This is a genomic window from Zoogloea sp. LCSB751 (genome assembly GCF_002028455.1).
Classification (GTDB): domain Bacteria; phylum Pseudomonadota; class Gammaproteobacteria; order Burkholderiales; family Rhodocyclaceae; genus Zoogloea.
Genome location: NZ_MWUM01000008.1, coordinates 113,509 through 215,045 on the forward strand (window position 1 = coordinate 113,509; position 101,537 = coordinate 215,045).

Annotated in this window: 97 protein-coding genes and 1 riboswitch (1 of these 98 running past the window's edge); of the genes, 28 read left to right on the top strand and 69 right to left on the bottom strand. The window is 66.1% G+C overall.

The genetic code is table 11. The features are described 5' to 3' along the window. The 3 genes from dprA to B4920_RS11455 form a co-directional block, all read left to right on the top strand. A protein-coding gene (gene dprA, locus B4920_RS11445; RefSeq protein ID WP_079434819.1) for a DNA-processing protein DprA crosses the window boundary here: on the top strand, window positions 1-162 show its 3' end. The gene continues 927 nt to the left of window position 1, outside the view; 162 of the gene's 1,089 nt are visible here — the last part of the coding sequence; the start codon falls outside the window, past its left edge; the stop codon is at window positions 160-162. Between the two features lie 29 nt (window positions 163-191). Then, a complete protein-coding gene (locus B4920_RS11450; protein WP_079434820.1) occupies window positions 192-668 on the top strand; it encodes a DUF494 family protein in 477 nt (158 codons plus the stop codon). A gap of 152 nt (window positions 669-820) precedes the next feature. Then, on the top strand, window positions 821-3,340 hold the full coding sequence (locus B4920_RS11455) for a DNA topoisomerase III (protein ID WP_079434821.1): 2,520 nt from the start codon (window positions 821-823) through the stop codon (window positions 3,338-3,340). Window positions 3,341-3,469: 129 nt separating this feature from the next. On the opposite strand, the gene B4920_RS11460 is transcribed toward B4920_RS11455, so the two are convergent. Further along, window positions 3,470-4,327 (bottom strand): HDOD domain-containing protein, encoded by an 858-nt coding sequence (locus tag B4920_RS11460; RefSeq protein WP_079434822.1) that lies wholly within the window; start codon window positions 4,325-4,327, stop codon window positions 3,470-3,472. 172 nt (window positions 4,328-4,499) lie between these two features. Between B4920_RS11460 and B4920_RS11465 the strand changes: the two genes are divergently transcribed. From B4920_RS11465 to B4920_RS11480, 4 genes are all read left to right on the top strand, one after another. Then, window positions 4,500-4,994, top strand: coding sequence for a hypothetical protein (locus B4920_RS11465; RefSeq protein WP_139379497.1), 495 nt, complete (start codon window positions 4,500-4,502; stop codon window positions 4,992-4,994). A 71-nt stretch (window positions 4,995-5,065) separates the two neighbouring features. Beyond that, the gene (locus B4920_RS11470) at window positions 5,066-7,042 is read left to right on the top strand and encodes a DUF1631 family protein (RefSeq protein WP_161493290.1); all 1,977 of its coding nucleotides are present in this window, start codon (window positions 5,066-5,068) and stop codon (window positions 7,040-7,042) included. Between the two features lie 104 nt (window positions 7,043-7,146). Next, window positions 7,147-12,660 (top strand): excinuclease ABC subunit UvrA, encoded by a 5,514-nt coding sequence (gene uvrA / locus B4920_RS11475; protein WP_079434825.1) that lies wholly within the window; start codon window positions 7,147-7,149, stop codon window positions 12,658-12,660. A 4-nt stretch (window positions 12,661-12,664) separates the two neighbouring features. After that, window positions 12,665-13,594: a LysR family transcriptional regulator gene (locus B4920_RS11480; protein WP_079434826.1), complete on the top strand. Its 930-nt coding sequence runs from the start codon at window positions 12,665-12,667 to the stop codon at window positions 13,592-13,594. A 128-nt stretch (window positions 13,595-13,722) separates the two neighbouring features. Here B4920_RS11480 and B4920_RS11485 read toward each other — a convergent pair whose 3' ends face one another. Next, a complete protein-coding gene (locus B4920_RS11485; protein ID WP_079434827.1) occupies window positions 13,723-14,976 on the bottom strand; it encodes a Bcr/CflA family multidrug efflux MFS transporter in 1,254 nt (417 codons plus the stop codon). A gap of 140 nt (window positions 14,977-15,116) precedes the next feature. On the opposite strand from B4920_RS11485, the gene B4920_RS11490 reads away from it, so the two are divergent. Next, entirely contained in the window at window positions 15,117-16,124 is a 1,008-nt protein-coding gene (locus B4920_RS11490) for a phospholipase A (RefSeq protein ID WP_079434828.1), read from the top strand. A 45-nt stretch (window positions 16,125-16,169) separates the two neighbouring features. Here the strand turns inward: B4920_RS11490 and B4920_RS11495 are convergent, their stop codons facing one another. The 6 genes from B4920_RS11495 to B4920_RS11520 form a co-directional block, all read right to left on the bottom strand. Then, complete coding sequence (locus tag B4920_RS11495; RefSeq protein ID WP_161493291.1) at window positions 16,170-18,596, bottom strand: ABC transporter substrate binding protein; 2,427 nt, start codon at window positions 18,594-18,596, stop codon at window positions 16,170-16,172. 94 nt (window positions 18,597-18,690) lie between these two features. After that, entirely contained in the window at window positions 18,691-19,860 is a 1,170-nt protein-coding gene (locus B4920_RS11500) for an ABC transporter permease (RefSeq protein ID WP_079434830.1), read from the bottom strand. Further along, a complete protein-coding gene (locus tag B4920_RS11505; RefSeq protein ID WP_079434831.1) occupies window positions 19,857-21,011 on the bottom strand; it encodes an ABC transporter permease in 1,155 nt (384 codons plus the stop codon). The genes B4920_RS11500 and B4920_RS11505 overlap by 4 nt, the downstream gene beginning before the upstream one ends. Further along, on the bottom strand, window positions 21,008-22,966 hold the full coding sequence (locus B4920_RS11510; RefSeq protein ID WP_079434832.1) for an ATP-binding cassette domain-containing protein: 1,959 nt from the start codon (window positions 22,964-22,966) through the stop codon (window positions 21,008-21,010). The genes B4920_RS11505 and B4920_RS11510 overlap by 4 nt, the downstream gene beginning before the upstream one ends. An 8-nt stretch (window positions 22,967-22,974) precedes the next feature. Continuing rightward, the gene (locus B4920_RS11515) at window positions 22,975-24,042 is read right to left on the bottom strand and encodes an HlyD family secretion protein (protein WP_079434833.1); all 1,068 of its coding nucleotides are present in this window, start codon (window positions 24,040-24,042) and stop codon (window positions 22,975-22,977) included. Between the two features lie 12 nt (window positions 24,043-24,054). Beyond that, complete coding sequence (locus B4920_RS11520; RefSeq protein ID WP_161493292.1) at window positions 24,055-25,335, bottom strand: TolC family protein; 1,281 nt, start codon at window positions 25,333-25,335, stop codon at window positions 24,055-24,057. A gap of 196 nt (window positions 25,336-25,531) precedes the next feature. Between B4920_RS11520 and B4920_RS11525 the strand changes: the two genes are divergently transcribed. Continuing rightward, on the top strand, window positions 25,532-26,056 hold the full coding sequence (locus B4920_RS11525; protein WP_079434910.1) for a M48 family metallopeptidase: 525 nt from the start codon (window positions 25,532-25,534) through the stop codon (window positions 26,054-26,056). An 82-nt stretch (window positions 26,057-26,138) separates the two neighbouring features. On the opposite strand, the gene B4920_RS11530 is transcribed toward B4920_RS11525, so the two are convergent. The 9 genes from B4920_RS11530 to B4920_RS11570 all read right to left on the bottom strand — a co-directional run bounded on the left by B4920_RS11530 (window position 26,139) and on the right by B4920_RS11570 (window position 33,733). Further along, entirely contained in the window at window positions 26,139-27,185 is a 1,047-nt protein-coding gene (locus tag B4920_RS11530) for a helix-hairpin-helix domain-containing protein (protein WP_079434835.1), read from the bottom strand. Window positions 27,186-27,354: 169 nt separating this feature from the next. Then, on the bottom strand, window positions 27,355-28,809 hold the full coding sequence (rng, locus tag B4920_RS11535) for a ribonuclease G (protein ID WP_079434836.1): 1,455 nt from the start codon (window positions 28,807-28,809) through the stop codon (window positions 27,355-27,357). A 158-nt stretch (window positions 28,810-28,967) separates the two neighbouring features. After that, a complete protein-coding gene (locus tag B4920_RS11540; protein ID WP_079434837.1) occupies window positions 28,968-29,567 on the bottom strand; it encodes a nucleoside triphosphate pyrophosphatase in 600 nt (199 codons plus the stop codon). A 4-nt stretch (window positions 29,568-29,571) separates the two neighbouring features. Further along, window positions 29,572-30,042, bottom strand: coding sequence for a 23S rRNA (pseudouridine(1915)-N(3))-methyltransferase RlmH (gene rlmH / locus B4920_RS11545; protein ID WP_079434838.1), 471 nt, complete (start codon window positions 30,040-30,042; stop codon window positions 29,572-29,574). A gap of 46 nt (window positions 30,043-30,088) precedes the next feature. After that, window positions 30,089-30,457 carry a ribosome silencing factor gene (gene rsfS, locus B4920_RS11550; RefSeq protein ID WP_079434839.1) on the bottom strand — a complete coding sequence of 123 codons (369 nt, stop codon included), beginning with the start codon at window positions 30,455-30,457 and terminating at the stop codon, window positions 30,089-30,091. A 4-nt stretch (window positions 30,458-30,461) separates the two neighbouring features. Continuing rightward, on the bottom strand, window positions 30,462-31,115 hold the full coding sequence (gene nadD / locus B4920_RS11555) for a nicotinate-nucleotide adenylyltransferase (RefSeq protein WP_079434840.1): 654 nt from the start codon (window positions 31,113-31,115) through the stop codon (window positions 30,462-30,464). Continuing rightward, window positions 31,102-31,875, bottom strand: a complete 774-nt coding sequence (locus tag B4920_RS11560; RefSeq protein WP_079434841.1) for a BPSS1780 family membrane protein — start codon at window positions 31,873-31,875, stop codon at window positions 31,102-31,104. The genes nadD and B4920_RS11560 overlap by 14 nt, the downstream gene beginning before the upstream one ends. Window positions 31,876-31,879: 4 nt before the next feature. Beyond that, window positions 31,880-32,677 carry a BPSS1780 family membrane protein gene (locus B4920_RS11565; protein ID WP_079434842.1) on the bottom strand — a complete coding sequence of 266 codons (798 nt, stop codon included), beginning with the start codon at window positions 32,675-32,677 and terminating at the stop codon, window positions 31,880-31,882. Window positions 32,678-32,785: 108 nt separating this feature from the next. Then, window positions 32,786-33,733 carry a homoserine kinase gene (locus B4920_RS11570; RefSeq protein ID WP_079434843.1) on the bottom strand — a complete coding sequence of 316 codons (948 nt, stop codon included), beginning with the start codon at window positions 33,731-33,733 and terminating at the stop codon, window positions 32,786-32,788. An 81-nt stretch (window positions 33,734-33,814) separates the two neighbouring features. On the opposite strand from B4920_RS11570, the gene B4920_RS11575 reads away from it, so the two are divergent. Together B4920_RS11575 and B4920_RS11580 are read left to right on the top strand one after the other, a co-directional pair. Next, window positions 33,815-35,812, top strand: a complete 1,998-nt coding sequence (locus B4920_RS11575) for a UvrD-helicase domain-containing protein (protein ID WP_079434844.1) — start codon at window positions 33,815-33,817, stop codon at window positions 35,810-35,812. 221 nt (window positions 35,813-36,033) lie between these two features. After that, on the top strand, window positions 36,034-36,930 hold the full coding sequence (locus B4920_RS11580) for a PEP-CTERM sorting domain-containing protein (RefSeq protein ID WP_079434845.1): 897 nt from the start codon (window positions 36,034-36,036) through the stop codon (window positions 36,928-36,930). Window positions 36,931-37,161: 231 nt separating this feature from the next. Here the strand turns inward: B4920_RS11580 and B4920_RS11585 are convergent, their stop codons facing one another. The 4 genes from B4920_RS11585 to B4920_RS11600 all read right to left on the bottom strand — a co-directional run bounded on the left by B4920_RS11585 (window position 37,162) and on the right by B4920_RS11600 (window position 39,528). Next, window positions 37,162-37,824, bottom strand: coding sequence for a DUF799 domain-containing protein (locus B4920_RS11585; protein WP_079434846.1), 663 nt, complete (start codon window positions 37,822-37,824; stop codon window positions 37,162-37,164). A gap of 37 nt (window positions 37,825-37,861) precedes the next feature. After that, entirely contained in the window at window positions 37,862-38,245 is a 384-nt protein-coding gene (locus B4920_RS11590; RefSeq protein WP_254050908.1) for a DUF4810 domain-containing protein, read from the bottom strand. After that, complete coding sequence (locus tag B4920_RS11595; protein WP_079434847.1) at window positions 38,242-38,916, bottom strand: CsgG/HfaB family protein; 675 nt, start codon at window positions 38,914-38,916, stop codon at window positions 38,242-38,244. The genes B4920_RS11590 and B4920_RS11595 overlap by 4 nt, the downstream gene beginning before the upstream one ends. 96 nt (window positions 38,917-39,012) lie before the next feature. Next, complete coding sequence (locus B4920_RS11600; RefSeq protein WP_079434848.1) at window positions 39,013-39,528, bottom strand: hypothetical protein; 516 nt, start codon at window positions 39,526-39,528, stop codon at window positions 39,013-39,015. 499 nt (window positions 39,529-40,027) lie between these two features. On the opposite strand from B4920_RS11600, the gene B4920_RS11605 reads away from it, so the two are divergent. After that, the gene (locus B4920_RS11605; protein ID WP_139379498.1) at window positions 40,028-40,309 is read left to right on the top strand and encodes a hypothetical protein; all 282 of its coding nucleotides are present in this window, start codon (window positions 40,028-40,030) and stop codon (window positions 40,307-40,309) included. Between the two features lie 374 nt (window positions 40,310-40,683). On the opposite strand, the gene B4920_RS11610 is transcribed toward B4920_RS11605, so the two are convergent. The 18 genes from B4920_RS11610 to B4920_RS11695 all read right to left on the bottom strand — a co-directional run bounded on the left by B4920_RS11610 (window position 40,684) and on the right by B4920_RS11695 (window position 56,169). Next, the gene (locus B4920_RS11610; protein WP_079434850.1) at window positions 40,684-41,073 is read right to left on the bottom strand and encodes a hypothetical protein; all 390 of its coding nucleotides are present in this window, start codon (window positions 41,071-41,073) and stop codon (window positions 40,684-40,686) included. Between the two features lie 294 nt (window positions 41,074-41,367). Continuing rightward, the gene (locus tag B4920_RS11615) at window positions 41,368-41,904 is read right to left on the bottom strand and encodes a lipocalin family protein (RefSeq protein WP_079434851.1); all 537 of its coding nucleotides are present in this window, start codon (window positions 41,902-41,904) and stop codon (window positions 41,368-41,370) included. Between the two features lie 93 nt (window positions 41,905-41,997). Beyond that, window positions 41,998-42,168 (bottom strand): hypothetical protein, encoded by a 171-nt coding sequence (locus B4920_RS11620; protein ID WP_216819839.1) that lies wholly within the window; start codon window positions 42,166-42,168, stop codon window positions 41,998-42,000. Window positions 42,169-42,716: 548 nt separating this feature from the next. Beyond that, complete coding sequence (locus B4920_RS11625; RefSeq protein ID WP_079434853.1) at window positions 42,717-43,874, bottom strand: ABC transporter substrate-binding protein; 1,158 nt, start codon at window positions 43,872-43,874, stop codon at window positions 42,717-42,719. Window positions 43,875-44,002: 128 nt separating this feature from the next. After that, window positions 44,003-45,229 (bottom strand): hypothetical protein, encoded by a 1,227-nt coding sequence (locus tag B4920_RS11630; protein WP_079434854.1) that lies wholly within the window; start codon window positions 45,227-45,229, stop codon window positions 44,003-44,005. 10 nt (window positions 45,230-45,239) lie between these two features. Further along, window positions 45,240-46,004, bottom strand: a complete 765-nt coding sequence (locus B4920_RS11635) for a hypothetical protein (protein WP_079434855.1) — start codon at window positions 46,002-46,004, stop codon at window positions 45,240-45,242. Between the two features lie 18 nt (window positions 46,005-46,022). Then, entirely contained in the window at window positions 46,023-46,529 is a 507-nt protein-coding gene (locus B4920_RS11640; RefSeq protein ID WP_079434856.1) for a hypothetical protein, read from the bottom strand. Continuing rightward, complete coding sequence (locus tag B4920_RS11645) at window positions 46,526-46,804, bottom strand: DnaJ domain-containing protein (RefSeq protein ID WP_079434857.1); 279 nt, start codon at window positions 46,802-46,804, stop codon at window positions 46,526-46,528. The genes B4920_RS11640 and B4920_RS11645 overlap by 4 nt, the downstream gene beginning before the upstream one ends. A gap of 5 nt (window positions 46,805-46,809) precedes the next feature. Continuing rightward, complete coding sequence (gene metF, locus B4920_RS11650; protein WP_079434858.1) at window positions 46,810-47,667, bottom strand: methylenetetrahydrofolate reductase [NAD(P)H]; 858 nt, start codon at window positions 47,665-47,667, stop codon at window positions 46,810-46,812. Window positions 47,668-47,717: 50 nt separating this feature from the next. Next, window positions 47,718-49,145: an adenosylhomocysteinase gene (ahcY, locus tag B4920_RS11655; protein ID WP_079434859.1), complete on the bottom strand. Its 1,428-nt coding sequence runs from the start codon at window positions 49,143-49,145 to the stop codon at window positions 47,718-47,720. Between the two features lie 101 nt (window positions 49,146-49,246). After that, a riboswitch (S-adenosyl-L-homocysteine riboswitch) is annotated at window positions 49,247-49,355 on the bottom strand. A gap of 54 nt (window positions 49,356-49,409) precedes the next feature. Next, the gene (gene dsbD / locus B4920_RS11660; RefSeq protein WP_079434860.1) at window positions 49,410-51,230 is read right to left on the bottom strand and encodes a protein-disulfide reductase DsbD; all 1,821 of its coding nucleotides are present in this window, start codon (window positions 51,228-51,230) and stop codon (window positions 49,410-49,412) included. 87 nt (window positions 51,231-51,317) lie between these two features. Next, window positions 51,318-51,653 carry a divalent-cation tolerance protein CutA gene (gene cutA / locus B4920_RS11665; protein WP_079434861.1) on the bottom strand — a complete coding sequence of 112 codons (336 nt, stop codon included), beginning with the start codon at window positions 51,651-51,653 and terminating at the stop codon, window positions 51,318-51,320. Between the two features lie 7 nt (window positions 51,654-51,660). After that, a complete protein-coding gene (locus B4920_RS11670; RefSeq protein WP_079434862.1) occupies window positions 51,661-52,461 on the bottom strand; it encodes an ABC transporter permease in 801 nt (266 codons plus the stop codon). Window positions 52,462-52,467: 6 nt separating this feature from the next. Further along, window positions 52,468-53,424: an ATP-binding cassette domain-containing protein gene (locus B4920_RS11675; RefSeq protein WP_079434863.1), complete on the bottom strand. Its 957-nt coding sequence runs from the start codon at window positions 53,422-53,424 to the stop codon at window positions 52,468-52,470. Next, window positions 53,424-54,032 (bottom strand): glutathione S-transferase, encoded by a 609-nt coding sequence (locus tag B4920_RS11680; RefSeq protein WP_079434864.1) that lies wholly within the window; start codon window positions 54,030-54,032, stop codon window positions 53,424-53,426. The genes B4920_RS11675 and B4920_RS11680 overlap by 1 nt, the downstream gene beginning before the upstream one ends. A 13-nt stretch (window positions 54,033-54,045) precedes the next feature. Beyond that, complete coding sequence (locus B4920_RS11685; protein ID WP_079434865.1) at window positions 54,046-54,684, bottom strand: alpha/beta hydrolase; 639 nt, start codon at window positions 54,682-54,684, stop codon at window positions 54,046-54,048. 2 nt (window positions 54,685-54,686) lie between these two features. Further along, complete coding sequence (locus B4920_RS11690; RefSeq protein WP_079434866.1) at window positions 54,687-54,995, bottom strand: ferredoxin; 309 nt, start codon at window positions 54,993-54,995, stop codon at window positions 54,687-54,689. 94 nt (window positions 54,996-55,089) lie between these two features. Then, window positions 55,090-56,169, bottom strand: a complete 1,080-nt coding sequence (locus B4920_RS11695; protein ID WP_079434867.1) for a VanZ family protein — start codon at window positions 56,167-56,169, stop codon at window positions 55,090-55,092. A 224-nt stretch (window positions 56,170-56,393) separates the two neighbouring features. Between B4920_RS11695 and B4920_RS11700 the strand changes: the two genes are divergently transcribed. Continuing rightward, window positions 56,394-58,559 (top strand): hypothetical protein, encoded by a 2,166-nt coding sequence (locus B4920_RS11700; RefSeq protein ID WP_088179450.1) that lies wholly within the window; start codon window positions 56,394-56,396, stop codon window positions 58,557-58,559. A 302-nt stretch (window positions 58,560-58,861) separates the two neighbouring features. Next, a complete protein-coding gene (locus B4920_RS11705; RefSeq protein ID WP_216819840.1) occupies window positions 58,862-60,031 on the top strand; it encodes a hypothetical protein in 1,170 nt (389 codons plus the stop codon). A 233-nt stretch (window positions 60,032-60,264) separates the two neighbouring features. Here B4920_RS11705 and B4920_RS29910 read toward each other — a convergent pair whose 3' ends face one another. After that, entirely contained in the window at window positions 60,265-60,552 is a 288-nt protein-coding gene (locus B4920_RS29910) for a hypothetical protein (RefSeq protein ID WP_216819842.1), read from the bottom strand. Here B4920_RS29910 and B4920_RS29915 point away from each other — a divergent pair. Then, window positions 60,529-61,326 carry a hypothetical protein gene (locus B4920_RS29915; RefSeq protein ID WP_216819844.1) on the top strand — a complete coding sequence of 266 codons (798 nt, stop codon included), beginning with the start codon at window positions 60,529-60,531 and terminating at the stop codon, window positions 61,324-61,326. The two genes, B4920_RS29910 and B4920_RS29915, sit on opposite strands and share 24 nt — an antisense overlap. A gap of 68 nt (window positions 61,327-61,394) precedes the next feature. Here the strand turns inward: B4920_RS29915 and B4920_RS11715 are convergent, their stop codons facing one another. From B4920_RS11715 to B4920_RS11725, 3 genes are all read right to left on the bottom strand, one after another. Next, window positions 61,395-61,865 carry an SCP2 domain-containing protein gene (locus B4920_RS11715; RefSeq protein ID WP_079434869.1) on the bottom strand — a complete coding sequence of 157 codons (471 nt, stop codon included), beginning with the start codon at window positions 61,863-61,865 and terminating at the stop codon, window positions 61,395-61,397. Window positions 61,866-61,884: 19 nt separating this feature from the next. Continuing rightward, window positions 61,885-62,790, bottom strand: coding sequence for a U32 family peptidase (locus B4920_RS11720; protein WP_079434870.1), 906 nt, complete (start codon window positions 62,788-62,790; stop codon window positions 61,885-61,887). 88 nt (window positions 62,791-62,878) lie between these two features. Then, a complete protein-coding gene (locus B4920_RS11725; protein WP_079434871.1) occupies window positions 62,879-63,892 on the bottom strand; it encodes a peptidase U32 family protein in 1,014 nt (337 codons plus the stop codon). A 198-nt stretch (window positions 63,893-64,090) separates the two neighbouring features. Here B4920_RS11725 and B4920_RS11730 point away from each other — a divergent pair, with 198 nt between their 5' ends. From B4920_RS11730 to B4920_RS11750, 5 genes are all read left to right on the top strand, one after another. Next, entirely contained in the window at window positions 64,091-65,086 is a 996-nt protein-coding gene (locus B4920_RS11730) for an ABC transporter substrate-binding protein (protein ID WP_079434872.1), read from the top strand. A 25-nt stretch (window positions 65,087-65,111) separates the two neighbouring features. Next, window positions 65,112-68,024 (top strand): EAL domain-containing protein, encoded by a 2,913-nt coding sequence (locus B4920_RS11735; RefSeq protein WP_079434873.1) that lies wholly within the window; start codon window positions 65,112-65,114, stop codon window positions 68,022-68,024. Between the two features lie 90 nt (window positions 68,025-68,114). Next, window positions 68,115-69,623: a sodium:solute symporter family protein gene (locus B4920_RS11740; RefSeq protein WP_079434874.1), complete on the top strand. Its 1,509-nt coding sequence runs from the start codon at window positions 68,115-68,117 to the stop codon at window positions 69,621-69,623. A gap of 132 nt (window positions 69,624-69,755) precedes the next feature. Beyond that, window positions 69,756-70,385: a flavin prenyltransferase UbiX gene (locus B4920_RS11745; RefSeq protein ID WP_079434875.1), complete on the top strand. Its 630-nt coding sequence runs from the start codon at window positions 69,756-69,758 to the stop codon at window positions 70,383-70,385. Window positions 70,386-70,425: 40 nt separating this feature from the next. Next, window positions 70,426-71,028, top strand: a complete 603-nt coding sequence (locus B4920_RS11750) for an LON peptidase substrate-binding domain-containing protein (protein WP_079434876.1) — start codon at window positions 70,426-70,428, stop codon at window positions 71,026-71,028. Between the two features lie 82 nt (window positions 71,029-71,110). On the opposite strand, the gene mutY is transcribed toward B4920_RS11750, so the two are convergent. Then, entirely contained in the window at window positions 71,111-72,166 is a 1,056-nt protein-coding gene (gene mutY, locus B4920_RS11755) for an A/G-specific adenine glycosylase (RefSeq protein ID WP_079434877.1), read from the bottom strand. A 101-nt stretch (window positions 72,167-72,267) separates the two neighbouring features. On the opposite strand from mutY, the gene B4920_RS11760 reads away from it, so the two are divergent. The 5 genes from B4920_RS11760 to B4920_RS11780 all read left to right on the top strand — a co-directional run bounded on the left by B4920_RS11760 (window position 72,268) and on the right by B4920_RS11780 (window position 75,252). Further along, window positions 72,268-72,759, top strand: a complete 492-nt coding sequence (locus B4920_RS11760; RefSeq protein ID WP_079434878.1) for a flavin reductase family protein — start codon at window positions 72,268-72,270, stop codon at window positions 72,757-72,759. A 3-nt stretch (window positions 72,760-72,762) separates the two neighbouring features. Further along, window positions 72,763-73,560: an alpha/beta fold hydrolase gene (locus tag B4920_RS11765; RefSeq protein ID WP_079434879.1), complete on the top strand. Its 798-nt coding sequence runs from the start codon at window positions 72,763-72,765 to the stop codon at window positions 73,558-73,560. A 20-nt stretch (window positions 73,561-73,580) separates the two neighbouring features. After that, a complete protein-coding gene (locus tag B4920_RS11770) occupies window positions 73,581-73,952 on the top strand; it encodes a diacylglycerol kinase (RefSeq protein ID WP_079434880.1) in 372 nt (123 codons plus the stop codon). Between the two features lie 15 nt (window positions 73,953-73,967). After that, the gene (locus tag B4920_RS11775) at window positions 73,968-74,171 is read left to right on the top strand and encodes a hypothetical protein (protein ID WP_079434881.1); all 204 of its coding nucleotides are present in this window, start codon (window positions 73,968-73,970) and stop codon (window positions 74,169-74,171) included. Window positions 74,172-74,244: 73 nt separating this feature from the next. Next, window positions 74,245-75,252: a nucleoid-associated protein gene (locus B4920_RS11780; protein WP_079434882.1), complete on the top strand. Its 1,008-nt coding sequence runs from the start codon at window positions 74,245-74,247 to the stop codon at window positions 75,250-75,252. Window positions 75,253-75,380: 128 nt separating this feature from the next. Here B4920_RS11780 and B4920_RS11785 read toward each other — a convergent pair whose 3' ends face one another. From B4920_RS11785 to B4920_RS11795, 3 genes are all read right to left on the bottom strand, one after another. Next, window positions 75,381-76,079 (bottom strand): PepSY-associated TM helix domain-containing protein, encoded by a 699-nt coding sequence (locus B4920_RS11785; RefSeq protein WP_079434883.1) that lies wholly within the window; start codon window positions 76,077-76,079, stop codon window positions 75,381-75,383. Between the two features lie 10 nt (window positions 76,080-76,089). Then, window positions 76,090-78,198: a TonB-dependent siderophore receptor gene (locus B4920_RS11790; protein ID WP_079434884.1), complete on the bottom strand. Its 2,109-nt coding sequence runs from the start codon at window positions 78,196-78,198 to the stop codon at window positions 76,090-76,092. A gap of 287 nt (window positions 78,199-78,485) precedes the next feature. After that, on the bottom strand, window positions 78,486-79,523 hold the full coding sequence (locus B4920_RS11795; protein ID WP_079434885.1) for an RNA methyltransferase: 1,038 nt from the start codon (window positions 79,521-79,523) through the stop codon (window positions 78,486-78,488). Window positions 79,524-79,666: 143 nt separating this feature from the next. On the opposite strand from B4920_RS11795, the gene B4920_RS11800 reads away from it, so the two are divergent. From B4920_RS11800 to B4920_RS11810, 3 genes are all read left to right on the top strand, one after another. Beyond that, window positions 79,667-80,080 carry a VOC family protein gene (locus B4920_RS11800; protein WP_079434886.1) on the top strand — a complete coding sequence of 138 codons (414 nt, stop codon included), beginning with the start codon at window positions 79,667-79,669 and terminating at the stop codon, window positions 80,078-80,080. Between the two features lie 39 nt (window positions 80,081-80,119). Next, the gene (gene arfB, locus B4920_RS11805) at window positions 80,120-80,521 is read left to right on the top strand and encodes an alternative ribosome rescue aminoacyl-tRNA hydrolase ArfB (protein WP_079434887.1); all 402 of its coding nucleotides are present in this window, start codon (window positions 80,120-80,122) and stop codon (window positions 80,519-80,521) included. A 263-nt stretch (window positions 80,522-80,784) separates the two neighbouring features. Further along, a complete protein-coding gene (locus B4920_RS11810; RefSeq protein WP_079434888.1) occupies window positions 80,785-81,654 on the top strand; it encodes a PA4780 family RIO1-like protein kinase in 870 nt (289 codons plus the stop codon). A gap of 24 nt (window positions 81,655-81,678) precedes the next feature. On the opposite strand, the gene B4920_RS11815 is transcribed toward B4920_RS11810, so the two are convergent. The 22 genes from B4920_RS11815 to B4920_RS11915 all read right to left on the bottom strand — a co-directional run. Then, a complete protein-coding gene (locus B4920_RS11815) occupies window positions 81,679-82,542 on the bottom strand; it encodes a Dyp-type peroxidase (RefSeq protein WP_079434889.1) in 864 nt (287 codons plus the stop codon). A gap of 59 nt (window positions 82,543-82,601) precedes the next feature. Next, window positions 82,602-83,204, bottom strand: a complete 603-nt coding sequence (gene metW / locus B4920_RS11820; protein ID WP_079434890.1) for a methionine biosynthesis protein MetW — start codon at window positions 83,202-83,204, stop codon at window positions 82,602-82,604. 10 nt (window positions 83,205-83,214) lie between these two features. Next, window positions 83,215-84,339, bottom strand: a complete 1,125-nt coding sequence (locus B4920_RS11825) for a homoserine O-acetyltransferase (RefSeq protein ID WP_079434891.1) — start codon at window positions 84,337-84,339, stop codon at window positions 83,215-83,217. 168 nt (window positions 84,340-84,507) lie between these two features. Further along, window positions 84,508-86,229, bottom strand: a complete 1,722-nt coding sequence (gene ptsP / locus B4920_RS11830) for a phosphoenolpyruvate--protein phosphotransferase (protein ID WP_079434892.1) — start codon at window positions 86,227-86,229, stop codon at window positions 84,508-84,510. A 64-nt stretch (window positions 86,230-86,293) separates the two neighbouring features. Continuing rightward, the gene (locus B4920_RS11835) at window positions 86,294-86,563 is read right to left on the bottom strand and encodes an HPr family phosphocarrier protein (RefSeq protein ID WP_079434893.1); all 270 of its coding nucleotides are present in this window, start codon (window positions 86,561-86,563) and stop codon (window positions 86,294-86,296) included. A 53-nt stretch (window positions 86,564-86,616) separates the two neighbouring features. Continuing rightward, window positions 86,617-87,000, bottom strand: a complete 384-nt coding sequence (locus B4920_RS11840) for a PTS sugar transporter subunit IIA (RefSeq protein WP_079434894.1) — start codon at window positions 86,998-87,000, stop codon at window positions 86,617-86,619. A gap of 80 nt (window positions 87,001-87,080) precedes the next feature. Further along, complete coding sequence (locus B4920_RS11845; protein WP_079434895.1) at window positions 87,081-88,133, bottom strand: FAD:protein FMN transferase; 1,053 nt, start codon at window positions 88,131-88,133, stop codon at window positions 87,081-87,083. Continuing rightward, complete coding sequence (gene gshB, locus B4920_RS11850; RefSeq protein ID WP_079434896.1) at window positions 88,124-89,065, bottom strand: glutathione synthase; 942 nt, start codon at window positions 89,063-89,065, stop codon at window positions 88,124-88,126. Before gshB ends, B4920_RS11845 begins: the two co-directional genes overlap by 10 nt. 39 nt (window positions 89,066-89,104) lie before the next feature. Further along, window positions 89,105-90,403, bottom strand: a complete 1,299-nt coding sequence (gshA, locus tag B4920_RS11855; protein ID WP_079434897.1) for a glutamate--cysteine ligase — start codon at window positions 90,401-90,403, stop codon at window positions 89,105-89,107. A gap of 98 nt (window positions 90,404-90,501) precedes the next feature. Further along, window positions 90,502-91,770 (bottom strand): class I SAM-dependent DNA methyltransferase, encoded by a 1,269-nt coding sequence (locus B4920_RS11860; protein WP_254050913.1) that lies wholly within the window; start codon window positions 91,768-91,770, stop codon window positions 90,502-90,504. Between the two features lie 34 nt (window positions 91,771-91,804). Beyond that, entirely contained in the window at window positions 91,805-93,028 is a 1,224-nt protein-coding gene (gene hemW / locus B4920_RS11865; RefSeq protein ID WP_079434898.1) for a radical SAM family heme chaperone HemW, read from the bottom strand. Window positions 93,029-93,053: 25 nt separating this feature from the next. Next, entirely contained in the window at window positions 93,054-93,647 is a 594-nt protein-coding gene (rdgB, locus tag B4920_RS11870) for an RdgB/HAM1 family non-canonical purine NTP pyrophosphatase (protein WP_079434899.1), read from the bottom strand. A 22-nt stretch (window positions 93,648-93,669) separates the two neighbouring features. Further along, a complete protein-coding gene (gene rph, locus B4920_RS11875; RefSeq protein WP_079434900.1) occupies window positions 93,670-94,416 on the bottom strand; it encodes a ribonuclease PH in 747 nt (248 codons plus the stop codon). Between the two features lie 178 nt (window positions 94,417-94,594). Beyond that, window positions 94,595-95,155 (bottom strand): recombinase family protein, encoded by a 561-nt coding sequence (locus B4920_RS11880; RefSeq protein ID WP_079434901.1) that lies wholly within the window; start codon window positions 95,153-95,155, stop codon window positions 94,595-94,597. 190 nt (window positions 95,156-95,345) lie between these two features. After that, the gene (locus B4920_RS11885; protein ID WP_079434902.1) at window positions 95,346-97,595 is read right to left on the bottom strand and encodes a S8 family serine peptidase; all 2,250 of its coding nucleotides are present in this window, start codon (window positions 97,593-97,595) and stop codon (window positions 95,346-95,348) included. Between the two features lie 10 nt (window positions 97,596-97,605). Then, entirely contained in the window at window positions 97,606-98,727 is a 1,122-nt protein-coding gene (locus B4920_RS11890; protein WP_079434903.1) for an AAA family ATPase, read from the bottom strand. Between the two features lie 221 nt (window positions 98,728-98,948). Further along, window positions 98,949-99,182: a hypothetical protein gene (locus B4920_RS11895; RefSeq protein ID WP_254050909.1), complete on the bottom strand. Its 234-nt coding sequence runs from the start codon at window positions 99,180-99,182 to the stop codon at window positions 98,949-98,951. A 394-nt stretch (window positions 99,183-99,576) separates the two neighbouring features. Then, on the bottom strand, window positions 99,577-99,666 hold the full coding sequence (locus tag B4920_RS29920; RefSeq protein ID WP_216819846.1) for a type II toxin-antitoxin system HicB family antitoxin: 90 nt from the start codon (window positions 99,664-99,666) through the stop codon (window positions 99,577-99,579). Between the two features lie 20 nt (window positions 99,667-99,686). Continuing rightward, window positions 99,687-100,031 (bottom strand): type II toxin-antitoxin system HicB family antitoxin, encoded by a 345-nt coding sequence (locus B4920_RS11900; protein WP_216819848.1) that lies wholly within the window; start codon window positions 100,029-100,031, stop codon window positions 99,687-99,689. Then, window positions 100,031-100,324: a DNA-binding transcriptional regulator gene (locus B4920_RS11905; protein WP_079434904.1), complete on the bottom strand. Its 294-nt coding sequence runs from the start codon at window positions 100,322-100,324 to the stop codon at window positions 100,031-100,033. Before B4920_RS11905 ends, B4920_RS11900 begins: the two co-directional genes overlap by 1 nt. Continuing rightward, window positions 100,317-100,640: a type II toxin-antitoxin system RelE/ParE family toxin gene (locus tag B4920_RS11910; RefSeq protein WP_079434905.1), complete on the bottom strand. Its 324-nt coding sequence runs from the start codon at window positions 100,638-100,640 to the stop codon at window positions 100,317-100,319. Before B4920_RS11910 ends, B4920_RS11905 begins: the two co-directional genes overlap by 8 nt. A 207-nt stretch (window positions 100,641-100,847) precedes the next feature. Next, a partial coding sequence (locus B4920_RS11915; protein WP_139379499.1) for a DUF3987 domain-containing protein occupies window positions 100,848-101,537 on the bottom strand: 690 nt, incomplete at its 5' end.

Genomic DNA, 101,537 nt, shown 5'->3' on the forward strand with positions numbered 1-101,537 from the left:
GAAGGTGGCGTGCTTGCTGCGCTGGGACATGACCCGGTGGACATGGACACCCTTGTGCACCGCACCAGCTTGACGCCGGAAGCGCTCTACGCCATTCTGCTTACGCTGGAACTCGACGGACGGGTCTCCCGCCTGCCCGGAGGGCGCCTCCAGCGCCTTTGAAAAACCACCGGCCTCAGGCCCCACGCGCCATGTTCGATATCCTCGTGTACCTCTTCGAGAACTACGTCCACGCCGACGCATGCCCCGAACCTGCGCAGTTGGCCCGCAAGCTGACGGCCGCCGGTTTCGAGGAAGAAGAAATCACCGACGCCCTGGAGTGGTTGTCCGGTCTGCGCCAGTTGTCCGACGGCGAGCGTCCGGCCCAGTGCGCCCGTGCCGGCTCCCTGCGTATCTACGCCGACGACGAACTGGTTCGCCTGGGTGTGGAGTGCCGCGGTTTCCTGCTTTTCCTCGAGAACGCCGGTATCCTCGACGCCGAGTGCCGGGAAGTGATCATCGAGCGGGCACTGGCCCTCGACGATCCGGAGATCGAGCTGGAGAACCTCAAGGTCATCGTGCTGATGGTGTTGTGGCAGCAGGATCGCCCGATCAATGGCCTGATCCTCGACGAGCTGCTCAACGAGGCGCTCGAGGACGAAGAGCCGGCGACATTCCCGGTGCATTGAGCGGCCGCGGCTTGCACGCCCGGCGCAGGCTTCCGTATGATGCGCCGCTCCCCCCAACAACCTGAATCAGGCGCCATGTTGCGCACTACAGGCATGAGCCGGCCGGCCGCCCCCAGGGCGAGGACCGGAGTGCGCAGCACGAAGGTACTCCAATGAGCAAGCAGCTGATCATCGCGGAAAAGCCCTCGGTCGCGGCAGACATCGCCCGCGCCCTCGGTGGTTTCACCAAGGAAAAAGACTATTTCGAGTCGGAGCACTATGTGCTCTCTTCGGCGGTCGGCCATTTGCTGGAGCTTACGGTACCTGCCGAGTTCGAAGTCAAGCGTGGCAAGTGGTCTTTCGCGCACCTGCCGGTGATCCCGCCGCATTTCGCGCTCAATCCGATCGAGAAGACCGAGGATCGGCTCAAGCTGCTGACCCGCCTGATCAAGCGCAAGGATGTCACCGGCCTGATCAACGCCTGTGACGCGGGGCGTGAAGGGGAACTGATCTTCAGCTTCATCGTGCAGCATTCCGGCAGCGCCAAGCCGGTACAGCGCCTGTGGCTGCAGTCGATGACGGCCGGGGCGATCCGCGATGGTTTCGCTCAGCTGCGCGCCGCCGCTGACGTGGAGGGCTTGCGCGAAGCCGCCGTATGCCGGGCCGAGAGCGACTGGCTGATCGGCATCAACGGCACCCGCGCGATGACCGCCTTCAATTCCAAGACCGGAGGTTTCCACCTGACCACGGTCGGGCGCGTGCAGACCCCGACGTTGGCCATCGTCGTCGAGCGCGAAGAAAAGATCCGCGCCTTCAAGCCTACTGATTACTGGGAGCTGGAGGCCAGCTTCGGCTGCCAGGCCGGCGCCTACGCCGGCCGTTGGTTCGACGAGGGTTTCAAGAAGCCCGAGGAGGGCGCGCCGCTCGCCGAGCACGCCACGGCCTTCCGCCTGTGGGAAAAGGCCCGTGCCGAAGCCATCAAGGCCAAGTGCGAGGGCAAGACCGGTACGGTTGAGGAAGAGTCGAAGCCGTCCTCACAGCTGTCGCCGTTGCTGTTCGACCTCACCTCCCTGCAGCGTGAAGCCAACGGCCGCTTCGGCTTCTCGGCGCGGACCACGCTGCAACTGGCCCAGGCCCTTTACGAAAAGCACAAGGTCCTGACCTACCCGCGGACCGACGCCCGCGCGCTGCCGGAAGACTACGTCGGCCAGGTTCAGGGCATCCTCGGCGGCCTGCCGGATGTTTACGCGCCCTTCGCCAACGAGATCGTCAAGCACGGCTGGGCCAAGCCCAACAAGCGCATCTTCAACAACGCCAAGATCTCCGACCACTTCGCGATCATCCCGACCGGCACGGCGCCCAAGAGCCTGTCCGAGGCCGAGGCGAAGATCTACGATCTGGTGACCCGGCGCTTTCTGGCGGTGTTCTACCCGGCCGCCGAATACCGCATCACCACCCGCATCACCCGCGTCGAAGGCGAAGCCTTCAAGACCGAGGGCAAGATCCTCGTCAATCCGGGCTGGCTGGCCATCTATGGCAAGGCCGCCGCGGTGAGCGAGGAGGAGGGCGGTACACCGCAGCTGGTGGCGGTCGAGCCTGGCGAGAAGGTCAGCACCGACGAGATCCTCGTCAAGGCCCTGGTCACCAAGCCGCCGGCACGCTTCAACGAAGCCACGCTGCTGTCGGCGATGGAAGGCGCCGGCAAGATGGTGGACGACGAGGAGCTGCGTGCCGCGATGGCCGGCCGCGGTCTCGGCACGCCGGCGACCCGCGCGCAGATCATCGAAAACCTGATCGGCGAAACCTACATGCTGCGGGACGGCAAGGAGCTGATCCCGACCGCCAAGGCCTTCTCGCTGATCACGCTGCTGCGGGGCCTCGGCACCAACGAGCTGACCTCGCCGGAACTCACCGGCGAGTGGGAGCACAAGCTGGCCCAGATGGAGCGTGGCGCGCTGTCCCGCGCCGAGTTCATGGAGCACATCCAGGCCATGACCCGCGACATCGTCGAGCGTGCCAAGCGCTACGAGTCGGATACGGTGCCCGGCGACTTTGCCACGCTGCAGACGCCGTGCCCCAAGTGCGGCGGTCAGGTAAAGGAGAACTACAAGAAGTTTTCCTGCCAGAGCTGCGACTGGAGCGCCTGGAAGATCGTCGCCGGGCGCCAGTTCGAGATCCCGGAAATCGAGGCCCTGCTGGCCACCGGCCGGGTCGGCCCCTTGCTGGGCTTCCGCAACAAGATGGGGCGGCTGTTCAACGCCGAGATCCGCCTCAACGACGACAAGCAGCCGGAATTCGATTTCGGCCAGCCGAAGGAGGACGAAGCCGCCGAGGCGGTGGACTTCTCCGGTCAGGACTCCCTGGGGCTGTGCCCGAAATGCAGCGCCCAGGTGTATGAGCACGGCCTGTCCTACGTCTGCAGCAAGTCGGTGGGGCCGGAGAAATCCTGCGATTTCCGCTCCGGCAAGATCATCCTGCAGCAACCGATCGAACGCGATCAGATGCAGAAGCTGCTCGACACCGGGCGGACCGAGCTGCTGCGCGGTTTCGTGTCGAGCCGCACCAAGCGCAAGTTCTCCGCTTTCCTGGTGCGCGGCGAAGACGGCAAGGTCGGCTTCGAGTTCGAGAAGAAGGAGCCCAAGGCTGCGGCCGCCAAGAAACCGGCCGCCCGCAAGAAGGCCGAAGCCGAGTAAGCCCCGGACAGGCTCAAGAAAAATGCCCGCCATGATGGCGGGCATTTTTCTGGGTGGTCGCCTCTGTTGTCGAGGGGGAGTCCAGTGCGGGCGAATGAATTTGCCCCTACGGTCCCACAGCGGGCAGCGTCAGGCCAGTGCGGCGGCGACGATTTCGCGGAACTCGTCCAGATCGTGGTCGGTGGTGCCGAGGAATGTGCGTGCGTTCTCGAAGGCGCGTTGGTCCACGCCCTGAGCGGCGCCGCCCAGCTCGGCGATGATGAACTCGGCGAGCTGGGCGATGGCGATCAGCGCCAGCGCGTTCGACGGAAGCTCGTCCTCGGGCAGGATGTAGCGTTCGGGATTGTGGTGGTGCTGGATGGCCGAGGCGATCTTGGCCGGCAGCCCCCAGTTGCGCGCCAGCAGCCAGCCGACCACCGCGTGGTCGCTGTGGAAGTGTTCGCGTTCCAGCGCGACCAGACGGTCGCCGTGCTCGCCGGCCCCGGCATAGAGTTCGGCATAGGTGGAGAAGTGCTGCATCAGCACCGGCACCGCAGCGTTCTGGAACAGTCCATAGGTGTAGGCATCCTCCGGCGGAATGCCCACATGCTTGCGGGCCAGCAGGCCGGCACACAGTGCGCGGGACGCTGCCATGTCCCAGAAGTGTTCCAGGAAGTCAGCCGGCAGGCCGTCGACGGAGCTGCGCAGCGCTGCTGCGACTATGATGTTCAATACGTTGCTGGTGCCGAGGCGGCTGATGGCTTGCTGCACGCTCTTGACCCGCGCGGCGGAGCCGAACATCGGTGAGTTGGCGAGCTTGACAGCCATCGCCGACATGCCCACGTCGGATGAGATGATGCGCGCCAGGACCTTGAAGTTGGGTTCATCCTTGCGGGCTTCCTTCAGTACTTCGGTGACCACGGCCGGGCAGGCCGGGATACGGATTGCCGCGAGGTCGGTGGCGAGTTGTTCGCTGTTGGGGGAGGAGGGCTTGGTGGCGCTTGTCATGATTCGGTACTGACGGCGAGTCCGCTCGTTGAATTTATCAAAAAAATCAATTTTTTAATTTTAAGGTGTAAATCTCGATGGGCAATTGCTGCTTTGCCGCACGCGTGACTATTGCACACCTGTGCCGTGGAGGTGAGCGGCTGGAAGGAGAAAAATGGCGCGCAGATCTCCCTTGCTGACGGGAATGGCGAGTGTGGCTGTGGCGATTTCCCAAGTATATCTGGGCTGTCTCGTGGGGGATCGGCGTCCCAGCATCATCTGTCTGCAGCTCAGTTTCAGCCCGGAGCATTACTGGGGAATCCTGGCCGCGTGGGGGGCCGATGGACTGCAGGCGTATCGGGGACATTTTGCCGCGGATACCCTCCACCTGTGCATCTATGCACTGTTCGGCTACGTGGTAGCGACTCGCGGTGGCCTTTTCCCGGAGGCCGAGACACGCGCTTCCGGCAGGCTGGCAGCCCTGTTGCCGCTGGCGGCGCTTTTCGATGTGGCGGAAAACCTGCTGCAATTGCATCTGCTGGCCGGCCCTTTCGGTGCGCCGAGTGCGGCGATCCCGTTGTCGGCCTTGTGTTCGTCTCTCAAATGGGGGCTTGTCGCTGTCTTCGCAGCGTGGGCGGGGTGGCGCCTGGCCAACAAATATGGCCTGGCAGGGCGTCCTTCACACTGAAGATTTCGGCATTTTTCCCGATAAGCCCACTTCTCGCTAAGATCCGCCAACATAATACGACCCCGACCGCCATGGCGCATCCCTCTACCTACGACGACAAACCGACCACGATGGCCGCCCAACTGCTGGCCGATTGTCGGGCGCGTTTCCTGGAGACGATCCGGCGGGCGGCGGGAGAGGCCATTCGTCACGAAGGGTGGCTCGACCAGCTGGCCCAGGCGGCCGGCGAGTGCTTTGACGAGCTGTCGGGGAGCAAGGAGCGGCCGGGCTTCGAGCAGATGCACGGGTTGACTGCTTCGCACATCAGCCTGGTCCATGATGATGACATGGATTATTCGGTCGAGCTGATGAACCTCGACCAGCGTCTGCGCGACCGTTGCGAACGCGAACTGGCAGCCCTGCACCTGCGCATGCGTATCCTGATGGCCGGCACCGATGCCGTGCTGCAGAAGGAGTCCCCGGTGGGTACCGAGAGCGTGTGCCGGGCGTTGCGGGCGCTGAAGGAGCACGAGCATCTCAGTGCCCAGGAGGCGATGGTGCTCCTCAAACGCCTCGAGGAGCCGCTGCAGCGCCACTTGTGTGTGTTCTACCGGGAGCTCGAGCATGATCTGGCCGAGGCGGGCGTCGACTCCCGCTACCGGATCGTGACACCGGCTCGTTCGTCCCTCGGGCCCGGCAGCGAGCGTGCCGAGGAAGTGGAGTCCCCGCGCAGCCTGGCCATCCATCCGGTGGATGCCCTGCGTCTATCGGTACTGGCCCGGCGCGACATGGCCCCCGGCGTCGCCCATCTCGACCCGACGCTGGCCTCGGCGCTACTGGAGCGTATCGAGGCCTGGCTCGGTGAGCGCCAGAACTATGGCAGCGGTGTGCCCCAGTCCCTGGGGACGAGCGAACTCGGTGCCTTGCTGGCGCCGGCCAGGGCGGCTGCGGTCGAGGTCGTGGAAACCGTGCTCGCCTACGTGGCGGCGTCACCGTCCCTGCCGGCAACGATCAGGATGATCCTGGCCCAGTTGCGTGTTCCGATGCTGCGCCTGGCCCTGCGCAGTGAAACCCTACTGGCTGAAGAGCGTCATCCGGCGCTGCGTCTGGTGGATTTGATCGCCAATGTCGGCCGTACGCTGCCTCACGATTGTCCGCCTGAGCTGCCTGTGTGCCGTGGTCTGCTGCTGGTCGTGCGTCCGCTGCAGCGGGTGCCCCGTCTCGAGGATCGGGACTTCCAGGTCGCGTTGACGGGCGCGGAGGTCCTGCTGAAATCCCGCCAGAAGGGCGCGCTGGCCCGCGCCGCGGCCTACAAGGACGAGGCCGAGCGCCTGGAGCGGCGCGAGGTGGCCCTGCACCAGGCCAGCCGGGCGATCTACCTGCTGATCGGACATCGTTCTGAGGCGGTGGCACGGGAGTTCATCGAGGGGTATTGGGTGCACGTGCTGGCCAAGGCGGCCTATCGTTACGGTACCGGCAGCCCGCAATGGACCTCCCGCGTGCAGACCGCCCACCGTCTGCTGGTCAGCGCGATGCCGGAGCCGGACGAGGTGGCGCGCCAGCATCTGATGGCGCAGTTGCCGGCGCTGATGCGCTCGCTGGAGGAGGGGCTGGCGTGGATCGGCCTGGCACCGGAGCGCATCCGGGAGGGGCTGGCCCCGTGCCTGGAGCTGCATGCCGCCCTGATCGCCGGGCGATCCGGGCCCGAGCCCCGCTACCGCAGGCCGGCGGTGCCGGTTCTCGGCCCGGTGGGCGAGCGTCCGGACTTCCGGATTCTGCGCCACAAGCAGTACTTTGCCGGTGAGCTGTCGCTGGCGTCCGAGTGGGCCGAACTCGAAGTCGGCGACAGCGTCTTCGTCGGACTGCCGGACGGCAGCACGGCGAGAGGCTTCGTCGGGCTGATCGGCCCGGCCCACCAGTTGATCCTGGTTGCCGACGGCGACAGCAGTGAAGTGCTGGCCGTGACCGCCCGCGCCCTGGCTCAGCAGACCGCCTCGCCGCAGACCCAGTTGTGCCGTGACGAGTCGATCGTGGACGAAGCGGCCACCGACCGGCTGATCAATCCCTGAGCGCCTGCGCGTCGGTGCGCGCGGGGGAACCGACGGCGCTGCGGCGGGTCTGCCAACAGGCCCTACAATAATGCCCGCCCGCCTCTTCTCCGACCCTGCTGCCCATGTGTTCCGATCCCGCCTGCCCGGCCGACCACGGCCCTGCTGACGCCGACGCCATCCGTATCCGCGGCGCCCGCCAGAACAACCTGAAGAACCTGTCCCTCGACATCCCCCACAACGAACTGGTGGTGGTCACCGGGGTGTCCGGTTCCGGCAAGAGTTCGCTGGTCTTCGACACCCTCTACGCCGAAGGCCAGCGCCGCTACGTGGAGACCTTCTCCCCGTACGCGCGCCAGTTCCTCGACCGCATGGACAAGCCGCAGGTGGATCGCATCGAAGGCGTGCCGCCGGCCATCGCCATCGACCAGACCAACCCGGTGCGCACCTCCCGCTCGACGGTCGGCACGATGACCGAGCTGGCCGACCACTTCAAGCTGCTCTACGCCCGTGCCGCCAAGCTGCACTGCCGCTGCTGCGGCAAGCCGGTGAGCCGCGACACGCCGGCGACGATCTTCGCCGACCTGGCGGCCCGCGCGGCGGCGGCCGGTGATCCGCGCCTGGTGGTGAGCTTCCCGGTCACTGTGCCGACGAGCTTCAGCGACGAGGAGATCGCCGGTCTCCTCGCCCAGCAGGGCTACACCCGCATCCATTCCCGCGACGGCGAGCAGCTCCACGTGGTGCAGGACCGCTTCCGCCTCGGCAATGCCGAGCACGCCCGCGTGATGGAGGCGCTGGAGATCGGCCTGCGCGCCGGCCACGGCCGCCTCAGCGTGCATGCGCTGGCCGACGACGGCGAGACGCGCTGGAAATTCAGCTCGGGCCTGCACTGCGCCGAGTGCGACATCGCCTATTCCGACCCGACGCCGAGCCTGTTCTCCTTCAACTCGCCGATCGGCGCCTGCGACACCTGCAAGGGCTTCGGTCGGGTCATCGGGGTGGATTTCTCGCTGGTGGTGCCGGACGAGTCCAAGACCCTCGCCGAAGGCGCGGTGAAGCCCTGGCAGAGCCCCAGCTTCAAGGAATGCCAGGACGACCTGGCCAAGATGGCGAAGAAGTACGGCGTTGCCATGGACATCCCGGTTCGCGACCTGCCGCCGGAGCATCGGGAATGGCTGTTCGAGGGCGATCCCAAGTGGAAGAGCTGGGACGCGTCCTGGCCGCGCCACTGGTACGGCATCCGCCACTTCTTCGACTGGATGGAGAGCAAGGCCTACAAGATGCACATCCGGGTGTTGCTGTCGCGCTACCGCAGCTACACCGAGTGCCCCGCCTGCCACGGCGCCCGTCTCAAGCCGGACGCGCTGCTGTGGCGGCTGCCGGCCGCTGCCGGCGAGTGGGCGATCCACGAACTGCTGGCCCGCCCGGTGGATGAGATCGTCCCCTTCGTCGCCGGGCTCACGCTGCCGGCGCCGCTGGACGAGGCCACCGAGCTGCTGCTCGGCGAGATCAAGGGCCGCCTCAAGTACCTGCAGGACGTCGGCCTCGGTTACCTGACGCTGGACCGCCAGTCGCGCACCTTGTCCGGCGGCGAGGTGCAGCGTATCAACCTGACCACCGCGCTGGGCACCTCGCTGGTGAATACGCTGTTCGTGCTCGACGAGCCGTCCATCGGCCTGCATCCGCGCGACATCAACCGCATCCTCGGGGTGATGGAGCGCCTGCGCGACGCCGGCAACTCGCTGGTGGTGGTGGAGCACGACCCGCAGCTGATGCTGGCCGCCGACCGCCTGCTCGACATCGGCCCCGGCCCCGGCGAGCGCGGTGGCGAGATCGTCGCCTACGGCCCGCCGGTGAGCATCGCCAACGATCCGGCTTCGCTGACGGGTGCCTACCTGGCCGGCCGCAAGCGCGTCGATGCGCGCCGCGTGCCGCGGCCGGTAGAGGCCAACACGCCGCGCCTGACGCTGCTCGGCGCCCGCCAGCACAACCTGCGCGGCGTCGATCTGGCGATCCCGCTGCAGCGCCTGGTTGGCGTCACTGGCGTGTCCGGCTCCGGCAAGTCCACGCTGATCCAGGACGTGCTGTTCCCGGCGCTGGCCAAGCACTTCGGCCAGCCGGCCGAGCATCCCGGCGCGTTTGAAGGCTTCGCTGGCGTGGAGGCGATCAAGGGCGTGGTGATGGTGGACCAGTCGCCGATCGGCAAGAGCGCGCGCTCCAACCCGGTCAGCTACGTGGGCGCCTGGGACGCCATCCGCAAGCTCTTCGCCAACCTGGAGGAAGCCAAGGAGCGTGGCTACACGCCGGGCACCTTCAGCTTCAACTCGGGCACCGGGCGCTGCCCGACCTGCACCGGCTCGGGCTTCGAGCACGTGGAGATGCAGTTCCTGTCCGACGTGTATCTGCGTTGCCCGGACTGCGACGGCAAGCGCTACCGGCCGGAGATCCTGGCCCTCAACTGGCGCGGCAAGAGCGTCGCCGACGTGCTGGAGATGACCGTCTCCGAAGCGCTGGCCTTCTTCGCCGACCAGAAAGCGGTGCTCGCCGCGCTGGCGCCGCTGGCCGACGTGGGGCTGGAATACCTGCGCCTCGGCCAGCCGGTGCCGACCCTGTCCGGCGGTGAGGCCCAGCGCCTCAAGCTGGCCGGCTACCTCGCCGAGGCGGCGCAACTGGCGGCCAAGAAGTCGAAAAAGGGTGATGGGGCGAGCGAGCCCGGCCTGCTGTTCCTGTTCGACGAGCCCACCACCGGCCTGCACTTCGAGGACGTGGCGCGCCTGCTGTCGGCCTTCGAGAAGCTCCTCGACGCCGGTCATTCGCTGGTGGTCATCGAGCACAACCTGGACGTGATCGCCGCCGCCGACTGGCTGATCGACCTTGGCCCGGAAGGTGGCAGCGGCGGCGGCCTGATCGTTGCCGAGGGCCGGCCGGCCGACCTGATCGCCACGCCGGCCTCCCACACCGGCAAGGCGCTGGCCGACTACGCCGCCCAGCTGTCGGCGATGCAGGCTGCGCCGGTGGTGGCCGAGCCGGCGCCGCGCTACCGGGCGGTGGTGCCGAAGGCGATCACCATCCGCCACGCCCGCCACCACAACCTGAAGAACGTCAGTCTGGACATCCCCCGCGACCAGTTCACGGTGATCACCGGCCTGTCCGGCTCGGGCAAGTCCACGCTGGCCTTCGACATCGTCTTCGGCGAGGGCCAGCGGCGCTACCTGGAGTCGCTCAACGCCTACGCCCGCCAGTTCGCGCAGCCGTCGGCGCGGCCCGAGGTGGACGCGATCTTCGGCATTCCGCCGACGGTGGCCATCGAGCAGCGGGTCAGCCGCGGCGGGCGCAAGAGCACGGTGGGCACCCTCACCGAGATCCAGCCCTTCCTGCGCCTGCTCTACGTGAAGCTCGGCACCCAGTACTGCCCGGACTGCGACGTGCCGGTCACGCCGCAGAGCTTCGAGGCCATCGTCGCGCAGATCCAGCGCGACTTCCACGGCCGCTCCGTCGAGCTGCTGGCGCCGCTGATCATCAACCGCAAGGGCTTGTACACCGACCTCGCCAAGTGGGCGCGGGGCAAGGGTTTCGAGCAGCTACGCGTCGATGGCGACTACCTGCCGACCAAGAAATGGCCGCGCCTCGACCGCTACAAGGAGCACAACATCGAGCTGCCGGTGGGCATGGTGCAGGTCGGGCCGGACACCGAAACCCCGCTGCGCGAATACGTGGCCGCAGCGCTGGAGCACGGCAAGGGCGTTCTCAAGCTGCTCCCGCTCGGCGAGGCGGCGGCGACGCTGACAACTTTGTCCACGCTGCGTGCCTGCCCGGATTGCGGCACCAGCTTCCCGGAGCCCGACCCGCGCCTGTTCTCCTACAACGCCAAGCACGGCTGGTGCCCGGACTGCTACGGCACCGGCATCAAGATCGCCGGCAAGGTGGAGAACCCGGACGACCTCGATCTGGGCGAACTGGAGGCCGACAGCGACGAGGCCTGCCCGAGCTGCCACGGCGCCCGCCTCAACCCGGTGGCCCGCGCGGTGCGCTTCCGCGACCTGGGCCTGCATGAGCTGGCCTCGCTGGCGGTCGGCAAGGTGGCGGACTTCTTCGATGGCCTGCAGCTGGCCCGGCGGGAGGCCGACATCGGCCGCGACCTGGTCGGCGAGATCCGCGGCCGGCTGGACTTCCTGAAGAAGGTTGGCCTCGGCTACCTGGCCCTCGACCGCGCCGCGCCGACCCTGTCCGGCGGCGAGGCGCAGCGCATCCGCCTGGCGGCCCAGCTCGGCTCCAACCTCACCGGCGTGTGCTACATCCTCGACGAGCCGACCATCGGCCTGCACCCGCGGGACAACCAGCTGCTGCTCGACACGCTGGAAGCCCTGCGCGGTCGCGGTAACACCTTGCTGGTGGTGGAGCACGACGAGGACACCATCCGCCGCGCCGACCACGTCATCGACATCGGCCCGGGCGCCGGTGTGCGCGGTGGGCGCATCATCGCCGAAGGCAAGCTGGCCGACCTGATGGCCGCGCCCGAATCGGCCACCGGGCGCTGCTTCCGCCAGCCGCTGGTGCATCCGCTGGCGCCGCGCCGTGCGGTGGCGGACGAGCAGCCGGCGCTGGTGGTGCGCGACGCCAGCCTGCACAACCTGAAGAACGTGTCGGCCCGCGTGCCCCTCGGCCGCCTGACGGTGGTGACCGGCGTGTCCGGCTCCGGCAAATCGACCTTCGCCCGCGACGTGCTGCATGCCAGCCTGGCAGCGGGTGCGCCGGTGGGCTGCGCCGAACTGGCCGGCCGCGAGCTGGTCGGTCGCGTGCTGGAGGTGGACCAGACGCCGATCGGCAAGACGCCGCGCTCCTGCCCGGCCACCTACATCGGCTTCTGGGACGCCATCCGCAAGCTGTTCGCCGAAACCACCGAGGCCAAGATGCGCGGCTGGAACGCCTCGCGCTTCTCCTTCAACACCGGCGCCGGCCGTTGCCCGGTGTGCGAGGGTCAGGGCCAGATCACCATCGAGATGAACTTCCTGCCCGACGTGAAGATGCCCTGCGAGGCTTGCGGCGGCGCCCGCTTCAATCCGGAAACCCTGACCGTGCAGTGGAAGGGCAAGACGGTGGCCGACCTGCTGCACATGGCGGTGGAGGACGCGGTGGATTTCTTCGCCGCCCACCCGGCCATTGCCCATCCGCTGCGCCTGCTGCAGGACGTAGGCCTCGGCTACCTGACCCTCGGCCAGCCCAGCCCGACCCTGTCCGGTGGCGAGGCCCAGCGCATCAAGCTCGTTTCCGAGCTGTCCAAGGTGCGCGGCCGCGCCGGCGAATCGGCCACCGGCCCCGGCCGGCCGCTGCCGCCGGAGAAGCACACCCTGTACGTGCTCGACGAGCCCACCGTCGGCCTGCACATGGCCGACGTGGAGAAGCTGATCCACGTGCTGCACCGCCTCGCCGACGCCGGCCACACGGTGCTGGTCATCGAGCACGACCTTGACCTGATGGCCGAGGCGGACTGGATCGTGGACCTCGGGCCGGAAGGCGGCGACGGCGGCGGCGAGATCGTTGCCGAAGGGCCGCCGGAGGCGGTGGTGCAGGTGGCGCGCTCCCACACCGGGCGCATCCTCGGCGAGTTCCTGGCGGCGCGCCGCGGCGAGGCCGCCTGAGCCGATGAACTCCGACGACCTGCGGCTGTTCGCGCGCATCGTCAAGGCCGGCAGCATCTCGCGGGCCGCGCTCGAGACCGGCGTCGACCAGTCCACTCTGAGCCGGCGCCTGGCGGCGCTGGAAGGGGAGCTCGGTACGCGCCTGCTGCACCGTAGCGGGCGCGGCGTGCTGCCCACCGAAAGGGGCGAGAAGCTGCTCGAATATGCCGAGTCGGTCGGCCGCCTGCTCGACGAGGCCGGCTCGGTGATGCAGGGAGGCGACGGACGCGGCCCGGGACAGCTGCACATCGCTGCTCAGCCGACTATCGCCAGCCTGCTCTTCGTGCCTTTGGCGCGGCTGCTGAAGGCACGCTATCCCGATACCCGCCTGCGTTTGGTGGAAGGGCTGGCCGACCAGCTGCTCGACAAGCTGGCCGGCGGTGACGTGGACCTGGCGCTGATCTACCTGCCCGAGCAGGGTGTCGTGCAGGCCGACGTGCTGCTCAACGAAGGACTGCGCCTGGTGCTGCCGGTGGATCATCCCTTGGCCGACGAGGCCGTGCCGGTGTCCGCACTGCGGGAGGTGCCGTTGATCCTGCCGAGCACCCACCATGGCCTGCGCCTCCAGGTGGCGTCCTTGGCCGCCCGCAACGGCTTCGTGCCGCAGATCGCGGTCGAGCTGGACGGCTCCATCGCCCTCATCAAGCGGCTGGTGATGGAAGGCTGCGGTGGAACCCTGTTGCCCGAAGCGGCGATCAGGGAAGAGCTTGCCGCCGGCACGCTGAAGAGCTGCCGGCTGACCGACCCAGAGGTGCACCGGCAGGTCGGCCTGGTGCTGGCGCGCAACCGGGTGGTGCCGGATGGCCTGTGGGACATCGTGCGGCTGATCAAGGACGAGGTGGCGCGGCTTGTCGAATCCGGCGACTGGCCAGATGCCAGGCTCGAACGAGGCTGATTCCACTTCCCATTGCTTGTGTGCGGGGCAGTGGACTGTGGGGGCGAATTCATTCGCCCGCGGTGGCCAATCCACTCGCGGAGGGCGAATGAATTCGCCCCAACAAAAGAAGGACAGGAGGCCGTTCCTCAGGCCGCGCCGGATTGCGACGCTGCGGCGGTGCTTGCGTGATGGTGGTCGTGGTGGGCAACCAGCAGACGATGCGCGGCCCAGGCGCCGATGCCGCACACGGCCATCACCGCCGCCAGCGGGCGGCCGCTGCCGTCATGGAGCAGGCCGACCAGCGCGCCGGCGAGGGTCGCGAAGAAGAACTGCAGCGCGCTGGCCAGGGCTGCAGCCGTGCCGGCCTGCTGGCCGTGGGTGGCGAGCGCCGAAGCGGTGGCGTTGGGGATGATGAACCCCAGGCTGCTGACGAAGCAGAAGAAGGCGCCGACGAACCACGGCAGCGAGATCTGTCCGGTGAAGGCCAGCCCGGCGAGCAGCAGGCCGGTCAGCAGCGGCACCCACAGCGCCCGGCGCAGCAGCAGGGTCGCCGGGTAGCGCTTCAGCAGATGGGCGTTGAGCTGGCTGGCGGCGATCAGGCCGAAGGCGTTGCTGCCGAAGAACCAGCCGTAGTCCTGCGGCGCGACGCCGTACAGGTCGATGAGCACGAAGGGCGAGCCGGCGATGTAGGCGAACATGCCCGACATGGCCAGGCCGCCGCCCAGCGCGTAGCCGAGGAAGGCCCGGTTGGCGAGCAGGCGGCCGTAGTTGCGCAGCACGGTGCCGAGCAGCAGCGGCGGTTCGTGGCGGGTGTCGTGGCTTTCCGCCAGGCCGGCGCGGATGGCCAGCAGACAGCCTGCGCCGAACACCGCCAGCACGACGAAGATGCTGCGCCAGCCGGCGAGGCCGAGCAGCGCGCCGCCGAGCAGCGGGGCGAGGATCGGGGCCAGGCCCATCACCAGCATCAGCAGCGAGAAGGCGCGGGCGGAATCACGCGCCGAGCAGCGGTCGCGGACGATGGCGCTGGGGATGATGATGCCGGCGCAGCCGCCGAGGCCCTGCACGAAACGCCAGGCGATCAGCGCCGGGATGCTCGTCGCACAGGCGGCGCCGACGGCTGCCACGGTGTACAGCGCCAGGCCGATGTAGAGCGGCTTCTTGCGGCCGAAGCGGTCGCTGAAGGGGCCGTAGAAAAGCTGGCCGAGGGTCAGCCCGATGAAGAAGGCAGCGAGGGTCAGCTCGACGCTGCCGGGCTGCCCGCCGAGGCTGCGCTCGATCTGCGGGAAGCTGGGCAGGTACATGTCGATGGACAGCGGGCCGATGGCGGTCAGCACGCCGAGCAGGACCAGCCAGGGGGGCAGGCCGAGGCGCTCTTCGGCGCCTGTGGTCGTCGTTGTCATGATGATTAAATGTCGGTTGGGGGCTACAGTATGGGCGGCTTGCGATGGCTGCTCATGGCTTCACGTGCATAGCCGCTATGCAGTGCCGCGGGCGCGGTGTGCCGGGAGGGAGGATTCGGGTGTTCAGGAAGGGAGTATGGATGGTAGGCAAGACGGAAGCGGGAAGATGCCGGCTGGGAGCTGCGCTGTTGGTAGCGACCGGCGTGCTTGCGGCACCCGTCGCAAACGCCGGTGATCCGGCAGCCTGCGCGGCGATCGCCGATAACACCGAGAGGCTGGCCTGCTACGACGCGGCGGTCGGCCGCAACCACCAGGAGGCGCCGCCGGCCCCGGTTTCCGATTCGCCGCCGTTTACTGCCCGCTGGGAGTTGGACGCCGAGGACAAGCGCGGCAGTTTCCTGATCAAGCCCTACAAGCCCACCTACATGCTGCTCGGGCGATGGACCACGTCCGCCAACCGCCAGCCCGGCTCGCCGAGCCCCTTGCACAGCGTAAGCGAACCCCAGGACGTGGTGCCAGTGGAGGCCAAGTACCAGATCAGCTTCAAGACCAAGCTGTGGGAAGGCCTCGTCGGCCATCACGGCGACCTGTGGCTGGGCTACACCCAGCAGTCGAGCTGGCAGGTGTACAACAAGAGCAATTCCTCGCCGTTCCGCGAGACGGACTACGAGCCTGAACTGATGGCGGTGTTCCGCAGCAATCTGGACGCCGGGCTGGGCTTCAAGGTGAAGATGCTGGCGCTGGGGCTCAATCACCAGTCCAATGGCCGCGCGGTGCCGCTGTCGCGCAGCTGGAACCGCATCACCGCCCAGGTCGGCGTGGAGCGCGGCGACTTCGCGCTGGTGCTGCGGCCGTGGTATCGCCTGCCCGAGAAGGCCAGCCACGACGACAACCCGGACATCGGCCGCTACCTGGGCTACGGCGATCTGCAGGCCATGTGGAAGTTCGGCGAGCACGGCATCGGCCTCAACCTGCGCGGCCCCTTGCTGGCCGGCCGTGGCTCGGTCCAGCTCGACTGGAGCTTCCCGATCCACCGCAATCTGAAGGGTTTCGTACAGCTGTTCAACGGCTTCGGCGAGACGTTGATCGACTACAACCACCGCCAGACCACGCTCGGTATCGGCGTTTCACTGGTGGACTGGCTGTAGCTGCAGATTCCACGGAGGGTTCTGGTGAGGCGGATTCGTTCGCCCCTACGGTTGCAGGCGGACGGTGAACCAGAAGGTGCTGCCTTCGCCCGGTGTGCTGTCCACGCCGGTTTCGCCGCCCATCAGGCGGGCCAGTTTGCGGTTGATGGCGAGGCCGAGGCCGGTACCGCCGTGGCGGCGGGTGAAGGAGCCGTCGGCCTGCTCGAAGCTGAGGAAGATGCGTTGCTGGTCCTCGGGCTTCACGCCGATGCCCGAGTCCTGCACCTCGAAGCGCAGCAGTAGTCCGGCGGCATCCTCCCGCAGCACGCGGCCGCGCAGGGCGACGAAACCCCGCTCGGTGAACTTGGCGGCATTGCCGACGTAGTTGATCAGCATCTGGCCGATGCGCTGCGGGTCGCCCTTCAGGCGCGTCGGCAGGCTGCCAAGGTCCACCGTGTAGTCCAGGCCGCGGGCCTGCAGGTCGGCGCCGGTGGCCTCGGCCACCCGGCGGGCCAGTTCGTCGACGGGGAATTCCCTGGCGTTGATCGGGATGCGGTCTGCATCGAGGGCCGCCAGGTCGAGCAGGTCGTCGAGAATCTGGTGCAGGGCACCGGCGGCTTTCAGGACCCGTTCCAGGCGGTCCCGCTGGGTGGCATCGCTGCTCTTGTCCCGCAGGATGCGGGTGAAGCCGAGGATGGCGTTGAGCGGGGTGTGGATTTCGTGGCTGAGGTTGGCCAGGAAGGTACTTTTCGCCCGGTTGGCGCTCTCGGCCAGTTCCTTGGCGGCCTGCAGTTCGGTGGTGCGCAGGCTGACCTGGGCTTCCAGGTGCTGGCGGTGCCGCTCCAGCTCGGTCAGCATCTGGGTCCTCTCGGTCTGGTCCACGAACTGGATCAGCAGGTGCTTCTCGTTGTTGAGGTGCACCGGCAGGATCAGGCAGTCGGCCCGGATTTCCCGGCCGAAGGAGGTCGTCACATGGATCTGGCGCTGCTGGCGGGTATCGGTCTGCAGGGCCCGCAGGCAATCGTCATGGATTCCGGTCGCGTGCCAGGCGTGGATGCTGTGGAAGCTCTGGGCCAGCAGCTGTTCGCGGGTCGCGCCCACCAGGCGGGCGTAGCTCTCGTTGGCCATCACGCAGGGGCCGGTGTCGCGGTACACGCCGATCGGTACCGGCGAGGCCAGCAGCACGGTTTCGGTGACCGCCACCGCTTCGCGCAGGCTGCACTCGGCGCGGCGGCGTTCGGTGACCTCGTCGGTGAGCTGGGCGTTGGCGTTGGCCAGCTCGGCGGTGCGTTCGCGCACCCGTGCTTCCAGCAGGCTGCGTTCCTCGGCGAGTTCGGCGAGGGCCTGGCGGCGCTGGCCGGCGATGCGCACCAGGGCGACGATCAGCAGGCCTTCCAGCACCACGACGAGGATGGCAGCGAGGATCTGGCCGCGATGCAGCGCCCACAGGCTGCTCGGGGCATCGATGATCTCGGCGCCTTCGGGCAGGGCGCTGAGCGGGATGTCGAAGCGTTGCAGCGTAGGGTAGTCGAACAGGTCGCGGGTCGGTGAGCTCATCGTGACCGGGATGTCGGACGCCTTGCGTCCGTCGAGGACCTGGCGTGCCAGGCGGGCGGCCTCGCGGCCCTGGTCGAGACCGTTGAGGACGTGGCCGCCGAGCACACCAGTACCGAGATGAAAATCCCAAAAGGTGTAAACCGGCACCGGGCTGGCAGCGGCCACCAGGCGGCCGTTCTCGACCGGCGTCAGCGCGCGTCCCTCGCCGCGGTCGCTGGTCTGCCCGGCGAGGAAGACCAGCGCGTTGGGCGGCAGGGACTGCAGGCGCTCCCGGATGGTCTGCATCGAGGCGTCCTTCAGCACGCTCACCTGGAAGCGTGCCTTGTAGCGGGGCAGGATGCTGGTTTCGGCCTCGCTGGCGCTGCGCGCGCTGCTCGGGTCGCCGGTGGACAGGATGAAGACCAGCTGGCGCGTGGCGGGATGGATTTTGAGTGCCAGCTTCACCGTGGCGCCGATGTCGATCTCCTCGTTCACGCCGGTGATGTTGGTGATGCCTTTCAACGCCTCGGGGCGGAAGTGGTTGAAGCCGCAGAAGACGATGGGCAGGCCGGGAAACAGGCGTTCCCGGTGGCGGATCGCGAAGTCGAAGGCGTCGTTGTCGGACACGATCAGCAGGTCGTGCCGGTAGCCGCGGTACTTGATCGCCATGGCATCGGCAAGGATGTCCATGCGGGCGGTGTCGGGGAAGCGGCGAGCGTCCAGGTACTCCACCGACAGCTCCACCTGGCGCGTGTCGTCTGAGAGCTCCTTGCGGATGCCCTCTTCGATGGCATCGCTCCACGCGTAGCCCGGATGATAGGAATTGAGGAAGAGCACATGGGGCGGCGGCGGCCCATTGTCGGCCCGGGCCAGCCCTTGCAGCAGGCACAGCGCGACACCCGCCAGCAGGCACAGGCTGCGGACGAGCAGGGGGCTGAGGGCGGATGGACTTGGCAAGGCTGGCATCGACAAAACTGTTCTTGTTATTCGAACAAGACTCTACGCCATTCCGTAACGGAAGGTGCGTTGCCGAGGCCTCTTGCTGCCGGGCTCAGCCGAACTGGCGGCTGAAGCGGCGCATGCCGGCGGCGAAGACGACGACGCCGAGTACGCTCATCGCCAGCACCGAATCCCACAGCAGGTCCATGCCGACGCCCTTCAGCAGGATGCCGTAGGCGGCGTCGAGGAAGTAGTGCAGCGGCGAGATCCAGGCCAGCCCGCGCATCCACGGGGGCATCGCCTCGATGGGTGTCCACGCGCCGGAGAGCAGCAGCATCGGCATCAGGATCACCACCGTCAGCATGCCGACCTGGGCCAGGTTGCGGGCCACGGTGGCGGCCAGCAGGCCGAGGCCGGCGGTGGTGAATACGTAAAGGGCGGTGATCAGGAAGAAGCTGACGAGGCTGCCGCGCATCGGCAGCTGGAACAGCGGGCCGAGCACCCCGAACAGCGCGATGGCGCTGCCGGCGAGGATCACCAGCGTCATCGCGACGACCTTCGGGAAGAGGATCTGGAAAGACGTCAGCGGCGTGACCATCAGCTGCTCGATGGTGCCACGCTCCTTCTCACGGACCATCGCCGCCGCCGGCAGCAGGATGGAGAAGAGGGTCACGACGGTGAGCAGCTCGGAGATGCCCATGAACCACGCGTCGTTCTGGTTGGGGTTGTACCACACGCGGGTGTCGGCTTCGACCAGCGGGCCGGCGATGCCGCCGGCTGCACCCAGCCCTTCCCGCTGGGCGGCGGCTTCGAGGGCGTACTTGCCGACGATCTGCGCACCGTAGCTGGAGGTGAGGAAGCCGAGCACCGAGTTGGAGGTGTCCACCTGCAGTTGTACCGACACCTGTTCGCCGCGCTGCAGGCGTTCCTGGAAGCGCGGCGGGATGTCGAGCACGGCCATCACGTCGCCGTCGTCGAGGCGGCGGATCGCCTGGCGGGCGTCGGCCACGCTGCCGGCAGGTTGGAAATAGGGCGGCTGGAAGCGGCTCGCCAGCTCCCGCGAGGCGAAGCTGCGGTCGCCGTCGAGGGTGGCGATGGCGGCGTTCTTGAGCTGCATGCTGACCCCGGAGGCGGCCATGTAGATGTCGCCGGTGAAGCTGTACAGAAAGAACACCATCAGGGCCGCGTCGCGGAACAGTTGCAGCAGCTCCTTCTGCGTCATCACCCGCAGGCGGCGCAGGCCGGCCACCGAGAGGAGTCCGCCGTTCGTCATGTGGCTCATGCTTTCGGCCTCTTGGTGAACAGCAGGTAGCCCAGCCCGAACAGGCCTACCGCGTAGGCGGCCAGCACCAGTACCTCGACCCACAGGGCGTGCCAGCTCACCGCTTTCAGGAAGCAGCCGACGACGATGTTGGTGTAGTACATCGGCGGCAGCGCGTGGGCCAGCATCGATGCCGCCGGCGACAGGGAGGGCAGCGGCAGCAGCACGCCGGAGTAGAGCACCGCCGGAATGATGCTGACGATGCTGGCGACGATCATCGCCGCCACCTGGGTTTGCACCAGCATCGAGATCACCAGTCCGATGCCGGTGGTGCAGATCACGTAGAGCACCGTGGCGAAGGCGAAGAACAGCGGGTCGCCCTTGAAGGGCGAGCCGAACAGCCAGGTGGCGAGCAGCCACAGGAACATCGCGTTGGCGATGGAGATCGCCACGTAAGGCGCCAGCTTGCCGAGCAGGAATTCGCCCGGCGAGACGGTGGACGAGTAGATGTTGAAGATGGAGCCGGATTCCTTTTCGCGCACCACGCCGACGGCGGTGAGGAAGGGCGGCGACAGCATCATGATCAGCATGATCAGTTTGGGCGCCAGCGACCAGATGCTCTTCACGCTCTGGTTGTAGAGGTAGCGCACCTCCAGCTTGACCGGCTGGACCCGCTGGCGCGCCTCGGCGAGCGGAATGCCGCGTCCGCGGGACAGGGCGTGGGCCATGTTGTCGAGGCTCACCGCGCTGTTGATGGCCGCCACGTAGCCCATGCTGGTCTGGGTGCGTTCCGGGAAGGTGCCGTCGATCAGCACCTGCACCGGTGCCGGCTCGCCGCGCCCCAGGCGTTCGTCGAAGCGCGGCGGGATCACCAGCACCATGCGCACCTGGTTGTCGGCGAGCAGCGCGTCCACGTCGTGCTCGTCGGCGGCGTAGCCCTGGAAGGCGAAATAGCGCGACGAGATGAAGCGGTAGGCGTAGTCGCGGCTGGCCGCGGTCTTGTCGTAATCGACCACCGCGAAGGGCAGGTTTTCCACGTCGAGGGTCAGGCCGAAGCCGAACAGCAACATCAGCATGGCCGGCACGACGAAGGCCAGCGCAAAGAACAGGCGGTCGCGGATGATCTCGCGCCATTCCTTCCAGGCCAGGGCGACGATGCGTTGGCCGTTCATGGCGATCTCCGTCCGGCGTCTTCCAGCGCGGTGATGCGCTGCACGAAGACGTCTTCCATCGACAGCGGGCGCAGGCCGACCGACTGCACCGCGATGCCGGCTTTGTCGAGCAGGGCCGGCAGGCGTTTACGGTCGGTGTCGGCATCGCGCGACAGCAGGTGCACGGCCCGCCCGTGCAGCGCCACGTTGGCGAAGCCTGCGTCGCGCAGGGCGTTCTGGGCCGGCACTGGGCGGTCGACGCGCAGCTCGAGCAACTGGCCGGCACGGGTGACCAGCTCCTGCTTCATGGCCTCCGGCGAGGCGTCGGCGACGACGCGGCCGGCGAACATCAGGGCCAGGTGGTCGCAGTGCTCGGCCTCGCTCATGTAGTGAGTGGTCACCAGGATCGCCACGCCTTCGCGCCGTGACAGGTGAAAGAGGATGTCCCAGAACATGCGGCGGCCGATCGGATCGACGCCGGAGGTGGGCTCGTCGAGGAACAGCACGCGCGGCTCGTGGACCAGCGCGCAGCCGAGGGCCAGGCGCTGGCGCAAGCCCATCGGAAGGCGGCCAGCGGCGTCGTTCTCGAAGCCGGCCAGCCCGGCCATGCCGATCACCCAGTCGCTGCGCTGGCGCGCGCGGCGGTCGTCGAGGCCGTAGATGCCGGCGTACAGGCGGATGTTCTCGACCACCGACAGGTCGTGGTACAGGGAGAAGGCCTGGCTCATGTAGCCGATGCGCTCCTTGATGGCCAGCCCGGCGCTGCGCATGTCGGCACCGGCCACGCGGCCGGAGCCCGACGAGGGCTTGAGGATGCCGGTGAGCATCTTGATCACCGTGGTCTTGCCGGCCCCGTTGGCGCCGAGCAGGCCGAAGATCTCGCCCTGGGGCACCGCAAAGCTCACCGCGTCGGCGGCGCGGAAATCGCCGAAGACACGGGTCAGGCCGGTGGCTTCGATGGCCAGCGTCGAGGTCGGAGCGGCGGCGGGTGCGTCGGCTGGCAGGCTGGTGTCGAGTCGCGCTCCGCGCTGACGCAACATGGCTACGAAGACATCCTCTAGTTCGGGCTCGCGGTCAAACCACTCGGTGACTTGAATGGCAGTGCTGGCGGGGGCGGACGTGGCAAGACAGGTGTCGACAGCCGCCCGCGCTTGGGCCGCATCCAGCCCTTCGGCAAACACCCGCAGCCAGGCGCCCATTGCTTCGGTCTGCGGGAACTGCGCTTTCAGGCGCGGCAGCGCGTCGGCCTGGGGTTCGGCGCGGAACAGGGCGAGGGTGCCGGGCACGCGGGCGATCAGTTCGGCCGGTGTGCCTTCGCCCATCACCTTGCCCTCGTGGAACAGGGACACGCGGTGAAAGCGGTCGGCCTCGTCCAGGTAGGCGGTGGACACCAGCGCGGTGATGCCTTTTTCCTCCAGCAATTTACCGAGGATGGCCCAGAAATCGCGGCGCGACACCGGATCGACCCCGGTGGTTGGTTCGTCGAGGATGACCAGCTCGGGTTCGTGGATCAGCGTGCACACCAGCCCGAGCTTCTGCTTCATGCCGCCGGACAGCTGGCGCATCGGGCGGTTGCGGAAGGCGTCGAGGCGGGTCATGCCGAGGAGCATGTTCTTGCGCTCGGCCAACTCCGCGCCCGGCACGCCGCGCAGGCGGCCGAAGAAATCCACGTTCTCCTCGATGGACAGATCCGGGTAGAGGTTGAGGCCCAGCCCCTGGGGCAGGAAGCCGATGCGTTGCTTGACCTTTTCGGCGGCCCGCTCGGAATCGATGACCGTGCCGAAGACTTCCACCGTGCCGCCGTCGTGGGCCAGCACGCCGGCCACCGCCTTCATCAGGCTGGACTTGCCGGCCCCGTCGGCGCCGACCAGGCCGTAGATCTCACCGCGCTGCACGGTCAGCGCCAGGCCGTCGGCGGCCAGGCGCTTGCCGTAGCGCTTGGTGAAGCCTTCGACGCGGATGGCAGTGGCGGCCATGGTGGTGTTTACCAGCGCGGTGCCTGCCAGGGCACGCCGTCCTTCCAGCGGATTACTGCGTCGGCGGGTACGCCGGGGGTCAGGCGGTGTTCGGGGTTGGCGTCGAAGTAGAGCTTCACCGCGTAGGTCAGCTTGACCCGCTCGTCGGGGGTCTGCACTTCCTTCGGCGTGAATTCGGCCTGGGACGCGATGTAGCGGGTGGTGGCGGGAAAGGCCTTGTCGGGGAAGGCGTCGGTATACACCTGCGCCGGCAGGCCGAGGCGCAGCTGGCCGATCTGCTTTTCCGGCACGTAGACCTTGAGGTAGAGCTTGTTGAGATCCACCAAGTCGAAGATGGGCGTGCCGGCAGCAACCATCTCGCCCGCTTCGCGCAGGCGGGTGAGGATCACGCCGCCGGTCGGCGCGCGCAGGGTGAGGTCATCCACCAGGCTGGCGACTTCCTTCGCCGCCGCTTCGGCCTGGCGCAGGCCGGCTTCCAGCGCGGCGACGTCGTTCTCGCGGGCTTTCACCTTGTCGTGGCCGAGGCGGGCGGAGCTGAGGCTCTGCTCGGCCTGGCGCAGGTCGGCGGCGGAGCTCGTGTGGGCGAGGCGCATCTGCTCGGCGCGGCGGGGTTCGACGGTGCCGCGTTCGGCCAACTCGTCGAAGCGCCGGGCATCCTTGGCGGCCTGGGCTTCGGCAGCGCGGGCCTTGGCGAGCACGGCGTCGGCGCTGGCTTCGGCCAGCGGCACTTCGCGGCGGGCAATGGCCAGCTGGGCGCGGGCGGCCTGCAACTGGGCGGCGATGGTTGCGACAGCGGCGTCGGCCTGCTGCTGTTTGGCGGCGAGCTGGGTGTCTTCGAGTTGAGCCAGTACCTGCCCGGCCTGCACGGCGTCGCCCTCGCGGGCCTTCAGCACCGCGATGCGCCCGGCCAGCTTGCTGGCGACGGTGGTGTGGTCGCCCTCGATGCGGCCGTTGGCCTGGATCAGACCTTCCGGCAGCGCGCCGCTGCCGGCGAAGCGCTGCCAGGCCCAGATGCCGCCGCCGACGACGGCCACGGCCACCAGGCCGATCAGGAGGTTCTTCTTGTCGAATCGCATGGCGGGCTCCCGTTACAGCTCGCCGACGGCCTTCTTGAGCCGGAGCTGGGCGAGGTGGAGATCGTAGTGGGCGTTGAGGTGATTGCTGTCGGTGAGGCTGCGCAGGGCTTCCGCGTCGAGCACCTCGGTGTGGGTGCCGACGCCGTTGCGGTAGCGGTCGCGGGCGACCCGCAGGTTTTCGTCGGCCTGGGCCAGCGCTGTGCGGGTGGTAGCCAGGCGTTCGTCGGCTTCGCCGACGGCCAGCCATTCCTTGCGGACTTCCAGCGCGATCAGGCTGGCGGCGTCGTCCTGGCGCTCGCGGGCGGCGCGGGCTCGGGCCGCTGCGGCATCGGCGCGGCGGTGCTGCACGTTGCCGTCAAAGAGGTCCCACTGCACGCCGACCATCAGCTGGGCCACGTCCTGGTTGACCCGGTAGCGGTTGTCCTCGTGCAGCACCGCGGCCTTGATGCCGACCTGCGGGCGGGTGCCGGCGCGTTCCATCTCGGCTTCGTGGTCGGTGGCTTCGGCGTGGGCGCCGAGTAGCGCGATTTCCGGGCGCAGGCCGCGGGCACGGGCTTCGAGGGCGGCGATATCCGGGCGGGCGGTGCTATTTGCGGCAGGTTCGGCGATGTCCACCGGATTGTCGAGCGGGCGGCCGAGCAGGCGGTTGTAGGCTGCGGCGGCGAGTTCGGCGGCATTGCGGGCCTGGGTCAGGCGCTGGCGGGCGTCGGCCTGGGCGACGGCCACCGACAGGATGTCGTTGCGGGCCACCAGGCCCTGCTTGCCGAGCTCGGCCACATCGGCCGCATGGGCGTCGAGGGCGGCCAGATGGCGTTCGGCGGCGGCCAGTGCGCTGCGCGCCCGCAGCACGTTCAGGTAGGTCTCGGCGACGTCGAGCTTGATGGCCTGCTCGCTGCGCGTGCGCTCGAAGCCACTGGCTTGCACACCGGCCTCGGCGGCATTCACCGCGGCGCTGATGCGCCCGCCGGTGTACACCGGCAACGTGGCCTGCAGCGCGTGGGTCGCGTAGTTGCGCTCCGATAGCGGCATCTGGTCGGGCAGCGTGACGCCGGGGATGGGAGGCAGGCCGATCAGCGCGGCCGGCTCCCGGCTCAGCATCGTGTAGCTGGAGCTGGCGGTGGCTTTCGGCAGCGCCAGCCCGCGGGCGGCTTCGTGGGTGGCGCGGGCAGCGTCGGCTTCCGCGTCGGCGGCACGCAGGCGGGCATCCACGGACAGGGCCTGGCGCCAGGCGTCGGCCAGGGTTTCAGCCGACCAGGCCGGCAGCGTGGTGGCGAGCAGCACGGCCAGCAACATGGGGTGTGCCCAACGACGTGGGCCTGTTGCAGGGAGATGCTGGGGACGGGGAGCCTTCATCGAATCCTCCACCGGGTAGTTAATGACTAATTGGTCAGTAAATTACGCCGACAGGATATCCCCTGCATTGCGGAAGATCAAAGTGCCCCTGCGTCAACCGCTAGAATTGCGTCCTTCCGTTCCGTTTGTGCTGCAGATGTCCGTTTCCGTGTCCCTCAAATATCTTTCCGGTTATCCCGACAATCTGGTCAGCCAGGTGCGCGAGCTGCTCGATGAGCGCCGTCTAGGCCCGTTGTTGCTGGAAAAGTACCCACAGGCCCACGAGGTGCGCAACGACACGGCCCTGTATGAGTATGTGACCGAGCTGAAGGCGCGCCATCTGCGTAACGCCGAGCCCCTCAGCAAGGTGGCTTTCGATGGCAAGCTGCAGACGATTCACAATGCGCTGGGTACGCACACCACGGTGGCGCGGTTGCAGGGCAGCAAGCTGAAGGTCAAGCGGGAGATCCGTGTCGCCAACTTGTTCCGTGAGGCGCCGCCGGAGTTCTTGAGGATGATCGTGGTGCATGAGCTGGCGCACCTGAAGGAGCGTCAGCACGACAAGGCCTTCTACCAGCTGTGCTGCCGCATGGAGCCGGATTACCACCAGTTCGAGTTCGACGTGCGGGCCTGGCTGTGCTGGCTGGAGGCGACGGGCGACGGGGTATGGACGACAGCCTGACGGTTTCCCCGTAGGAGCGCATTCATTCGCCCCGGCAGGGGAGATGGCGCGGGGGCTCCCGTGGTGGGAGCCCCGGTGTGACTTACAGGCTCAGGTTGTCCTTCAGTTTGTCGAGCAGCTTGGCGCCGATGCCTTTGACGGTGAGCAGTTCGTCGATGGTCTTGAAGGGGCGCGCGGCGATGATAGCGGCGGCGGCGGCCTTCGGCAGGCCCTTCACGGCGGTCAGTTCGGCGGCACTGGCGCGGTTGATGGAGACCTGCGTCGGTCCGCCGGTCTTGGCCGCAGCCTTTGGAGCGGCCTTGCGGGCGGCCTTGGGCTTCGCGGCGGGCTGCGGCTCGACGGCCAGCGGGGCGGTGTCGGCGGCGGTTTCGGCGGGCCAGTTGACCGGCAGCGAGAAGTTGGCGAAGTCGCGGGTGGCGTAGCCGGCGGCGGTCCATTCGCACAGCAGCAGGGTGACGTGCCAGGTGCCGGCGGGACGGGCGGCCAGCGGCAGGGTCAGGTCGAGGTTGTGCCAGCCGTTCTGGCCGGGCAGGGTGCCCAGGTTGGAGGCTGCCAGTTGAACGCCTTCGGGGGCGCCGGCGACGTAGGGCGCGGCCAGGGCCCACAGTTCGAGGGACAGGGTGCCGCTCAGGTTATCCGCCACCCGGGGATTCTCGATGCCGTCCACCCGCAGGCCGACGCTCTGTTCGCCGAGGCTGAAGCCGGCGCTGCCGGTCAGGCGCGGCTGTACGAAGCTCTCCTGGCGCGGGAAGTTGGCGAAGTCCTGCACCTTGTCGAACTGGCCGTCGCGGCCGCTGGCCAGGATCAGCACCATGCTGTGCTCGGTGTGGCCGGCGGGCGGCAGGGCCGCGGTAAAGGCGCTGATCCAGGTCTGGTTGAGGGCGTCGAGCTGACCGACCGCGAGTTCGGCCACCTTGGTGCCGCGGACCGCTTCGCCCGCGAAGGGCGCCTCGCAGGCCCACAGTTGCAGTGCCCATTCCTGGCCCGCGGCGATGTCGGGATTGCCGACCAGCAGTTCTGCGTCGAGGCGGACGCTGTCGCCGTCGAAGGCGTAGCCGTGGTTGAAGCCGATGCGCACGGCGCCGGCATGCTGGCCGGTGGCGGCCTGGAGGGTGTTCTGGGTATGCATTCTGAAATTCCTGCCTGGATCTAGGCGCGGAATTCTGAATGGCCCCGGATGGCAGCGTCAATCGCGTGGCGATTGAATATTTCGATGCACCGACCAGGGGCAAAAAACTGCGGCAAGCCGCGCCAATTGTAGGATGCGCTACATCGGTGCGGTTATGCGGATGGCGTTTTCAGAGCAGCACGATGTCGAACTGTTCCTGCCCGTAGCTGGCTTCCGGATGCAGGGAGATGGCCTTGCCGATGAAGTCCGACAGCATGCCCAGCGCCTGGGATTCTTCTTCCAGAAACAGGTCGATGACGTTCGGTGCGGCGAGCACGCGGAATTCCCGTGCATTGAACTGGCGCGCCTCGCGCAGCAGTTCGCGGAGGATCTCGTAGGCCACGGTGCGGGCGGTCTTCACCTCGCCGCGCCCACTACAGGTTGGACAGGGCTCGCACAGCAGGTGGGCGAGGGACTCGCGGGTACGCTTGCGGGTCATCTCCACCAGGCCGAGGGTGGTGAAGCCGTTCACGGTCATCTTGGTGTGGTCGCGGGCCAGTGCCTTGCGGAACTCCTCGAGCACCGCGGTGCGGTGTTCCGGGCTTTCCATGTCGATGAAGTCAACGATGATGATGCCGCCCAGGTTGCGCAGGCGTAGCTGGCGGGCGATGGCCTGGGCTGCCTCCAGGTTGGTCTTGAAGATGGTGTCGTCGAAGTTGCGCGCGCCGACGAAGCCGCCGGTGTTGACGTCGATGGTGGTCATCGCCTCGGTCTGGTCGATGATCAGGTAGCCGCCGGACTTGAGATCCACCCGCCGGGCCAGGGCCTTCTCGATCTCCGCTTCGACGCCGTGCAGGTCGAACAGCGGGCGCTCGCCGGTGTAGTGGTCGAGCAGCGGCAGCACCTGCGGCATGTATTCGGTGGCGAAGCTGGTCAGCTTCTGGAAGTTCTCGCGCGAGTCGGCGACGATCCGTGTGGTGGCGTCGGTGACCAGGTCGCGCAGCACCCGCTGGGCGAGGTTGAGGTCCTGGTACAGCACCGTGGGCGGACGGGCGCCGACGCTGCGGTTCTTGATCTCGGCCCACAGCTTGCGCAGGTAGGCGATGTCGGCGGCGAGCTCTTCGTCGCTGGCGTTCTCGGCCATCGTGCGGACGATGTAGCCGCCGGTCTCGTCGGGCGGTAGCAGGCGCGTGACGCGCTCGCGCAGGGCTTCGCGGCCAGCTTCGTCGCCGATCCGCTGGGAGATGCCGATGTGCTTGTCCTGGGGCAGGTAGACCAGCATCCGGCCGGCGATGGAGATCTGCGTGGACAGGCGCGCGCCCTTGGTGCCGAGGGGGTCCTTGAGGACCTGGACGATCAGGTTCTGGCCTTCGGCTAGGATGCGTTCGATTGGGCGTGGCGCGTCGCCATGGTGGCGGTCGGCCCAGATGTCGGCCACGTGCAGGAAGGCGGTGCGTTCGAGGCCGACGTCCATGAAGGCCGACTGCATGCCGGGCAGCACGCGCACGACGCGGCCCAGGTAGATGTTGCCGACGATGCCACGGCTGGCCGTGCGCTCGACGTGGACTTCCTGGACGACGCCCTGCTGCATGAGGGCGACGCGGGTTTCTTGAGGCGTGAAGTTGATCAGGTATTCGTCAGACATGATGCGGGAGGCAAACGGTGATGGGCGATGACGCATCGCGTGGATGTGCCATCGCCGATCGCCGCTCGTCCGGCATCGGTGGCGCAGTGTCAGCCGCGCCTCTGGTGTGTTGGTGTCCTCTCCTCCGATAGGCGACCGACTCTGATGGCCGGCGTCAGTCAGAGAGGATAGCCGAATTCCTGCAACAGGGCGGCAGTCTCGAACAGCGGCAGGCCCATGATGCCGGTGTAGCTGCCGCGGATCTCCTCGATGAAGACCGCCGCGCGGCCCTGGATACCGTAGGCGCCGGCCTTGTCGGCGGCCTCGCCGCTGGCCACGTAGCGGCGGATGTCCTGTTCGTCGAGGGCGCGGAAGCGCACCTCGCTGACCGACAGGCGCTGGGCATAGCGTTGGCCGTTGCCGACCACCACCGCGGTGAGGACCTGGTGGCTGCGGCCGGACAGGGCGCGCAGGATGTCTACCGCATGCTCCGCGTTGTCCGGCTTGCCGATGATCGCTCCGTCGAGCTCCAGCGTGGTGTCGGCGGCCAGCAGCAGGCGCGGTGGCAGGCTGCGCCAGCTTATGCGCTTGATGCCGCCGACGGCCTTGGCCATGGCGACCCGCTGCACGTAGCTGAAGGCGTCCTCGCCGGGCAGCACGTCCTCGTTCACGTCCGCGTCGGCCCGTGCCCCGGTGCGGAACAGCAGGGGTTCGAAACGCACGTTGATCTGCTTGAGCAGTTCGCGGCGGCGGGGGCTGTTGGAGGCGAGGTAGATCACGGCATCATTCCCGGTGGTACGGATGGTTCTTCGACAGGCTCCAGGCCCGGTACAGGGCTTCGGACAGCATCACCCGCACCATCGCGTGGGGCAGGGTCAGGCTGGACAGGCGCATCGTCTCGTGGGCGGTGGCCTTCAGGGCCGGGTCGAGGCCGTCCGGTCCGCCGATGATCAGCGCCACGTCGTCACCGGTGTCCTGCCAGCGCTCCAGGCGCTTGGCGAGGGCCTTGGTGGTCAGGTCCTCGCCGCGTTCGTCGAGGATCAGGCGCCGGCAGCGCGGCGGCAGGGCCGCCTCGATGCGTGCCGCCTCGAGGGCCATCATGGCTTCCACGGTCTTGCCGGTGGTGCGGGGCTCGGCCTTCACTTCGACGAGCTGCAGCGGCAGCTCGCGCGGCATGCGCTTGGCGAAATCGTCGAAGGCAGTGTCGACCCAGGCCGGCATGCGGGTGCCGACTGCGACGAGCAGGAGTTTCATGGTGCGGGGGGCGGCGCCAGCTGCGCCGCGGGCGGTGCGGAAGGGCTCAGGCGGCGCGGGCGGCGGCGCTGCCCGGACGGGACGGGCGTGCTGGTGTGGCGGACCACAGTTCTTCCAGGTTGTAGTAGGCACGAACGGCCGGCTGCATGACGTGAACCACGATGTCGCCAAGGTCAACCAGCACCCATTCGCCGGTTTCCTCGCCTTCCACGCTGACCACCCGCAAGCCGGCCTCGCGGGCCTTGTCGGCCACGTTGCGGGCCAGGGAGCGGGTCTGGCGGTTGGAGTCGCCGCTGGCAATGATCACCCGGTCAAACAGCGAGGTGAGACGCGTGGTGTCGATGACCTGGATGTCCTTGCCCTTGATGTCTTCGAGGGCGGAAACGACGAGTTGTTCGAACTGGGTGATTTCCATTGATTCAGATATAGAGTTGGTGCAGGGAAATATAGTCAACAACCGGCTGCGGGAGCAAATAGCGCAGGCTCTGGCCGGCGCCGCGACGGGCGCGGATGTCGGTGGCGGAGATGGCCAGCGGGGTCATCGAGAACTGCACCAGCGAACCGGCCGGGCGGCCTTCCAGGGCGTCCAGCGTGCCGTGGCGGCGGTGCGTGAGTTCAGCCAGCTCGGGCGACATGCGTGCGCTGTCCAGGCTGTAACCGGGGCGGTTGGCGACGGCCACGTGGGCAAAGTCGAACAGCTCGTTCCAGCGTTTCCAGGTCGGCAGGCCGAGCAGCGCATCGACGCCGAGGAGCAGCACCAGCGGCCGCTTCGGGCCCAGCTCGGCGCGCAGGCGCTCGAGGGTCAGGATCGTGAAGCTGGCCTGGGCGGCCTCCACCTCCGCCGGGTCCACTTCGAAGGCCGGGTTGTCTTCGGTGGCCAGGCGGGCCATCGCCAGCCGGTGTTCGGCCGAGGCGCCGGGGGCATCACGGTGTGGCGGCAGGCCGGCCGGGATGAAACGCACCTTTTCCAGGCTGAGGGCTTCGCGGGCCGTTTCGGCCAGGCGCAGGTGGCCGTAGTGGATGGGGTCGAAAGTGCCGCCGAAAAGTCCGAGGGCGTGTTCAGTTTGCATCATCAGGACCGATTCGATCGAAAACGTCCAGCGCGTTGGCGTAGAAGCTGGCGAAGACAACGGGTATGAAAACCACCGGGAAGGCCAGGGCTGGCAGCAGGCTGAGCAGCGGCGAGATCAGTTCGAGTACGCTGACCAGGACGCCGGCAGCGAGTGCCACGCTCATCAGGCCCAGCCCGAAGGCAAGGAAGGCGCGCCAGTTGCGCAGGCAGGCGACGAAGCTGAAGAACAGCGCCTTGGAGGCCGGGATGCGGCCCCAGCCGGCCAGCAGCGGGGCGAACCAGTAGGCCATCATCAGCGGCGTGGAGCCGAGGGTGCTGACCAGCAGCGCGACGATGAAGGACGGGTCGTCGAGGGTTTCGCTCCAGCTGGTCTTGCCCAGCACGGCCTTGAAGAGCTTGCTGTTCACTTCGGCGTCGAAGAGCATGCTCAGGCCGAGCACGATCAGCGTGCCGATGAAGTAGAGGCCGCCGATCTTGACCTGCTCCTGCAGGTTCTGGCGGAAGCCCGACACGAGGATCTCGGGGCCGGCCTTGCGCCGTTCGGCAATCGCTTTGCAGCCGTTGAAGATGCCCAGCGACAGGGCCGGCATCACGAGGAACATGATGACCTGGCCGATGAAGGGAATCGCGGCGACCAGCAGCAGGGACAGCGAACTACCGAAGACCAGGAAGGTGATCAGCGCCGGGTTGCGTCGCCACAGGGCGAAACCATCGACGATCCAGACCCAGCCGCGCTGGGCCGGCAAAGTGCGCGCCTGCATCTGCTCAGTCCGCCTTGACCGGGGCTGCCGCGTGGGGGGACACCAGCGCCGCGTCGCCGAAGACGTCCTGGTAGGACGCGTACAGCGTGCCGGCCAGCACAGGGACGAGGATCAGCACGCCGAGCCCGGCGGGAATCATTGCCACCCAGATCAGCACGTAGATCAGGATGCCCAGAACCACGAAGGCGCCGAAATTGTTGAAGCAGGCCGACAGGGACATCTTCATCGCATCGAGGGGTGGGGTGTCGCGCAGCACCACCAGCGGGGCGGCGAACCACAGGGCGGTGATCAGCAGCACCCACAGTACCGAGAACACGATGCTGCCGAGCAGCACGCCGCTGACCAAGCCCAGGCCGATGCCGGCCAGCGCACCGAGGATGTAGCCGGTAAGCAGCGCACCGCCACCGATCAGCACCGACACGAAGCCGGCGATCAGGCCGCCGAGCAGGTAGAACACGCCTACCAGCGACAGGTTGCCGGCATGCACCTTGAGGCCGGCGAACAGGTGTTCGATGTGCAACGGCTTGCCCTGGGCCAGCGCGTGGCAGCCGAGGACCATGCCGGCCACCATCACCGGGAAGCCGATCAGCACCACCGCCCAGCCAAGCAGCGGCACCAGCCCCAGCACGAACAGCATGACGATAAAGATCACGCTGATGGCGACCCAGACCCCCGGATTACGCGCGAAATAGAACCACCCGGCCTTCAGCCAGACCAGGCTTTCGAAGGGCGAAACATGCCTTGGGCGCGGATGGCGCGCGGCGTTATGGGGGTGGTGTGCCGGGGCAGCCGGTTCGGTCATTGTCGGGTGAGGGGAAACGGGGTGGAAAATCAGGATGTTGCGCTGCGACGAGATGCTAGCCCAAATTGCCCACCCAGTTCAAACCGGCAAAACCCTGCCCATGCCGTTTCAGGCCGGCAGCGCGGGTAGATCATGGGCCTGGGCACGCAGCTGCAGGATGCGCCGATACTCGCCCGGATCCTTCACCAGCACCATCTCGCCGGGGCGCGGCAGGTGGAAATCCTCCAGCCGCGACAGCCAGAAGCGCAGCGCTGCGGCACGCAGCACGGCCGGCCAGGCGCTGCGCTCGGTTGCCGTGAAAGGGCGGGATTCGGCGTAGCTGGCAAGCAGCGCGGAGGCCCGCGCCGCATCCAGCTGGCCGTTGGCGTCGGCGCACCAGTCGTTGACCGTCACCGCCACGTCGAACAGCAGGGCATCCACGCCGGCAAAGTAGAAGTCGATGACGCCGCCGACAAAGTCGCCGTCCCACAGCACGTTGTCGCGGAACAGGTCGGCGTGGATCACGCCTTGCGGCAGGGCGGCCAGATCGAAACCGGCCTGGAAGGCCAGCTCGGCGTCGAGTTCGGCCTGTTCGTCGGAGGGTAGATGGGCGTGCACGCGGGCGGCGCAGTCGTGCCGCCACTCCGCGCCGCGCGGGTTGGCCTGCTTGCGCCCGAAGGACTGCCCGGCCAGGTGCAGGCCGGCCAGCATCGCACCGATGCGTGCGCAGTGGGCCGCGCTCGGCGCCATTTCCGACCTGCCGGCCAGGCGCGTGACCAGCACCGCCGGTTTGCCCGACAGGGTGCCCAGGTATTCGTTGTCGCGATTGGCGATCGGTGCCGGCACCGGCAGACCGTGACGGGCCAGGTGGGCCATCAGGTGCAGGTAGAAGGGCAGCTCGGCGCGCGGCATCGTCTCGAACAGCGTCAGCACATAACGGCCGAGGCTGGTGGTGACGAAGAAGTTGCTGTTCTGCACGCCCGCGGAAATCCCCTGCAGGACATCCAGGCGGCCGATGGCGTAGTTGCGCAGCCAGACTGCGAGGTCGGCGTCGGTGACGGGAGTAAAGACGGACATGGTGCGAAGAGCTTACATCAGGCCGGCCCCTGCGGCGCGGTAGAATGCGCACCCGCTCCACCCGATGTCCGCAGCACGCTCATGTCGCTCCTCCTCAACGCTCCGCAACGTGAAGCCATCCATTACCTGGACGGTCCCTGCCTGGTGCTGGCCGGCGCCGGCTCCGGCAAGACGCGGGTGATCACCCAGAAGATCGCCTACCTGATCAGCGACTGCGGCTTCAACCCGCACAACATCGCCGCGATCACCTTCACCAACAAGGCCGCCAAGGAGATGCTGGAGCGCATCGAAAAGCTGATGGGCGGGCGCGCCACCAAGGGCCTCACGGTGTGTACCTTTCACGCCCTTGGCGTGCGTATCGTGCGCCAGGAAGCCGCGCTGCTCGGCCTCAAGCCGCAGTTCTCCATCCTCGACGCGTCGGACACCACGCAGATCATCGCCGAGATGACCGCCAGCACCGACAAGAACCGCGCCAAGGCTCTGCAGTGGCAGATCTCCAGCTGGAAGAACGCCCTCGTCGAGCCCAACGAGGCGGCCCACCTGGCCAACGACGAGATCTCGTCCGCCGCCGCGCTGCTCTACATGGAGTACGACAAGACCCTGCGCGCCTACCAGGGCGTGGACTTCGACGACCTCATCCGCCTGCCGGTCAAACTCTTCGAAGAGCACCCCGAGGTGCGCGAGCGCTGGCAGAACAAGCTGCGCTACCTGCTGGTCGACGAATACCAGGACACCAACCGCGCCCAGTACCGGCTGATCAAGCTCCTCACCGGCGTGCGCGCGGCCTTCACCGCGGTGGGCGACGACGACCAGGCCATCTACGCCTGGCGCGGCGCCGATGTGGAGAACCTGCGCCAGCTGCCGGTCGATTTCCCCAAGCTGAAGGTCATCAAGCTGGAGCAGAACTACCGCTCCACGACGCGCATCCTGCATGCTGCCAACACCGTCATCGCCAACAACGAGAAGCTCTTCGAAAAGAAGCTGTGGTCCGAGCATGGCGCCGGCGACCCGGTGAATGTGGTGGCCTACCAGACCCCCGAGCACGAGGCCGAAGCGGTGGTGATGAAGCTCTCCGCCCACAAGTTCGAGAACCGCACCCACTTCAAGGACTACGCGATCCTCTACCGCGGCAACCACCAGGCCCGCCTGTTCGAGCAGCAGCTGCGCAACCACAAGATCCCCTACGCCATCTCCGGCGGGCGCAGCTTCTTCGAGAACGCCGAGATCAAGGACCTGTGCGCCTACCTGCGCCTGATCGCCAACGAGGACGACGACCTGTCTTTCATCCGCTCGATCACCGTGCCGCGCCGTGGCGTGGGTGCCGCCTCCATCGAAGCCCTCAGCCGCTACGCTTCGAACCGCAACATCAGCCTGTTTACCGCGGCCTTCGAGGAAGGCGTCTCCGAGCATGTGAATACGCGCCAGCTCGAGACCGTGCGGGAGTTCTGCCACTTCATCAACCGCATGGCTCACCGCGCCCCGCGCGAACCCGCCGGGCAAGTCATCAACGACATGCTCAAGGCCATCAACTACGAAGCCTGGCTGTATGAGAGTTGCGAGCCCCGCGAGGCCGAGACCAAGTGGAGCAACGTCGGCGACTTCACCGGCTGGCTCGGACGCAAGGGCGAAGAAGACGGCAAGACCCTGTCGGACATGATCCAGACCATCAGCCTGATCACCATGCTCGACAAGGACGACGAGGAGCTCGACCAGGTCCAGCTCGCCACGCTGCACGCCTCCAAGGGTCTGGAGTTCAAGCACGTCTTCCTGGTTGGCGTCGAGGAAGGCCTGCTGCCGCACCAGTCGTCCATCGACGAAGACAAGATCGAGGAAGAGCGCCGCCTGATGTACGTGGGCATCACCCGCGCCCAGCGCAGCCTCACCATCAGCTACTGCGAACGCCGCAAGGCCGGCCGCGACGTGCGCACCTGCGACCCGTCGCGCTTCATCGACGAAATGGGCATGGAGGGCATCAAGCGCAGCGACCGCAAGAACCCCGAACCGGTCAGCAAGGAAGACGCGCGGGCGCGGATTGCCAATTTGCGGGCGATGCTCGGCAAGCCGCCCGCGGGCAGTTAGGTGCTGACGCGTCGAGGATTTTTACAGTGATGTCGTGGTTTGCTTTGGTTTGTATTTGGCATATTCCATAGGGAATCTCTCCGTCTCTTCAGGTCTATGAAAAGACAAGGGATTTTGTGCGGAAGTGAAAAAGCATAAAGATGTGGAAGTGGTGGCATGGACTGTGCATGAGATGATGAAAAGTGATCTCGACTACTAAAGCTCCCAGAGGAGAAGAAAACATGTCCTGCCTGACCAAGCTTGCCAAAAAAACCAGCCGTGGCCTGTCCGGCTTTGCATTTGCAGCTCTGGCCGTTGCGGCCACGCCGGCACATGCTTTGCTCAACCTCCAGAATTTCAACGACCTGTCGGCTTTCACCCTTAATGGCGTCACCTCCGTGATCAACTCCGGTGGGCAGGGCGTGGTTGGCCCCAACGCGGGTGACCAGCGTGTGCTGCGCCTGACCAACAATTACGGGCAATCCGGCAGTGCATTCCTGACTTCGCCCTTCTCCCTGGCCTCGGATGCCTCCTTCAGCAGCTATTTCGAGTTCCAGTTCACCAATCAAGGCGGTGGTGGAGCCGATGGCATCGTGTTCGCCGTGCAGACCGTCTCCAACACCGCTGGCGGCGGCGGCGGCGGTATCGGCTACGAGGGGCTTAACAAGAGCGTCGGCGTCGAGTTCGACAACTGGAACAACGGTTTCTGCGACGGAAACAACGACAACCACGTCGGGATCAACGTCAATGGCAGCGTGTGCTCCGTGGCCCGCGCCGACACCCTGCCGGACTTGCTCGACAGCCAGAAGATCTTCCATGCGTGGGTTGATTACAACGGTGTGACCGATGAGCTGGAAGTGCGTCTGGCCCTTACCGACACCCGCCCGACCAACGCGTTGGTGAGCTACACCGTGGATCTCGTGTCCATCCTCGGTACGACCAATGCCTACATCGGCTTCACCTCCGGTACCGGCGCAGCCACCGCGGACCACGACATCCGCCGCTGGGTGTTCGATGGCAGCTATGCACCGGTCGTCAATCCCGGCAATCCTAACGGTACGGTGCCGGAACCCGGCAGCATGGCACTGGTCGCACTGGGGCTTGCCGGCGTCGGCCTGCTCCGTCGCAAGAAGGCCTGAGCCATTCCCGATGCAAAGCGATGAGCCCCGCCTTGAGCGGGGCTCATTCATTCCGTGCCCCGCGCACACCGGATCAGCGCTGCCGAAATGCGCGACAGGCAGCCGGCAGGGAAATCGCCCACCCGCGTCGGATAGATCAACGGCGCCCGCGTAAGGTGGCGCGCGACGATCCGCTGGGAATGCATCGGCTGCCTGGGCGGCTGCTGCTTGGGGGCACGCCCCTTCCGGTTATCAAGGAGTCGGCGAGCCGTCCTTCAGATACTTCGGTGAGCGCGGACCGTAAAGAATCCCATTGGGTTGCCCGGCAGAGAGCAGACGGCTGCTGGTGATGCCGGCAATGGCGTGCCCCCGGTTGGAAAGGGTGTCGCTGATCTGGGAAATGATGGCCTTGATCAGCAAACCCGCTATACCGCCACTGGAATTATTGTCGGTCTCGCTGGTGGAAGCCGTTGCGCTGCCTTCCCACAGGGTTGCCCCGGAACGTAGATCCACCAGCTTGCCGCTTGCCGTCACCCGCGTCTCGCTCGACACCACCATATAAGACGTGCCGTATTGCTTGACGTTGATATACAGCGCCGCATCCGCGCCGAAGATCTGGCGCAGTTTGCCGATGGAAATCTCGTGGATGTCGGCGGGCGCCGTCATGCCGTTTTGCCGGAAGGCCTCGTCGACCAGCGTCACCGGGAGCACGTAATAGCCCGACTCGGCCAGCGGGAGCGTCGTCTGCGACCACAGGCTGTAGGTCGCGCCGATGTCCGGCGAACCGTTGAGGGGCGGAAGGACGAGGATGGAGGCTGGACGGCTTTGCTGGAAAGCCGAGTAATCGTATTTCTTGCCTTGCGTCGCACAGCCGCCCAGCAGCAAGGCGGCGGCCAGCAGGGTGGTCCATTTCATGGCGTATTTCTCTTTCATCGTGTGCCTCGACGGACCGTCAGGGGGAGACCTTCTTCAGCAGGAAATCCATGAACGTCGTGCTTTCCGGAAACTGCTGCTTCTCTGCTTCGAGGTTCTGCTTCATGCGATCGGCGCGCCCGCTCTGACCGTACAGCATCGCCAGATGGGCCTGAAAGCCGGGTGGCAGGGGCTTGCCCTGCGCCGCGGCTTTCTCACGCGTTGCCTCCAGGGCCTGGATCTGATCCTCCGGCCCCTTTTCCCCCTTGAAATAGGTGTAGACCTGGGGCTGATAGTCGCCCCAGTAATACACGGACTGCGGGCGGTTGGCGCAGCCCGTCGTCAGCGCGGCGGTCAGCACCGCCGCGGCCAGCAAACCACTTCTGTAAAGGCGATACATGGCGAGGGCGTCGGCGCGGATCAATTGGCGGGGCGCCAGGCGCCGCTTTCGATGCCGCCTACGAGGCTGTCCACCGCCTCGCGTATTGCCAGATCGAGCACCTTGCCGTTGAGGGTCGAGTCATAACTGGCCGTGCCGCCGAAACCGATCACCTCCCGGTTGGACAGGCTGTATTCGCCGGCGCCCTGGGCCGAATAAACGACCTCGGCGGTCTGCACATCCACCACGTTCAGCGTGACCTTGGCATAGGCGATCTGCTGCTTGCCGCGCCCCAGGATGCCGAACAACTGGTGATCGCCGACTTCCTTGCGGCCGAATTCGGTGACGTCGCCGGTAATGACGAAACGCGCGCCCTTCAAGGTCTGCGTCGTTTTGCTGAGCGCCGCCTCCTGCTTGATCTCGCTCATGTTGTCGCGGTCCAGCACGTTGAAGCGATTGCTCTGCTGCAGATGCCCGATCAGGATCGTCTTGGCCTGGCTGCCGAGGCGGTCTACTCCGTCGGTGAAAATGCCGCGCATGAACGTGGAGCGATTGTCGAACTTGCCCACGGAAATGGGATTGCGCACGCCGCTATAGGGGCGCGCCGCCGACGCGGATTTGGCAACGGCAAGACTGCGGGAATCTTCGGTTGCACAGCCACTCAGCATGCCGATGGCGCCGGCCAGAACAATTGCCGGAACAAGGACGCGTTTCATATTTCTCTTCTCGGAGTCGATGGGGAATGTTTTCAGCATCATTGTATGTTTCTGTGATGGTCCGGTCTGTGAATCGGGGCACAGGGAGCCGGCCATTCAGGGCCGACTTGACTGAGCCCTTCGCCGACACTGGAGTTTTCGTATCGCCATCGTGACCAGCCCGAACGCTCCCGCATAGATGCATAACCAATGCAACGCCCCAAGGGATACCAGCCCCTGAAAGGGATTGGCCGTACTGAATGGTGCGAGCGGCTGGATATCCCCATGCATCAGGCCGTCCAGCACGATATGGGTATAGCTACCGAGCACGGCACCGATGACAACAGGCAACAGGGTGAGCGACTTCCAGCCGAACAGATTCGGAATGCAGTGGACTTTGGCACCCACTTTCAACAGCCCGATGAACAAGGCCACCGTCAGCCCGATTGCGACGGCGACCCCCACAAAGGTATGGAAGAAGCGGTGCAGCGGATACTGGTGGGTGAGCATGTAATACAGGGGCTCGACATCCACGACTACATTGGCCGCGCAGAAGGCGAGAAAGCTGATGCGGCGCGGCGCCAGCGCATGCAAGGCTGCGCCGGGGCCGAAGTGGAATGGCGTGAATGGCATCCGTTCACCCTTGCATCACGTATGACGCTGAATTGATGGTGGAGTGAATTATGCCAAAGCGGTTGCCGTGTGCGCTCGGTTCCTTGATCTCCGGGCTGACGGGAGATCGCTCCACACTTTGCTGCTGCGTTCTTGACGCCATGTCGCAGCCCGGCCAATATTCCGCGCGTCGCTGAGACAACAGCGATACGGGTTTGGCGACCTGGATCAACGAAGGCAGACATTTCAGCCGCATTGCGGCCTTTTTTTGTCTGCAACACCCTTGGTGCGTCCTGATCAATGGCGGGCCGGGTGGGGAGGGCTTCGGCCCTGCCGGTGCCTTCGTTCCGGTTCGCCAACCCCGCTTTGGCCCGCCCCCCGTTTGGCGACGGAGGGCGGATTCAGTCCGCAACGAAGGAGTTCCCACCATGACCATTTCAGTCCTGGCGTGCTTACGCTTGCCCGCGCCTATTCCACCAAGCCAATCTGCAGACGCGCTTCCCTTCGGGAGGTGCGGGCAATGAGCACACCACTGTATTTTCCCGCCACCAGCAGTCCGTTGTACCGCCTCGACGATGAAACCGATGCGATGGCCCTGACCGACCAGATGTCAGCCCGCCTCGCACAACTGCAGGCCTTGCTGGCGATGACCTACGGCGATGCCGGTGACGCGTTCCGGCGGATGGCGCAAAGCCACAGGGACGATTACCTGTGGGCCTGCTACATGATCGCGGGAGAAGTCCGCGAGTTGGGTGACGCGCTGCTGGTTCAGAGACGCAAGGAAGCGGGACTCAACGCTTGATGCTGCCTCGCGCCGAATGCTCGGCATTCAGCGCGAGACTCCGATATGGCTAAACGCTGCCTTATACCTCGCCCAGAAATGGCTTGGGACAAAACCGTCGATTGCTGACGGTTCCATTCAAGTCCCTGATTCGCTGCGGTCTTTAGTGCCGCATTGGCGGTGGCGCGATAGAGCAATAGCACTACTTGTCATGACTATCGGTGGTTTCCATTTCGGTCGAAGCGGTCGCTTGGAGCAAGTGACACGAAAGACCGTTACTGGCCGAAAGCCAACGTTCTCAATTCTCTGCGCGACCATCGGCTCCGGCCGATTACCGGACTGCAGAAGAAGCATCTGCGCGCCCTGCGCAAACAACAGTCGATCCAGATGGCCGTTCATGCCGGCGTTTCGTCAGATTTACCCACGGACCTGGTCGATGCCTTCCCTCGCCCCTTCCTCTCCGACCGCTTCTTCAACCCCAGCGCGGCCAGTTCGTCCGAATCCGGCCCGTAGATGGCCTTGACCTGGCTTTTCACGCCGAGGATCAGTTCGTGGAATGCGTGCTGGGCGGCGATGAGGGCGTCGCGGGTGGCGGCGTGGGTGTGGCGGGCGTGGAGTTCGGCTTCGTGGGCGGCGTTCAGCTTTTCGTAGGCGGCGCTGACGGCGGGGAAGCTGTAGTCGTCCTTGTAGGACTGGTAGTGGGGGATGCCTTTGAGGGCGCGGTAGGTATCTTCGTCAGCCTTGAGGTGCTGCGGCGACATGCGGACTTTGTTCGGATTGGCCATGGCGTGTGTGCGGTGGGCAAGAGACGGGAGACGCTGTCTATGCTCGATACACTACGCCGGCTTATGCATTTTGGGCTGTGACATGACGCACTCGAAGGCCCGGAAGTGAGTTCGGCAAGCGGCGATTGGACTTCGCGAAGTGGCGAAGATGATTCGCGAGGTGACGAAGAGGATTCGGTGATATGCGATAAGTATTCTGGGCGCCCCGAAATTTTTTCGTAGGACTCAGAATGCTTTTAGGCGCTGACCGAAGTCATTTCGCGTGGCGCAGAAATGACTTCGAGCGTGTCTGGCTCAAGGCCTGGCGGTGCGCTGGTGATCGACCCAGATCAGTTTGTCCGTGGCAAAGCCCAGGGCTTGCGCCTGGGTCAGCAGTTGCTGGCGAACATCGGCGGGGAGTGTCGTGTCGCGGGCCAGAATCCACAGGTAATCGCGGTCGGGGCCGGCGACGAGGGACCAGCGATAGTGCTGCTGATCGAGCGCGATCACGTGATAGCCGCCGTAGAAGGGCCCGAAGAACGAGACCTTCAGCGATCCCGTGTCCTTGTCGCCAGTGAACAGCGCACGGCCGATGGCTTCTTTCCAGGCCTGGCGTCGGGTGTCGTAGCCGCGATTGATGACCTTGACGCTGCCGTCTTCCTGCAACGCGTAGGTGGCATTCACATCGCTCATGCCGCGCTCGAACGAATGATCGAGCCGGGCGATTTCATACCATTGGCCGAGGTAACGATTGATGTCGAAAGACGTTACGGGATGCACGCCTTCAGGCGGCATCGTCGAACAGGCGGTCAGTGACAGGGCGAAGAGCAGGGTGAGGATGGCTGTGCGCATGATCGACATCATACGGGCCGAGGCATGACGATGAGAACTACAAGAGCGTTGCTGGTGGCCGGCTCTCGCGGTCCATTGTGTGTGGGCTTGCTGTCAGTTCTGAAGGGCCCAGGCGACGCCTTCGGTCGATGCGTAATGCAGGGCTGCCGTTTGACTCGTGAAGCTGGGTTTGAAACGCATGATCCGGGTCGTGGTGGATGTGCCTCTGCCCGAGTGAATGGACACCGATGCAGCAAAGCCGCCGTCGGAGTGCTGTTTGGTCATGGGGGAAACGCGAAAGCGGCCTACGGTGATGGGTGTGTTGTTGTGCATAGTTTATTTTTTGAGATGGCGCGTGCCATGCAGAATGGATTTAACAAGACAAGGCTTACCGTGTCTTGAGGCGTACTCCAGGAGCGCAACGTCACGATCGAGCAAATCCGATTGCCCCTGGTGTCGTGGGTACGCCGTGCTTGCCGGTGCCAAACGCGATGACGCGCTATGGCTTGTCCGCCGGTTTGTTTTCAAGAAGGGGAAGGCTTCGCATCCGGGCGTTCCGTTGGCGCCATGACTGGCAAATTCGGGACGCTGCGTCTGGATGGGAGGGTTACCGCTGCTTGCGCGATAGGCGCTATTGAAATTCACGAAAAGCCCCGGTTGATGGCGGGCTTCTTGGTGAATTGGTGGCGCACCCTACCATGCGTGGTCTGGATTGTGCAATAGATTTGTGTCGTGATTGTGACGGCGCTTCTGACTTTTGCGTTTCAGGGGGGCTCGAAGGATTCAGCGCGGTTGGCCTTGGCCTCCGGGCTCCCCTGGTGTCTGCTGCGCGTTCAGCGCATCAGCTTGCCGCCGCTGCCGACGATGGTTACTTCGGCGAAGTGGGAGCCCTGGCGCTTGCCGGGGCCGAAGTCGAGGGTGTAGCCGCCGGCGTCGTAGTTGTGCAGGCTTTCGAGGGCGGCGGTGAGTTTTTCGCGGGTGGGTTGAGGGCCGGCGCGGCGCAGGCCTTCGACAAGCACTTTGGCGGAGATGAAGCCTTCCAGCGTGGTGTAGGTGAGGCCGGCGGCGGGTTGCAGGGCTTTGGGGATGGTTTCGAATTCGCGCACCAGGGGGAGCGCGGCGTTCCACGGGTAGGGCATGACCTGGGAGATGGCGATGCCGGTGGCGTCGGCGCCGAGTTCGCTGCTGAGGGCCTTGACGCCGACGACGGAGACGGCGAACAGCTGGGCCGCGTTGCCACTCTGCTTGAGCTTGCGGACGAAGGCGGCGGTGGCCTTGTAGGTGCTGAACATGATCACGGCCTGCGGGTCGGCGGCGGTGATGGTCCGCACGGCGGGGGCGACGTCGAGGGTGTTCTTGTCGAAGGAGCCCTTGGCGGCGATGGTCAGGTTGCGCTTGCGCAGGGCCTTGGTGACGCCGTCCACGCCGGAGATGCCGAGGGTGTCGTCCTGGTAGAAGACGGCGATGCGGGTGACGCCGGTGGTGGTGAGCTGGCGGACGATCTTCTCGGCTTCGTCGCCGTAGCTGGCGCGCACCCAGAAGGTGTAGGGGGAGGCCTGGCTGCGCAGGTCGTCGGAGCCGGTGTAGGGGGCGACGGAGGGGACCTTGCGTTCGTCGAGCAGGGGCATGACGGCCCAGTAGTTGGCGGTGCCCATGATGCCGAGGAAGGCCAGCACCTTGTCGTTGTCGAGCTGTTTCTTGACGTTCTGTACCGCGCGTTCGGGCACGTAGGCGTCGTCGGCGCTGACGAGCTCGATCTTCTTGCCGTGGATGCCGCCCTTGCTGTTGATCCACTTGAGATAGGCCTGGGCGCCGTCGCGCAGTTCGGTACCGAGCTCGGCGAGGGGGCCGTTGAGGGCGAGGCTCTGGCCGATGCGGATGGTGTCGGTCGCGGTGGGGGCTTCGGGGGCGGCGTGTAGCGGGGCGCTGGCAAACAACAGGCTGCCGAGCAGGGTGGTCAGGGCGCAAAGGCCCCGGGCGGAAAATCCCATGACAGTCTCCATGGACAAGGTGACGGAGCCGGTCTGCTGCCGGCTCTCGGTTGCTGGAGGCGCGAGTTTATCCGCAAGGGATGCCTTGCGGATATGGGGCTGTCATGGGTTTGGCGTGATGCCGGGGCTTAGCTGCGTTTTTTCCAGCTGGCGCGGCAGGTGTCCTGCAGATAATCGAGGATGTCGCCTTCGTCGTGGTGGTCGAGCTGCATGCGGGCTTCGGGGCCGAGGTCTTCGAGCCACATGCGGCGCACGTCGGCCTGGTATTCGAAGGGGACGACGTTTTCGATGAAGTGGGCGACGGCCTGTTCGTCGAAGCCGGTGTCGCGGAAGTTGTCCCAGATCTGCAGGGCGTCTTTCTTGCGCAGGTTGCGGGTGGGTTCGATGCCGGTGGCGACCATCAGCAGCACGCCGCACTGGACGTCGGTGTGGTCGCCCTGGCGGCCGGTGATGCGCAGCCATTCCTCGGCGCGGGCCTTGTCGTGGTGGGTGATCTCGTCGACGGAGCTGGTGTCGAAGAAGAACAGGCCGGAGAAGCGGTCTTGATTGCGGTAGAGCTCGGTGGCGGGGACTTCGCGGATCACCGGCAGCACCTTGGCGATGAAGCGCTCCTTCTCCTTTTCCATCAGGCCACGCAGGTGGGCGGGGGCGTCCTCCAGCCAGGCGTCGAGGGTCGGGAAGGCGGGGCTGCGCTTCTTGAGCGCGGCTTCGTGAAGCTTCATGAAGCGGTCGACGCTGAAGAAGCCGGCGGGCTTGCGTTCGCTGAGGAGGATCAGCAGCGCGCTGTTGATCACCGATTCGCTGAACACATGCCATTCGGTGGCGTCGTCGCGGCTCACGCCGAACTTGCCGGCCAGCCAGTAGGCCAGTTCGATGTGGTGCTGGTGCTGCTCGCGGGCGCGCTGTTCGGCGAGGTAGCGGGAGTAGGTGATCGGCGTGACCGAGGTGTGCTTGTCGAGAAAGTCCTTCTCGTTCTCGCGCAACACCTCGGGGCCGGCCAGCAGGCGTTCGCTGGGCAGGGCGTGGAGCTTGCGCAGGCGGTCGGCGCCGGCCTTGGAGAGGGCCAGCAGCGTCTTGTCGCGCAGCAGCTGGGTGGCGACGTCCATGCGTCCACCGGATTCCGCTTCGAGGGCCAGGCCGACGAGGGTCACCAGCCGGTTGCGGGCGGCTTCCAGCTCGGGGCGCAGGTTGGCGGTGCCGAAATAGGCGGCCAGCTGCACGATGCCCTTGGCGCCTTCCTTGCGGATGCCGTCCAGGCGGGCGGCATCCACGTGGTGGTTCTTCAGCGCGTGACGCAGCACCCGTTCGAAATAGGGGCTGGTGTCGACGGTGGCGAGTGCGGTATCGATGGACATGGGCGTCGGATCAGATCGCGGATTCTTCGTCGTCCTCTTCCAGGCGCGGTACGCCCGGTTCGGCTTCGGCGGGCAGGCGGGCGGCTTCGGCGGCACGCTGGAGGCGGTCCTGGATCTCGATGACGAGCAGCTCGAACGTGTCCTGGAACTCATGGCGCAGCACCCAGGCGGTTTCCATCCAGTCGCTGTCGGCCACTTCGGAGCGGGACATGCGGACCCGCACCATCTCGACCGCATCGCCGATCTCCAGGCCCTGGTCGAGCTCGTCCACGCGCTCGGCGTCCCAGGTGATGGCGGATTTGGGCGCGAAGGCCTTTTCGGCATCGATCTCCTGTTCGAACACGCCGTGGAAGGCGAGGGCGAGCAGGGAATCGTAGTGGTCGATGAAGTAGTCGGCCAGCAGGCGCACGCCTTCGTCGTGCTCGGCGAGGCATTCCAGCACTTCGGCGCAGGACGGGCCGGTGCGGTGCATGACGGCGTTCATGGTGTTGCGCAGGCGCGGCACGTACTTCTCGAGGGGCTCGCCGTACTGGCGTTCGAGGAGGATGGCCTGGACGAACTGCTCGGGGCTGACCAGCAGGTTGATGACCGATTCCTTGCTGGCGTCGAACTCGCGCATGACGGCCAGGACGTCCTTGGGGGCCATCTCGTCGAGCACCGCCACCAGGGCGTGGTCGCCTTCCTGTTCGGCGATGACGGCGAGGTTGGCTTCGGCTTCGGCGATTTCGCCGGCCTGGATCAAGGCGTGGGTTTGCTTGATGACAAGCTCAGACATGGAGAGAAAACCTTTCGATTAACGGTCGACAGCGTCGAAGCCCTGTTCGGACAGCCATTCTTCCCCGGCTTCGCCGAGGTCGTCGCTGTCTTCGTCTTCATCGCTGGTGCTGGGCGTGGCAGCACGGGCGATGGCGCCGCTGCCGAGCATCCATTCGAGCACCGCGGCGGTGACGAGGAAGTCGGCGCCGCCGTCCTGCTTGAGGCTCTGGGCGATGAGCGGCTGGGCCCACGGGGCGATGTCGAGGGATTCGGCGAGTTCGTCCCAGGCCGGGAAGCTGCCGTCGCCGGGTTCGGTGTGCGAGGCGGCGTGCAGGGCCTTGGGCGCGCTGAAGCGGAAGGCGCCATGCAGCGCGGAGGCCACCATCTCGGGGGCGGTGTCGATCATCGAGAGCAGGAAGGGGAATTCGCTGTGCTTCTCGCGGACGCGCTTCTTGAGCACGTCCTTGCCTTCCGAGTCGGAGCGCAGGTCGTCGATTTCGCTGGCGTAGCGCTCGAAAATGTCTTCGAAGTAAAACGAGGTCAAGAAATTACCTTTTCAATGTACGAGGCCCACAGGGACGTGGCCTCCTGCAGCGGGTCGTCGATGAGGTTGCGCTGGCGCAGGGCGTCGTAGTCGCGCCGCTTGGCCTCGTCGGAGAGCAGATCATAGGCCGCCTGGATGTCGCGGAAGCGCGCCGCGGCGCCCGGATCGGGGTTGCGGTCCGGGTGGTAGAGGCGCGCCGCCTTGCGGTAGGCGGTCTTGATGACTTCCGCCGAGGCGCTGGGGGCGACACCGAGGACTTCGTAGGGATCGCGCATGGCGCTCAGCCCTGCCTGGTGTTGACCTGACCGATGCCCAGCCGTTCGCACAGGGCGATGGTGGGGCCGGCCTGGTTCATGCTGTAGAAGTGCAGGCCAGGTGCGCCGGCTTCGATCAGCCTGGCGCACAGCTCGCTGACCACGTCGAGACCGAAGGCCTTGATGGAGTCGGAATCATCGCCGAAGGCTTCGAACTTGCGGCGCATCCAGCGCGGGATCTCGGCGCCGCAGGCGTCGGAGAAGCGCGCCAGCTTGGAGAAGGAGACGATCGGCATGATGCCCGGCACGATGGGCACGCTGAGGCCGAGGCGCTCGCATTCGTCGCGGAAGTGCAGGTAGGCGTCGAGGTTGTAGAAATACTGGGTGATCGCCGAGTTGGCGCCAGCATCGACCTTGCGCTTGAAGGCCAGCAGATCGTCCTTCGGGCTGCGCGCCTGGGGGTGGTATTCCGGGTAGGCGGCGACTTCGATATGGAAGTGCTCGCCGGTTTCGGCACGGATGAACTCCACCAGCTCGTTGGCGTAGCGCAGCTCGCCCGGATCGCCGACGCCGGAGGGCAGGTCGCCGCGCAGGGCGACGATGCGGCGGATGCCTTCGGCCCGGTAGCGCAGCAGGATCTCGCGGATGTGATCGCGGGTCGAGCCGATGCACGACAGATGCGGCGCGGCCTGGTGGCCTTCGCGCTGGATCTCGAACACCGTTTCGAAAGTGCGGGCCTGGGTGGACCCGCCGGCGCCGAAGGTGACCGAGAAGAACTCGGGCTGCAGCACGGCCAGCTGGGCACGGGTGGCGCGCAGTTTCTCGACGCCTTCCAGGGTCTGGGGCGGGAAGAATTCGATGGAGAAGGGAGTCTTGTTCGGCACGGGATTTCCTCTCGGGCCCGTCGGCGCAGCGCCGACGGGCAGGGGCCAGCTTAGTAGCGGTAATGCTCGGCCTTGTAAGGGCCGGCCTTCGGCACGCCGATGTAGGCAGCCTGCTCGTCGGTCAGCTCGGTGAGCTGGGCGTTGAGCTTCTTGAGCTGCAGGCGGGCAACCTTCTCGTCCAGATGTTTGGGCAGCGTGTACACGCCCACCGGGTAGTCGGCGGTGCGGGTGTACAGCTCGATCTGGGCGATGGTCTGGTTGGCGAAGGAGCTGGACATCACGTAGGACGGATGGCCGGTGCCGCAGCCGAGGTTAACCAGGCGGCCCTTGGCGAGCAGGATGATGCGCTTGCCGTCCGGGAAGATCACGTGGTCGACCTGGGGCTTGATCTCTTCCCATTGGTACTTCTCGATGGAGGCGACGTCGATCTCGTTGTCGAAGTGGCCGATGTTGCAGACGATGGCCTGGTCCTTCATGGCGGCCATGTGGTCGTGGGTGATGACGTGGAAGTTGCCGGTCGTCGTCACGAAGATGTCGGCCTTGTTTGCGGCATATTCCATGGTGACCACGCGGTAGCCTTCCATGGCGGCCTGCAGCGCGCAGATCGGGTCGATCTCGGTGACCCACACCTGGGCAGAGAGGGCGCGCAGGGCCTGGGCGGAGCCCTTGCCCACGTCGCCGTAGCCGCACACCACGGCGACCTTGCCCGCCACCATCACGTCGGTGGCGCGCTTGATGCCGTCCACCAGGGATTCGCGACAGCCGTAGAGGTTGTCGAACTTGGACTTGGTGACCGAGTCGTTCACGTTGATGGCCGGGAACTTGAGTTCGCCGCGCTGGTGCATCTGGTACAGGCGATGCACGCCGGTGGTGGTTTCCTCGGTGACGCCCTTGATGGCGGCCAGGCGCACGGAGTACCAGCTCGGATCGACGGCCAGCTTGGCCTTGATGGCGGCGAAGAGGATGGTTTCTTCTTCGGACGAGGGCTTGGCGATGGCGGACAGATCCTTCTCGGCACGGGCGCCCAGGTGCAACAGTAGGGTCGCGTCGCCGCCGTCGTCGAGGATCATGTTGCTATAGATCTTTTCACCACTCGCCGCCGCCGGCCACTCGAAGATGCGGTGGGTGTAATCCCAGTAGTCGGCCAGCGATTCGCCCTTGACGGCGAACACCGGGATGCCCTGCGCGGCGATGGCAGCAGCAGCGTGGTCCTGCGTCGAGAAGATGTTGCACGAGGCCCAGCGCACTTCGGCGCCGAGAGCGGTCAGCGTCTCGATCAGCACCGCGGTCTGGATGGTCATGTGCAGCGAGCCGGTGATGCGCGCGCCCTTGAGGGGCTGGGCCGCGGCGAACTCGTCGCGGATGGCCATCAGGCCGGGCATCTCGGTCTCGGCGATCTTGATCTCCTTGCGGCCCCAGTCGGCCAGGGAGATATCGGCAATAACGAAATCGGTGAACTTTTCAGCCACAGCGTTCATGAGAACTCCTCGAACATGTGGCCGGGAAGGGACTACGCGTGGCTTGGTATGAAGGCTCACCGCGTCTCCCCGTGCCCGGCACGGGTTTGCAAACAAGCATGGACGGGTGAGCGCAGTTGCGGGTGACGCAGAGAAAAACCTCGCGGCACCGACATCGAGCCTGGGACGGCGGGCCTTGCACCCGGCGGTCTTGCAGCGCTCCTCGATTCAGGGTGGCGATTATAGCGGATCGACGCTGATTTTCTTGAGAATTTTGCCGCGATCCTACAGGGCTGCGTCGAGCACCTTGGCGAAGACTTCCGCTTCCTGGAAGCCGATCACGCGCAGGTTCTGGCGCTCTTCGCCGCCGGCCTTGAAGAAGATGATGCCGGGCGGGCCGAAGAGGTTGAAGCGCTTGAGCAGGGCCTTGTCGGCATCGTTGTTGGCGGTGACGTCGGCCTGCACGAGCTGGAAGCCGGCCAATCGCTTGGCGACGGCCGGGTCGGCGAAGGTGAAGCGCTCCATCTCTTTGCAGGAGATGCACCAGTCCGCATAGAAGTCGAGCATCACCGGGCGGGTGGAGCTCTTGATGAGCTGATCGAGCTCCTCCACCGAGGCGACGCGCTGGAACCTGGTTTCGGCCGTGGCGGGCGCGCTGGCAGCCTGGGCGCGCAGGATGGCGAGGGGTTGCAGCGGATCGCGGGAGCCGGCCATGGCACCGATGAACAGCGCCGCGCCGGCAATCAGCGCGAGTACGCCGAAGCCCTTCCAGAAACGCTGCCAGCCGCTGGCGTGGGGCGGCAACGGATCGAGGGCGTGCAGGTAGATCGCCGAGAACACCAGCAGGCCGGCCCAGGCCAGCATCGGCACGACGCTCGGCAGCACCGGCGTGACCAGCCAGATGGCGACGCCCAGCAGCATCACGCCGAAGGCGCGCTTGACCCCTTCCATCCACGGGCCGGGCTTGGGTAGCGCACTGCGCGCAAGCACGCCGACGAGCAGCAGCGGGGCGCCCATGCCGAGGGCCATGATGAACAGCGCGGCACCGCCGAGCGCGGCGTTGCCGGTCTTGGCGATGTAGAGCAGGGCGCCGGCCAGCGGTGCGGCGACGCAGGGGCCGACGATCAGCGCCGACAGCGCGCCCATCAGCAGGATGCCGCCGGGCGAGCCGCCCTGGTGGTTGACGGTGTCGGACAGGCGGCTTTGCAGCGCGATGGGCAGTTGCAGTTCGTAGAAACCGAACATCGCACCGGCCAGCACCACAAAGACCAACGAGAAAGTGCCGAGCACCCAGGGGTTTTGCAGTGCGGCGGACAGCAGCGTACCGGACAGCCCGGCGGCGACGCCGGCGGCGGCGTAGGTGAGCGCCATGCCCAGCACGTACAGGGTGGACAGGCCGAAGGCGCGGCCCTTGGTGATCGCGTGGCCGTGGCCGACGATGATGCCGGACAGGATCGGGATCATCGGGAACACGCAGGGCGTCAGCGCCAGCAGCAGGCCGAAGCCGAAGAAGCTGAGCAGGATGGTGGCGGTGCTGCCGCCGGACAGCAGGCGGGCGACGCGGCCGGATTCGTCATGGTCGTCGTCTGCCAGCGCGGCAGCGGCAGGGGCCGCGCTGGCTGCGGGTGCGTCGGCCTTGCCCAGCGCGCGGGCCAGGAAGCTGCCGGAACCCGCGTCGGAGCCGGCTGCCGCGATGGTGAAGCTCTGCTTCTGCGGCGGGTAGCAGATGCCCATGTCGGCGCAGCCCTGGCTGCTGACTTCCAGCTCGAAGGGCGGCTTGCCGGTGACGATGGGGACGGGGATGACCAGCTCGTGGCGGTAGATCTCCACCTGCCCGAAGGCATCGTCCTTTTTCGGTTTGCCGGGCGGGATGGAGGCTTCGCCGAAGGTGACGCCCTCGGCCTGGAACTTGAAGCGGTGGCGGTACAGGTAGTAGCCGTCGGCGATCTGGAAGCGTACTTCGACGGTGTGGTCGTCCACCGCGCGGGCGGAGACGCGGAAGGCCTGGTCGACCGGCAGCGGTTCTTCGGCGGCGCGGGCGAGGCCGCCGAGCAGGGATAGCGTGAAGAACAGAAGGGGCAGCAAGAAAGTGCGGATTCGGATCATGGCCGGCAGTGTAGGGGCAGCGCGGCCGTGCCGCCCCGCGAATGGATCAAGAAATGGTGCTCGGGCTGCGCATGGTGCCTGGGACGTTCAGTCAGTAGCCCGGGTTTCGGCGGCGACCCATGTCAGGTAACCGGGCAGGCCTTCAGTGACAGGGACTGCGATCAGCTCCGGAAGTTCGTAGGGATGGGCCTCGCGCACGGCGCTCTGCAACTCGGCGTAGCGGGCGCGGGTGGTCTTGATCAGCAGCGGCACTTCGCTGGCCGTTTCGACGGCACCCTGCCAGCGATAGACCGAGGTGCATGGGGCAAGGATGTTGACGCAGGCAGCCAGGCGGCGCTCGATCAGCAGCGCGGCGAGGGTATTGGCCGCGTCGGCGTCGGGCAGGTTGGTGAACACCAGCAGGGTGTCGTCGGAAGTGTTCATGGGGTTCTCATTTCAGCAACCGCCGCCGTGTCAGCGCCAGGGCCAGCCAGAAGGCCACGATGGTGATGGCGGCCAGCACGCCGACGTGCTGCGCGATGTGTTGTGGCGCCTGGCCGAGCAGCAGCGGGCGAGCGAGGCTCACCGCGTGGCTCAGGGGCAGCGCGTCGGCGATGCTGCGAATGGCGTCGGGCAACTGGTTCTGCGGGAAGAACACGCCGGACAGCAGGGTCATCGGCGTGATGAAGAGGGTGAAGTAGTACATGAAGAAATCGTAGCTCGGCGCCAGGGCGGTCATGATCAGCCCGAGGGCGGCGAAGCACAGGCCGGTGAGGAAAATCACCGGGATGGCGGCCAGGGCCAGCGGCGAGGCGGTGAAGCCGAAGGCGGCGATCACCGCCAGGATGGCGGTGCCGGCCAGCGTGGCCTTGCTGGCGGCCCACACCAGTTCGGCGGCGACGATGTCGTCGAGGGCCACTGGGGCGTTCATGATGGCTTCCCAGGTCTTCTGCACGTGCATGCGCGAGAAGCCGGAGTACAGCACCTCGAAGGTGGCGGCGTTCATCGTCGAGTAACACAGGGTGCCGCCGGCCAGGAAGGCGATGTAGGACACGCCTTCGACCTGCGGAACCAGCATGCCGAGGCCGTAGCCGAGGCCCAGCATGTAGATCACCGGGTCGGCCAGGTTGCCGACGACGGACGGCAGGGCGAGCTTCTTCCAGACCAGGAAGTTGCGCCGCCACACCGCGGCGAAGCGCAGGGACAGGCGTGGTGGAGCAAAGTGGCCGCGGCGGCCGGACGGTTTATCCATGGGCGTTCAGTCGCGCAGTTCGCGGCCGGTGAGCTTGAGGAACACGTCCTCCAGGTTGGCCGGGCGGTGGAGGGTGCGCAGGCCGGGCTGATGGGCCAGGTGGGCCAGCAGCGGGGCGGCGTCGTCGGTGTAGCAGAAGGCGGTTTCGCCGCTGATCTCGCAGCGCTTGCTGAAGTCGGCGGCGTGGCGGGCGGCCCACGCGGCGGCACCGGACTCGGGGCCGGCGGACTGGCCGTTGCTGGTCCATTCGCCGAAGACTTCTACCACCTGCGGTTCGATGTGGGCGGCGATGACTTCCCGTGGGCTGCCTTGGGCGAGGAGGCGCCCGGTGTCGAGGATGGCCAGCCGGTGGGCGAGGCGCTCGGCCTCGTCCATGAAGTGGGTGGTCAGCAGGATCGTCGTGCCTTCCGCGGTGAGGCGGCGCAGGCGTTCCCAGATCAGGTGGCGCGCCTGGGGGTCGAGTCCGGTGGTGGGTTCGTCGAGGATCAGCAGTTCGGGCTTGTTGACCAAGGCGCGGGCCAGGGTGAGGCGCCGCTTCATGCCGCCGGACAGGGACTGGATGCGCGCGTTGTCCTTGCCCTCCAGACCGGCGAAGGCCAGCAGCTCGGGAATGCGCGGGCGGATCTCGCTTTCGCGGATGCCGAAGTAGCCGGCAAAGACGATCAGGTTCTCGGCGCAGGTGAAGTCCGGGTCGAGGCTGTCGAGCTGCGGCACCACACCGACCCGGGCGCGGGCTTCGCGGGCCTGCTCGGGCACCGGCAGACCGCACAAGCGGATGTCGCCGGCGGTGGGCGCGGTGAGGCCCAGCGCGCAGCGCAGCGTGGTGGTCTTGCCGGCGCCGTTGGGGCCGAGCAGCGCAAAGCATTCGCCGGGGCGCAGGTGGAGGTCCAGCCCGCGTACCACTTCCTTTGCCGCGCTGCCTTCGCCGAAGCGCTTGACGAGTCCGCTTATCTCGAGGGGCATCAGTTCGGCGGCGGTGTGGTGGATACGAAGGACGGCCTGGCGAGGATCTGTTCCGCCCAGGTGGCCAGTGCGGTATGGCGGGCGCGCCAGTCGAGCTCGGCGAGGCGCAGATCCAGGTAGCCGAGGGCGCAGCCGGCGGCGATGTCGGCGATGCTGAGGGGCTCGTTGCCGAGCCCGAGGCGCTGTTCGAGGCGCGCTTCCAGTGCGGCGAGGCCGCGGCGGATCTTGTCGAGCTGGCGCTGGATGTTGGCATGGTCCTGCTTGGGCAGCGGGCGGCGGCTTTCCAGGAAGGCCGCCACGGCGGCGTCGGTGATGCCGTCGGCGAGTGCTTCGCTCTGGCGCACAGGCAGCGCGGCCAGGCGGTCGGCGGGGATCAGCTCGGGACCGCCGAGGGTCTCGAGGTATTCGGCGATGACCGGCGAGTCGAACCACACCTGGCCATCGTCGGCGACCAGCGCCGGCACCTTGCCGAGGGGGTTGTAGTCGGGCACGCGGGTTTCTGGCACCCACGGGATGTCCACTTCCTGCTCGAAGGGCAGGGCCTTTTCGGCCAGCACGACGCGGATCTTGCGTGCGTAGGGGCTGGTGAGGGAGACGACGAGTTTCATTGTTTTTGTGCTGTCAGAGAGGGCGCCACGCCCGTTCGATGATGCTGCGGATGATGTGCAGCTTGCCGTGGAAGAAGTGGTCGGCGCCGGGAACGACGACGACCGGTAGCTCCTGCGGTTCGGCCCACTCCATCACGTTGGCGAGGGCGACGGTCTCGTCCCGCTCGCCGTGGATGATCAGGCTGTCCTTGGGCACCGGCAGCGTGGTGTAGCTGCGTGCGCCGGTGACTTCGCCAGCGGCGGTGCCGACCAGCACGATGCGTCCGGGCGGCGTGATGCTGTCGGCCAGGCGGGCGGCGACGCGGGTCTGCACGTAGGCGCCGAAGGAGAAGCCGCCGAGGGCCAGCGGCAGGCCGCCCCAGCGGCTCTGGGCCCAGGCGATGACGGCCAGCATGTCCTCGGTCTCGGCGCCGCCGTTGTCGTGGTTGCCGACGCTCTTGCCGACGCCACGGAAGTTGGGGCGCAGCGCCGCGTAGCCCAGGTCGCGGAAGACCCGCGCCAAGGTGTGGGCGACCTTGTTGGTGTTGGCGCCGTGGAACAGCGGGTGCGGGTGGCACACCAGGGCGATGCCGCGGACCTGGTCCGGGGTGTCGATGATCAGTTCGATCGGGCCGTCGGGGCCGTTGATGAGGGCGGTTTCGGTGGCGGGCATGATCAGATCTTCAGGCGTTCGACGATGCGGCCGTGCTGCAGGTGTTCGCTGATGATCTCATCCACGTCGGTCTTGTCGATGAAGGTGTACCAGACGTTGTCCGGGTACACCACCAGTACCGGGCCTTCGTCGCAGCGGTCGAGGCAGCCGGCCTTGTTGATGCGCACCTTGCCCTTGCCCTTCAGGCCGAGCGCGGCGATGCGGTCCTTGGCATAGGTCTGCAGTTCGACGGCGCCCTGGGCCGCGCAACAGGTTTCGCCGGGGCCGCGCTGGTTGCAGCAGAAGAAGACGTGGTGCTGGAAGTAGCTCATGGACGGGTCTCCGGGGGAGCGGTTCTGATTGTTGGAATGTGGTCGCGATTATCGGCCAATCGCTCCGTGTGCGGGAGTCGGGTGAAGCCCACGATCAGGACCGGCGGCCTTTGTCGTCCGGCACGCTGGGGCCCGTCAGGCCCAGGTAGGCAAAGGCCGCGAAGGGCCAAAGGCTGGCCGTGAGCTGGGTGAGACCGTGGAAATTGAGGAAGTTGCCGTGGCGGATCAGTTCCACGTCGCTGGGCAGGAAGGGATTCTCGGGGGCCAGGTTGACCAGCGCCGTGCCGACCAGCAGCGCCATGCCGGCCAGCATGCCGTGACTGCGCTTGGGCAGCAGCAGGCACACGCCGAGCAGCGCCGCGCCGGCGGCCAGGCCGATCTGCCCGCCGGGGGTCATCCAGTGGAACGGGTCGCCGGGGGAGAAGAAGGCTGCCGCGGCGAGGGTCTTGGCGCCGAGGCCGAGGACCACCAGCGCAGCCAGCGGCCACGGACTGAAGCGGCGCATCATGCAACTGGCGGTGAGGCCGACGGCGAGCAGCTGGCTGGTGGCGATGGCCGCTTCCACCTTCACGAAGCGGGTCGGGTTGAATTGCAGCGGGGTCGGCAGATCGAACAGGCGGCGCAGGTCGCCGGTGGCGAACAGCAGGCTTTCGGGGGTCAGCAGTGTGAGCAGCCACAGGCCCATCAGCACTAGCCCGATCTCGCCGGGATGGCCGGCGACGATGCGCCGCTGGCGCCAGCGGGTGAGGCCGCTGCTGGGGGCGAACAGGCCCCCGCCCCAGCGGGCGCCAGCCAGCGCGCCGAGGATGCCGCCGATGGTGTTGCAGCCGACGTCCACGTTGGAAGGGACGCGGCTGGGCAGGAAGTTCTGCAGCGTCTCCACCGACAGGCTCAGGCTGAAGGTGAGCAGGATCGCCAGCAGTACCGCCAGTATGCGGGGCAGACGACCCAGCGCCGACACCAGCGCGAAGCTGAAGGGCACGATGCCAATGACGTTTACCACCAGGTCGACCCAGCTGTAGTAGCGCGGCCACGGCGCGGAGAGGAAGTCGAACAGCGGCAGGCCGGGATCCCGCCAGCCGGTGAAAGGATGCAGGCAGGCATAGACGATCAGTATCCCGATAGCGGCGGCGAAGTAGGCGGCGAGCGGAGAGCTGTGGCGTGGCGAAGGCATCGGGCTGGCTGGAGAGGCGCGTCAGGCTTCATTCTAGCCGCGGTGATGCGGTCACGAGCGGAAGACGGGATTTTTGCATGTCGCAACGTCGTTGTTTGCGGTGCGCAAGTTGCCGTTGCGGTAGATGTCTTGCGTACAGGGTGTATGTGTTTTGCATTTTCAGTTGACATGCTTTTGTCATTTTATGAGACTGAAGGCATTTACCTTGTCAGCTGAGTTCGTACATGTCAGTTTCCACGGTCTCCCGAGACGTCAATACGTCTGCGTCTCTGGCCACCGGCCAGTTCTTCACCAACCCCAGCCACAGCAACAAGAAGATCCCTAACCCCCTCCCGCTGCCCGGTGTGGTGATCTTCGTGCATGGCGTGAATTCGGACGGCGAATGGTTCGACGCCAGCGAAGAAGGCTTATGCAAGGGGCTCAACAAACGGCTGGCCCGGCAGTCAGAGCAGTTGGCGTGCAACGGGCCCGAGGCTGGGCAGTTGAGGGAAGTGAAATACTCGAATGAACTCACTTCTGCTGGCTTCATCAACCCCGACCGTAGCGCAAAGAACTTCATCGATACAGAGGCTCCTAACTGGTCACCCGTCATCCGCTTCCGCTGGGGCTATAAGGCAAGCAAAGATGATCTTAAGCTCTACGGCTCCAACGTCTGGCTCAACGAGCAGGACTACTGGGGCGGCGGCCCCTTCGCCAACGGCTGCACCAGCCTGCCCGACCTCTGGAGCGACGGCACGAACGACCACCTTTTCCTGTGGCTCACCGCCCAACACCTGAACCCGGTTCCGGGCCGCGACGTCTTCACCTGCCCGCCGCGCAGCTACTACGTTTTCGCTGCACTCAGGCTCGCCAAACTGGTCGCATCGATCCGCGCCAAGCAGGCGGACTGCCCGGTCACCATCGTCTGCCACAGCCAGGGAAACATGGTCGGCATCGCCGCAGCATTTCTCGGCGAACGCCTGGGCGACGCTGTTGCCGACAATTACATCCTGTGCAATCCGCCGTTGAGCCTGCGGCCCGATAACTTCACCGAGCACTGGACCCAGCGCAACACCATCAGCACGAACAACCAGAAGAGCGGACGCCAGACCTCGGCAGCGCGGAACGCAACGCTGGCCCACTACTTCGGGATTCTGCATGCACGCGCCAGCAAGGAGCAGGATGCGGCCAGCATCGACAAGGCCATGGCCAACGAGAACTGCCCGGTCGGAACCCCATACAAGGCAGGAACGGACCGCAAGACCCACGGCTTCAAGGATCGAACCTATGGCCGCGTCACCCTGTATTGCTGCCCCCACGATCAGGTCATCTCGGCAACACCGGTACAGGGTATCGGCTGGCTCGGCATGCACGCAGACGAAATCGAGGCATGCAACGGGAAAGACGTATTCAGCCAACGGGTCTTCGCCCAAGGCTATCCGGTCGGCGCACCGCCCGGCAAATCCTCCGCCTACCACTATCTGAACGACCGCTGGAACAAAGACCGGAAAGACGGCAAGGATAGTTTCTGGCATCCCCCCTCCCCCACCGCCCGCTTCTCCCTGCGCCACGGCCTGGATGCCAACACCAGCCTGCTCGGCAAGACGATGACCGTCGCGACCTGCTGGCTCCTCAGCGCCGTCGATCTCTTCAAGCTCCCAGTCAATGCCAACCCTAAGGAGAACTGGGTCATTCCGATCAATGCGCCCCCACTGCCCGAGCCCTTCACCCCCAAGGCCCGCCGCTTCGGCCAGGTCAGCGACCAGTTCGACGAGGGCTACGACCCCGGTGGCAATTCACGCGACAAACAAAAAGGCAAAGCGGATAAGTCTGCTGATGACCCCTATGACGCCCGCACCACGCAAAAAACAAAGGACGGCTCCATGGACGACCGCCCAATGGGCGACGCCAATTCCGAAGCCCAGATGCGCTATGAAGACCGGGCCCGCCTGCGCATGCGGGCCCGGCGCGAAGGGCTGGCCGATGAAAACAACCGGGTCGTTGGCGAGGACGACCCCGCGCAGGCCAGTGAATCCCACAAACAATGGCGTAACGCCAAGATCAAGACCTTTCTATCTGAATCGGTTGATCAGAATGCAACGGACCACTCGACGATTGTGACGAACCCAATGCATGCGGAGAAGGCGATGGCTTACGACGTTGCGATTGGCGTGTGCAGATTAACCCCAGATCAACTCCAGGAATTACGAGTGGAAGCGGATTGGCGCTACCTCCCTAGTCTCATTGATCAACACCACCCCCACGCCAATCTATCGGAGTACTTCATGAGCGGCACAATGAAACGTCAAGATATCCACCTATGGGCAAACTCTGATCCAGAAGCCCTAATGCCATTAACAATCATTGATGAGCGCACCACACAATCCTCGGCACGCTCCTATCAACAATGAGATTTTTTTTCGCAAACAGGTGCCGACAAATAGCTTTTTCGGCTTGCGTTTTTCTCACTACGCTGGCTGTCGCCATATTGCTAGCCTGGAATCAAGACATAAAAACATCCGCTCATACGTGGAATATCGAGGAGATTATGCTTCGCCTCTTAATTGCCCCTATCGTTCTAAGTGCAATGGCTTTCAAGTGGTCACCAACTGAAATCGTTAGCACAGCAACAGCAGCTCCGCCAGACCTAGCCGTATCTGGATCAAACAGAAACGCTATTGCGTTCAGAGCTCAAATTGTTGGCGTGCAGTGGATGAATCCGCTCGTTCGGCGGGACTACCCGACTGAGTGGCAATTGCTGTGGACACTTGGATTGACAAAGCCCAACCAGAACGATGAAGTTGTAAAGGAAAAGCCGAAGAAATTTTCATCTGTTCAGCCCATAGCTGCCATTGTCTGGAACATGGGCAGCAAGGTTACCTTTTCAAGTTTTTTTGGCGGCTATGTGCGCCGGATTCTCCCTCCTTTCGGTCGCCCATACGTCATGAATCCGAACTACTTTTATAGTGTTCAGCCGCGCTCCCCAAAAGACTGGCGTGAACTTGCCGGCATCCATATCGAATTTGCGCTTCCTGATACGCATCTCTTACCGCCGAATGAAGCGGTGAAAATCGCGCAAGAAGCAATCACTTCAGAATTCGAATTCTTCAACCCCAACCTTTCCACCCGCAACGTCCCAGCCGACATACACGTCTCCGTCGGCGGCGCCAGCGTCGGCTTCACGTCCCTCTCCGCCGCCCTCGATTACCTGAAGACCCACCCCAAGGAATCCGTCTGGGCGATGACCTGGGATTCGCCGGATCACCCGAAGGACGAGCAGATGACCGAGAACTGCGTCCTCCTCGTCCTCGCCGGCCCCGACTTCGACACGAAACGCGAACCCCTCGCCTGGATCGGCTATCCGGCCGTCAGCAAAAACGAAGACTTCGAAACCCAGCCCGACGCGTCCCGCCAATTGCAGGCCTGGCAAGCCGCCATCCGCGATGCGGCCACCCAGGCCGACACGACGGTCCCCGCCCTCGGCCACGTCATCCACGATGCCGGCTTCGGTTCGGATGCGGCCGGACGCCGCTTGGCACAAGTCGGCCATGCCCTCGGCACGCTCAACCCCGAGTTCGACTTCGCCACTCAGACCTTCAACACCCCCAAGTTGCTTGGCGACATGCGCGCCGGCACGACGCTGACCAATGTGGCGTTGGCCATTGCTTGGACACACCAGAAAGGCAAGCCGGTGCTGGTGCTCGGCACCACCGAAACCGACCGCCTCAGCGCCGTCGTCGTCACGCCCCCCGCGCGCCCACGTATCTTCGACCCCAACCGCGACTGGTTCCGCGCCCGCGGCGAGGGCAATGCCTACCTGCCTTGGTGGGGGCTGCGCAAGAACGTGGACTGGGCGACTTATCCGCAGGGGTTTTCCGATTGAAAGCTGTTCTTGCCGGCCTGATCGGGCTTCTTGCCGGGTGCGCCTCGATCAACGAGTCCACACGAACGCAGCAGCTGGATTGCCCACTGGCCCCTTTCCGGGCACAGGTCGTTGGCGTGCAATGGATGAACCCACTTGTGAGACGGGACTACCCTACCGAGTGGCAATTGCTGTGGACGCTTGGATTAGCAAGACCGAACAAAAACGACGACATGGTCAGAACAGAGCCTGCTTCATTTAGTACGCTTCAACCAGTCGCTGCCATCGTCTGGAACATAAACGGTAGGGTCACGTTTAAAAATTTCTTTGGCGGATACGTGGATGAAATTCTGCGCCCGTTCGGAAGCCGATATGTTTTGAACGCCGACTACTTCTACACCATCCAACCGCGCTTCACGAGAAACTGGCGCGAGCTCGCGGGTATCCATATTGAGTTCGCACTTCCCGATACTCTTCTCCTCCCCCCGGACGAGGCCATCAAGATAGTCCAGGCGGAGATGAAGTCTGAATTCCAGTTTCACAACCCAAGGCTCTCCACCCGCAACATCCCCGCCGACGTCCACGTCTCCGTCGGCGGCGCCAGCGTCGGTTTCACCTCCCTCACCGCTGCCCTCGACTACCTGAAAACCCACCCCAAGGAGTCCGTCTGGGCGATGACCTGGGATTCGCCGGATCACCCGAAGGACGAGCAGATGACCGAGAACTGCGTCCTCCTCGTCCTCGCCGGCCCCGACTTCGACACGAAGCGCGAACCGCTCGCCTGGATCGGCTATCCCGCAGTCCACAAGGTTGGGGACTTCGAAATCAGTGCGAACGAATATCACCCCTTGCTGGCCTGGCAAGCCGCCATCCGCGATGCGGCGACGCAGGCCGACACGACGGTCCCCGCCCTCGGCCACGTCATCCACGATGCCGGCTTCGGCTCCGATGCGGCCGGACGCCGGCTGGCGCAAGCCGGCCATGCCCTCGGCACGCTCAACCCGGAGTTCGATTTCGCCACTCAGACCTTCAACACCCCCAAGTTGCTCGGCGACATGCGCGCCGGCACGGCGCTGACCAACGTCGCCCTGGCCATTGCCTGGACGCACCAGAAAGGCAAGCCCGTGCTGGTACTCGGCACCACCGAAACCGACCGCCTCAGCGCTGTCGTCGTCACCCCACCGTCCCGCCCACGTATCTTCGATCCCAACCGCGACTGGTTCCGCGCCCGCGGCGAGGGCAATGCCTATCTGCCCTGGTGGGGGCTGCGCAAGAACGCGGACTGGGCTACGTACCCGCAGGGGTTCTCCGATTGATTGTCATGAACCGTATTGGCGGCTGCAGGGGAAAGAGGACATCGCTACCCGGCAGGCGAGGACTCGACTCAGGACGGAAGCACGCCCGCGCCTGTGCTGCCAAAACGTGTGATCAGTGGTAGGCGGGCCAGCAGCGCGTCCCAATCCACCGCATCCAAGGTGTTCTTGACCAGCAGGCCGAGGTCGGTTTCGCCTTCCATCAGCAGGCGGCGGCTGAAGAACAGGGTGTCCGGGTCTTCCTCGCGCAACGCGAGGGCCAGGTAGTCGCGGGTGGTGGCGGAGATGGTCAGGTCCGGCTGGCGCGAGTCGAACCGCGGGCGGAAGCCTCGCGAAGTGAAGGTGAAGCGCAGCGCCAGGCCAGCGTCGGTGACCTTGAGGAGCAGGCGCTTGCCGGTCAGCGGCTCCAGCGTGTCGCGGGGCAGGATGCGGTCGAGGGCCAGGTTGAGGGCGCCGACCAGCGCCAGCGTCGGCGGCAGTTGGGGCAGGCGGGCACCGACGCTGGCAATCGGCTTGGGCAGGGTGAAGGCGGGCAGTTTCATGGGCGGGCACTCCGGAAAATCAGGCGGTGACGAGTTGTTCGACGCCCGGGCGGCCGTGCCAGAAACCGTTGCACGGGGCTTCCGGCAGTAGCGGGCGGGCGTTGCGCAGGGCTTCGGCGGGCGGCAGCTGGCCGGCCAGGGCCTGGCGGAACAGGTCGATGACTTCGGCGGTGTGTTCGCCCTGGGGGCTGATGCGCAGGATGTCGAGGCCGTCGGCCTGCACGGCAGGCAGGTCGCCGAGCAGGGTGTGCACGTGGGCGGACTGGGTCTGGATGCCGTTGAGGGTCAGGAAGGGCTCGCCTTCGCGGGTCTTCAGCGGAATGCCATCGGCGAACTGCAGGCAGCGGAACTCGCAGGTGTCCTTCTGCAGGTTGTAGTGGCGGGCGGTGAAGCAGCGCGCCGAGAAGGCCAGCGGCAGGCGGCCGTGGGCGAAGACTTCGACTTCCATCGGCCGGCCGAGGCCGCCGCGCAGCTCGGCGATCTGCTGGCGCGACATTTCCGGCGGGGCGACCCAGCGGCTGGCGCCAAGCTCGGCGAACATGCCGAGGGTGGCCGGGTTGAAGATGTTCAGCGTCGGGCCGGCGATCCAGTCCGTGACCGGCGCGTCGCTGTCGGTGAGCAGGCGCACCGCGCCCATGTCGTTGGCTTCGACGCGGAAGCGGCCGTTGGCGACGATGCGGCGCAGGGTCTTGAGGTCGGATTCGGATTCGACCAGCACCTGGCTGGACAGCACGACTTCCTTGCCGGCGGCAGCGAGGATGTCGGCCACTTCGAGCCAGTCGCTGAGGCGCAGTTCGTGGCGGCGGGAGCACACCGTCTCGCCGAGATAGACGATATCCACCGGCGCGTCGGCCATGTCGGCGTAGAACGCCAGCGTGGCCTGGCGGGGCCAGTAGTAGAGCAGGGGACCGAGGGCGAGTTTCATCGGGTTCCAATAAAACGATGGGCCGCCCCGAGTTTTATTGGCCCCCCCGCTGGGGGGCCTGACGCGGAGCGGCAGGTTTGGGGGGAGCCTATTTCCAAGGACGGTAGTAGGCGCCGAGGGTGTGGCTCTGGCCTTCGGACACCTTGTTGAGTTCGGCCATCCACGCTGCCTCGACGCGGAAGGGCGCGGTGTCGGTCTGCAGGCGGTCGATGGCGGCGCGCCATACCTTGGTGACTTGAGTTACGTAGGCCGGGCTGCGCTGGCGGCCCTCGATCTTGATCGCGCGCACGCCGACGCGGGCCAGCTCGGGCAACAGTTCCAGCGTGTTGAGGCTGGTGGGCTCCTCGATGGCGTAGTAGGTCTCGCCGTTCACGTCGAAGCGGCCCTTGCACAGGGTCGGGTAGCCGGCCCGCTCGCCGTCGGCGAAGCGGTCGATGAGGATGCCGTTGAGGCGGGTTTCCATGCCCTTCGGGGTTTGCTCCCAGCGCACGTGCTTGCCCGGCGAGCAGGCACCGTTGCAGTTGGGGGATTCGCCGGTGGCGTAGGCTGACAGCGCGCAGCGCCCCTCGACCATCACGCACAGCCCGCCGAAGCCGAATACCTCGATCTCCACCGGGGTGTTGGCGATCACATGTTCGACCTGGGCGAGGGATAGCACGCGCGGCAGCACAGCCCGCGAAATACCGAAACGTTCGTAGTAGAAATTGATGGCGTCGTAGCTGGTGGCCGAGCCCTGGACCGACAGGTGCAGGCGCAGCTGCGGGTGGGTCTTGCGGGCGTAGGCCATCAGGCCGGGGTCGGCGAGGATCAGCGCGTCGATGCCGCAGGCGGCGGCGCGATCCACCGCGCCGGTCCAGCTCGACCAGTTGCCGGTCTGCGGGTAGGTGTTGAGGGCCAGCAGCACCTTTCGACCGCGTTCGTGGGCATAGCGCACGCCGTCGGCCATCGACTTGTCGTCGAAGTTGAGGCCGGTGAAGTTGCGGGCGTTGGTGGCGTCCTTGAAGCCGAGATAGACGCAGTCGGCGCCGTTGTCGATGGCGGTCTTGAGGGCGGGCAGGCTGCCGGCGGGGCAGACCAGTTCGATCGGATGCGCGGGAGTCATGGGTTCCGGGGGCGAAAAATGACGCCGGCGGACTATAGGCTCGCTCGGCCAGGTGGGCCTTGACCGCGGTCAACGGGGTGGAGGGTCGCCCGCGGGCTGTACGTTACGTTGGCCGAATGTGTCGGGCGGTTTCGGGACATGGGCATTTTTTGAACTCCGGTGCATACTTGCCGGAAAAGCAATTTATCGATCCGGCTTATGACCTTGTCCGCGCCCTTGTCGCGTCGCCGCTTTCTGTCTGTCGCCGTCGGCGCCGCCTTGCTGGCGCAGGGGTGTACTGCGGCGCGGCGTGAGCCGCTCAAGTTCGCCACCAATCCGTGGCCGGGTTTCGATCCCCTCTACATCGCGCGGGACAAGGGTTACTTCAGCGACGCCGGGTTGGACGTGAACCTGGTTGATCTCACCTCCATCGGTGCAGCGCGGCGGGCCTTCGAACGCGGCCAGGTGGACGGTTGCGGGGCGACGCTGGTGGAGATCCTGCTGGCGGCCGACCAGGCCGGCCTGCGGCCGCAGATCGCGGCGGTGGTCGATTATTCCGACGGCGCCGACGTGTTGATCGGGACTGTCGGCTTGTCCGGCCCGGCCGATCTGCGCGGCCGGCGGGTGGCCATCGAGCCGGGTACCTTGCACATCCAGTTGCTGGCCCTGGCGCTGGCCAGCGTGGGGCTCGGCATCCGTGACGTGACCCTCGTGCCGATGCCGCAGAACGCGATGCCGACGGCTTTTGCCGAAGCGCAGGTGGCCGCCGCGGTGTGCTTTCCGCCGGAGTCCCATCGACTGCAGGAGACCGGCGGCAAGGTCCTGTTCCACAGTGGCCAGGTGCCGGGCGAGGTGGTGGACACGCTGGTCTTCGACGGGGCCTTCGTGGCCCGCCGCGGTGCCGACGTGAAGGCCTTCATCGGAGCCTATTACAAGGCCATGGATTTTCTTGCCCGTAATGCCGATGAGGCTCAGCGCATCATGGCCCGGCGGGAGAACGTCAGCGTCGCCGAATTGCGGGAGACGCTGGCTGGCCTGCGCTACGTGACGCACGGGGAGCAGCGTGACCTGCTGGCGCCCGACGGGCCGGTGGAGCACTCCCTGAATCGCCTGCAGGGGGCGATGATGGAACTGGCCCAGTTGCGCCGGCGCCGGACCTTGAAGGATTTCCTGATTGCCCGCGATCTCCTCGCCGAGCGTGGCAGCCTCGCGTGATGCGGCAGCCGGAGGGGGAGCATAGATGAGCGGTGCCCGTTTCCTGTCCTTGCGCTGGCGCCTGCTCGGGCCCCTGCTGGCCCTGTGGGCGATGGGCATGGGCCTGCTGGTCAGCGTTCTCTATGCGGGGATCGTGGAGCGTTTCCAGACGCTCGTCGAGCAGCGCGCCGAGGCGATCGTGTCGGCGGTCTATGCGGCGGCGGAAACCGCCCGCGATCCCGCCGACCTGCGCCGCTTCGTGTCGGCGCTGGGGGCTGCGCGGGACGTGACGCGGGTCGTGCTGGTGGCTGGCGAGCCGGCCCGGGTCATCGCCGCCAGCGATCATGGCTGGCACGACCTCCCGCTGACGGCCTTGCCGGATCGGGCGCTGGCCGCCAGCCTCGGCAGCGTGCAAGCCTCCCGCCACCAGGAGCGCATGCTCGATTCGATCCACCGCAGCCTCGACGTGCTGGAGCCGGTGCTGCTGGTCGGGGTCGGTACTGAAAGCGGTCGCCTGGATGACGGCGTGTTGTTCCTGCGTCTCGATGCGGGCAGCCTGTGGCAGGCCGCCGAGGAGACCGCGATTCATCTGTCGATCGGGCTCGGCGCGGTGTTGAGCGTGGTGGCCGGGCTGGTCTATCTGTTGCTGTCCCGCTATGTGCTGCGTCCGGCCGAGGCCATCCGCGATGCCCTCGGTCGCCGGCGGGAGTCCGGCTCCGAGGATGCCGAAGTCCGCGTGCCGGTGGCGCGCCAGGACGAGCTCGGGGAGCTGGCCGAGACCCTCGATGAAACCCTGGCCACGCTGCGTACCCGCAACAGCGACATCAAGCGCATGACGCGCCTGCACCACGCCCTGTCGGCGACCAACAAGGCCATCGTGCATGCGGGCGATGCGGAGGCCCTGCTGCCTCAAGTGTGCCGCATCGCGGTGGAGTTCGGCGAGCTGGACCTGGCCTGGATCGGTTTTCCGGATTCCGATGGCGGCATCCTGCGGGCGGTGGCCATGCACGGTCGTTGCGAAGGCGTCGGGGCGGAGTCCTGTTGCCTGCCGGTGCTGCGGGTGCCGGCCGAGGCGCTGATCGTCAACGATCCTGCTGCGCCCGGCGCAGCGCAGGTGTGCTCTGGATGCCCAGGGCAGGGGGCAGGCTCGTTTGCGCTGTTTCCGATCCGGGGCTGCGGCGGGCCGGACGGGGCGCTGGTGCTGCGCAAGGCCGAGCAAGGCTTTTTCGACGCGCAGACGGTGGCACTGCTCGACGAGATGAGTGCCGACATCGGCTTTGCGCTGCGCAATTACCGCCGGGACGAGGCCTTGCGGCTGGCGGCGAAGGTTTTCGAGAACAACTCGGAGGGCATCGTCATCATCGATCCGGAGCGTCGGGTGGTGATGACCAATCGCGCCTTCACGGCGCTTACCGGCGTTGCCGAGCAGGACGTACGCGGCCGGCCGCTGGCGCTGTTCGATCCGCAGGTGCATCCGCGCGGCTTTGCCAGTCGCGTCCGTGCCGAGGCGCTGCGCGATGGCCTGTGGCAGGGAGAGGTGTGGATCCGCCGGGCCAGTGGCGAGAGCTTTCCTGCGGACATGTCGATCAGCGTCGTGCGTGCGCCGGACGGTCCGGCCTTCCATTATGTCGGGGTGTTCTCCGACATCAGCCAGCGCAAGGCCGACGAGGCGCGCATCCGCTTCCTGGCCAACCACGACTTCCTCACCGGCCTGCCGTCGCGGGCCGCCTTGCAAGCGACCATGGACCGGGCCGTCGAGGCGGCGACCAGGAACGGGCGGCGGGTCGGTCTGTGCTTCCTGGATCTCGACCGCTTCAAGAACATCAACGACACCCTTGGCCACCACGTGGGCGATCAGTTGCTGGTGGAGGTCGCCGAGCGCCTGCGCTCGGTGCTGCGCGACGGGGAGAGCGTGTTGCGCCACGGCGGCGACGAGTTCGTTGTGGTGGTGCCCGAGCAGGGCGGGCCGGCCGATCTCAGGGCTTCGGCAGAGCGATTGCTGGCGGCCCTCGACGAACCCTTCCGCCTGGCGGGTTGTGAGTTCAGCCTCTCCACCAGCGTCGGCGTGGCGGTTTACCCGGACGATGGCGACGATGCCGAGATCCTGCTCGATCGGGCGGACATGGCCATGTACAAGGCCAAGGAGGAAGGGCGCAACGGGGTGCAGTTCTTCACCGAGAGCATGGCCACTGCGACCAGCGAGCGCCTGTCCCTCGAGCACGCGCTGCGCCGCGCACTGGAGCGGGGCGAGCTGGCGCTGCATTATCAGCCGGTGGTGGCCGCCGACGGCCGCCTGATCGCCGCCGAGGCGCTGCTGAGGTGGACCCACCCGGAACTCGGCAACGTGCCGCCGGCCCGCTTCATTCCGCTGGCGGAGGAGAGCGGCCTGATCCTGCCGATCGGCGCATGGGTGCTCGACACCCTGTGCCGCCAGTTGGCCGAATGGCGCGCCGAGGGCCGGCGCATGGTGCCGGTGGCGGCCAACATCTCGCCCTTGCAGTTCCGCCGCGCCGACTTCGTCGCCATCGTGGCGGCCGCCCTGCAGCGCCACGGGGTGCCGTCCGGGCTGCTGACGCTGGAAGTCACCGAGAGCATGGTGATGGCCGATGTGGAGCAGGCTGCCCACCAGCTGGCCGAGCTGAAGGCGCTGGGCCTGTCGATCGCCATCGACGATTTCGGCACCGGCTATTCCAGCCTGGCCTACCTGCGGCGCTTCCCCTTGGACAAACTGAAGATCGACCAGTCCTTCGTGCGGGCGATCAACGCCGGGCCGGAGGATCGGGCGATCGTCGCCGCCATCGTCGGGCTCGGCCACAACCTGGGGCTGGGCCTGGTGGCGGAAGGCGTCGAAAGCGCGGCAGTGGCCGACACGCTGCTCGATCTGGGTTGCGATTCGCTGCAGGGCTGGCACTTCGGCAAGGCGGAGCCGGCGGCGCGCTTCGCCGAGCGTTTGGCATAAGGCGGAAAAGCTACTCCTTCGTCGCTCCCCCGCGGACCCCGCTCATCCCTATAATCCGCGGATTCGCCAACGCTTTTTCCGTTTTTACCGATGCTGTTCTGGTTCGTCATCGCCTACTGGCTGATCTCGGTGGCCATCGGCCTCATCGCTGCCACGCGGGTCCACAACACCAAGGACTTCGCCGTCGCCGGCCGCCATCTGCCGTTTTACATGGTCACCGCCACGGTGTTTGCCACCTGGTTCGGCTCGGAAACGGTGCTCGGCATCCCGGCAACTTTCCTCAACGAAGGGCTGCACGGCGTGGTTGCCGACCCCTTCGGCTCGTCCCTGTGCCTGATCCTGGTCGGGTTGTTCTTCGCGGCGCCGCTGTACCGGATGAATTTGCTGACCATCGGCGACTTCTACAAGCGGCGCTACGGCCGCACGGTGGAGGTGCTGACCACGCTGGCCATTGTGATCTCCTACCTGGGCTGGGTCGGCGCCCAGATCACCGCCCTCGGGCTGGTCTTCAATGTGGTGTCGGGCGGCGAGGTGAGCCGCCTGGCCGGCATGTGGATCGGCTCCGGCACGATCCTCATCTACACGCTGTTCGGTGGCATGTGGGCGGTGGCAGTCACCGATTTCCTGCAGATGATCATCATCGTCATCGGCATGCTGTGGATCGGTGGAGAGGTCAGCGGCATGGCCGGCGGTGTCGGTGCAGTGGTGAATCATGCCTTCAGCGAGGGCAAGTTCGCCTTTCTGCCGCCGGCCGATCCAAAGGAGATGATCGCCTTCTTCGCCGCGGCGGTGACCATGATGTTCGGCTCCATCCCGCAGCAGGACGTGTTCCAGCGCGTGCAGTCGGCCAAGTCCGAGAAGATTGCGGTGTGGGGCTCGGTGCTCGGCGGCAGCCTGTATTTCGTGTTCGCCTTTGTGCCGATGTTCCTGGCCTACTCGGCGACACTGATCGATCCGGACATGGTGGGGCGCCTGATCGCGTCCGATTCCCAGATGATCCTGCCCGAGCTGGTGCTGAGCAAGGCGCCGCTGGTGGCCCAGATCATGTTCTTCGGTGCGCTGCTGTCGGCGATCAAGAGCTGTGCGTCGGCCACCCTGCTGGCGCCGTCTGTGACCTTCACCGAGAACATCCTCAAGCCGGCGTTGCCACATCTCACCGACCGCAAGCTGCTGTTCTGGATGCGCGTGGTGACCTTCAGCTTCACGGTGCTGGTGACGCTCTACGCGATGTACTCCAAGGCCAGCATCTTCAAGATGGTCGAGAACGCCTACCAGATAACGCTGGTGTCGGCCTTCGTGCCGCTGTTGTGCGGCCTGTACTGGCGGCGGGCGACCAACCAGGGGGCACTGGTATCCATCTTCTGCGGCATCGGTGTGTGGCTGGCGGTGCATCTGGCCGGTAGCGAGGATCCCTTCGTGCCGGCCCAACTGGCCGGTCTCGTCGCCAGTGCGGTGGGGATGGTGGTCGGCTCGTTGGTGAAACAGCGGGTCCACCACGACATCCATGTGCATGACCGCCTGCTCCACGGGCACCACGCCGCCGAGCCCCACGGTATTGCCCACGAGGGCATCGGCGCGGTGCATAAGCATGTCCAGTAGGGGAGGATTCATTCGCCCGCACGGAATTCTCCCCGACGAGAGTCACGGAGTACCAGCCCTACCGGCCTGGAACCTTGCGCGCTTTCCGCCGTCTCTCCTAGGCGTTCCGCCCCATCCTGAGGAATCTTTCCTTTGACTCCTGCCTCGCCATCTTCCAAGACCGTCGCCGTCGCCCTCACCGGGGCCTCCGGCATGCCCTACGGGCTGCGCCTGGTGGAATGCCTGCTGGCCGCTGGCTGCCGGGTGTGGTTGTTGTATTCCCAGGTGGCACAGATCGTCGCGCGGCAGGAGATGGATCTGAGCCTGCCGGCCCGTCCGGCGGAGGTGGAGGCGCTGCTGGGCGAGCGCTTCGGCGCGGCGACCGGGCAGTTGCGGGTGTTCGGCCGGGAAGAGTGGTTCGCGCCGCCGGCCTCGGGGTCCAACCCGCCGGATGCGATGGTCGTTTGTCCGTGCTCGATGGGTTCGCTGGCGTCGATCGCCGCCGGCCTGGCCGGCAACCTCATCGAGCGGGCCGCCGACGTGGCGATCAAGGAAGGGCGCAAGCTGATCCTGGTGCCGCGGGAGACACCGTTTTCGCAGCTGCACCTGGAGAACATGCTGCGCCTGGCGCGCATGGGGGTGGTGATCCTGCCGGCCAACCCCGGCTTTTATCACCGGCCGCAGACCGTCGGTGAGTTGGTGGACTTCGTCGTCGCCCGCATCCTCGACCAGCTCGCGGTGCCCCACGAACTGATGCCCCGCTGGGGAGAGAGTGAAGCGTAGGGGCGAATGAATTCGCCCCTACAGGGAGACATGACACACCATGCATGAGACCGTCGAGATTCCGCTCTTCCCCCTGCACACGGTGCTGTTCCCCGACGGGGTGCTGTCCCTCAAGCTGTTCGAGGCCCGCTACCTCGACATGGCCGCCCGCTGCATGCGTACCAAGACGCCTTTCGGGGTGTGCCTGATCCAGGAGGGCGGCGAGGTCGGCAATCCGGCAGTGCCTTTCGAGACCGGCACCATCGCCCGTATCGCCGCTTGGGACATGTCCCAGCCCGGCCTGTTGTTCATCACCTGCCGGGGCGGCGAGCGTTTCCGCATCGTGTCGCGGAATATCCATCCGGACCGCCTGCAGACGGCCCATATTGAGCTGATAGCGGAGCCACCGGAGGAAGCGGTGCCGGACGATCTGCACGGTTTGCTGCCGCTGCTGCGGGCCATCGTGGCCGATGCCGGCGACGAGATGTTCCCGCAGCCCCACCGTTTCGGGGATGCCAGCTGGGTTGGCTATCGCCTGGCCGAGATCCTGCCGATCCCGGTGAACGCCCGCCAGCGCCTGCTCGAACTGAACGACTCGATCTCCCGTCTGGAGATCATCCACGCCTACCTGCAGCAGCACCAGCTGATCGCCGGCCGCGAATGAGCTCCGGAGGGGGCGGTGCCGGGGGCACGCCTGGGGGCGGTTCTGCTGTGGGAGGGTTCTGCCCCCACGGCGCGACTCCGGGTCAGTGCCGGCTGAACAGGTCGTCCTGCACCAGCTGTTCGAGCAGCTTGCGGATCGGTGCCGGCAGGGCGGCGTCGGCGAGGCGGTCGAGGGGTTGCCACAGGTGGCCGCTTTCCGTGACGGCCGGGGCGGGCGGTGAGACTTCGAGTGCTTCGGGTTGCAGGGTCAGCGTGAAATGGGTGAACACGTGGCGGAAGGGCGTCAGCGGCGTCGTCTTGCGGACGTCCAGCCCATAGTGCAGGGCGACCCAGTCGGCGGCGTCGGCGTCTTCCGGCAGTTCGGGCAGGCTCAGCAGGCCACCCCAGATGCCGCTAGGCGGCCGGCGCTCCAATAGCACCGCCCCATCGGCGAGGATGGCGGCGAAGCGGCCATTGCGCTGGGGACTTTCCTTGCGCGGGCGCGGGGTCGGCAGTTCGGCGACGCGGCCGTCGCGCAGCGCCACGCAGCGCTCGGCCAGCGGACAGCGGGCGCAGGCCGGCCGGCCACGGGTGCAGATCGTGGCGCCGAGGTCCATCTGGGCCTGGGTGTAAACGCCTACGTCCAGTGCCGGCAACAGGCTCTCGGCCAGTTCCCACAGACGGTTTTCCACGGCCTTGGTGCCGGGGAAACCGTCGATACCGAAGACGCGGGTCAGTACCCGCTTCACGTTGCCGTCGAGGATCGCCGCCCGGGTGCCGTAGGCGAACGCACTGATCGCCGCCGCCGTCGAGCGCCCGATGCCCGGCAACTCGGCGAGCTGTGCCGGGGCGGCCGGAAACACGCCGCCGTGGCGGGCCATCAGGGTCTGGGCGCACTTGTGCAGGTTGCGCGCGCGGGCGTAGTAGCCGAGGCCGCTCCACAAGGTCAGCACGTCCTCCACCGGCGCCGCGGCGAGGCTGGGCAGATCGGGAAAGCGGTCGAGGAAGCGCGCATAGTAGGGTATGACCGTTTCCACTTGGGTCTGCTGCAGCATGATTTCCGATAGCCACACCCGGTATGCATCATCGGTCTGCCAGGGCAGGTCGTGGCGGCCGTGCTGGCGCTGCCAGGCGATCAGGGTTTCTGCAAACGTACTCAATTTCGTTACCTCTCGACGCTGACCCGCTGGGCGGCGATAATTTCAGTCCCCCCAACTGGATTCCTGCCCGCCGTGATGGCGCGCGGACTACCCGATTTCATATGACCTCTCCCAAGAACGATCCGGCGGTACGCGCCTTTCGCGACACGCTGGGCATGTTTCCCACCGGCGTGACGGTGATTACCGCCCGAGCGCCGAGTGGCGAACCCATCGGCCTCACCGTGAGCTCCTTCAATTCGGTGTCCCTGACGCCGCCGCTGGTTGTATGGAGCCTGTCCAAGCACCTGCCGAGCGTGCCGATCTTCGAAAACGCCGCAGTGTACGCGATCAACATCCTTGCCGATGATCAGCAGGACATTTCCCAGCGCTTCGCCAGCCGCAGCGACGACAAGTTCGCGGGCCTGCCCTTCACCGAGGGCCTGGACGGCGTGCCGCTGCTGCCCGGCTGCGTGGCCTGGTTCGAATGCCGCCAGTTTTCCCGCCACGAAGGCGGCGACCACGTGGTCTTCATCGGCGAGGTGGCGCGCTTCGACCGACAGCTCGACAAGACGCCGCTGGTCTTTCAGGGCGGCGCCTACCGCCGCTTGGCCTGATCCATGGATGCGCCGCGCTGGATCGAGACCGGCAGCGGCTCTCGTGGGCTGGTGTTCCTGCATGGGGTCAGCGGTGGTGCGGCCGGCGCCCTCGACATCCTGCCGCGCATGACGCTGCCGGGCTGGCGTGGCCTGGCCTGGGACATGCCCGGCTATGGCGCCAGCGCGCCGGTGGAGCCGGTCAGCTTCGATACGCTGGCTGGCGCTGTGGTGGATCTGCTCGACGAAGCCGGCCTTGACAGCGCGGTGCTGGTTGGCCACAGCATGGGCGGCATGATCGCCCTGCAGGCGGCGGTGCGTTTTCCGGAGCGGGTCGCCGGGTTGGTGCTGGCCTGCTGCACGCCGGCCTTCGGGGCTGCCTCGGGCGCCCTGCAGAAGGCTTTCCTCGATCGTCGCCTGGGGCCGCTGGACGATGGGGCCAGCATGCGCGAACTGGCCATCGAGGTGATCCCGACGATGATCGGCCCCGGCAGCGAAGCCGAGGTCGTGCATGACGCCGTGGACCTGATGGCGCGGATTTCGCCCGACAGCTACCGGGCCGCGATGCATGCACTGGTGCGTTTCGACCAGCGCGCTGCACTGCCGGCCCTGGGCATGCCGGCGCTGGTCCTGGCCGGCACCCACGACACGGTGTCCACACCGCTGGTGGTGCGCCGCATGGCCGAGCGCCTGCCGCTGGCGACCTACCGGGAGCTCGACGCCGGTCACCTGGCGCCCTTCGAGGAGCCGGAGGCCTTTGCGGCCGAAGTCCGCGGCTTCCTTGCCGGCCTCGATAACCTGCCTGTCACCGGCACCCGCTAGGCTCCGATATTTTGCCCGCCATGGAAGAGAGCCCCTTCAAAGGCAAGACCGGCCTGACCCGCGTGTGGAACGCCTTCCACTACTCGATGGCCGGGCTCGGCGCCGCCTACCGCAACGAGGATGCCTTCCGCCAGGAGGTCTGGCTGGCCATCGTGCTGATCCCGCTGGCCCTGTTCCTGCCCGCCAGCGGTATCGGCAAGGCGCTGATGATCGCCAGCGTGCTGCTGGTGATCATCGTCGAGCTGATCAATTCGGGCCTCGAAGCCACTGTGGATCGCATCTCCCTCGAACATCACCACCTGGCCAAGCGCGCCAAGGACATCGGCAGCGCGGCGGTCTTCGTGGCGCTGGTGAACGTGGTGGCCGTGTGGGGGCTGGTGCTGTTCGGCTAACCAGGAAATACCATCATGAACACCGTTTCCGGCAAGAAGCCTTGCGTCAACTGTACCTGTGCCACCACCGGTTTCTGTCCGCGCGGCGTCGGTGCCAACATCCCGCCGGAACTGGCGGCACAGCACAACGCGGCGCCGGCCAAGCCGCTTTCCGTTGGCCAGCAGCGCCGGGAGCAGTTGCGTCAGCTGCCGGGCAACCGCCGCAAGATGCGTTTCTGAGCCGTCCTTGTGGGGGCCGTCATCCTTTGCCCGGCATGAGAGAATTCGCTCCCCCTTTTTTCCGGAGTCTCCCATGACCGAGTCCACCCAGGCCATTGCCGATCTTGTCATCCATCGCCTGATCCGTGCCGCCGAAGGTGCATCGACGGTCGAGTTGCGGCCGGCTTCCAATCCCGTCGACGAACCCGCCGCGCGCCTGATGGAGCGCCTGTGCAGGCATTTCGCCGAGCGGCCGGGCAAGGGCTACGGCTGGTTCGAGAAGGACGAGCGGGCCTTTCCGATGCCGCGCCTGGTGCGCGAGCACGCGGTGGATGGCAGCATGGATTTCGCGACCCTGTCCCGCGAGATGGTGACCCACCTGCAGCAGCGCCTCGACGAGGACAAGGTGGACGACGGCGGCTACGTGCTGATCGCCCGCGCCACCATCTTCGGCGCCGACTGCCTGTACGTGGCCCTGCTGCAGGAGACCCTCGGCACGGTGATCGGCGACGGCCTGAGCATCCACGATAGCCCGCACCTGGATTTCGGCGCGCTGCAGGTGGCCGGGCGCATCGACATCACTGCCTGGCAGAACGGCGCCGAGCGCTACATCGCCTTCCTGAAGGGGCGCGGCGATCTGGCCGGCTGGTTCAAGCGCTTCCTCGGTTGCACCGACGTGGTGATCGCCCTCAAGGAGACCAAGAAGCTGGTCGAGACCCTGAGCCATTTCGCCGACACCCAGCAGCTGGAAACCCGCGAGCGCGACGAGCTGCTCGAACGCGCCCACCTGGTGCTGGAGGAAATGGGCGAGAGCGGTGCGGCCCTCGACCTGCAGTCGGTGGCGAGCCAGATCTTCCCCGACGCGCCGGAGAAGCTCAGCGAAACCCTGCAGGACGAAGCCCTCGACCTGGCCAGCGGCTTCGTGCCGGACAAGCGTGCCCTGAAGCCCCTAATCCGCTTCCGGGCCAGCGCCGAGGACTGGAAGCTGGAGTTCGAACGCAGCGGCCTGCGCTCCGGTGCCGTCCAGTATGACAAGGCCAGCAACACGCTGGTGCTGACCAACGTGCCGGAAAGCCTGAAGAAACTGCTGCTGGAGGAGTAAGGCGGCGTTGGGGCGAATTCATTCGCCCGCAGTCGGTTGAACGAAAGCCGTGGGCGAATGAATTCGCCCCAACGGGAGCCCCCACGAGGTCGTGACCTGAACTGGGCTGGCGTCCCCGGTGGTCCGTGTCACAGCGACCACATGAACCAGCCGGCGGCGGCGAGGGCGCCGAGGCTGGTGAGTACGGCGGTGGTGCGCAGCGGGTGGAACTGCGTCCACAGCAGCAGGCCGGTGATCGACAGCAGGATCAGGCTGCCGGCGATGGTGTCGGACAGCAGCACCCAGAAGGCGCTGGCGCCGACCGCCATGTGCAGCCGCGTGAGGGTGCCGATCGGCGTGGCATCCGACTGGTCGAGCTTGACGAAGCGGTTGCCGACGAAATACTCGGCGCTGACCCCGCGGGTCGGCGTCTGCAGGCCGACGGTCCAGCGCTCCGGCTGGGCCACGTCCCGGTCGGCCCAGATCACCGTGCGGGCCGGCTGGGTCTTCACCTGGGTGATTTGTCCCGCGGCAAATCCAAGCTCCTCACGCAGCCAGCCGGCGAGTTCGTCGGGGCTGCCGAAAGCCCGCGGCAGCTGCAGCTGGACCGTCGTCTGAACAGTCTTCTCCACCGGGATCTTGAGCACCGCCCGGTGGTTGAGCAGGATGCCGGTGGCGCCGAACAGCAGCCCCAGCGCGGCACCCCACAGCCCCACGTAGAGATGGATCTTGCGCAGCCAGCCGAGGAGCACCGCACGCCGGCTGCGCCGCCGCGGGCGGGCACCGGCGGCGGGCTGCAGGGCGGCAGAAGGCTTGCCGTCGAGGACGGCGGTGTCGCTGGAAGGCATCGGGCAGTCCTCAGAAGGCGTAGCGGGCGGTCAGCTGCACGGCGCGCGGGGCGCCCGGCAGGTTCAGGTTGGCGTTGCTGCCGTGGCCGGCGACGGTGTACTTGCGGTCGAACAGGTTGGTCAGGTTGAGCTGCAGGTCAAGGCCCTTGGCGCGGTAATAGGCCATCGCATCGACGGTCGTGTAGGACGGCAGCGTGACGGTGTTGCCCGGGTTGGCGAAGCGGTCGCCGACGTAGTTCAGGCCGGCGCCGGCGCCAAAGCCGCTGCCGAGGGCCTTGGTCAGCCACAGGTTGGCGCTGTGTTCCGGCGTCAGCGTCGGGCGCTTGCCCTGCACCGCCTGGCCGGCGTCCATGGCGATCGACGACACCATGCGCGCATCCAGCCAGGCGTAGCCGGACCAGACCTGCCAGCCGTGCGGCAGATCACCGGAGAAGCTCAGCTCAATGCCGTTGGTGCGTTGCACGCCGAGAGGCATGAGCACATTGGTCACCGGATCGGTGGTCTTGATGTTGGTGCGCTCGAGCCGGAAGGCCGAGGCAGTGGCCGACGCCAGACCATTGAAAAAGTCGAACTTGGTGCCGATCTCCTGATTGGTGGTTTCCTCCGGCGCGATGCTGGCGTTGTTGGCGGCGAGCGGGAAGCTCTCGCCCGACGGCTGGAAGGACTTGCTCCAGGACGCGTAGTAGGAACGGTCCTCGGTCGGCTGATAGACCAGGCCGGCGCGCGGGCTCAGCGCGCTGTCGGTGCGCTCCAGGTTGGACTGGCCGGCGCGGCGTTCGCGGGTCGTCTGCTGGAAGCGGTCATAGCGCAGGCCGGCCAGGGCCTTCCAGTGCTGGGACAGGGTGGCCAGATCCTGGATGTAGGCGCTGCTCACCGACATGATGCCGACGTTGTTGGTGGACGGTGCGGCGCTGACGTTGAAGGGCAGCACCGGCAGCACCGGGTTGAACAGCGACACCGTGGCGATGTTGTTCTGGGTGCGGAACAGCTGGTCCTTGGTCTGCTGGCTGAGCTCGACGCCGTACAGCAGCTGGTGGGGCATGCCGGCCAGCGTGGTCTTCTGGACCAGCTCGGTCTGGTTGAAATAGCCGTCTTCCTGGCGCCGCACGTTGCTGCGGTTGAGGGAGGCGGTCAGGGCCTTCTCATTGACGGCGCCGACCAGGGTGTTGTTGCGGTCCAGCGTGTAGTCGTAATAGCGGAAGGCGTTGCGCACCGACCAGGCTTCGTCGAAGCGGTGGTCCAGCGTGAAGCCGATGGCGGACACGCGGGTCTGGGTGTAGTCCGCGTCGCGGGCGTTGGCGGCGCCGTAGTAGGTGCTGGCCGGCACATTCACCGGCCGGCCCTGGTAGGCCGGAATGCCGAAGTCGGTCAGGCGGCGGTCGGACAGGTATTCGGCCTGGATCAGCAGCCTGGTCTGGCTGCCGAGCTGGAAGGACAACGACGGCGCGAAGGCCTCGCGTTCCAGAAACTGCATGTCGCGGTAGCTGTCGCTGCGCTCGATGGCGCCGGTGACGCGGAAGGCCACGCCGCTGTCGTCGAACTTGCGGGCCAGGTCCACCTCGCCGCGGCGCTGGTTCCAGCTGCCGACCTGCAGGCTGACCTCGCTGCGGTCGATGCCGGGTTTCTTGGTGATGCGGTTGATCAGGCCGCCCGACGAGCCACGGCCGTACAGCACCGACGCCGGCCCTTTGACGACTTCCACCTGCTCGATGTTGGACAGGTCGCGGAAGTACATCGCATCGTCGCGCAGGCCGTCGATGAACTGGTCGGCGATCGCCGAGAAGCCGCGGATCGTCACCTGGTCACGCTGGCCGTCGCCGGTGGACAGGCCGACGCCGGGCACCGACTTCAGCACATCCTGCAGTGAATGCACGGCCTGGTCGCGCAGCAGGCTCTGGGGAACGACATTGACGGTCTGCGGGATGTCGCGCAGCGGTGCGTCGATCTTGGTGGCGCTGGTGGCGGTGGGCGGGTTGTAGGTCGGCGGCAGTTCGCGACCGCCGCTGACCTTGACCGCGGACAAGGTCGGCCCACCGTCGGCTTCGGTAGATTGCTGGGCCCATGCTGAGCTGCACAGGAGGGAGATTGCCAGCGCCAGCGGGCGTCGTTGCAGTGCCATGTCGGTTCCTTCGAGACCTGGGATGAGATCCGGCGTGGCTGGCTGGTCGCGTCGTCTGACGGCACTGGCTGGCTGAAAGCCCGGGTGTTAAGCAGAGTAAATATCGGTAAATCTGTGAAAATTGTAAATGATGTTTATTCTCATTTGCAAGCCCGGCAAATCCGATTCGTACAGCGCAGGGCATGCGCTGGTCTGTGGAGACGGCGCAAGGAGGCCACCGTTTTCCGCGTGGGGGCGCGGAAAACGGTGGTTGGGGCAGGTGGGGGAGACGTGTTGCGGAGGCGGCGTCAGGCCGCCGGTTTGCGCACCATGCGTACCGGCGTCTCGCCGGCGATGACGCGGGCGCGCAGTTGCCCGCAGCCGCCGTCCACGTCCTGTCCGGCGGAGTTGCGCAGCTTGGTGAGGATGCCGCGGCGGTGGAGCTGGCGCGCGATATCGGCGGCCTTGCTCCAGTCCGGCCGGCGGTAGGGCAGGTCGGGCACGGCGTTGTAGGGGATCATGTTCATGATCGCGTATTTGCCGGCGAGCAGGCGCACGATGCCGTCGAGTTCTTCCGGCGTGTCGTTGAGCCCATCGATCAGCGTCCATTGGTACTGGATCGGGTAGCCGGTGGCGCGGGCGTAGGCTTCGCCGAGTTCGACGATCTCGTCGGGCGTCAGCGGCGGTGCCTTGGGCAGCAGGTCGGCGCGCAGGTCGGCGCGGGTGGTGTGAAGCGACAGGGCGAGTGCCGGCTTCACCGGGCCTTCCGGTAGCCGCTCGAAGACCCGCGGATCGCCGACCGTCGAAAACACCAGGTTCTTGTGGCCGATGCCGCCTTCGGTGCCGAGGAGCTGGATGGCTTCGAGCACGTTGTCCAGGTTGTGGGCCGGTTCGCCCATGCCCATGAAGACCACCTTCTTCACCAGCCGGCGGGCGCGGGCCAGCACCACCTGGGCGACGATCTCGGCGCTGCCGACCTGGCGCAGCAGGCCGTCGCGGCCGGTCATGCAGAAGCGGCAGCCCACCGCGCAACCCACCTGGCTGGACACGCACAGGCCGTCTCGCGGCAGTAGCACGCTTTCCACCGTCTGCTTGTCGGCGAGTTGCACCAGCAGACGTGCCGAGCCGTCGTCGCCGGGGTGTTCCGAGCGCACCTGGGCCAGGCTGGCGAGCTCTGCGGTGAGGGCCGGCAGGGCGTCCACGACAGCCTGCGGCAGCATCGGGCCGCGCCGCGTCGGGCCGGCGTCGAGGGGCAGGGCGTGGGTCCACGCGCGCAGTACGCGCTGGATATGCACGGGTTTGGCGCCCAGATCGGCAAGGCGTTGGCGGAGGTGTTCGATGCGCATGAGGGGGTGAATGATAGCAACTCGCTCGCAGCCACGGCATTCGCATCGACCACGATGGGGTGCTGCGGGTGGACGCCGGCGCTGCCATCGCCTACACCTGGACCATTGGGTCTCCGGCCCAAGCTTTGCCAAGGAGGCATGCTATGCAAGTGACGCCCTACCTGTTTTTCGATGGCCGCTGCGAAGAGGCCGTCCAGTTCTACCAGCACGTCTTCGGTGCCCAGGTGGACATGCTGATGCGCAACCGTGACAACCCCGAACCGCCGCTGCCGGGCATGCTGCCCCCCGGTTCGGAAGACAAGGTCCTGCACTGTAGTTTCCGTATCGGCGACACGTTGGTGATGGCCTCCGATGGCCGCTGCCAGGGCAGTACGCCGTTCCAGGGCTTTGCCTTGTCCGTCGCGCCGACGGATCCGGCGGTAGCCGAGAAATTCTTTACTGCCCTGGCGGAGGGTGGGCAGGTGCAGATGCCGCTCGCCAAGACCTTCTGGTCACCCTGTTTCGGCATGGTGACGGACCGCTTCGGGGTGCTGTGGATGCTTACCGTGGCGTCGTGACGGGGCGCCGGGGGGCGCGTATCGGGTAAAGTGCCGGCGATGTGCCCCTCTTTCCGCGTGTCCGACGACGAGGTCGAATTCACCGCCATCCGCGCCCAGGGGGCCGGCGGGCAGAACGTCAACAAAGTGTCGACGGCGGTGCATCTGCGTTTCGACATTGTCGCTTCGTCGCTCCCCGACGCCATCAAGGCCCGTCTGCTCCAGTTGGGCGACCAGCGCATCAGCAAGAGCGGGATCATCATCATCAAGGCCCAGGAATACCGCAGCCTCGACAAGAACCGTGCCGAGGCTTTGGGCCGCCTGCAGGCGCTGATCGATAGCGTCGCGGTGGTGCCGAAGGCGCGGCGCGCGACCAAGCCGACCCGTGGCTCGGTGACCCGCCGGCTGGAGGGCAAGGCGCGCCGCAGTGCCGTCAAGGCTGGCCGGGGGCGTGTCGAATAGGGCTGGATGCGGGATAATCGCAGCCTCACCCTTTATTCGGGCGCTGCATGCTTTCGCTGCGCCCCGCCGTTTTCCCCTGTCTCTTCCCGCATGTGCCGGTCGTTCATCCGGCGGCACTGTCGGCAGCCTTTTTCACGCAGCATCCCGCAGGATCACCCCATGCAATTCCAACGCTCCATCCCCGGCAAGGATCTCCCCATCGAATCCTCCATCGTCACCCCGTTGCTGGCGACCGGCGCCAGGCCGCACCCGGAGAGACGCGCATGAAGACGCCGAGCCGGATCGAACCGCTGGTCGCCGACGGGCTGGTGGATGGCGTGTTGCGTCAGTTGATGAGTGGCAAGGAAGCCATGGTCTACGTCGTCCAGTGTGGCGATGAGATCCGCTGCGCCAAGGTGTACAAGGAGGCCAACAAGCGTGGCTTCCACACCGCGGTGGATTACACCGAGGGCCGCAAGGTGAAGAACAGCCGCCAGGCCCGAGCGATGGCCAAGCGCTCCCGCTATGGCCGCGAGGAGCAGGAGGCCGCCTGGCAGCACGCCGAGGTGGATGCGCTGCGCCGCCTCGCCGCGGCTGGTGTGAGGGTGCCCGAACCCTACCAGTTCCATGAGGGCGTGCTGCTGATGGAGTTGGTGGCCGACGAGGACGGCGAGCCGGCGCCGCGCCTCAACGATCTGGCGTTGAGCGAGGAGGAGGCGCTTGCCTACCACGCGGCCCTGATCCGCGAGGTGGTGCGCATGCTGTGCGCCGGCATCGTGCACGGCGATCTGTCCGAGTACAACGTGCTGGTGGATGGAAACGGCCCGGTCATCATCGACCTGCCCCAGGCGGTGGATGCCGCGGCCAACAACAACGCCAAGCGGATGCTGGAACGGGACGTGGACAACCTGGCCAGCTACTTCGGCCAGTTCGCCCCGGTGTTGCTGGGGACCCGCTACGGCCCTGAAATCTGGTCCCTCTACGAAACCGGCGCGCTCCATCCGGAAAGCGTTCTGACCGGGCATTTCGAGGAGGCCGCGCGGGATGTGGACCTGGATGAGGTGATGCAGGTCATCGACGCCGCCAAGGATGAAGATGCCGAACGGCGGGCCCGCCAGGAGGCCGCCCGGCTCGAGGAACTGGGCGGGGATTGAGCGGACACGGCCGTTTGGCTGTTTTCAGTCGTGCAGACGGGACAGGTCCAGTTTGCCGTCGGTGATCGGCGGGCACCAGAAGTAGCTGCCGGACAGTGGCCGCGTGAAGCGGAACAGTGCGTCCACGATGCCGTCCTCCAGGCCGACCATGCGGCGCATCTGGGCCTGGAAGGCGTCCACCGTGTGGCCAAAGGCGACGAACATCAGGCCGGCTTCGCGGCCCTCGGCCCACGGCAGCGAGCGGCGCAGCACGAAGGCTTCAGGCGTGAAGCTCTCCTGGGCGGTGCGCTTTACGTGGGCTGATGCGGGAGCGTCGTCGAGTTCCTCGTTGTCGGAGCGGCGGCGGCCGATGCAGTCGTCGCGCTCCTCCGGCTGCATCGCCTCGAGGCGGCGGAAATCGTGGATCCAGCGTTGCACGGCGACGAAGCTGGAGCCGTCGGTGGCGATTGCGGCTTCGACAGCGGCTTCTTCGGTGGGATTCTCGGTGCCATCCTCGTAACCGCTGAGGTCGCGGCCGCCGTCATGTTTGAAGGCGTCCCAGGATTCTTCCAGGTGGAACACCGGGGCGAGGGCTTCCTCGATATGGCGGGCCCGGTGCAGCAGCTCGCCGCGGTCCTCGCCGCGCAGCCACAGCCACAGCGCGAAGGGCGTCGAGGGCAGCTCCACGCCGGGGCCGTTGAGCGGCGGGAAGGGTTTGAGGCCGGCGACCTTCCTGCCGAGCGCGCTGACCGGCGCCAGGCCGATGCCGGCCACGGTGCGCTCGCCGTCCACGACGGCTTGCAGGGCGGCGAGGCCGGCGGACACGTCGCTGTCGGGCGCGAGGGAAAAGGACAGGTAGCGGGCGAGGGGCGGCAGCGGCTGCAGGATGCCGGCTTGCGGGGTGCTCATGATTCTCTCCGGGTATTGTTCGTTTCGCTGGCGATGATAGAGCAATCCCCGCCGGGCCGTCAGCCGCCCGCGGCGTCGTTGCGGCCGAGGCGGTAGAGGGCCACGCTGGCCAGGAAGTTAGGCTCCTCGACGATCACCTTGTCCTCGTCGAATGCCAGCCGCTCACGGATCGCGATGCCTTCCTGTTCGCACAGGGTTTCGAAGTCGGCAATGGTGAAGAAGCGCACATTGGGCGTGTCGTACCACTGGTACGGCAGGTTCTTGGAAACCGGCATGCGTCCGTTGAGGATGGCCTGGCGATGGCGCCAGTAGGCGAAGTTGGGGAAACTCACCACCGCCTCGTGGCCGACCCGCAGCATTTCCTTGAGGATGCCCTGGGTGTTGCGCATGGCCTGCAGCGACAGGCTCATGATGACGTGGTCGAAGAAGCCGTCGTCGAAGCCGGCAAGGCCTTGTTCGAGGTCGATCTGGATCACGTTGACGCCGTTGCGGGCGCAGGCCAGCACGCCCTCCGGGCTCTTCTCGACGCCGTAGCCGCGGACCTGGCGGCGATCCTGGAGGTAACGCAGCAGGCTGCCGTCGCCGCAGCCCAGGTCGAGGATCCGTTCGCCGGGCTCGATCCAGTTGGAGATCACATCGTAGTCGTAACGCTGGAAGCTCATCTTTTAGCCCTCACAGCTTGATGTTGTCGATGTAGGCCCGCAGCACGGAGTGGTACTGGGCATCGTCGAGGAGGAAGGAGTCGTGCCCGGCCGGACAGTCGATCTCGGCGTAGCTGACCCGCCGGTCGCTGTGCATCAGCGCATAGACGATTTCCCGGCTGCGCGACGGGGCGAAGCGCCAGTCGGTGCTGAAGGACACCACCAGGTAGTCGGCCTTGGCACGGCCGAGGGCCGCCACCAGGTCGCCGTCGTAGTCGAAGGCCGGGTCGTAGTAGTCGAGGGCCTTGGTGGTCAGCAGGTAGGTGTTGGCGTCGAAGAAGCCGGCGAACTTGTCGCCTTGGTAGCGCAGGTAGGACTCGATCTCGAATTCCACGTCGTAGCTGAACACCGGCTTGTCGTGGCGTAGCGTGCGGCCGAATTTCTGGCCCATCGCGTCGTCCGACAGGTAGGTGATGTGGCCGACCATGCGCGCCAGCGCCAGGCCGCGGGTCGGGACCACGCCATGCTCGTAGTAGTGGCCGCCGTGGAACTCCGGGTCTTTCAGGATGGCCTGGCGGGCCACCTCGTTGAAGGCGATGTTCTGCGCGGTGAGCTTGGGGGCGGAGGCGATCACCAGCGCATGGGCGACGCGCTCGGGATACTGCAGCGTCCACGACAGGGCCTGCATGCCGCCGAGGCTGCCGCCGACCACCGCGGCGAAGCGCTCGATGCCGAGCTGGTCGGCCAGACGGGCCTGGGCATCGACCCAGTCTTCGACGGTGACGAAGGGGAAGTCGGCGCCCCAGGGTTTGCCGGTGGCCAGGTTGATGCAGTTGGGACCGGAGCTGCCATAACAGCCGCCCAGGTTGTTCACCCCGATCACGAAGAAGCGCCCGGTGTCGAGGGGCTTGCCGGGGCCGACCAGATTGTCCCACCAGCCGACGGTGCCCGTATCGGCGTGCACGCCGGCCACATGGTGGGAGCCGGACAGCGCGTGGCAGACCAGCACCGCGTTGCTGCGTGCGGCGTTGAGGGTGCCGTAGGTCTCATAGACCAGGTCGTACTCGGGGAGGGCTCCGCCGCTCTTGAGGGGCAGGGGCGTGCTGAAGTGGGCCGTCTGCGGCACCACGATTCCGACGGATTGTTCTTGTGTCATCTCAGTTTCGTCCCGGAAACGAAAAACCCAGCCGGCGAACGGTCGCGGACTGGGCTGCCGTCGCTTTAGCCGTACTTGTAAAGCGCCCGCAAGCTGAAGGTTTCAAATCGGCGCTGTGGGGTGAAGAGTAGCGCGATGGCCGGCGGCAAGTCAAACCGGCCACCGGCCTTACAGCTTCTCGACCGCCTCGCGGACCCGGTCAGGATCATCGAGCTTGAGCAGGCGTTGCACCTTGGCAGTCAGGTCGGCGGCGTCGGCGCGTAGGATGGCCTGCTTGACCTCGAGGATCTGCGCCGGATGCATCGAGAACTGGCGCAGACCCATGCCGATCAGCAGGCGGGCGCAGTCCGGATCGCCGGCCATTTCGCCGCACACCGACACCGGGATGCCGGCCTTCACGCCGGCCTGGATGGTCTGGTGGATCAGGCGCAGCACCGCCGGGTGGAGCGGGTTGTAGAGGTGGGCGACGGCCTCGTTGCCGCGGTCGATGGCCAGCGTGTACTGGATCAGGTCGTTGGTGCCGATGGACAGGAACTGCAGGCGCCGGGTGAAGGCGCCCAGGCATAGCGCGGCGGCAGGCACTTCGATCATGCCGCCCACCGGTACGGCCTCGTCGAACTTGATCTTGCGTTCGCGCAGCTGGGTCTTGGCCTTCTCGAGGAGGATCAGGGTTTGGTCGATCTCGTTGCTGCTGGCCAGCATCGGGATCAGGATCTTCAGCTTGCCGAAGTGGCTGGCCCGCAGCAGCGCGCGCAGCTGGGTGAGGAACATCTTCGGCTCGGCCAGGCAGTAGCGGATCGCCCGCAGGCCGAGGGCCGGGTTGTCCTCGGGCCGTGTGGCGCCTTCGAGCTCCTTGTCGGCGCCCACGTCGAGGGTGCGCACGGTGACCGGCTTGCCGGCCATCGTCTTGACGACCGCCTTGTAGGCCTCGAACTGCTCGTCTTCGTCCGGCCAGGTGTCGCGGCTCATGAACAGGAATTCGGTGCGGAACAGCCCGACGCCGTCGGCCTCGACGTTCCTGGCCTGGATCGCGTCGGGGGGCAGCTCGATGTTGGCGAGGATCTGTACCTCCTCGCCGTCGAGGGTGGCCGCGCGCATCGACTTGAGGCGCTTGAGCTTGGAGCGCTCCAGCTCCACCTCGGCCTTGCGCAGGCGGTATTCCTCGAGGACCCGCTCATCCGGATCGACGATGACCACGCCGCGGGTGCCGTCGATGATGATCAGCTCGTCGTCCTTGACCACGTGGCGGATGTGGCGCAGCGCCACCACCGCCGGGATCGACAGGCTGCGGGCGACGATGGCGGTGTGCCCGGTTGGGCCGCCCGCATCGGTGATGAAGCCGGCGACGGCGTGGTCCTTGAAACCGATGGTGTCGGTCGGCGACAGGTCGTGGGCGACGACGATGGTGCCGAGGCCGTCCTTGCGTTTCGGCGGCAGGTGGCCCGGATGGCCGAGCAGGACCTTGACGACCCGTTCCACCACCTGCACCACGTCGGCCTTGCGCTCGCGCAGATAGGCGTCCTCGATGGCCTCGAACTGTTCGACCAGCTGTTCCATCTGCTGGACCATCGCCCATTCGGCGTTGGAGCGGCGGGTGCGGATCAGGTTGGCCGCCGCGTCCACGAGCATCGGATCCTGCAGGATCATGATGTGCATGCCGATGAAAGCGTCCACCTCGGACGGCGCGGCGCCGGTGCTGGCCGAGGCCTTCAGGCTGACCAATTCCGCCTTGACCGTGGCGACGGCGGTGAGCAGGCGCGCGACTTCGGCCTCCACGTGCTTGGGGGCGATCGTGAAATGGGCGACTTCCAGCAGCGCGTGGGAAACCAGGTGGGCATGGCCGATGGCAATGCCTTGGGATACGGCGAGACCGTGGACGGTGAAACTCATGGTCGCACCCGTGCGGCAGACTGAGGGCTTACCGGACGGGTGCGTAAGAGGAGGGGACGGCGCGTCATTCGCCTTCCCCGAACTTGTCGGCGATGAGGCCGACGAGGGCGGCCATGGCCTGGTCGGCATCGCGGCCGTTGATGTCGATGGTGATCGTGCTGCCTTTTGCCGCGGCCAGCATCATGACCCCCATGATGCTCTTGGCGTTGACCCGCTTGCCGTTGCGTTCGAGCCAGACATCGCTTTCATAGGCGCTCGCGGTCTGGGTCAGTTTGGCCGAGGCACGGGCATGCAGCCCCAGCTTGTTGATGATTTCGGCTTCCTGGCGTGGCATGTCTTTGTTCTTCCTCGATGTGGTTGTGGGCTCTTGTTGTTGTAATGGGGCCTTTATTTCATATGCACGACGCCTTCGCAGGCGCCGGCCACGGCTTTCTTGACCAGCACTTCCATGTTGCGTTCCCGGTAAGTGATGGTCCTCAGCAGCATGGGCAGGTTCACGCCGGCCACGCCTTCGATGCGGCCGGGCTCGAGGAGCTTGGCTGCAGTGTTGGCGGGCGTGGCGCCGAGCATGTCGGTCAGGATCAATACCCCGTCCCCGCTATCGACCATGTTCAGCAGGCGTCGGGCAAGGGGCAGGACGTCAAGAGGATCATCCTGTCCGGATACGCCGAGTTGCAGCAGCTGGGGCGGACGGCGGTTCATGACATGGCACGTGCACTGGATGAGGGCTTCACCCAGGCTGCCATGGGTAATGAGGAAAATTCCGATCATTCAGGCCATTCTATCCGAAGGGGCCCGAGGGGCAAGCCGCAATCCGGCCGGATGCTGCGTCAGATCAAAGAAGTTGTGTCTCAGTCGACGATCTTGGCGGCTTTGATCTTGTCGCCGTACTGCAGGCGATCGTTGAGGGCGCGGGTGACCTCGATCTGGCCATCGGCACTCACCCGCAGCGCGTGATCGATGCCGAAGCGCCTGGCGTATTCGCGCCAACGCTCGCCGCCCAGATAGACCGGTTTGCTGGCCGCATCGGACAGCGTGCCGGCGTTGGCGCGCGGGGTGATCAGGATGGTGACGGCCTGGGTGCCCCGTGCCGGCATGCCGGTACGCGGATCGAGCAGATGGCAGTAGCGCACGCCGTCCAGCTCGAAGAAGCGCTGGTAGTCGCCGGAGGTGCCGATAGCTTCGCCGTCGCGCAGTGGCAGGGAGGCCAGCGGACGCGGTTCGCGGGGGTGCTGGATGCCGACCCGCCAGGGCTGGTCGCCCTTGCTGCCGAGGGCCAGCACGTTGCCGCCGATGTTGATGAGGGCGTTGCTCACGCCATGGGCGCGCAGGATCGCAGCCGCCCGATCGAGGGCGTAACCCTTGCCGTAGCCGCCCAGGTCGAGCTGGACGGCCCGGTTGCGGCTGCTGACCTTGTCGCCGACGATACTCAGGTCGGCCATCTGCGGGTGGGCCTTGGTGATGGCGGCCAGCTTGGCCGGGTCGGGGTGAGTCGGCACGAAGGTGTCGGTGTGGAAGCCCCACAGGGCGATCAGCTCGCCGAGGGCCGGGTCGAACAGCTCGTCACCGGTGGCGGCGATGGCCTTGGCGTCGCTGAGCATGGCCGCTAGCTCGGGCGACACCGGAATGTCCTGCTGGCCGGCGGCGATGGCGCTGTTGAGAGCGGTGAGTTCGGATGGTTCCCAGGCGTGGTAGGTCCGGTGCAGACGGTCGAACTCGCGCAGCACCTCGCTCACCGCTGCGCGGGAGTGTTCCTCGGAGGCGTCCCAGGTGAGGACTTCAACGCGGGTACCGAAGACGTAGGATTCCTGCTGATGGATGCGCTCCCGGCTGCAGCCGGCCAGCAGGCCGGCCGCGCAGGCTACCGAGGCCAGCCAGCCGGCGAGGCGCCGCTTCAGGCGCATGCGGCCTCCAGGGCGTCGATGACCGCGCCGGGCACGTCGAAGCCCATCTGGGCGGTGATCTCGACCATGCAGGTGGGGCTGGTGACGTTGATCTCGGTGAGGCGGTCGCCGATCACGTCGAGGCCGACGATGAGCAGGCCGCGGGCCCACAGGATGGGGGCCAGGTATTCGGCGATCGCGCGTTCGCCGTCGGTCAGCGGCATGGCCACGCCGCGCCCGCCGGCGGCCAGGTTGCCGCGGGTCTCGCCGGCCTTGGGGATGCGGGCGAGGGAGTAGGGGATGACCTTGCCGCCGATGATCAGAACCCGCTTGTCGCCCCCGGAGATGGCCGGCAGATAGGCTTGGGCCATGATCGTGCGGTGCTCTTCCTGGGTGAGGGTCTCAATGATCACGTTGCGGTTGGGGTCGTCGGCGCGGACGCGGAAGATCTGGCTGCCGCCCATGCCGTCGAGGGGCTTGAGGATGGTGTCGCCGTGGGCGTCGATGAAGGCATTGACGTCGTCAGCGGCGCGGGCCACGCGGGTCGGCGGGATGAACTGCGGAAATTCGAGGATCGCCAGCTTCTCGGAGTGGTCGCGGATCGACGCCGGGTTGTTGAAGATCCGCGCACCGGCCTTGGCGGCGCTTTCCAGCAGCCAGGTGGCGGTTACATATTCGAAATCGAAGGGCGGGTCCTGGCGCATCAGCACTGCGTCGTAGGCGGTGAGGGGCAGGCTTTCTTCGGTGCCCGCCACGTACCAGGCTTCGTCGTCGTCGGTCAGCGTCAGGGGGAGCGCGCGGGCGCTGACGGTGCCGGCTTCCCACACCAGATGTTCGCGCTGGATGGCGTAGACCTGGTGGCCACGGCGGGCGGCGGCCCGCATCATGGCGATGCTGGAGTCCTTGTAGGCCTTGAGTTTGTCGAGGGGGTCGAGGATGAAGGCGAATTTCATGGTCGTGTCGGTAGTAACGGGTCAGTGGGGGCTTGGTGGTCAGGCCGCCTCCTCGGTGAAGAGTGCCGGTTCGGTGGCCTCGATCTCGAGGGCTGCCGCCAGCAGGGCCAGGCGGGCCACCACGCCGTAGGCGTAGAAGCGGTTCGGCGGCGCATCCGGGCCCTGGGTACAGTCGGGCAGGCTGCACGGGGCCTCGAAGGCCAGTGGCTCGAAGTGCATGCCCGGGGCGTTGAGGTTTTCGTCGCGGCCGCGTTGGGTGTGCACCCGGTAGAAACCACCCACCACATAGTGATCCATCATGTAGACCACCGGCTCGGCGACGGCGTTATGGACAGTTTCGAAGGTGGGCACGCCTTCCTGGATGATCACGTCGTGGACTTCCAGGCCTTCCTTGACGACGCTCATCTTGTTGCGCTGCTTGCGGTTGAGGCCGATCAGCTCGGCCGCGTCCTTGACCGTCATGACGCCCATGCCGTAGGTGCCGGCGTCGGCCTTGACGATCACGAAGGGCTCCTCGCCGATTTCGTATTCCTTGTACTTGGCGCGGATGCCGTGGAGCATCGTGGCGACCTTGTCGGCGAGTTCCTGCTCGCCGCTGCGGGCTTGGAAGTCCAGTCCGCTGCAGCTGTCCCAGGCCGGGTTGATGCGCCACGGGTCGATGCCGATGGCCGCGCCGAAATCCTGGGCCACGCGGTCGTAGGCGGCGGCGTGCCTGGACTTGCGGCGGGCGTGCCAGCCAGCATGCAGCGGCGGGATCACCCACTGGTCGTGCAGGTTTTCCAACTGGGAGGGAACGCCGGCGGACAGGTCGTTGTTGAGCAACACCGCACAGGGGTCGAAGTTCTTCAGGCCGAGGCGGCGGCCGTGGCGCTCCAGGGGTTCGAGCGTGAGGCTGGCGCCGTTGGCCAGCTCGACCACGGTCGGCTCGGTGATCTCCGGCAGCAGGCTGCCGAGACGCACCTCCAGGCCGGTGAGGCGCAGGATGGACACCAGCCTGGCGACGTTCTGCAGGTAGAACCGGTTGCGGGTGTGGTTCTCGGGGATCAGCAGGATCGACTGGGCGCCGACGCAGATGCGTTCGATGGCGGCCTGGGCGGCCTGCACGCAGAGCGGCATGAAGGCGTCGTTGAGATTGTTGAAACCACCGGGAAACAGGTTGAGATCCACCGGGGCGAGCTTGAAGCCCGAGTTGCGCAGGTCGGTGGAGCCGTAGAAGGGTGGCAGGTGCTCCTGCCATTGGGTGCGCATCCAGCGCTCGATGGCACAGGCGTTGTCGAGTAAGTGCCGTTCCAGCTCCAGCAGGGGGCCGGTGAGCGCGGTGGTGAGATGGGGAACCATGGGGCCTCGCGGACTGTTCTCAGGTGGGCGATGCGTCGGGGGTCCGACGGATGCGCGTGCGTCGTCGACCTGCGTGGCCCGTATTTGTTCGCCGGATGTTACACCATCGACTCCGGTGGCCCCGGCAGGGGGGCCTCGGCTGTGGGTGGCAGGAAGGCCCGGAAACAGTCGGGCAGCGGTGCATTTTCCAGGCTGCGCTGGGAGAACAGGTAGCGCCCGTCGCAGACGAAGCCCAGGTCGGCCCAGTCCACCCCGTTGAGGGCGTCGCGGAAGGCGGCCAGGTCGGCATCGCGACGCAGCGGAAAGACGCCGAGGATCGCCCCGTCGAAGTTGTTGCAGGGATGCAGGAAGAACGGGTTCGGCTGGCGCGTCTTGGTGTTTACATAGACCCGCGGTGCGTCGGTCTGCGGATAGCCGCGCCCCCATTGCCACCAGTTGTTTTCGTCGAAGGGGCGGATACGCCGGGCGAGCAGGCGGTCCCGGTGCGGCAGCAGGGCGCTTGGCGCGTCGGCGCCGGGTTCGCACCAGATCATGCGACGGGTCTCGCCGCTGCGGGCGGTGCGGGAGCTGACGCAGTCCCGCGTGCCGGCCGTGTCGCTGACGTAGATGTCGTCGGCCCCGGAGACCGCGCCGACCTTCACGCTGGCCACGTCGGCCAGGCTGAGGGGGTATTCGCCGCGGGAGAACAGCAGGTGGCCGGCGCATTCGAAGAAGTGGCGGGCCTGCCAGGGCGGCTGTTCGAGGCTGCGGGCGAGGTCGTCGCCCTGGCCGATCTGTGCCCAGGCGGTGCGGCGCGACAGGTTGCCGAGCTCGTAGCGCCAGATCAGGCAGTTGGGTACCGCGCCGGAAAACACCCGTGCGTCGCCCAGGTCGATGGCGTGGGTGATGGTGCCGTGCTCGAACAGCCAGCGGTTGAGCGGGCGGGCGCTGGTGGCCTTGAGGAAGTCGCGCGGGGTGATGAAGATCAGCTCGCCGCCCGGCTGCAGGTGGCGCAGGCACTTCTCGATGAAGAACAGGTAGAGGTTGCTGCGTCCGTCGAGGCCGTCCTGGCGCAGCAGGGTCCGCGTGTCCCGGCCGATATCCTGGTAGCGCACATAGGGCGGGTTGCCGATCACGGTTTCGAACTTCTCGCTCTCCGGATAGGCGAAGAAGTCCTCGTTGCGCGCATTGGGCGGACACTGGCGGGGGTCGAACTCGATGCCCACCGCGTTGTGCAGGTGGCGCAGGAAGGCGCCGTCGCCGCAGGAGGGCTCGAGCACGCGGCCGGCGTTCTGGCGCAGGCGCAGCATGGAGCGCACGACCTTTTCGGGCGTGAACACCTGGCCGAGAGCCTCGGGGGTCGGCAGGTCGGCGGCGGTCGGAGTCAGGGGCTTGGGGCCGGGCTTGGCGGGCACGGGCGGCTCAGGCGGCGAGGAACAGCATCAGCAGTTCGTTGAGGAAGTGGCGGCCCTTGGCGGACGGGCGCAGGGTGTCGTCATCGATCTCGATCAACCCCTGCTGGCGGGCCTTCAGCAGGCCTTCCTCGGCGGCCTCGAAGGGCAGGCCGGTACGCTCGGAGAACAACCGGCGGGGCACGCCCTTGTTGAGGCGCAGCGCGTTCATCATGAACTCGAAGGGCAGTTCGTCGGTGCCGATGCTGCGCCGCTCCTGTACGAAGGCACCGCTGTCGCGGGCCGCCAGGTAGGCCGCCGGATGCTTGGGGCGGGTTTCGCGCACGATGCCTTCGTGGGACGACAGCTTGCCGTGGGCGCCGGCGCCGATGCCCAGGTAGTCGCCGAAGGTCCAGTAGTTGAGGTTGTGGCGGCACTCCCGCTGCGGCTTGGCGAAGGCCGAGGTCTCGTAGTGGCCGTAGCCGGCTGCGGCCAGGCGCGCCTCGACGAGGTCCTGCATGTCGGCGGACAGGTCGGGATCGGGCACTTCCGGCGGGTTGGCGGCGAAGGCGGTGTTGGGTTCCAGCGTCAGGTGGTAGCAGGACAGGTGCTGGGGTCCGAGGGCCAGCGCGGTGCCGAGATCGGCCTCCGCTTCGGCGAGGGTCTGGCCGGGCAGCGCGTACATCAGGTCGAGGTTGACCGCCTCGAAATGGCTCAGCGCCGCTTCGGCCGCGGCGATGGCGTCGGTGCGGCCATGGATGCGCCCGAGGGCCTGCAGGTGGCGGTCGTCGAAACTCTGGATGCCGACCGACAGGCGATTGATGCCGGCCTGGCGGAAGGCGCGGAAACGCCCGGAATCGACGGTGCCCGGGTTGGCTTCGAGCGTGATCTCGGCCTGCGGGTCGAGCTGCACGCGCATGCGGATCGCGGTGAGCAGCTCGTCCAGCCCGTCGGGGGTGATCAGGCTCGGCGTGCCGCCACCGATGAAGATGGTGTGCACGCGGCGGCCCCAGATCTGCGGTAGCGCGCTTTCCAGGTCGGCTACCAGGGCCTCGATGTAGGCCTTCTCGGGAATGCCCTCGTCCTTGACCGCGTGGGAATTGAAGTCGCAGTACGGGCACTTGCGCACGCACCACGGGAAATGCACGTACAGGGACAGGGGCGGCGACGCGGTGAGGCGGGACTCCCAGCGGCCATCGGCGGATTTCGGCGCGGCGGCCCTGGGAGTGATCGGGATGATCCGGTTTTCGGGCATGGAGCGTGATGCGTGGAGCGGGGGCTCAGCTCTGTTCGGCGCGCAGCTTGTCGAGCAACTGGCGGAAGGCGGAGCCCCGGTGGGACAGGACGTTCTTGAGTTCGTGCGGGATCTCGGCGGCGGTCTGCTCCAGGTCGGTGACGAGGAACAGCGGGTCGTAGCCGAAACCACCCTTGCCGCGCGGCGCGGGCAGGATCTCGCCGTGCCATTCGCCGCAGGCGATCAGCGGCTGCGGGTCGTCGGCGTGGCGGACGAGAGCCAGCGCGCAGTAGAAGCGCGCGCGGCGGTCGGCCTGGCCAGCCAGGCGTTCGAGCAGTAGTGCGTTGTTGCGTTCGTCGGACTTGGGCTCGCCGGCAAAGCGTGCCGACAGCACGCCTGGCGCGCCGCCCAGTACGTCCACGCACAGCCCGGAGTCGTCGGCGAGGGCCGGCAAACCGGTGGCGCGGGACGCGTGGCGGGCCTTGGCGAGGGCGTTCTCGACGAAGCTGGGATGCGGCTCCTCGGCCTCGCTGACGTTGAAGGCCGACTGGGGCAGCACTTCGATGCCGAGCGGGGCGAGCAGTGCGGAGAGTTCCTTGAGTTTGCCGGCGTTGCCGCTGGCCAGGACGAGCTGTTTCATGGCGCCAGATCCTCCGTGGGCTTCAGGCGCCAATGCCGAGCGCCTTTTTCTGTTCGACGACCAATTGGGCCACGCCGGCGGCGGCGAGTTCCAGCAGGCTGTCGAGTTCGGTACGGGAGAAGGGTGTGCCTTCGGCGGTGCCCTGCACTTCGACGAAGCCGCCGCTGCCGGTCATCACCACGTTCATGTCGGTGTCGCCGCCGGAGTCTTCCGGGTAGTCGAGATCGAGCACCGGGACGCCCTTGTAGATGCCGACGGAGATGGCGGCGACGAAGTCGCGCATCGGGTTGGCGGGCAGCTTGCCGGCCTTGACCAGGCCTTCGAGGGCGTCATGGACGGCGATGCAGGCGCCGGTGATGGACGCCGTGCGGGTGCCGCCGTCGGCCTGCAGCACGTCGCAGTCGATGGTGATCTGGCGTTCGCCGAGGGCTTCCATGTCCACCACGGCGCGCAGGCTGCGGCCGATCAGGCGCTGGATCTCCTGGGTGCGGCCGCTCTGCTTGCCCTTGGCGGCTTCCCGCGGGCTGCGGGTGTGGGTGGAGCGGGGCAGCATGCCGTACTCGGCGGTCAGCCAGCCCTGGCCCTTGCCGCGCAGGAAGGGCGGCACGCTTTCCTCGACGCTGGCGGTGCACAGCACGCGGGTGTCGCCGAATTCGATCAGCACCGAGCCTTCGGCGTGGCGGGTGAAGCCGCGGGTGATGCGGATCGGACGGAGGGCGGCGGGCGCGCGGCCGCTGGGGCGGGTGAAGGTGTCGGAGGCGGTGGTCATTTGAATTTGTGGATGGATTCTTGGGTTTGTAGCTGAAGGCCTTGTGCAAAAAGGCTTTCTGGTGTTTTGCTCTTGGCGTGGCTACACGTTTAGCTACACAGATTACTTCGGTTAGCTTCCATTGTAGCCAGTGCTCACATCTGGTGTGTGGGCCGCGGATATTTCACTCCGTTGGGGCTCAATCTTTCGCGCAGGCGCGCTTCACGCTTGCGACGGAGATTCCAAAGTGTTCGGCCGTCGCCTTGATGCTGGCGGAGTTCTCCGTACGCCACGCGACCACCTCGGCATCATTCACCGTTTTCTTGCGCCCCAGGTGCTTGCCCTCCGCTCGTGCCCGCTCCAGCCCGGCGAGCTGACGAGCCTTCAGGTTCTCCCGTTCCAGTTCCGCCACTGCAGCCAGCATCGTGAGCATGAGTTTCCCGGCAGGCGTCGCCAGGTCGAAGCCTTCCCGCATCGAAATGACCGAGGCGCCGGTCTCTTTCAAGGCTTCGACGGTGTTCAGCACATCCAGGGTGTTACGGCCGAGGCGATCGATTGCCGCGACCACGACTACATCACCTTCCCGCACGTACGTGAGGAGCGCCGACAAACCCGCCCGCTGAGTCGCTGCCACCGTACCCGACACGCCATCGTCGGTGAACCACTTATCCACCTTGTAGCGTTCAGCGATGGTGCGCCGCTGGTTCTCGCAGGTCTGGTCGTCGGTGGAGACGCGGGTATAGGCAACGATGGCGGACATGGCAGGCCTCTATGTGGCTCAAAATCTATAGCTCACATAATGGGCTAGCTCAAAATAGAAAACAACTTATTTGAGCCATCTGTCTCGGGGCTGTTTCGGGGTAGCTCAAAAGGTAAGGGTTTTGATCCTTATTCCTACATGCTCAGTAAGAAATCCCACTGCGCGCGCAGGCTTGCTTCGGATGACCCACTTACGTCTGAATTTGCGCTCGCAGCATGACCCTGCTAAGTACATTGAATTGATTGAGTACGCGCGCGGAAAGATCATTCACCTCGGGCACCTTGATGCGGACGATCAACGCAAAGGGGAGCGCGCTCGGCTGCTGCTCGACGGGTAAAGGTTCGCCATCCGCGTCTTTTAAGACGTCTGCATCAGGGGCCCCCTCGTCGCGCCCCTGATAACGGATCACGAAGCAGGGGTCAGTCATTTCGCTGACCTCGATGCTGCGCTGATGATGCCTGCAAGTCTCCCATTTCAGTGCATCCCCCCGCAGGGTCTGCTCTGCATCGAACTTAGTTTTGCTGAAGAAACTTTTCGACTTTTTGCCATTCGGCTGGAAACGGATCTCGAGGCCCGCCCTGGTATAGCTCACGGGGTGGGCCGGATCCACAGGAGCGCGATAGGCAAACGTCGCAGCAATGATGAGCTTAAGTTCCGGCGGCAATCCTGACGGCAGCGGAATCTTTGCTTTCAAGGGCGATCCCTTTGCTATGAGGCCCTGATACATGACCACGACTTCGTCTTCAGGCGAATAGAGAATATCTTCGACTTCGGCGGGAAGCACTCCCCATCCGACCTCGGTCTGATCATGCCGGTAAGGATTGAACTGGGCGCGAGAAACCAGCAAGGCGTGCAGCATGATCGGATCGATCGGCTCATGCACTGTGGCCCGCACGCCTGCAGCCAGCCGCAAGGCCAGCGGCGCAGCATAGCTGGTCCCGGCACGATGGCGGATGACGCGAGAAACAGGATCGACGATACGCATCAGGTTAGTGGCTGATCCGCCGAAGGCCACCGCATCGGGCTTGACCAAACCGGGGCTACGGCCCGGCCCCAAGCAACTATAGAAAGCCCGCGCCGCCTTGCCGTGGTGATCATCACTGGCGCCCACCGCAAAGGCATTGACAGCATCTCCAGGCGGCTGGATGCGACCTAGATCCGTCCCCTGATCACCATCGTTGCCCACAGCTACGGTCATGAACAGGTCTCCGAAGGACAGAAAGTCATCCAACCGCACCGTCCATTCGTGAGGATCATCATCCAGAATAGGAACGCGAGGCCCCAGGCTCAAATTCGCAAGCTCATAGGGATACCCGCTATCCCGTGCTGCCTGGAGGGTACCGATGATCCTGTCGATAACGTCAGCGACCTGCATGTCGCCAGAGATACTGGGAAGCACCCGCACATGATCGACGTTGCAGTAAGGCGGCGCAATTGTGTGCTGCGTCGGCCCAATGGCGCCAAAAAGGAAGGCTGACGTTACCGCTTGGCCATGCTCCAGATGACTAGGCTCGGCGGCGTCTAAATCCGACGCATCGAGCGCGTTCACCCACGGCAACAGTTTTGGGGTAAAACCACCGTCGAAAATTACAGCCCTGAGAGACTCATCCATGGCCGCCCCCTCCGGAAGCGGCGGGGCAAACGCCAGCGATCGGGTTAGCCCCTGATCCGGAGTAATGGGATCATCCGTCAGCACCGGCATGTTGCGGATAGCCCGCAAATGGGTGAAGGATTCGATGACGCCAACAAATTCCCGCGCTGCGTCGGCTCCGATCTGCAAAGGCAAGAACGTCAGCCCACCAATTGTCCTGGCGCGCCGATCATCAAAGCGGGCGTTCAGCCTCCGAGCCAGATCAAAGAATGCACGGTTGATATCCGGATCGTGGACCGCGGCATGCAGCACAACCTCGACATTGCCGTCGAACTCCGTGAAATTCAGCCCCTGCTTACGATCCTGCGGCAAAAACGGATCAATGCTCTCCAGCCGAGCAAATCCATTCTGAACTGTCTTGGGTGTCGCAGCGCCGGCAAGCAACGCTGATGCCCTTACAAAGTTTTCAGCCGTACCTGCCACGATGAGCGTGGCGGTCGGCAGGCGCTTCGGCGGCTTTCCGTACACCATCTTGCGCGGCGTGACATCGACCGCGCGTGACCCCAGAAGCCTCAGTCCAGTGTTTTTCAGCAGCGACTCAGGGAAGTAGGTCTTGGCCAGAAACTCCGGATGGATGGTGAGCTTGGCGGCAATTTCTCTACGCGGCGCAAGTTTCGGATCGCGGTGCAGCGCAGTCTGGGCCAGTTTGTCCAGCGTCGGCCCCAAAAGGGAGCGCTGATGCTCGATTGAGTAAGGTGGCGGCTTACTTTCGCTACGGCCCCCCCAGTCACCGTTTTCGATGAGCTGCTCGCCCTTGCCAATCAACAGATTCCCTGTAGGCTCAGCCATGACTCTCTCCTTAAATTTCCTTCAGATCGCGCAAGACGGTGGTATGGGTGGTGCCCAGCTGTCGAGCAATCTGGTGCGCACTTTGTCCGTCGGCATGGAGCAGGCGAACCATCTCCCGGCGGGCCTGCCTGCTCGATTTTTGATGCTGCAGCTCCTGCGCGCACAGCTGCAATGCCGTTGTGAAATTCATGCAATCCAGCAATGCGCGCTTTCTGGCCTGCGTGACCAAGCGGGTCACATCTGACAGTGGGCGCCCCTCGAGCTTTGGCGCAAGGGAAGTCGACAATGGACCAGGCACATCCAGCGCCCTGAGAATCTGAACGATCTGGTCACGCGCGGGCGCCGGGAACCGGATGTTCAACTCGAAGCGGCGCAACATCGCCGGGTCGAGCAAGTCCTCAAAGTTGGTTGCCGCAATCAGGAGCGACGGGCCACTCCACGAATCCACCGCTTGTAGCAACACATTCACGACGCGCTTCAACTCACCCACATCCTGCTGATCATCGCGGCGCTTCCCCAAGGCATCGAATTCATCAAGAAACAGTACGCAAGGCGTCGTCCGAGCAAACTCGAGAGCCTGAGTGATGTTCTGCCCTGTCTTCCCGAGATAGCTGCTGATGGTGGCGGATATGTTCAACGTGGCCAGCGGCAATCCCAATTTCAGCGCGACCCAACGCGCCGCCAGTGTTTTGCCAACGCCCGGAGGCCCCTGCAGCAGGACGGTTCGCACAGGCAACAGCCCGGCCTCTTGCAATATTGATAGTGACGCCCACTCGGCTGTCAATCGATGCAAATTGCTCTCAACCATGTCGGGCCAGATGGGCTCCTGTGGCAACACAGGGCACTCTTCAATAATCAGCACTTCTGGCGCATCTGACCTCGGAACAACATTTGGGGCAAAGCGGGTCAAGGAGCTCGGAGCAGCATTCAACCCCGCAGAGATTGCTTCGGAAAGGTCCGGGGCTATTTTTCGCATCAACTGAGCAAGCCGCATTCCGCGCAGCTTGAAGCGAGTGGCGTGACCGCTGGCGCCTTCCTGCATCAGCGCAAACCATTCCTTGTGTAGCTCTTCTTTCATTGTCTTTTGGTTCAAAATGGAACTTGCTGGAACATTTATTAAATTATGTTCCATTTTTCATCGTAGCGCTAGAGCACCCGTGCAAGAAAAGGCACTGCCGTCCATCCGGACGCGGACTCATCAACGGATTCAAAGCCGAGAGCTGGTTACTCCCTAGTCGCGGTTGCGCACAGGAACCTACAAGGCGTCGGGCAGGCGCTCGCTGATCCGGTCCGAGAGGAGGCGGTGGATGAACCCGGCACAGGCCGGCCCGACGCCGGCGCCTGCTGCAGACACTAGGTGCGGTCATGAGCGAAGAAGGCCTGCGCCTCGGGCGGCAGATGGTCGATGAGGGTGCGCCGCTCGCCGGGCCGGGAGCTGCTGGCATGAATGGCCGCCGGCTGGAAGTCCTGATGCACCGTGACCACGCTGTCGGTGGCGCGCAGCCACAGCCGCTTGCCCACCAGCGCGCAGGGCACCGAGTAGAGCCCGCACTCGAAGCACACATGGCAGTCCCGATGCACCGCCATCTGGTGCCTTGTGCGGCGTTCTCGCACAGGCAGGGCGCAGGAATCACCCAGGTGTCACGGGTGCCCGGAACGGGAATCGAACCCGTAAGCCAGGCACCGGGGGAATCGAACCCCCGTCCGAGCTATCGATGTACCCAAACATCGCCGTCCGAGCGACGGGAGCGTTTCTTCATAACGCAGCACTGGTTCGATCCCAGTACCGCCCATCTCCAAGATGCGGGACATGGGCCTACATGACCTTGCACCCCATGCAAGTGCGCGACCTACCCGTTCTATCCATTGAACTACTGAGCCACCACGAGCAGCACTGGTATCGACCCGTGCATGGTGTGCACGGGGCACTGCAGACAGCACAACGCCGGGACAAGCCCGGCGCTGGTGATGAACTGAACGCTTACAGGTGCCCGCCGATTGCCAGGCGGGCGATGTAGCCGGAGCGGGTTTCCCCCGCCGCCTTGGCGGCCCGGTCGAGACGGGAGAGCACCCATCATGGGAGGGCGATGTTCACCCGTTCATCTGATCATCCAGCATGGCCGGATTGATTTCGACCAGCGCCCAGATCCAGCCAGCGAACGCCGGCTTTCCCTGATGCGCACTGATGGGCTGGGCTGGCGGCACGGCTTCGCCATCGTCCAGCAGCCCCTCGATGTACAGTTCGATGGCTTCGGGGGCGTGCTCAATGGCCTCATCGAGGGTATCGCCGGCAGAAAAGCAGCCGGGCAGATCGGGCACGACCACACCCCAGGCGTGGGTGTCGTCTCCGGGTTCGATAGCAATCGGGTAGCGCATTGCCAGGATCTCCATTGCTTCGGGCCGGCTTGCTTCCGGATCGGCTGGCAGTTCTGCCACTACCCCTGCAAAGCCTTTACCGCCGCTTTCGGGTCGTGCTGGAAAATCCGCAGCAGCGCCCGTGCTGGCCCCGTGGGGCGGGTGCGCCGCTGTTCCCAGTTCTCGACGGTACGGCGTGACACCCCCAGCAGAGCGGCAAGCTCCTTCTGGGTTACGGAGACCGCTTCACGAATGGCGTGCACATCGGGGTCGGGGATGCTCGTCACCTTCACCCCTGGCACGTTCTCGCCACGCATGTGGGCGGTCATTTCCTTTACGCCCTGCATGAGGGAGGCAAAGTCTTTTTCATTCATCGCGAAGCACTCCTTCAATCAGCTTTGCCAGTTGCCGGGCCTGGTCTGGTGTCAGGTCTTCCTGGTCGTTCTTGGCGTAGGCGAAGACCAGATAGACCACATCGGCCGCCGTGCGCCAGTAGTAGATAACGCGGGCGCCGCCACGCTTGCCCCGGCCAGGCATGGCCCATCGCAGTTTTCTCAGCCCCTCGGCCCCTGGGATGAGCGGGCCTGCGTCCGGGTGTTCGATCAGGATGGATTGAAGGCCCCGCAGGTCTTCATCTGTCCAGTTGTCACGGCGGAAGGCTTGGAAGGGGGTGAGCTCGACGAAGACCATATGGCGTAGAAGCCTATACGCTTGCAGCGTAGAAAACAACGGTGCGGGATAGACCAGGCACAAGCCGACCTGCTGCGGTAGCCACCGGTGGCCCGCTCTCGAAAACTCCCCATATGTCCCTGGTTGGGCACTGACAAAACTGACATATCTAGGATTTGTCGGTTTTGTCAGTGCGGCTCAGGCACACATGGGCCGGAATTTTCATCCTCAGTGCCGAGCAGCCGCCGATGGCACGGACTTCGGATTGACCACAAACAGCACCCGCGGCTTGGTACGTGAAGGCTCCTGCCACTCCTCCAGGTGCCCCAGCTCCACCAGCAGCCCGAGCCCTTCCGCCACGCGCTTGGGGTCTGACAGGCCCGACCAGCAGGCCCGCTGAATGTCCCGCGTGCCGAACCCCTCCCGCGCCAGATCCCCCTTCCTGATCCGCTCCAGAATCCGCCGTGCCGTGTCCGCCTCGCTCCCCTGGGCGACCCCGTAGCAGCGCCGGGCATGCGTCTCCAGATATACCGCCCAATGCAGTGCCCGCAGCGTGGAGGCAAGGCCGACCGGGCCGCTGTGCCCGTCCCCGAGGTGGAAGGTCAGCGCCAGGGCCGGGACCAGCTTGCGGTACTTGGCCAGGTGGGATTCGAGGGCCGGGTACAGCTCGCCCGAGCGCAGGCCGGCTTCGAAACCGGTGCGCCAATCGGTGAAGGCCTCCAGGGCTTCTGGATCGAAGCGCAGGAAGGGTGGGCTGTCCTCGCCTTCCTGCTCGGCGCCACGGGCTAGGGCATCGAGGGCGTCCAGCTCGTCGAACACCGCGAAGGCCATGTCCTTGGCAGGGCCGTCCGGGTAGCGGTCCACGTTCTTCCAGGTGCCGCCGGTCTCCGGCCACACCAGCAGGCCGAAGCGGGCCAG

Coding starts and splice junctions, on each gene's coding strand:
- B4920_RS11450 (WP_079434820.1), top strand. CDS start 192: ATGTTCGATATCCTCGTGTACCTCTTCGAGAACTACGTCCACGCCGAC.
- B4920_RS11455 (WP_079434821.1), top strand. CDS start 821: ATGAGCAAGCAGCTGATCATCGCGGAAAAGCCCTCGGTCGCGGCAGAC.
- B4920_RS11460 (WP_079434822.1), bottom strand. CDS start 4,327: ATGACAAGCGCCACCAAGCCCTCCTCCCCCAACAGCGAACAACTCGCC.
- B4920_RS11470 (WP_161493290.1), top strand. CDS start 5,066: ATGGCGCATCCCTCTACCTACGACGACAAACCGACCACGATGGCCGCC.
- uvrA (WP_079434825.1), top strand. CDS start 7,147: ATGTGTTCCGATCCCGCCTGCCCGGCCGACCACGGCCCTGCTGACGCC.
- B4920_RS11480 (WP_079434826.1), top strand. CDS start 12,665: ATGAACTCCGACGACCTGCGGCTGTTCGCGCGCATCGTCAAGGCCGGC.
- B4920_RS11485 (WP_079434827.1), bottom strand. CDS start 14,976: ATGACAACGACGACCACAGGCGCCGAAGAGCGCCTCGGCCTGCCCCCC.
- B4920_RS11490 (WP_079434828.1), top strand. CDS start 15,117: ATGGTAGGCAAGACGGAAGCGGGAAGATGCCGGCTGGGAGCTGCGCTG.
- B4920_RS11500 (WP_079434830.1), bottom strand. CDS start 19,860: ATGAGCCACATGACGAACGGCGGACTCCTCTCGGTGGCCGGCCTGCGC.
- B4920_RS11505 (WP_079434831.1), bottom strand. CDS start 21,011: ATGAACGGCCAACGCATCGTCGCCCTGGCCTGGAAGGAATGGCGCGAG.
- B4920_RS11510 (WP_079434832.1), bottom strand. CDS start 22,966: ATGGCCGCCACTGCCATCCGCGTCGAAGGCTTCACCAAGCGCTACGGC.
- B4920_RS11515 (WP_079434833.1), bottom strand. CDS start 24,042: ATGCGATTCGACAAGAAGAACCTCCTGATCGGCCTGGTGGCCGTGGCC.
- B4920_RS11520 (WP_161493292.1), bottom strand. CDS start 25,335: ATGTTGCTGGCCGTGCTGCTCGCCACCACGCTGCCGGCCTGGTCGGCT.
- B4920_RS11525 (WP_079434910.1), top strand. CDS start 25,532: ATGTCCGTTTCCGTGTCCCTCAAATATCTTTCCGGTTATCCCGACAAT.
- B4920_RS11530 (WP_079434835.1), bottom strand. CDS start 27,185: ATGCATACCCAGAACACCCTCCAGGCCGCCACCGGCCAGCATGCCGGC.
- rng (WP_079434836.1), bottom strand. CDS start 28,809: ATGTCTGACGAATACCTGATCAACTTCACGCCTCAAGAAACCCGCGTC.
- rlmH (WP_079434838.1), bottom strand. CDS start 30,042: ATGAAACTCCTGCTCGTCGCAGTCGGCACCCGCATGCCGGCCTGGGTC.
- rsfS (WP_079434839.1), bottom strand. CDS start 30,457: ATGGAAATCACCCAGTTCGAACAACTCGTCGTTTCCGCCCTCGAAGAC.
- nadD (WP_079434840.1), bottom strand. CDS start 31,115: ATGATGCAAACTGAACACGCCCTCGGACTTTTCGGCGGCACTTTCGAC.
- B4920_RS11560 (WP_079434841.1), bottom strand. CDS start 31,875: ATGCAGGCGCGCACTTTGCCGGCCCAGCGCGGCTGGGTCTGGATCGTC.
- B4920_RS11565 (WP_079434842.1), bottom strand. CDS start 32,677: ATGACCGAACCGGCTGCCCCGGCACACCACCCCCATAACGCCGCGCGC.
- B4920_RS11570 (WP_079434843.1), bottom strand. CDS start 33,733: ATGTCCGTCTTTACTCCCGTCACCGACGCCGACCTCGCAGTCTGGCTG.
- B4920_RS11575 (WP_079434844.1), top strand. CDS start 33,815: ATGTCGCTCCTCCTCAACGCTCCGCAACGTGAAGCCATCCATTACCTG.
- B4920_RS11580 (WP_079434845.1), top strand. CDS start 36,034: ATGTCCTGCCTGACCAAGCTTGCCAAAAAAACCAGCCGTGGCCTGTCC.
- B4920_RS11585 (WP_079434846.1), bottom strand. CDS start 37,824: ATGAAATGGACCACCCTGCTGGCCGCCGCCTTGCTGCTGGGCGGCTGT.
- B4920_RS11595 (WP_079434847.1), bottom strand. CDS start 38,916: ATGAAACGCGTCCTTGTTCCGGCAATTGTTCTGGCCGGCGCCATCGGC.
- B4920_RS11600 (WP_079434848.1), bottom strand. CDS start 39,528: ATGCCATTCACGCCATTCCACTTCGGCCCCGGCGCAGCCTTGCATGCG.
- B4920_RS11605 (WP_139379498.1), top strand. CDS start 40,028: ATGAGCACACCACTGTATTTTCCCGCCACCAGCAGTCCGTTGTACCGC.
- B4920_RS11610 (WP_079434850.1), bottom strand. CDS start 41,073: ATGGCCAATCCGAACAAAGTCCGCATGTCGCCGCAGCACCTCAAGGCT.
- B4920_RS11615 (WP_079434851.1), bottom strand. CDS start 41,904: ATGCGCACAGCCATCCTCACCCTGCTCTTCGCCCTGTCACTGACCGCC.
- B4920_RS11620 (WP_216819839.1), bottom strand. CDS start 42,168: ATGACCAAACAGCACTCCGACGGCGGCTTTGCTGCATCGGTGTCCATT.
- B4920_RS11625 (WP_079434853.1), bottom strand. CDS start 43,874: ATGGGATTTTCCGCCCGGGGCCTTTGCGCCCTGACCACCCTGCTCGGC.
- B4920_RS11630 (WP_079434854.1), bottom strand. CDS start 45,229: ATGTCCATCGATACCGCACTCGCCACCGTCGACACCAGCCCCTATTTC.
- B4920_RS11635 (WP_079434855.1), bottom strand. CDS start 46,004: ATGTCTGAGCTTGTCATCAAGCAAACCCACGCCTTGATCCAGGCCGGC.
- B4920_RS11645 (WP_079434857.1), bottom strand. CDS start 46,804: ATGCGCGATCCCTACGAAGTCCTCGGTGTCGCCCCCAGCGCCTCGGCG.
- ahcY (WP_079434859.1), bottom strand. CDS start 49,145: ATGAACGCTGTGGCTGAAAAGTTCACCGATTTCGTTATTGCCGATATC.
- dsbD (WP_079434860.1), bottom strand. CDS start 51,230: ATGATCCGAATCCGCACTTTCTTGCTGCCCCTTCTGTTCTTCACGCTA.
- cutA (WP_079434861.1), bottom strand. CDS start 51,653: ATGAACACTTCCGACGACACCCTGCTGGTGTTCACCAACCTGCCCGAC.
- B4920_RS11670 (WP_079434862.1), bottom strand. CDS start 52,461: ATGGATAAACCGTCCGGCCGCCGCGGCCACTTTGCTCCACCACGCCTG.
- B4920_RS11675 (WP_079434863.1), bottom strand. CDS start 53,424: ATGCCCCTCGAGATAAGCGGACTCGTCAAGCGCTTCGGCGAAGGCAGC.
- B4920_RS11680 (WP_079434864.1), bottom strand. CDS start 54,032: ATGAAACTCGTCGTCTCCCTCACCAGCCCCTACGCACGCAAGATCCGC.
- B4920_RS11685 (WP_079434865.1), bottom strand. CDS start 54,684: ATGCCCGCCACCGAAACCGCCCTCATCAACGGCCCCGACGGCCCGATC.
- B4920_RS11690 (WP_079434866.1), bottom strand. CDS start 54,995: ATGAGCTACTTCCAGCACCACGTCTTCTTCTGCTGCAACCAGCGCGGC.
- B4920_RS11695 (WP_079434867.1), bottom strand. CDS start 56,169: ATGCCTTCGCCACGCCACAGCTCTCCGCTCGCCGCCTACTTCGCCGCC.
- B4920_RS11700 (WP_088179450.1), top strand. CDS start 56,394: ATGTCAGTTTCCACGGTCTCCCGAGACGTCAATACGTCTGCGTCTCTG.
- B4920_RS11705 (WP_216819840.1), top strand. CDS start 58,862: ATGAATCCGCTCGTTCGGCGGGACTACCCGACTGAGTGGCAATTGCTG.
- B4920_RS29915 (WP_216819844.1), top strand. CDS start 60,529: ATGAAGTCTGAATTCCAGTTTCACAACCCAAGGCTCTCCACCCGCAAC.
- B4920_RS11715 (WP_079434869.1), bottom strand. CDS start 61,865: ATGAAACTGCCCGCCTTCACCCTGCCCAAGCCGATTGCCAGCGTCGGT.
- B4920_RS11720 (WP_079434870.1), bottom strand. CDS start 62,790: ATGAAACTCGCCCTCGGTCCCCTGCTCTACTACTGGCCCCGCCAGGCC.
- B4920_RS11725 (WP_079434871.1), bottom strand. CDS start 63,892: ATGACTCCCGCGCATCCGATCGAACTGGTCTGCCCCGCCGGCAGCCTG.
- B4920_RS11730 (WP_079434872.1), top strand. CDS start 64,091: ATGACCTTGTCCGCGCCCTTGTCGCGTCGCCGCTTTCTGTCTGTCGCC.
- B4920_RS11735 (WP_079434873.1), top strand. CDS start 65,112: ATGAGCGGTGCCCGTTTCCTGTCCTTGCGCTGGCGCCTGCTCGGGCCC.
- B4920_RS11740 (WP_079434874.1), top strand. CDS start 68,115: ATGCTGTTCTGGTTCGTCATCGCCTACTGGCTGATCTCGGTGGCCATC.
- B4920_RS11750 (WP_079434876.1), top strand. CDS start 70,426: ATGCATGAGACCGTCGAGATTCCGCTCTTCCCCCTGCACACGGTGCTG.
- B4920_RS11760 (WP_079434878.1), top strand. CDS start 72,268: ATGACCTCTCCCAAGAACGATCCGGCGGTACGCGCCTTTCGCGACACG.
- B4920_RS11765 (WP_079434879.1), top strand. CDS start 72,763: ATGGATGCGCCGCGCTGGATCGAGACCGGCAGCGGCTCTCGTGGGCTG.
- B4920_RS11770 (WP_079434880.1), top strand. CDS start 73,581: ATGGAAGAGAGCCCCTTCAAAGGCAAGACCGGCCTGACCCGCGTGTGG.
- B4920_RS11775 (WP_079434881.1), top strand. CDS start 73,968: ATGAACACCGTTTCCGGCAAGAAGCCTTGCGTCAACTGTACCTGTGCC.
- B4920_RS11780 (WP_079434882.1), top strand. CDS start 74,245: ATGACCGAGTCCACCCAGGCCATTGCCGATCTTGTCATCCATCGCCTG.
- B4920_RS11785 (WP_079434883.1), bottom strand. CDS start 76,079: ATGCCTTCCAGCGACACCGCCGTCCTCGACGGCAAGCCTTCTGCCGCC.
- B4920_RS11790 (WP_079434884.1), bottom strand. CDS start 78,198: ATGGCACTGCAACGACGCCCGCTGGCGCTGGCAATCTCCCTCCTGTGC.
- B4920_RS11795 (WP_079434885.1), bottom strand. CDS start 79,523: ATGCGCATCGAACACCTCCGCCAACGCCTTGCCGATCTGGGCGCCAAA.
- B4920_RS11800 (WP_079434886.1), top strand. CDS start 79,667: ATGCAAGTGACGCCCTACCTGTTTTTCGATGGCCGCTGCGAAGAGGCC.
- arfB (WP_079434887.1), top strand. CDS start 80,120: ATGTGCCCCTCTTTCCGCGTGTCCGACGACGAGGTCGAATTCACCGCC.
- B4920_RS11810 (WP_079434888.1), top strand. CDS start 80,785: ATGAAGACGCCGAGCCGGATCGAACCGCTGGTCGCCGACGGGCTGGTG.
- B4920_RS11815 (WP_079434889.1), bottom strand. CDS start 82,542: ATGAGCACCCCGCAAGCCGGCATCCTGCAGCCGCTGCCGCCCCTCGCC.
- metW (WP_079434890.1), bottom strand. CDS start 83,204: ATGAGCTTCCAGCGTTACGACTACGATGTGATCTCCAACTGGATCGAG.
- B4920_RS11825 (WP_079434891.1), bottom strand. CDS start 84,339: ATGACACAAGAACAATCCGTCGGAATCGTGGTGCCGCAGACGGCCCAC.
- ptsP (WP_079434892.1), bottom strand. CDS start 86,229: ATGAGTTTCACCGTCCACGGTCTCGCCGTATCCCAAGGCATTGCCATC.
- B4920_RS11835 (WP_079434893.1), bottom strand. CDS start 86,563: ATGCCACGCCAGGAAGCCGAAATCATCAACAAGCTGGGGCTGCATGCC.
- B4920_RS11840 (WP_079434894.1), bottom strand. CDS start 87,000: ATGATCGGAATTTTCCTCATTACCCATGGCAGCCTGGGTGAAGCCCTC.
- B4920_RS11845 (WP_079434895.1), bottom strand. CDS start 88,133: ATGCGCCTGAAGCGGCGCCTCGCCGGCTGGCTGGCCTCGGTAGCCTGC.
- gshB (WP_079434896.1), bottom strand. CDS start 89,065: ATGAAATTCGCCTTCATCCTCGACCCCCTCGACAAACTCAAGGCCTAC.
- gshA (WP_079434897.1), bottom strand. CDS start 90,403: ATGGTTCCCCATCTCACCACCGCGCTCACCGGCCCCCTGCTGGAGCTG.
- hemW (WP_079434898.1), bottom strand. CDS start 93,028: ATGCCCGAAAACCGGATCATCCCGATCACTCCCAGGGCCGCCGCGCCG.
- rdgB (WP_079434899.1), bottom strand. CDS start 93,647: ATGAAACAGCTCGTCCTGGCCAGCGGCAACGCCGGCAAACTCAAGGAA.
- rph (WP_079434900.1), bottom strand. CDS start 94,416: ATGACCACCGCCTCCGACACCTTCACCCGCCCCAGCGGCCGCGCGCCC.
- B4920_RS11880 (WP_079434901.1), bottom strand. CDS start 95,155: ATGTCCGCCATCGTTGCCTATACCCGCGTCTCCACCGACGACCAGACC.
- B4920_RS11885 (WP_079434902.1), bottom strand. CDS start 97,595: ATGGCTGAGCCTACAGGGAATCTGTTGATTGGCAAGGGCGAGCAGCTC.
- B4920_RS11890 (WP_079434903.1), bottom strand. CDS start 98,727: ATGGAACATAATTTAATAAATGTTCCAGCAAGTTCCATTTTGAACCAA.
- B4920_RS11895 (WP_254050909.1), bottom strand. CDS start 99,182: ATGGCGGTGCATCGGGACTGCCATGTGTGCTTCGAGTGCGGGCTCTAC.
- B4920_RS11905 (WP_079434904.1), bottom strand. CDS start 100,324: ATGAATGAAAAAGACTTTGCCTCCCTCATGCAGGGCGTAAAGGAAATG.
- B4920_RS11910 (WP_079434905.1), bottom strand. CDS start 100,640: ATGGTCTTCGTCGAGCTCACCCCCTTCCAAGCCTTCCGCCGTGACAAC.